Here is a 109812-nt window from a genome sequence, read left to right as displayed (position 1 = left end):
GTGACGCTGCACTGCCCGCCCGACACGCTGCACGGCCTTGCCGTGTTCCTGCGCGAGCGCGGGGCCTCCACTGTGTCGGTGGGCCCGCTCGACTACGTCTTCGCGGCGGAGAACCCGCTCTACGAGAAGCTGGAAGCGAAGATCGGTTAGCCCCGCGCGGCCTGCGTATCGGCTCGCGCCTGAAGATCGCCCGCGAAAGCCACCGCCTCGCCAATGGCATGGCCGAACAGGATGAGGCACGGGCCGGTGGCGCCATCCGCCACCGCCTGCTCAAGCGCCGCCGCCAGCGTCGCCACCGTAGCTGGCACCTGCCGCTCCTGCGGCCGGGTGGCGGAGAAGATCGCGATCGCGGGCGTCGCCGGGTCGAGCCCCGCAGCCGTCGCCTTGCCCGCGAGTTCGCCCCAGGTGCGCTGGGGCATGTAGACCACCGTGGTCGCCGCCGGGTCGGCCAGCGCCCGCCAGTCGAGGTCGCGCGGCAGCTTGCCGTCGCGCGCATGGGCGGTGATGAATTGCAGCCGGCGGGCATGGTCGCGATGGGTCAGCGACACGCCGAGCCGGCTCGACGCGCCTTGCGCGGCGGTGATGCCCGGCACCACTTCGACGGGAAGCCCCGCCATGCGGGCAGCGGTGATTTCCTCGCCAGCGCGGCCAAACACCATGGGGTCGCCGCCCTTGAGGCGCACCACGCGCTTGCCCTGCTTGGCCAGCGAGACCATCAGCGCGTTGATGTCGTCCTGTTTGCAGGAAGGCTTGTAGCCGGTCTTGCCGACCAGCATCTTCTTCGCCTCGCGGCGGGCGACGTCCAGCACCGCCGGCGAGACGAGGTCGTCATAGAGCACGACGTCGGCCGATTGCAGCACCCGCACCGCCTTCAGCGTCAGCAGTTCCGGGTCGCCCGGCCCGGCGCCGACCAGCGCCACCGAGCCGCGCGGCGCTTCCGCCCGCTCGATCTCGGCGCGCGCGAGGAGGCTCTCGCGCAAGGCGTCCGACGGCGCGGCCTCCGGTGTTTCCAGCGCGGCTTCGGTGAAGCGCTCCCAGAAGCGGCGGCGCCCCTGATAGGACAGCGCCAGCGCGGCAACCGAGGGGCGCCAGCCGCGCGCGGCCTCGGCCCAGCGCTTGAAGCCTTGCGGAATGACGGATTCGATCTTGGCCCGCACCGCCTGCCCGAACACCGGGGCGGCGCCGTCGGTGGAGATGCCGACGACCAGCGGCGAGCGGTTGACGATGGCGCCGAAGGCGAAGTCGCAATAGGCCGGCTTGTCCACTACATTGACCGGCACGCCCGCGGCGCGGGCGGCGCGGGCGAAATGCGCGCCCTCCTCGTCTTCTTCGATGGCGCCGATGGCAAGCGCGGCACCGGCGAGGTCGGTCTCCGACCAGTCGCGGGCGATGAGCCGCACCGGCCCGCCGGGCGGGTTGGCGGCCAGCGCGAGGAGATCGGTGCAGGGCTCGGGGGCGTACACCTCGACCTCGGCTCCGGCGGCAGAGAGAAGTTCCGCCTTCCAGCTTGCCGCTTCCGACCCGCCGGCCAGCACCACGCGGCGCCCGGCAAGTGCGAAGAACACCGGCAGCCGCGCGAGCGGCGCCATTCGCCCGCCGGCATCGCCTGAATGCGGGGTCGGTTCGCGGAGGGGAGCGGTGGCGTCGCTCATGCGGGAAAACGGTTCCTGAGGTTCATGGATGTTCTATCACACAAAAACTATGTTTATTGAAATCAATAAACAGCGATGTCACGGAAATATCAATGCTGCTTTTCCGACAGCCGGTCGGTCCAGGCCAGCACCACGCCGGACAGCACGAACACGACATGGATGATGACCAGCCATGTCAGCTGCTTCTCGTCCACGCCGCGGTCGAGATTCATGAAGGCTTTCAGGAGCGCGATGGCCGAGATGGCGACGATGGAAGCGAGCAGCTTCTGTTTCAGACCGGCGAAATCGACCTTGGTCATCCATTCCGGCCAGTCGGCATGGCCCTCGGCGTCGATCTTGGAAACGAAGTTTTCGTAACCTGAGAAGATGACGATGATGACGAGGCTGCCGGTGAAGGCGAGGTCGATCAGCGACAGGATGCCGAGGATGGTGTCGCTCTCGTCGTACTGCACGGCGTGGGTGACGAAATGGAACAGCTCGGCGCCGAACTTGAACAGCAGTACGAGCAGCGCGATCACCAAGCCGATATAGAACGGCGCCATGATCCAGCGACTGACGAAGATGAAGCGTTCGATCAGTTTTTCCATGCGCGGCGCCCGGTTCCTCTCGCGGATGCGAGAGGGGTGACACGCCGCCGGGCCGACGGCAAGTCCCCGCGACGCGCTCAGTTCGGCATCATCTTCTGATAGGTGTTTTTCAGATCGTCCTGAATGACGGTCGCCGTGCCGGTGGCGGAGAGCAGCAGGTCCTTGTCCGGCGTGTGCGTGCTGTAGCTCCAGCCGGCCGGCAGCTTCAGCCTGGCGCCGAGGCCCGGGAGGTCCGCGTAGGCGAGCGCCGGATCGACGATCTGCGCATAGGACTGCATCACATAGACCGCGCCATCCGGCCCGGTGAGCTGGAAGACCGGCTTGCCGGCGTCGAAACGATAGGTCGTCTCGCGTTCGATCGTCTGTTCGGTGAAGGCAGGTCCCATGGCCTGGTGCAGCGAGAGCGAGACCTCAGCGCGCTTGGCCAGCTTGATGCCGCCAACCGTGATTACCTCGCCGGTCTTGGTCGCGCCGGCGGCGACGATGCCGTCCATGAGGAAATGGCGCGGGCCATTCATCACCACGGCGAGGGTCTCGAACGCACCCAGCAGCTCGCGCCGCGTGAGCGCCTCCCATTTGTCGGCCGGACAGTCGTCGAAGCCGAGCGTGTTGTAGACCGAGGCCCTGAGCCCATCGAGCGTCACGTGGATGGGCACGATCTCGCAATAACGCGCGTCGCGCAGGGCCGGCGGCAACTGCGGTTGCTGGGCCTGCGCTGCACTGCCGGCCAGCGGCAGCAACAGTGCAACGACAGCGGCGACGCCGGAACGGAGATGCAGATGGCGGGAGATGGTCACGGCGTTCCCTGGGGCTACGTTAGGGTAGACCCAGGTTACAGCCCCGTGCTTGCCCGGCGGAAGGCGCCGGGGCGATGCGACCAAAAATAGACACCCCTCGGGGAAGCCGGGCGGCAGTCAACACCGCCGCCCTCACACATTCACACGTTGACGCCGGTGCCTAGGGCACAGGAGACGCCGGTGCCGCCGAGCCCGCAATAGCCGTTCGGGTTCTTGGCGAGGTATTGCTGGTGGTGCGCCTCGGCGAAATAGAAGGTCGGGGCGTCGACGATCTCGGTGGTGATCGCCGGGAAGCCTTTGGCCTTCAGCGCCCCATCATAGGCGGCCTTGCTGCGCTCGGCCGGCGCGCGCTGCTTGGGCGAGGTCAGGTAGATGCCGGAGCGGTAGGTGGTGCCGACATCATTGCCCTGGCGCATGCCCTGGGTCGGGTCGTGGCTCTCCCAGAACAACTTGAGCAGCTGCTCGTAGCTGACCTTGGCGGGGTCGTAGACCACCAGCACCGCCTCGGTATGGCCGGTGAGGCCGGTGCAGGTTTCCTCATAGGTCGGATTCGGCGTGATGCCGTTGATGTAGCCGACCGCTGTCACATACACGCCGGGCGTCTGCCAGAACTTGCGTTCCGCGCCCCAGAAGCAGCCCAGCGCGAAGATCGCGGTCTCAAAGCCCTCGGGGTAGGGGCCCTTGAGTGCGTTGCCGTTGACGAAATGGCGCGCGGCGGTGGGGATCGGCTGCGCGCGGCCCGGCAGCGCCTGCTCGGGCGTGGGCAGGTCGAGACTCTTCTTGAAGAAGAACATGTGTCGTCCCTCGATTGGATGTCCCCAATGTAGGCATTGGGGCGCCGGGATACGAGGGGGTGGGCAGCCTTGGTCGTGCGAACGCGTGGCCTCAGATCGTGGCGCCGCGCTTTTCCTTGCGCCGGCCGATCAGCATGAGCAGCAGGCCGAGCACCGCGAGCACCGCGAAGAGCGGTGCCTGCAGCAGCGGGGCCATGACGAGGTCCCAGCTTCCGGCCGGCAGCTTCTGCGTCATCAGCTCCTGCACATGCGCGAGGCTGTCCTCGCTGGTGGCGAGCCAGGCGACGCCGAGCGGCGTCATCACGATCTCCGACGAGGCGATGGAGCGCACGCCGTCGAGCACCAGCGCGACGAAGCCGCCGGCCAGCAGCCACATGCCGATGAAACGCAGCAGGAACCGGATCATGCGTAATCGTGTCCTCGGGCGCCCGAAAGCGGGGGCGCGTCGCTCCCTCTTAGACGCCATCGGCGAGGGCCTGCAAGGGGAGGCGGCGGCCCTTCTCCCTCAAGGAATACCGGCGGGCATCGGCGCGGTGCGTCGCCGCGTCATTCCGCCACTGCGCTCGCGGGTCCGTGAAGACCCTTAGACTTGATGTGAATCAAGGTTGAGACAGCGCCGTAGCGCGAATGGTCGACCCGGAAAAATGGAGTCGTTCCAGATCGATTTGCCAAAGCGAACCGATCGGGGCGTGGAGGGTCGCATGTCGGAACCGGATAGCTACGCCGCCGTCAAGAGCGTGCAGAAGAGCCTGACCTTTGGCGAGGGAGGGCTCGCCGTTGTCTTCACTCTCCTGGCATTGGGCTGCATCACCGTGGCGGCCAAGGCGCAGGACAGCGCCTATGCCTTCCATGCCTATCTCTCGGCCTTCGCGAGCCTGGCGACGGTGTTCGTCATCCTCAACCGCTATGTCGAGCGCCCCGCCGCGCTGCCGGCGCTGGAGATCGACGGCAAGCCAAACTACAATTTCGGCCCGGTCAAGTTTGCCACCATCGCGGCGGTGTTCTGGGGCATCGCCGGCTTCCTGATCGGCGTCATCATCGCCTTCCAGCTCGCCTTCCCGGCGCTGAACTTCGATCTGCCCTGGACCGCCTTCGGCCGGCTGCGCCCGCTGCACACCTCCGCGGTGATCTTCGCCTTCGGCGGCAACGTGCTGATCGGCACCTCGTTCTACGTGGTGCAGCGCACCTCCCGCGCCCGGCTCGCCGGCTATCTCGCGCCGTGGTTCGTGGTGCTGGGCTACAATTTCTTCATCGTCATCGCCGGCACGGGCTATCTGCTCGGAATTACCCAGAGCAAGGAATACGCCGAGCCGGAATGGTATGCCGACCTGTGGCTGACCATCGTGTGGGTGACGTATCTGCTGGTGTTCCTCGCCACCATCTGGCGCCGCAAGGAGCCGCACATCTACGTGGCGAACTGGTTCTACCTCGCCTTCATCGTCACCATCGCCATGCTGCATCTCGGCAACAACGCCACCGTGCCGGTGTCGGTGTTTTCGCCCAAGTCCTACATCGTCTGGTCGGGCGTGCAGGACGCGATGGTGCAGTGGTGGTACGGCCATAACGCGGTCGGCTTCTTCCTGACCGCCGGCTTCCTCGCCATCATGTACTACTTCATCCCCAAGCGGGCCGACCGGCCGGTCTATTCCTACCGGCTGTCGATCATCCACTTCTGGGCGCTGATCTTCCTCTACATCTGGGCCGGCCCGCATCACCTGCACTACACCGCGCTGCCGGACTGGGCACAGACGCTGGGAATGACCTTCTCGATCATGCTGTGGATGCCCTCCTGGGGCGGCATGATCAACGGCCTGATGACGCTTTCCGGCGCCTGGGACAAGCTGCGCACCGACCCGGTGCTGCGCATGATGGTGGTATCGGTCGCCTTCTACGGCATGTCGACCTTCGAGGGTCCGCTGATGTCGGTGAAGGCGGTGAACTCGCTGTCCCACTACACCGACTGGACCATCGGCCACGTGCATTCCGGCGCGCTGGGCTGGGTCGCCTACATCTCCTTCGGCGCCATCTACTGCCTGGTGCCGTGGCTGTGGCAGAAGCGCGAGCTCTATTCGCTCAAGCTGGTGAACTGGCATTTCTGGATCTCGACGATCGGCATCGTCTTCTACATCTCGGCGATGTGGGTGGCGGGCATCCTGCAGGGCCTGATGTGGCGCGCCTACACCTCGCTCGGCTTCCTCGAATACTCGTTCATAGAAACCGTCGAGGCGATGCACCCGTTCTACATCATCCGCGCTTTGGGCGGCGTGCTGTTCCTGATCGGCGGGCTGATCATGGCCTTCAACGTCTACATGACCATCCGCCAGCCCGGCACGGCCGAAGTCGATACCGGCGCGCGGGCCACCCCTTCCCTCGTGCCGGCTGAGTGAGGACACCATCATGGCTGAGGCAGCCGCAACCAAGAAGTCCCTCTGGGCCAAGCATGCCTTCCTCGAGAAGAACTCGATCTGGCTGGTGATCGGCATCCTGCTGGTCGTCGCGATCGGCGGTCTCGTCGAGATCGTGCCGCTCTTCTACCTGAAGAGCACCATCGAGAAGGTCTCCGGCGTGCGTCCCTGGACGCCGCTGGAGCTGGCGGGGCGCAACATCTATGTCCGCGAGGGCTGCTACAATTGCCACTCGCAGATGATCCGCCCGCTGCGCGACGAGGTGGAACGCTACGGCCACTACTCGCTGGCGGCCGAGAGCATGTACGACCGCCCGTTCCAGTGGGGTTCCAAGCGCACCGGGCCGGACCTCGCCCGGGTCGGCAACAAGTATTCCGACGAATGGCAGCGCCAGCACCTCGCCGATCCGCGCTCGGTGGTGCCGGGCTCGATCATGCCGGGCTATCCCTTCCTCGCGAAGACCGCGCTGAAATATGAGAACATCGGCGAGGACCTGCAGGTCAATGCGCTGCTCGGCGTGCCCTACTCGCCGGAAATGGTCGAGGGCGCCATCGCGGACCTGCGCCTGCAGGCGACCCCGGACGGCGACGCGGCCGAACTGCAGAAGCGCTATCCCGGCGCGCAGCTGCGCGATTTCGACGGCAACCCGAAGGTCGTGTCCGAAGCCGACGCGCTGATCGCCTATCTCCAGGCGCTCGGCACCATGGTCGACTTCAAGCTCTACGACGACAAAGCGAACATTCGCTGAGGAGGCATGAGATGAACGAGACCTATCGCGCCTTCGCGGAGTTCGCCCAGACCTGGGGACTCCTCTACTTCGTCGGCATCTTCCTGTGCGTGCTGATCTACGCGCTCTCCCCGAGCCGCAAGCAGCAGTTCGAAGAAGCCGCCCGCCTGCCTCTGAGCGAGGACTGAGACCATGGCCGACATTCATGCGCCTCATGCGCACAAGAACGAAGTCGACGCCGTCACCGGCGTCTCGACGACCGGCCACGAGTGGGACGGCATCCGCGAACTGAACAATCCCTTGCCGCGCTGGTGGCTGTGGACCTTCTATGTCTGCATCGTCTGGTCGGTGCTCTACTGGGTCGCCTATCCGGCCTGGCCGCTGGTCTCCAGCTATACCTACGGCGTGCTCGGCTGGAAGTCGCGCGACGCGGTGCAGGTGCAGCTCGCCGACCTGCGCGCCCAGCGCGCCGTATTCGCCGACAAGCTGGCCGCCGCCTCGCTGGAGCAGATCGAGGCCAATCCGGAGTTGCTGTCCTTCGCCCGCGCGCAGGGCCGGGCGGCGTTCGGCGACAATTGCGCGCCGTGCCACGGCTCGGGTGCCGCCGGCTCGCGCGGCTATCCGAACCTGAACGACGACGACTGGCTGTGGGGCGGCTCGCTGGAACAGGTCCAGCAGACCATCCTGCACGGCATCCGCTCGACCGATGCGGAGGCGCATGTCGGCGACATGCTGGCCTTCGGCCGCGACGGCGTCCTGCAGCGGCCGGAGATCGTGGCGGTGGCGGACTATGTGCGCTCGCTGTCGAACCTGCCGGTTCCTGCCGGAGTGACGCCGGACCTCGCCCAGGGCAAGGAAGTGTTCGCCGCCAACTGCGCCGCCTGTCATGGCGACGAGGGCAAGGGCAATCCCGAGCTCGGCGCGCCGAACCTGACGGACGGCATCTGGCTCTACGGTTCCGACCGCGACAGCGTGATCGCCTCCATCACCAATGGCCGCGCCGGCATCATGCCGGCCTGGTCCAGCCGCCTCGACGGCAGCACGATCAAGGCGCTCACCGTCTATGTCCACTCGCTGGGCGGCGGCCAGTAGGCGGGAGGCGTCGTCCTCCCCGCCCGAGGCGAAGCCGTAGAGCCGGGATCGCCCAGAGTCGTGTCACGTCATCCCGGATCGCCCTTTGGCCGTCCGGGATGACGTCTATCGAAGCTCCGGCGCCCCCTGCGGCAGCACGCCTCAGCGGCGGGGCGCCCCAGCGGCGCGCCGCCGCATAAGCATTTTCCCGCCCGGCAACGCCCGGATCGAAGGCGTAGTTTCGACGACTTACAAGGAGCTGTCCGAGGTTCGGGGATTGAAATGAACGTGGCGACCAAGGTGCAACCGGTTCAGGGCGAGGATGACGCTCCGCTCTATGAGGCACGGCGGAAAATCTATCCGATTGCCGTGCATGGCACGTTCCGCCGCATCAAGTGGACGCTGCTGCTGATCACGCTGGGCATCTACTACCTGACGCCCTTCCTGCGCTGGGACCGCGGGCCGAACGCGCCCTCGCAGGCGGTGCTGGTCGACCTGGTGAACGGCCGCTTCTATTTCTTCTTCATCGAGATCTGGCCGCAGGAAATCTATTACGTCACCGGCCTGCTCATCCTCGCTGCGCTGACGCTGTTCCTGATGAACGCGGTCGCCGGCCGGCTGTGGTGCGGCTATCTGTGCCCGCAGACCGTGTGGACCGATCTGTTCCAGGCCATCGAGCGCATGGTCGAGGGTGATCCACGCCAGCGCCGTGAGAAGCTGAAGACCGCCTCGAAGGCGCAGCGGGCGTTCGAGACCGTCTCCAAGCACTTCCTCTGGCTGATGCTCGCCTGGTGGACCGGCGGCGCCTGGGTGCTCTATTTCGCCGATGCGCCCACCCTGACCATGCAGTTGCTGAAGGGGCAGGCGCCGCTGGTCGCCTATCTGTGGATCGGCATCCTCACCTTCACCACCTATATCTTCGCCGGCCATATGCGCGAGCAGGTGTGCACCTATATGTGCCCCTGGCCGCGCATCCAGGCCGCGCTCACCGACGAATACGCTTACAACGTCACCTATCGCTATGATCGTGGCGAGCCGCGCGGCTCGCTCAAGAAGACCGAGGCGCTGAAGCTCCAGGGCCTGCCGGCGGGCGATTGCGTCGATTGCCGCCAATGCGTCGCCGCCTGCCCAACCGGCGTCGACATCCGCCTCGGCAGCCAGCTCGCCTGCGTGCAGTGCGGCCTGTGCATCGATGCCTGCGACACGGTGATGAACAAGGTCGGCCGTCCGACCGGGCTGATCGCCTACGACACCGAGATGAACGTGCAGCGGCGGGTCGAGGGCCTGCCGCCGGTGCACAAGTTCATCCGCGCCCGCACCGTGCTCTATGCCGCGCTGATCGTCGTCATCGGCGGCGTCATGGTCGCAGCGCTGGCAACTCGCGGCTCGGAAGGCGTTGCCGTCATCCACGACCGCAACCCGCTCTTTGTGCGGCTGTCCGACGGCTCGATCCGCAACGCCTACACGTTGCGTCTGGTCAACAAGCAGTCGATGCCGCGCCGCTTCGCCATCGCGGTCGAAGGCGTGCCGGACGCCAAGGTCGACATTACCGGCGCGGTGTCGACGGTCGAGGACGGCCGCCCCGTGGTCGAGGTCGGTCCCGACCAGACCTATGAGGTGCGCGTGCTGGTCTCCACCCACGCCAGGCTGCCGGCCAACGCCTCGCTCGACGTCACCTTCCACATCACCGATGTCGCCGGTGGCGAGATGTCGTCGGCACCTGACCACTTCAAGGGTCCCTGAACCCGGAGGACAGCATGGCCGCGCCCCTTTCCGGCGACCTCGACCACCATCCCGGCCGGGCCATCACCGGCCGTACGGTGCTCGCCTGCTTCATCGCCTTCTTCGGCATCGTCTTCGCCGCCAATTTCTTCCTGGTGCGTGCGGCGATCACCAGCTTCGGCGGGGTGGAGACGGAGAGCTCCTACAAGGCGGGCCTCGCCTTCCGGCAGGAGAGCGAGGCCGCCGCTGCGCAGGCGACGCTGCATTGGCAGGTGGAAGCGCATATCGAGCCCGGCCGGCTCGATATCACCGCCCGTGACGCGCAGGGGCGTCCTCTCACCGATGTCGTGCTGACCGCCGCGCTGCATCACCCGACCGACCGCCGGTTCGACGTGATGCTGGATCCGGAGAAGGTGGCGGCCGGGCAGTGGCGCGCAAGCGACGAGGTGAAGTCCGGCCAGTGGGAGCTCGTCATCGAGTTCAGCCGCGAGGGTGAGCGCCTGTTCCGCTCCACCAACCGCGTGCTGGTACGGTAGGGGCTGTCGCTCATGAGCGCCGAGGTCATCGCCTTCCCTGTCCGCGGTGGGGCGCTCGAGGCGCCCGAGCCTGCCGCGCAGGACTATTCGCTGTTCCTGCGCGAGGACGCGGGCGGGCAGAAGGAGATGGCCTTCGCGGTGGAGGGCATCGACTGCGCCGCCTGCATCGACGAGATCGAGGACACGTCCGAGGCGCTGCCGGGCGTGGCGCGGGCGCGGCTGAACTACACCACGCACCGGCTCACCATCGGCTGGAATGCGGGCGCGGAACCCCGCCCCGGCGAGGTGCTGAACGCGCTGGGGCGCATCGGCTACCGTGCCTATCCCTTCGAGGCCGACCGGCTGGAGGCGATCGAGCACGCCACCTCGCGTCACCTGCTGCGCTGTCTCGGCGTCGCTGGCTTCGCCATGATGAACATCATGCTGCTGTCGGTGTCGGTGTGGTCGGGCAATGCCAGCGACATCACGCCGGAAACGCGCGACCTGTTCCATTGGCTCTCCGCGCTGATCGCGCTGCCGGCCGCCGCCTATGCCGGCCAGCCCTTCTTCCAGAGTGCGCTGCGGGCGCTGAAATCGCGTTCGCTCAACATGGACGTGCCGATCTCGCTTGGGGTGCTGCTGGCGCTCAGCGTGTCGGTCTACGAGACGCTGAACCATGCCGAGCATGCCTATTTCGATTCGGCGGTGATGCTGCTGTTCTTCCTGCTCACGGGCCGCTACCTCGACCATGCCATGCGCCGGCGCACGCGGGCGGAGGCGGGCAATCTCGCGGCACTGAAGGCGGTGAGCGCCAATCGTATCGCGCCCGATGGCACGCTGGTCACCGTGCCTGCCGCAGCCGTGCGGCCGGGCGACGAGGTGATGCTGCGCGCGGGCGAACGCGCGCCGGTCGACGGTGTGGTGCTGTCCGGCACCGCCTCGGTCGACGAGAGCCTGATCACCGGCGAGACGCTGCCGCGCGCGGTAGTGGCCGGTGATACCGTTCATGCGGGCTCGCTGGCGCATGACGGCGTGCTCAGGCTCCGCACCACGGCGGTCGGCGAGGACACTTTCATCAACGAGATCGAGCGGCTGCTCGACAAGGCCGCGACCGCGCGCGGGCGCTATGTCCGCCTCGCCGACCGGGCGGCACGGCTCTATGCGCCGGTGGTACACGCCACCGCCCTGCTGTCGCTCATCGGTTGGCTGATCGCCGGCGCCTCGGTGCATCAGGCCGTGCTGATCGCGGTGGCGGTGCTGATCATCACCTGTCCCTGCGCGCTGGCGCTGGCCGTACCGGCGGTGCAGGTGGTGGCGGCCGGCACGCTGATGCGGGCCGGCATCCTGCTCAATGCCGGTGACGCCTTCGAGCGGCTGGCCGAGGTGGACGCCGTCGCCTTCGACAAGACCGGCACGCTCACTTTGCCCGAGCCGGCGGTCGTCAATGCGGACACGCTGCCGGACGGCCTGCTCAATGTTGCGGCGTGGCTCGCCCATGCCAGTACGCATCCCTTGGCGCGGGCCATCGCGGCGGCGCGGCCGGACGCGCCGCCGGTGGGCACGGCGCGCGAGGTGCCCGGCGCGGGCGTCGAGGCATTTGTCGACGGCGTTGAGGCCCGGCTGGGCAGTCCCGCCTTTTGCGGCTGCGAGGAGCTTGTGCCCCTGGCCGCGCCCGATGCCTCGCTGGTCGCGGTGCGGCTGGGCGAGGCGCGCGCGCTGATCGAATTGCGGCAGGTGCTGCGGCCGGATGCCAAGGCGGTGGTGGACGGGTTGAAGCGCCAGGGCAAGCGCGTCGTCATCCTTTCCGGCGACCGCGCGGCGGCGGTGGCGCCGGTGGCGCAGGCGCTGGGCGTGGAGGACTGGTGGTCGCAGGCGCGTCCCGCCGACAAGATCGCCGTGCTGGAAAGCCTTTCCGGCGAGAGTCGGCGCGTGCTGATGGTCGGTGACGGGCTGAACGACGCGCCCTCGCTCGCCGCCGCCCATGTCTCGCTCTCGCCGATCACGGCGGCGGATGTGACGCGCGCCCATGCCGACGCGGTGTTCCTCGGCGACCGGCTGGAGCCGGTGGCGATCGCGCTCGGCGTGGCGGCCAAGGCCCGCGGGCTGATGCGGCAGAACCTGATGATCGCGGTGGTGTATAATTTCATCGCGGTGCCGCTGGCCATTGGCGGCTATGTCACGCCGCTGATCGCCGCGCTGGCCATGTCCGGCTCGTCGGTGATCGTGACGCTGAACGCGCTGCGCGCCCGCACGGGCGCCAAGGAGGTCGCATGAGCGTTCTGCTTTATCTCGTTCCGGCGGCGCTGAGCCTTGGCCTCATGGGCCTTGCCGCCTTCATGTGGTCGCTGCGCTCGGGCCAGTACGAGGACATCGAAGGCGCGGCGGTGCGCGTGCTCAGCGACGATGATCTCGCGGACGTGCCGGCTTCGGCGCCGGGGCGCAAATGAGCGCGGGCGACTTCTTCGCGGCGGATGAACAGGCGCGGGCCGGTCGGCTGGGCTGCGCCTGCCCGGAGGATGCGCCGCGCGCGTTGCGGCGGCGCTTCGGTGCGGGGCGGCTGGCGGCGGGTTTCGCGCTGGTGGTGCTGGCGCAGGCGCTGACGCTCGGCGTGCTGCCGCTGGCCGGGGCCATGCTGGCGCCGCGTCCCGAACTGGCGGCGCTGCCGCTGGCGGCGTTTCTGGCCGGGGCGGCGGCGGCGAGCCTGCCGGCGAGCTTCTTGCTGGATGCCTTCGGTCGCCGCGCCGGCTTCGCGCTGGGTGCGAGCCTGGGCGTCGCCGGCGGGCTGATCGCCGCCTATGCCATGATGATCGCCGCCTTCCCGATGCTGGTGCTGGGGGCCGCCTGGCTCGGCGCGGCGCAGGGTTTCGGCCTGTTCTACCGTCATGCCGCCGCCTTCGGCGCGGGAGCCGGTGGGCAGGGCGCTGCGGTGGCGCATCTGCTCGGCGCCGGCGCGCTGGCCGGGCTGGTCGGCCCCGTGCTGGCGGGCGAGGCGGAGGCGCTCGCGGTCCCCTACACCTTCGCCGGAACGCTCGTTCTCGCCGCGCTGGCGCAGCTCGGCGCGCTGGCCTTCGCGGTCAGCCTGCCGGAAGCGCGTTTCTCCCATGCCGAGCTGACGGTGGAGGCGATGGGCGACGTCGCGTCGCCGCGCCGGCTCGGCTGGACGGCGCTGGTCGGGCCGACGCTCATTGGTGCGCTCGCCTGGGGCGCGATGACCTCGGCCATGGCGGGAGCGCCACTGGCCTTTGCCGGCTGCGGCATCGGCGTGCCGCTGATCTCCGGCTTCGTTGCCTGGCATGTGGTGGCTATGTATGCGCCCGCGCTGGCCGGCGGCCTGCTGGCGCGCCGCCTCGGCTCTGGGCCGCTTGCGCTGACGGCCCTCGCGCTCTGCATCGGCTCGGCGCTGGCGGTGCGGTTCGCCCCCGACGTCGCCGGCATCGCGGTGGCCTTCCTGCTGGTCGGCGCCGGCTGGTCGCTGGCGACGCTCGGGGCCACGCTGCGCCTGCACGAGGCGGGCATGCCTTCGCGCCTCCAGCTTGCCGTACATGACGGCACCCTGCTGCTCGCCGCGCTGGCGGGCGTGTTCGTCTAGACCGTTATCTCACTGTTGTGTCTCCGCGCTCCACCGTGCCACGCGGGCGCTTGACGTTGCGTCGATCTTATGTAAGTGATCGTTCACTAACATAAGATCGGGGAGAATGGTCGGTGTTCACGCGGCTCATGTCGGCACGGCGCTTCGCGCCGCTGTTCTGGTGCCAGTTCTTCTCCGCCTTCAACGACAATTTCGTGAAGAACGCGATGGCGCTGCTGATCCTCTACGGGCTCGGCGAGACCCATGGCGGCGCGCTGGTGACGCTGGCGGGCGGCGTGTTCATCCTGCCCTTCTTCCTGCTCTCCAGCTTCGGCGGCCAGATCGCCGACCGCTACGACAAGTCGCTGATCGCCCGGCGGGTGAAGTTCGCCGAGATCTGGATCGTGCTGGTCGCCTCCTCCGGCTTCGTCCTGGGCTCGCTGCCCATGCTGTTCCTCGGCCTGTTCCTCATGGGCTGCGTCAGCGCGCTGTTCGGGCCGGTGAAATACGGCATCCTGCCCGACCATCTCGCCCGCGACGAACTGGTTTCCGGCAACGCGCTGGTGGAGATGGCGACCTTCGCCGCCATCCTCGGCGGCACGGTGGCGGGCGGGCTGGCCATCACCCATACCGGGGACTGGTCGGTAGCCGGCGTCACCTTCGTGCTGGCGGTGATCTCCTGGCTCAGCGCGCGCGCCATCCCGCACACGGTCGAGGGCGCGCCGGATCTCAAGATCGACACCAATATCTGGCGCAGCACCATGGCATTGCTGCGCGAACTGCACACGCAGACCAATGTCTGGCGCGGTGCGCTCATCGTCTCCTGGTTCTGGCTGGTCGGCGCGGTGGTGCTCTCGCTGTTGCCGACATTGGTGAAGGAGAATGTGGGCGGCGGCGAGAGCATCGTCACGCTGTTCCTCGTGCTGTTCACCATCGGCGTCGCCATCGGCTCGACGCTGGCGGCCAAGGCATCCGAGGGGCGCATATTGCTGGCGCTGGTGCCCTTTGCGGGCGTGCTGATGGGCGGCTTCGGGATCTATCTCGGGCTTTATCTGGAGACCATGGCGCCCTCCGGCGTCGGCGTGGGCTGGCACGAGTTCCTGTTCTCTGCCGCCGGCTTCCACACCGCGCTTGGCCTGATGGGTATCGCGGCGGCGGGTGGCGCCTTCGTCGTGCCGACCTTTGCCTTCATTCAGGTCGAGGCGGGGGAGGAGCGCCGGGCCCGTGTCATCGCCGGCAACAATGTGCTGAACGCCGCCTTCATGGTCGTCGGTGCCGTGGTGGTGGCCGGGCTGCAGATGGCGGGCGTGGGCGCGCCGGCATTGCTGCTGCTGATCGGCGTGCTGAGCCTCGTCGTGGCGGTGCTGGTCGGGCGCGCCTTCCAGGGCCATGTGCTGCGCGACCTGATCCGCCTCGTCTTCCGCTTCCTGTTCCGCGTCGAGGTGAAGGGGGCCGAGCACCTGAAGGCCGCCGGCCCCGGCTCGGTTATCGCTATCAACCATGTGAGCTTCCTTGATGCGCCGCTGATCATGGCGCTGCTGGAGCACGACCCCATCTTTGCGGTGGATGCCGGCATCGCCCAGCGCTGGTGGATCAAGCCCTTCCTCAAGCTGGTGCGGGCCTTCCCGCTCGACCCGACCCGCCCGCTGGCGACGCGCGACCTGATCAAGCTGGTGCAGCAGGGCGAGCGGCTGGTAATCTTCCCAGAGGGGCGCATCACCGTCACCGGCTCGATCATGAAGATTTATGACGGCTCGGCGCTGGTGGCCGACAAGGCCGAGGCGCCGATCGTGCCGGTGCGCATCGAGGGGTTGGAGCGGACCTATTTCTCCCGCCTGACGCCGGACCAGACGCGCAAGCGGCTATTTCCCAAGGTGCGGGTGACCATCCTGCCGGCCCGGCGCATCGAGGTCGATCCGGAACTGTTCGGCCGCAAGCGGCGCCGCGTGGCGGGTGCGGCACTCTACGACATCATGTCCGACCTGATGTTCGAGACCGCCCACACCAACTTCACCATCTACCAAGCGGTCGTGGAGGCGGCGGAACGCCTCGGCAAGAGCCGGATCGTGGTCGAGGACCCGCTCGGCACCTCGCTCAGCTACCGCAAGCTGCTGATGGGAGCGAAGATCCTCGGCGACAAGCTCGCCGTGGAGACGGAGCGCGGTGAGAAGGTCGGCGTGCTGCTGCCCAACGCCGCCGGTGTCGCCGTGGTGCTGATGGGCCTGCTGCGCCACGCCCGCGTGCCGGTGATGCTCAACTACACCGCCGGCGCGGTGAACCTCGTCGCTGCCTGCAAGGCGGCGGAGGTGAAGACCGTCATTTGCTCGCGCGTCTTCGTCGAGAAGGCAAAGCTGGAAGCGGAGGTCGAGGAGCTCTCCAAGCATGTGCGCGTGTGGATGAGCGAGGACATCCGCGCCGGCGTCACCACCCCAGACAAGCTGCGCGCCCTGCTGCCGGGCCGCGCGCCCAAGCCCGCCGATCCGGACGCGCCGGCCTTCATCCTGTTCACCTCGGGTTCCGAGGGCTCTCCGAAGGGCGTGGTGCTCTCCCACCGCAACATATTGACCAATGTGGCGCAGGTAGCGGCGCGCATCGATTTCTCGCCCGCCGACATCATGTTCAACGTGCTCCCGGTGTTCCATTCCTTCGGGCTCACCGGCGGGCTGGTGCTGCCCATGGTCTCGGGGCTGAAATGCTTCCTCTACCCCTCGCCGCTGCACTACCGGATCATTCCGGAACTGGTCTACGCCACCAACGCCACCGCCATCGTCGGCACCGACACTTTCCTTATGGGCTATGCCCGCACCGCCAACCCCTATGACTTCCGTTCGCTGCGCTTCGTGGTGGCGGGGGCCGAGCCGGTGAAGGCCGAGACGCGGCGCATGTGGATGGAGAAGTTCGGTCACCGCATACTGGAAGGCTACGGCGTCACCGAATGCTCGCCGGTGCTGGCAGTGAATACGCCGATGTTCAACCGCGCCGGCACGGTCGGCCGGCTGCTGCCGGGTATCCACCACGCGCTGGAGCCGGTGCCGGGCATCGCGGAGGGTGGTCGGCTCAACGTGCGCGGGCCGAACGTCATGCTCGGCTATCTGCGTCCGGAGGCGCCGGGCGTGCTCGAGCCGCCGGAAAATGGCTGGTACGACACCGGCGACATCGTCGCGCTGGACGAGGACGGCTTCGTCGCCATTCGCGGCCGTGCCAAGCGCTTTGCAAAGATAGCCGGCGAAATGATTTCGCTCGCCGCGATCGATGCCATGGTGTCGGCACTGCGGCCCGATGCCGAGCATGTCGCGGTCACGGTGCCGGATGCCAAGCGCGGCGAGCGCATCCTGCTGCTCACCACCGCTCCCGACCTCACGCGGGCGGCGCTGCAGGCGCATGGACGCGAGCTCGGCGTCACCGAGCTGATGATTCCGGCCGAGATCCTGCCGATGGAAGAACTGCCGCTGCTCGGTTCCGGCAAGGTGGACTTCACCCGCGCGCGGGTGATTGCGCTGGAGGCCATCGCGGCGCGCGGCCAGGCGGTGGGGGCAGGCGGGGAATGACCGCGCGCGGCATTCCCGCGCCGCCCCGTCGCGCGGCCCGCGCGGTGGCCCCGCGCCGCGGCCGCGACGGCACGGCGACGCGGGCGCGCATCGAACAGGAGGCGCTGGTGCTGTTCGCGCAGAAGGGCGTCGACGGCACCTCGGTGCGCGACATCGCCCTGCGCGCAGGGCTGAGCGAGGGCGCGCTCTACCGGCACTTTCCTTCCAAGGAGGAGCTGGCGCGCGAGCTTTTCCTCTCGCATTACGCGGCGCTTGCCGCCGAAATCTGCGCCGTCGATGCGCGCGCCGTCCCCTTGCCTGAAAAGCTGAAGGAGGTGGTGGCGCTCGCCTGTCGGCTGTTCGATGAGGAGCCGGCGCTGTTCGCCTATCTGCTCATCCACCAGCACGACCATCTGCGCCATGTGCCGGAGGTGCCGGAGGCCAATGTCGTCGAGGCGGTGGCGCTGCTGCTGCTGCGCGGCGCGGGGCTCTCTGCCGACCGCGCCAGCCTGGCTGGTGCCATGGCGCTCGGCTGCGTGGTGCAGCCAGCGGTGTTCGCGCTTTATGGGCGGCTCAAGGGTCCGCTTTCCGCGCATGCCGACGCCATCACCCGCGCGGTGACGGGGATCGTCGAGGGCGCGCGGGGCAACTGAGCGCTGGCGGCCTCTTGGTCGGCAAAGCCGCACCACGCATGGAGGCTAGCCTCATGCTGCTCGCCCTGCCGCTGACCGCCGGATGTCGAATCGGATCCCCCTCTCGGCGCGGGTCGGATTCAACCGGGGAAATGTGATCAGGGACGGATTTCCCATGCTCTTGCTATAGTAGCGTCACTACAGGGTTGACGCGCCACGCCGATTGGCGCGGCGCGTCCGCCGGGTTGTCGGGGTCGGGGCGTGTTGAAGCTGGCGTTCGTGTTGATCGGTCCGGACGCGTTCCGTTCGCGCTGGTACATGCTGGCGGCCGCCGGCACCGTGCTCATCGGGCTGGGAGCCCTGCTCGCCATCGATGTGATGCATACCGTCGCGCTCATCGCCTATGGCGCGCTGGGGCTGGTCTTCATCGGTGGCGGCCTGGCGGCGTTTCTGGTCGCGCGCGACGCGACAGGCCAGCGCTTCGCCTTGCTGAGAGGGGCCGGCCTCGTGCTCGCCGGAGCGCTGATCCTCGCCGCCCTGTTCCAGAGCGACTGGCACCTCGCCCTGTTTTTCGCCCTGGCCTTTGCGCTGGACGGATCGATCCGGCTCGCCTCGGCGCTGATCTTCCGCTTTCCCGGCTGGCGGCTCATCGCGGCCTGCGGGCTTGGCGAACTGATGCTGACGACGCTGCTGCTGGCCGACTGGCCGCTGCCGCACCATCAGAACGTTCCGCTCTGCGTCGGCCTCTTCATCGGGCTGTCGGGATGGCTGATGCTGCGTTTCGGCCTGTTGCTGCGGACGCTGGAGGACGAGGTGGCGATATTGATGCTGCCCGTCTTCGCCGGCCGGGGCTGGTACGATCACGCGCCGGTGCTGATCGGCGAGGAGCCGGCGCGGCGTGAGGGCGACGCGCCGCTCATTGTCCATATCTGGACCCCGGCGGCTTCCGCCAATGCGCGGGAGCGGCGGCCAATCATCGACCGCTATCTCGTCGCCATCGGCTCGGACGGTAATCTGTCGGCGGGTCACGCCTCGCTGGAGATGGCGCCTAACCTCTATATCAGTCACTATCCGGCAACGGAGACCGCCATTGGCGTGAATGGGCTTCATGCCGGCGCGGCGAACAATATTCCCGGCCGCTTCCTCGCCTCCTATGCCGAGGAGGTGGCGGACTGGTGCCCCGCCGACGCGCATGTCGTCTTTCACAATTTCAGCCCACGCCGCCTGAACGCCTTCTGGACCGGCTATCGGCAGGACGCGACATACAACTTGGCCAACCGCAACTGCTCGGTCGTCGTGGCCGCCGCGCTCGACGCGGCACTGGAGGGCTCGCTCGCGCGGCGCCGGCCATGGCTGTGCCTGATCCGGCTGCTGGTGAACCCGGACATGTGGGCGGCGACGATGGTGCGCAGCCGGGCGATGTCGATGACCTGGACGCCCGGCCTGGTGCTCGATTACGCGCGGGTGCTTGCCCGACTCGTCGATCGACGCGAACTTTCCTGGTCGCGGCGCTTCACCGATTTCCTGGCGCGGCTGCGCGCCGGCGACCACAACATCGGGGTCCTCCCATCATAGAACAGGCTGCTTCCCCCGAAACCGCCGGATCCAACTTGCTGTCGCGTGGCGCGGTCATCGCCACGGCGATGATGTTCGGCCTGACCTACAGCCTGAGTGCTGCGGTCATTGCGCTCAATCTCGTCGAGCGCGGGCTGAGCGAGTCCGTCATCGGCGCAAATGCGGCGATGCATGCCGTCGGGGTGCTCATCACGGCGGTGACGCTACCCCGCATCGTGACCTTTTTCGGCATTCGCCGGCTGGTCATCCTGGCCCTCGTCGTTGCTGCGGCCGCACTGACGGCCTTTCCGGCCCTCCCGCTGCTATGGGTGTGGTTCCTGCTCCGCCTGATGCTCGGCATGGCGTCCGAAGTCCTGTTCGTGCTGTCGGAGGCCTGGACCAACAGCCTCAGCACCGAGGCGACGCGCGGGCGGGCCATGGCGACCTACACCGCCGCCCTCTCCATAGGCTTCGCCCTCGGGCCGACGATCCTTTCCGTGCTGGGATCGACCGGTCATGCGGCCTATTTCGTCGGCGCGGCGATCGCCCTGCTGGCGGCGACGCTGGTTGCCTCGCCCAGGGTCGCGGCGCCGGACTTCGATAAGCCGGCGAGCGGCAGCCCGATCCGCTTCATGCGGCTGGCGCCCGTGGCGATTTTCGCCACCATGCTCAATGCGGCGATCGAGACGGCCGGCCTGTCGTTCCTCGCCATCTATGCCGTCAATCTGGGCTGGGCGGAGAGCGGCGCGACCAGCCTGATGTCCTGCATGATGATCGGCGCCATCCTGCTCCAGCTGCCCATTGGCTGGCTGGGCGACAAGGTGGACCGCGTCAAGCTGGTGGCCGCGCTTGGGGCGCTTGCGGCGCTCGGCGCGCTGGTCTGGCCGCTGGCCCTGAGAAGTGAGTGGCTGACTTATGGCCTGCTGTTTCTCTGGGGCGGGGCGTTCGTCGGCATCTACACCATCATGCTCGCCGTGGTCGGCAGCCGCTTCCAGGGTGCCGAGCTGATCGGCATCTACGCCGCCATGGGGCTGGTGTGGGGATTTGGCGCGTTGCTCGGCCCCGTTCTGGCGGGTTTCGCCATGGAGCTGAGCGTGCACGGGCTCGCCTTCTTCGCGGCCGCGATCTGCACGCTCTTTGCCGTCTTCGTGCTCCTGCGCGGTCGAGCAGCGACTTAGCCCGCGATCTGGATGATCGGCTTCACCTCCTGCTGCAGGCGCATCCGCTCGAGGGCGATGTTGACCTCGTCGAGCTGGTAGGTGTTCGACAGGATGCGGTGGAAGGGGATGTGCGACTGGTGCGCGGCAATGAAATCCAGCGCCTTCCAGTACGCCTTCGCCTCGCCGCCCAGTGAGCCGATGATGCGCAGGTTCTTTGTGGTGATGATGGAGGGCTGGAACGTCATCTGCCCCGATCCGAGCAGGCCGACCGTCACATAGCGCCCGCCTCGCCGCGCCAGCTGAAGCCCTTCCAGAAAGGCGCTGGGCTGGCCGGCGAACTCCATCACGATGTCGGCGCCGCGGCCCGAGGAGACGTCGAGTACCGCCGCGCGGCGCTCCTCCGCGGTGGTGCCCTCGACGGAGAGGATCACGTCGGCGCCAAATTCGCTGGCCAGCGCCAGCCGGGCCTCTGGGGCGCCGATGACGATAACCCGCCGGGCGCCGGAGACTTTCGCCACCGCGACCGCCAGCAGCCCGAGAGGGCCGCAGCCTTGGATGAGAACTGTGTCGGTGGTGGCGATGGTGCCGAGCTCGTCGAAGGCGTTCATCACCGAACGGAATGCACAGCTCGACAGACTCGCCAGCTCGTTCGAGACGTCGTCCGGCACCTTGACGCGGCCTGCCTCCGGCAGCACGTAGCCATATTCCGAGAAGCCGCCGAGCAGGTACGGGTAGCGCTCGACATTCTCATACATATAGGCGCGGGCGTTCTCGCACAGGATGGGCTGGCGCGCCGCGGTGCAGAAATAGCAGGAGCCGCAATGGGTGCGCGTCCAGGTGATGCGGTCGCCGATGCGCAGCGGCGCGCCGAGCGAGTCGCGCTCCGCGCCAGAACCGATGCCGATCACCCGGCCCAACATCTCGTGCCCGATGATCACCGGCAGGTCGACCTTGCGGGTCAGCGAGCCCTGCCAGAGGTGAACGTCGGTGCCGCAGACCGTACAGGTGTCGATCTTCGTGAGCAGGGCGCCGGGCTCGATCTCCTGGGGAACCTGCACCTCCTCGATGGCGAGCGGCACCTTGTATTCGCGCAGAACCGCCGCGCGGCTCCATTTGGGCAACATGTCTAACCTCGTGGTGACGATTGGCGCCGGGAATGCCGCGAGCGTGTCCGCTCAGTGCTGCATGCCCCACCGCTTGACGGTGCGATTCTCGATGAAGCCGAAGATCACCCCTTCGACGAAGAGGCCGATGAGGATCACCGTCGCGAGGCCGGCGAAGACATTGGCGGTTTCGAGCGCGTTGCGGTTCTCGAAGATGTACCAGCCGAGTCCGCCTGAACTGCCGGAGACGCCGAACACCAGTTCCGCGGCGATGAGCGTGCGCCAGGCGAAGGCCCAGCCGATCTTCAGGCCGGTGAGGATCGAGGGGAAGGCCGCCGGGATCAGGATGTTGATCACCAGCCGCACGCCTTCGAGCCCGTAATTGCGCCCGGCCATGCGCAGCGTCTGGCTGGTGGCGAGGAAGCCGGTATGGGTGTTGAGCGTCACCGCCCAGAGGACGGAGTGGACGATCACGAAGATCAGGCTGATCGGTCCGAGGCCGAACCAGAGCATCGCCAGCGGCAGCAGGGCGATGGCCGGCAGCGGATTGAACATGGTGGTGAGCGTCATCAGCAGGTCGGTGCCCAGCCGATGCGAGACGGCGAGCGTGGTGAGAACGCCTGCCAGCGACACCGCGATCGCATAGGCCACCACCAGCACCTTCAGCGAACCCCAGACGCGCGCCGGCAGGACGCCGCTGAGCACGCCGTGCCACCAGGCCACCAGCACGTCGGTGAAGCTCGGGAACAGCAGCGCGTTGTCGAGATAGCGCGCATAGAGTTCCCACGCGAGGATGAGCACCGCCAGCACGCCGGCGCGGCGCAGCCAGGTGAGATTGTAGAGCCGTTCGGCGATGCCGAGCTCACGCTCGATCTGGCCGGCATCGGAGGAATCGAGTGGGGTGAATTCGAGTTCGGGGCGCGACGCTCCGCGCGCGATGGCCGGTGTGAGCGGGCTATTCATGGGAGACCCCCTGAACCTTCTCGCCGAACAGCATGTGGCTGATGCGGCGCTGGAGGCCGTTGAAATCGGCGCTGCCGCGTAGGTCGAAGCCATAGGCTTCCGCGTCGAGCTCCGCGCGGACCTGGCCGGGATGCGGCGTGAGAACGAGGATGCGATTGCCGAGCAGAATGGCTTCCTCGATGGAATGGGTGACGAACAGCAGCGTGAAGCCGATATCGTCCCACAGCGCGAGCAGCTCCTGCTGCATGCGCTGGCGGGTCAGCGCGTCGAGCGCGGCGAAGGGTTCGTCCATCAGCAGCACCGCCGGTTCCATCGCCAGCGCGCGGGCGATCGCCACGCGCTGCTTCATGCCGCCGGAGAGCGTGTGCGGGTAGGCGTTCTCGAAGCGCGACAGGCCGACCTTCTCGATGACGGACCGCGCGCGATCGCGCAGTTCCGCCACGGGAAAGCGCCCCGTCTTGCGCATCGGGAACATCACGTTCTCGATGACGGTGAGCCAGGGCGGCAGCTGGTCGAACTCCTGGAACACCATCATCCGGTCGGCGCCGGGCCGGGTGATCTTGCGGCCGCCGAGGCGGATCTCGCCCTCCACCGGCGGCAGGAAGCCGCCGATGGCCTTCAGCAGGGTGGATTTCCCGCAGCCGGAAGGGCCGAGCAGAATGTAGCGGTCCCCGGCGAAGACCTCGAAGGAGACCTTGTAGGTCGCGGTCACGACATGGTCGCGCGTCTTGTACTGCAACGTCGCCCGATCCACCTGCAGCAACGGTGCGACGGGCGCGGGGCGATCCCCCAGTTCCTGCGGGACAACCGACAGCATGTCAGCTCCCCTTTCGGTCGGCGATATTGGGGAAGAAGGCGTCCTGCCATTTGGCCAGCGGGGCCTTGATGTCACCCTGGCTGTAGAGGAAGTCGGCAAAGGCCATGACCGCGTTGGGCGCGACCGAGAATACCTCGACGGGGTCCCGTACCAGCGCCTCGACCTCGTCGAGGGTGAGCTTGGACGATTCCTGCTTCAGGTAGATTTCTGCCGCCTTGCGGGGATCCGAGGCGATGATGGCGTCGGCCTCGTCAAGCGCGGCGACGATGGCATCGGCGATGGCCGGGTTGGCCTGAACGAAGTCACCCTTGGCCGCCAGCACCGCGCCAGTCGGGGAGCTGCCGAGGATATCCGTCGAGGTGAGGATCTTGTGGACCTGGGGATCCTTGGCGAGGAAACCGCTGAAGGGCGGGGTGGAGAAATAGCCGGCGATGGTCTTGCCGGCGGTCAGCGCCACAACCGCGTCGGGATGGGGCAGGGAGATCATCCGCGTGTTGAAGGCATCCACATTGCCGAGCTGCTTGCCCGCCGCGATGCGCAGCAGGATGGCCTGCGGCGAATTGCCGGCGGTGACGGCGATGCGGTCGTCGGGGCCGAAATCGGCGATCGACTTTATCGCGGGATTGTTGGTGTAGAGTGAGTAGGGCGTGCAGGTGACGCTGGCGAGCACCTTGACCTTCATCGAGGCGCGGGTCTTGTCGAACAGGATGAGCGCGGCCGGCAGGCCCAGCGCACACAGGTCGACCCGTCCGCCAAGCAATGCGTCGATGCTGGCCGGCGAACCGCTTAGCCGGGTGATGGCGAAGGTGGCGTCCTTCTCGCCCTTCAGTACGGCGTGCTTGCCGAACAGGCCGAGATCGCTCGCCACCATGATTGGCAGATAGCCGAAGCCGTACTGGATGGCGATGTTGACGGTCTTGCCGTCGGCGCGCGCCAGACGCGGCGCGCAGAGCGTGAGGGCGGCCGTGGCGGCGAGGCCGTTGAACCCGCGGCGAGATAGGTTGGTCATTGGTTTCCTCCTGTTGCGTTCTTCGCTAGGTGCTGGCGCTACGTGGCTCGCTGGAGCCCGTGCGCTCTTGTTTTCCGTGTGCGTCACCCGCGTTGGGGTGACGGTCGTGGTGGGGGTCAGGCGACCCTTGAGGCGTCGGCTCCTTCGGTTTGCGCCTGCCGCGCCCCAGCCGGCGTGCCGGCGACGACCACACCGCCCGCGACGAGCCCGTCGATGGCGGCGGCGTCGAAGCCGAGGGCTTGCAGCACCGCAAGGCTATGCTCGCCGATCTGCGGCGGGTCGGCGCGGATGCCGAGATCGACCTGATCGAGCCCGATGGGCAGGCGCGGCAGGCGGGTGCGCACGCCGTTCGGCAGCTGCGTCTCCATCAGGCCGCCGGTGGCGCGCAGATGCGGGTCGTCGAACAGCTCCTCCGGCCGGGTGATCGGGGCGAAGGGAATGCGCGCGCGCTCGCACAATTCCATCGCCTCCTCCAGCGACAGCGCCGCGAATATCCCGGCGATGAGGGGAATCAGGCGCGGCCGGGCGGCGATGCGGTCATTGTTCGCCCGCAGCGAGGCGTCATTGGCGAGGTCGGGGCGCCTGAGTTCCTCGCACAGGCGCACCCAGTGATTGTCCGTGGTGACGCCGACGAAGATCTGCCGGCCATCGGCCACCTTGAAGGTGTCGTAGATCGCCCATGCCGAGACCCGCTCCGGCATCGGCCGCAACGGCTCCGAGGACTGCGCGGCATAGGAGAGGTGCTGCCCCATGAGGAACACCGTGGTCTCGAACAAGGCGGCCTCGACCTTCTGTCCGCGGCCGGTGCGGTCGCGGTCGCGCAAGGCGACGAGGATGCCGATCACCGCGAACATGGCGCCGGTGATGTCGACCACCGAGGTTCCAGCACGCAGCGGGCGTCCGGTCGGCCCGGTCATGAAGGCGAGGCCGGACATCATCTGCACCACCTCGTCGAGGGCGAGGCGGTTGACATAGGGGCCGTCGAGAAAGCCCTTCAGGCTGGCATAGACCAGCTTCGGATTGAGCACCTCGAGCTCTGCCGCGCCGAGGCCCAGCCGCTCCATCGTTCCGGGCGCGAAGTTCTCCACCAGCACGTCGGCGCCCCGGACGAGATCGAGCGCGATCGCGCGCCCCTCCGGCTTCTTGAGGTCGAGGGCGATCGACTGCTTGTTGCGGTTGAAATAGCCGAAATAGCCGGTACCGAAGCCCTTGAGATGACGGGTCGGGTCGCCGCCGGGGGCCGGCTCGATCTTGAGGACCTCGGCGCCGAGATCCGCGAGGATCATGGCGCAGCACGGACCCATGACGGTGTGGCCGAAGTCGAGCACCCGGATGCCGGCGAGCGGCGGGGGGCGATGGGCAGGGAGGAGCGGCGTCGCGGGCATCATCGGCGGTCGTCTCCGAGAGGACGCGCGGGCACACCGGTGTAGCGATAGGCGAGGGAGGGCGGCATCGGTCCCTTGATGCGCCCGCCCTGCTGGCTCTGTTCCCAGGCATGGGCGAGGATGCCCACGGAGCGGGACAGCACGAACAGGCCGCGGCCGAGCGCGGCGGGGAAGCCGAGTTCGGCGAATACCACCGCCGTCGCGCCGTCGATGTTCATCGGCAGGCGCTTGCCCTTGGCGCCGGCGAGCGCCTGCTCGACGGCCCGCCCGATGGCGGCGAAATGGCCCGACACCGTGCCGCCGTCTCTCGCGGCATCGACGAGCGCCAGAAGCCGGCCGCTGCGCGGATCGACCGGGTGAAACCGGTGGCCGAAGCCGGGGATGTGTGCCTTGCGCGCCAGCCGGTCGCCGATTTCGGCGGCGGCGGCCTCCTCGATCGGCAGGCCTTGCCGGACCCGCGCGTCGATCTGCGCATAGAGCTCCATGCATTGCTGGCCGGCGCCGCCATGCACGTCGCCCAGCACGTTGATGGCCGAGGCCATGGCGCTGTTGAGGCCGATGCCGCAGGTCGCCGCCATGCGCGCCACCGCGATCGAGGGCGCATGCGGGCCGTGGTCGACGCCGGCCACCAAAGCGGCCGCGAGCAGCGCGGCCTGATCGGGCGAGGGAAGCTCGCCGCGCAGCATGAGCCAGATCATGGCGGGGAAATCGACGCGGCCGATCAGTTCCTCGATGGCGTAGCCGCGCATGCGGATCGAGCCGGGGGCGATGTCGATGATGTCGGTGCGCCACCAATCGGCGGCGCGCTCTTCAGCGGTGGGGAGAACCGGGGGAGGCGTCATGGCGGTCAACCCAGCAGGAAGGGGTTGGCGCGGTTCGGCCGGGTGGTGATCCAGACGCTCTTGGTCTGGAGATATTCCTTGATCGCCTCGACGCCGCCCTCCCGGCCGAGACCGCTGCGCTTGTAGCCGCCGAACGGCGTGGCGAAGCTGGTCGAGCGGTAGTTGTTCACCCAGACGGTGCCGGCCTTCAGGCGATCCACGCAATGCAGCGCGCGGTGCAGGTCGCGTGTCCACACCGCTGCGGCGAGGCCGAACGGCACATCGTTGGCAATGCGCAGCGCTTCTTCCTCGTCGCGGAACTTCAGCACCGCCAGGACCGGCCCGAACACCTCCTCCTGGGCAATGCGCATGTCGTTGCGCACATTGGTGAAGATGGTCGGCGCGACGAATTGGCCCTGGCCGTAGCCCGGTCCGCTCAAGGCATGGCCGCCGAGCGCCAGCGTCGCTCCCTCGCGCTTGGCCATCTCGATCATGCGCAGGATCTTTTCCCATTGCGGCCGCGTGGCGATGGGGCCGATCTGAGTGTCGCTGGCGGCCGGATCGCCGATCTTCGCCTCGCCGACCATGGCGACCAGCCGCGCCACCACCTCGTCATGGACGGTGTCCTGCACCAGCAGGCGCGAGCCGGCCATGCAGGTTTGCCCGGAGGCGGCGAAGATGCCGGCGATGACACCCTTGACCGCCTGATCGAGGTCGGCGTCGTCGAACACGATGTTCGGCGACTTGCCGCCGAGTTCGAGCGTGACCTTCTTCAGCCCCGGCGCCGCCGCCTCGTTGACCCGCTGCCCGCCGGCGTCGCCGCCGGTGAAGGCGATCTTGGCGGTGAGCGGGTGGCGTACCAGCGGCTCGCCGACTTCGTGGCCATAGCCGGTGACGACATTGACGACGCCCCTGGGAAAGCCCGCCTTCTCCGTCAGTCGCGCCAGCTCGAACAGCGAGGCGGAGGCGAATTCCGACGGCTTGATGACGAGGGTGTTTCCGGCCGCGAGCGCCGGCGCCATCTTCCAGGCGGTGAGGCTGAGCGGCGAGTTCCACGGCGTGATGGCGACCACGACGCCGAGCGGCTCGTACTTCGTGTAGTTGAACACGTCGGCCTTGTTGATCGGCACGACCGCGCCCGCCACCTTGTCGGCGAGGCCGGCATAGAAATAGAACCACTGCGCCACATTGCGGACCTGGCCGGCGACCTCGGCCATCAGCTTGCCGTTGTCGCGCTGCTCGACCGCGCCGAGAGCCTCGGCATTGGCTTCGATCAGGCCGGCGAGTTTGCGCAGCAGCGCGCCGCGCTGGGTCGCCGTCATGTCCGCCCATTCGGGCGAGAGGAACGCGCGATGGGCCGCCTCGACCGCCCGATCCGCATCGGCCTGCACCCCACGCGGGATCTGCGCCCAGACCTTGCCGGAGAACGGCTCCTCCGTCTCGAACCACTCACTGGTCGAGGGATCGCACCATTCCCCGCCAATGAACAACTGGTACCGTTCCACCCGTTTCCTCCAATGAAATATTCTATTTGACAGAATATTATTTTGTCTAATAGAATAAAACCACTGACGTAATGTCAAGCGAAAGGTGCGTTCATGCCGTCAGATGAGCATCCGCCCGTGCGTCGTGGCCGCGGCCGGCCGCGCAAGGACGACCCGATCGCCGTCCCCTTGGAGGGAGCGGGCGTGGAAGCGGTGGATCGGGCACTGAGCATCGTCAGCTGTTTTGGCGACGGCGACCGGCATCTCGATCTCGCGGAGATCGCCCGCCGCACCGGCCTCTACAAGAGCACCATCCTGCGCCTGGCGGTCTCGATCGAGCGGGCCGGCTACATCGTCCGCCACGCGGACCGCAGCTTTACCCTCGGGCCGGAGGTGATGCGGCTCGGCGCGCTGTATCAGGGCGGATTCCGCCTCGAGCCGCTCGTCCGCCCGGTGCTTGCGGCGCTGGCGGCCAAGACGCTCGAAAGTGTCTCGTTCTATCGCCGCGAAGGGGACCAGCGCGTCTGTCTCTTCCGGCAGGATTCGGAGCACCCGATCCGGGATCACATCCGAGAGGGCGACATTCTTCCGCTGCGGATCGGCGCCGGAGGGCATGTGCTGACGCAATTCGGCGCGCCGGGCCTTGCGGATGCCGAACGCCGGCTGCTGCTGTCGCGGCTACCTTTCGTATCGCGCGGGGAGCGCGACGTGGAAACGGCGGCGATGGCCGTTCCCGTCTTCGGCGCCCATGGCAATCTGGCCGGCGCGCTGTCCCTGTCCGGCACGGTCACGCGGTTCAGCGACACCTTTGTCGCCAACATGGCGCCTGTTCTGATCGAGGCAGGCAAGGATCTTTCGCGCATGCTCGGCGGCATGGCGGCATGGGAGGAATAGGCGGCTCGTTCCGGCGATCCGGCCGCGCCGCCCGCCCTCAGAACAGCTTCAGGCCGGGCGGAATCGGCAGGCCGGCGGTCAGCGCCTGCGTCTTCTCCTGGATCAGCCGCTCGCCCTTGGCGCGGGCTTCCGCATGGGCGGCGACGATCAGGTCCTCCAGGATCTCCGCCTCTTCCGGCACCAGCAGGCTCGGATCGATGCTGATCGCCTTCAGCGTCCCCTTGGCGGTGAGGCGTACGCTGACCAGTCCGCCGCCGGAGGCGCCGTCGACCTCGGTCTCCTCCAGCTCGGCCTGCATCTGCTCCATGCGGGCCTGCATCTCCTTCACCTTGGACATCATGCCGAGAAGGTCTTTCATGCGAGGCTCCTTTTAGAATTCGAGGTCATCGTCGAGGCCCGGCTCGTCGCGCGCGGCCATCATCTCATATTCGTCCAGCGAGGCGGCGGGCGGGCCGTCATCGATCGCCTGCGTGCGCACATCGACCACCGAGGCGCCGGGAAAGCGCGCCAGCACGGCGGCGACCAGCGGATCGGCGCGCACATCGGTCAAAAGGTTCTCGCGGGCGGATTTCGCCTGCTCGGCCAGTGTCGTCTCGCCTTCCTCGCGCGAGAGCGCGACCAGCCAGCGCTTGCCGGTCCATTCCGTCAGCTTGGCCTGCAATTCCTGCAACAGGTTCGGCGAGCCGCCCGGCGCCAGCGCCAGCTCCAGCTTGCCATCCTCGAAGGCGACGGGGCGGACATGGTTCTCCAGCGCGAATTTCAGCTTGAGATCGCGCTTTTGCGCCGCCAGCGCGACGAGTTCGCTGAGATTGCCGAGCACGAGGCCCGGCGCTTCCTCCGGCCGGGGCGAAGGCGCGGCGGCCGGGCGCGGAGTGCCGCGCGCGGCGACCGACAGATGGCTCGCCGCCTGCGGCGCGGCGCTGGGCGCGAAGGCGGGCGCGCTGAAGCTGCGCGTCGCGGTCGCCGCCATCGCCGAACCGCCGCCTGAGCTCCCGCCGCCGCCCGAAGGCGCGGGCCGCGTGGCCGGCTCGTCGCCCGCCCCATCGCGCAGGCGCCGCAGCGCCTCGTCCGGGGTCGGCAGGTCGCTGGCATAGGCGAGGCGCACCAGCACCATCTCCGCCGCCTGCATCGGCTTGGCCGCCTGCTGCACCTCGGTGAGGCCCCTGGTCAGCATCTGCCACGCCCGCGAGAGCACGCGCATGGAGAGTTTCTGCGCGAAATCCCGCCCGCGGATGCGCTCGGCCTCGACCAGCGCCGGGTCGTCCGCTGTCTCCGGGATGATCTTCAGCTTGGTGACGAGATGGGTGAACTCGGCGAGATCGGTGATGACCACCGCCGGGTCGGCGCCGCTGTCATATTGCTCGCGCAGTTCGGTCAGCGCCTGGCCGATATCGCCCTTCATCAGCGCCTCGAACAGGTCGATCACCCGCCCGCGATCGGCGAGGCCGAGCAGTGCGCGCACCTGCTCGCCATGCACGGTGCTTCCCGAGGCATGCCCGCCCGAATGGGCGATCGCCTGGTCGAGCAGCGACAGCGCATCGCGCACCGAGCCTTCCGCCGCGCGCGCGACCAGGCTCAGGGCCTCCACATCGATGCCGACGCCTTCGGCCTCGCAGATGCCGCGCAGGTGCCGCGCCATGGTGCCGGCGTCGACGCGGCGCAGATCGAAGCGCTGCGTGCGCGAGAGCACGGTGACCGGCACCTTGCGGATTTCCGTGGTGGCGAAGATGAACTTCACATGCTCGGGCGGCTCCTCCAGCGTCTTCAACAGGCCGTTGAAGGCCGCCGTGGAGAGCATGTGCACTTCGTCGATGATGAACACCTTGTAGCGCGCCAGCACCGGCTTGTAGCGCGCCGCCTCGATGATCTCGCGGATATCGCCGATGCCGGTGTTGGACGCGGCGTCCATCTCTTGCACGTCGACATGGCGGCTTTCGATGATGTCGCGGCAATGGCGGCCGAGCACCGGCATGTCGAGCGTCGGCGCGCCCCCGCCGGCGGGCCCATCGGCCGGCTCGTAGTTCAGCGCGCGGGCGAGGATGCGGGCGGTGGTGGTCTTGCCGACGCCGCGCACGCCGGTGAGGATATAGGCCTGCGCGATCCGCCCGGAGGTGAAGGCGTTCTTCAGCGTGCGCACCATCGCTTCCTGGCCGATCAAATCGGCGAAGGTCTGCGGACGGTATTTTCGCGCCAGCACGCGATAGGGCGTCGGCGCCGCGCGCAGGGACGCGCCGGCCGGCGCGAGCTCCCCCCCGCCGAGGTCGAAGCCGGGCGTGTCGTCCTGCGCCGCCTCGGGCGACAGGGTCGGGTGATCGGGATGCTCCGCGCTCATGGCCCCTTCATAGCATCGCCGGGCGGGCGAAGGGCAACGCCGCGATGACGCGCGCGGGGAAAAATCCGGGGAAGGGTGTGGGGCGCCGCGCGTGGAGCCGCGAGGCGCTCACGCCGCCCGCGCGCGGGAGCCGCCGGTCGGCGGGCTCACATGCGGGGCAGGCTCATAAGCGGGAAGAAGGGTGGGAGGCTGACATGCGACCCGAGACGGGCTCGTTGGGGCTGCTTCCTTCCGGACCTGACCCGGTTGGCGAGTGGCTCGTCCACCGCCAACCTCCCGGCGCCTATATCGGGCAGATGGGCGGGGGATGCAAGGGGGCTAAGGCTTCATTCCCAGATGGCCCTGCAAGTAGGCGGCGATGAGAGCTGAAACGATGCCGGCCATCACCGCCATTGACCAAGAAGCAATGCTGGGGAACAAGCGAGAGAAGGTTCCAATCTTTCTATTCGAAAGATATATTATCGTATTGGGGAGATATTTCTGATGCGCCCAGTTCATCAAGAAAATGACCACCATTGTGAATGTCATAAAGAGCAGTCTATCATAAATCCCATTCAAGGATGGCAAAAGGGTCAGAGAAAATATCAATAAAATCTGATTAATTCCAAATCCAAACTTTTTAATATTTGTAATATAATTTTTTTGATAAGGGTGTACAGATTCTTTTATTATTTCCATAATTCCAAGAGCTTTCATTTGATCTTGGCTCTGTGTGGTGACTTCATTGACGTATGGACCAAATTCAATGGATGCAACTCGATTGAGTCCTTCGCTCTCTGGCTCTTGGACGTGTAGTTTGGCGAAATTTATTTTATCGATTTTGAATTTAGCATTTTTAAAATTACTTAGGTACGTTGAGTGTTCTGTCCCTGAAGCTATTGTAACAACAAGGGGTCTTTTGAAGTGAGATTGAAGCTCGTCGGCTATGCCGATAAGTTGATCTCTGTCTAGTTCTATCGCGTCAAATGTATGCCGCGCGGTATGAAATTGAGGTGCGAGTTCCTCGGAATTCGCTATTGGTAGTTGGCCTTGATCGTGTGGAAATAGATGAAATGTCCCCGCTGAGCCGATTGAAGTCGCCCATTTCCCGATAAGCTCTCCCTTCGGGTTTAATTCCGCCGATCCGGTAAGCTCTCCGAAATTATATCCTTCAATCTGGTTCAATGCATTGCCGGACAATTGAAGCCGTTGCCCATCAAATGCTACATTTATCGAGAAAATGACAATGCCGACACCGTTCTCGTTGAAGTGCAATTGCCCGGTTAGGGCGGTGTCATCCCCGGCAAATTCAACGAATAAATTCCCGATGTTCGTGCCGAAGGCCCGCCCCGCCCAAAGCCGTCCCAGCGCCATTTTCGTTTCGACCCTTACCGTGAATACGTGGCTTCTGCGCAATCAGCGACCCGACAAAATTGCCGAGACGCTAAGCTGCCAAACTCACTCCCCACCCTCTTCCCCCTCATAATACCCCACCGTCACCTCGCTGCGAAAAATCTTCCGCAGCCCGCCTTCGCTCTCGCCAGCGACGACCAGCAGCTTGTCGGAATCCGGGTATTCGCACACGTCGACCTGGGCGAGGGTCGACACGGCGAGATAGCGCAGCTCGCGCGGGCCGGTGTTGATGATCTGGTGCGCCATTTCGCGTCCGCCGGGCGGGCAGGCGATGATGTCGTGCGCACGGATCGGGTAGCGTGCCTCGCCGAAGCGCAGTTCACCCTCGCCTTCGAGGATGAGGAACATCTCCTCCTCGCCATGATGGTTGTGAAACGGGCACTGCACCTTGCCGGGCGGCACCACGGTGAGGTTGTAGCCGAGCTTCCTCGCGCCGATATGCCGGCCGAGGCTGGCGCGGCGCGAGGTGTAGAGGCCGTTTTCCTCGATGTCGTCGAAAGTGGCCTCGTCGAGATTCATCAGCGGTTTCACCGGCGCGTTCCTCCGCTCGCGGGATGAAGGGCGCGGCCAGCTTCCCCCAGGGTCAGGCGCCGGGCAAGCGCGCGTGGGGGGCTCCGCCCGGCTTGCCTCCGGTGCGCCATGCGGCATGATGTGATCACATTGTGGATCGGCGCAGAGAGGGCATCGTGATGGCGACTGAGAGCGGGTTCTCCTTGCGCCCCGCGCGGCCGGGGGATGGGCCGGCGGTGTTTACTGTCACGCATGAATCGGTGCGCGGGCTGGCCAAGGGCGCCTATTCGCCAGAGCAGATCGAGGGCTGGATGGGTGCGCGCACGCCCGCCTTCTATGAGGCGCTGATCGCGCATGGGCGCATGGTGGTGGCCGAGCGGAAGGGCGCGGTCGTCGGCTTCGTCGATGCCGACCCCGGCGAGGTGACGCGGCTGTTCCTGTTGCCCGAGGCGGCTGGCGCCGGGCTCGGCCGGCTTCTGCTGGAGGTCGGGATCGCCGCGGCGCGAGCGGGCCATGACGGGCCGATCCGGCTGGAATCGACCCGCAATGCCGAGGGATTCTACCGCCGCCACGGCTTCGTGCCGGTCGGCCTCGGTCATTTCTCGCACGGGCTCGGCGGCGAGCCGATCGAGATCGTGCGGATGGAGCTGCGCGCGGCCGGCTGAGGGCCGCGCGCGGGGATCAGCCGGCGAACTGGTCGGTCGCGCGGATCAGCCGGTCGAGAATGCCGGGCTCGCGATAGGCGTGGCCAGCGCCCTCGATGATGTGGAACTCCGCCTCGGGCCACGCCTTGTGCAGCTCCCACGCATAATGCGCGGGGCAGGGCATGTCGTAGCGGCCATGCACGATGACGCCGGGAATGCCGCGCAGCAGGTCGGCGTTGTCGAGCAGCTGGCGGTCCTTCAGCCAGGCATCGTGGAAGAAATAGTGGTTCTCGATGCGGGCGAAGGCGAGGGCGAAATGGCCGTCGAGCCACGGCGCGGTGAACTCCGGCGCCGGCAGGAGGGTGATGGTCTCGCCCTCCCAGATCGACCACGCCTTGGCCGCCTCGATCTTCACCGCCTCGTCCGCGCCGGTGAGCAGCGCGCGATAGGCGCGCAGCGGATCGGCGCGCTCCTCCGGCGTCTTGAGCGGCGCGAGGAAGCGCTCGAACTTCTCGGGAAACATCTGCGAGACGCCGAAGCGGTAGTACCAGTCGAGCTCGGCGCGGGTCACGGTGTAGATGCCGCGCAGGATGAGCTCGCTGATGCGCTCCGGGTGGGTCTGCGCATAGGCCAGCGCCAGCGTCGAGCCCCAGGAGCCGCCGAACACCTGCCATTTCTGGAAGCCGAACTTCTCGCGCAGCCGCTCGATGTCGGCGACGAGGTGCCAGGTGGTGTTGGCGGTCAAGTCGGCATAGGGCGTGGAGCGGCCGCAGCCGCGCTGGTCGAACAGGATCACCTCATAGCGCGCGGGGTCGAACAGCCGGCGGTAATCCGGCGAAATGCCCGCCCCCGGCCCGCCATGCAGGAACACCGCCGGCTTGCCGCCCTTGGTGCCCACGCGCTCGTAATAGATCGAGTGCCCGTCGCCGACGTCGAGCATCCCGCTCTCGAAGGGTTCGATGGCGGGGTAATGGGTACGCAGTTCCGTCATGGTGGGGCCTTGGAGGTATTCAAAGAGGGGGCGGCGCGGACGCCGACTCAGGCGGGCTTCTATTTAACCCCCATGAAGGTGAAGGGCACAGCCTCCTCGACCTCGCCGGTGGCGTCGCCCCGCGCTTAGTGCGTGCGGGTGCCGCGCAGGCTGGGCAGGAACCACGCCAGCAGCCCGACGGCGGGCAGGAAGGCGCAAGCCTCATACACCGCGTCGATGCCGTAATGGTCGGCCAGCACGCCGAGCGCCGCCGCGGCGAGACCGCCGAGCCCGAAAACGAGGCCATAGAAGAAGCCGCCGATCAGCCCGACCCGGTTGGGCAGCAGGTCGATGGCATAGACGAGGATGGCGGCGAAGGCGCTCGACATGATCAGGTTGATCGCGACGGTGAGCGCACCGGTCCAGAACAGGCCGACATGCGGCAGGGCGAGCGTGAAGGGCAGGGCGCCGAGGATCGAGAACCAGATGACCTTGTTGCGCCCGATCCGGTCGCCGAGCATGCCGCCGAACAGAACGCCCGCCGCCGAGGAGACGAGGAACAGGAACAGCATGAGCTGCGAAGCCTGCACCGACACGTCGAAACGCTCGATCAGATAGAAGGTGTAGAAGGACGAGAAGCTCGCGGTGTAGGCGGTCTTCGAGCACAGGAGCACGATGAGGATGAACAGAGCGAAGGCCGTGGCGCTGGCGCTGCGGCCGGGCTCGTCCGCATGGGCTGCGGCGTGCGGCCGGCCTCCCGCCGCGCTTTGCGCGAGGGCGTGCTGGGCGGCGGTCCAGGCGAGCAGGACCATGGCGACGAGCGCGACCGCCGAGAACCAGGCGAGGCTGCGCTGCCCGTTCGGCACCACGATGAAGGCGGCGAGCAGCGGTCCGATGGAGCCGCCCGCCTGGCCGCCGACCTGGAACAATCCCTGCGCGAAGCCGTGCCGCCCGCCCGAGGCATGGCGCGCCATGCGCGTCGCCTCGGGGTGGAAGATCGAGGAGCCGATGCCGACGCAGGCCGCGGCGATGAGCAGCAGGGGGTAGCTGCCGGCATAGGCGAGGCCGATGAGGCCGGTGAGGGTGAAGCCCATGCCGACCGACATCGAATAGGGCATGGGGTGGCGGTCGGTGGTCATGCCGATGAGCGGTTGCAGCAGCGAGGCGGACAGCTGGAAGGCGAGCGTGATGATGCCGATCTGCGCAAAATCCAGCGCATAGGCCTGCTTGATCAGCGGGTAGATCGCCGGGATCAGCGACTGCATCATGTCGTTGAGAAAATGCGCGGCGCTGAGCGCGAACAGCACGGGCATGGTGGCGCGGCGCACGAGGCCGGCCTGGGCACTGACGGACATTGGCTTGTCTTCTACGCTTCGCGCGTTGCGCGGATGTCGACCCTTGATAGATCAACGCGCGGCCGCCGACAATTTCGCTCTTCGCAGGCCGCGCCTGCCGCCTTGTTGATGATGGCGCGGAGCGCGCCCGGCGGTTATAGCTTGCCGCCCGGTTTCGAGCCGGGTGATCAACGCAACACGGCGACGATGAGCGACGCAGCTCCCTTTATCCTCGATCCGCAACTTGAAGCCGACACCTTCCCGGTGGGCGACCTCGCCCTCTCGACGGTCCGGCTGATGGATGATGCACGATTTCCCTGGGTCATCCTCGTGCCGCGTCGGCCCGGCCTCGCCGAGCTGATCGACCTTGAGGGCGAGACGCGCGCGAGCCTGACCGACGAGATCGACCAGGTGTCGCGGGCGCTCAAGACGCTGACCGAATGCGACAAGCTCAATGTCGCCGCCCTGGGCAACCAGGTGCGCCAGCTGCATGTCCATGTCATCGCCCGCTTCGCCGCCGATGCCGCCTGGCCCAGGCCGGTGTGGGGCGTGGCCGAACGCCGGACCTATGCCGCGCCGCAGGCGATGCTGCTGGTCGCGCGGTTGCGCGCGGCGCTGGGGCTTGCCTGATGGCGACGGGACAGCTCGGCCTGTGGCCGCATCTGGGCTATGCCGGCGCGCGGCTCGACCGGGCGAGCGAGCGGCGCGGCGAAGCACCGGACATGCTGCGTGATGTGCGGGCCCGCGCCTGCCTGATCGCCGGCGAGAGCATCGTGCTGCGTCGGCTGCCGCAGGCGGCGCCCGAGCAGGAGGAGGGTGCCTTCGAGGCGCTGATCGAGCTTGGCCGCGCGGTCTCGCTCGGCGGGCGCATCAGCGAGGCCTGCCTGCTCGGCCTTGCCGACGACGTGCCGCATTTCGTGCTACCTCTGCACGCGGCCTCGCTCGCCGCCCTCGCCGACAACCCGGAGTACCGCATCACCGACCTGCGCAGCATCGCGGTTGGCGAGCTGGTCTCGCCGGAGCAACTGGGCGAACTCGCCACCGCAAAGGCGATGATCGCCTGGCACTCCCGGCGTACCTTCTGCTCCAATTGCGGCAGCCGGCTCGGCGTGGCCGAGGGCGGCTGGCGGCGCGAATGCCCGGAATGTGGCGCGCAGCATTTCCCGCGCACCGATCCGGTGGTGATCATGCTGACCTATGACGGCGACGATTGCCTGCTGGGCCGCTCGGCCCGCTTTGCGCCGGGCATGTGGTCGTGCCTGGCCGGCTTCGTGGAGCCGGGCGAGACCTTCGAGCAGGCGGTGCGGCGCGAGACCATGGAGGAGGCGGGCATCCACACCGGTGCGGTGCGCTATCTCGCCTCGCAGCCCTGGCCGTTCCCGATGTCGGTGATGATCGGCATGCATGCCCAGGCGCTGTCGCGCATCATCACCGTCGATCCGGTCGAGCTGGAGGATGCGCGCTGGTTCTCGCGCGACGAGGCGGGTCTCCTGCTGACCCGCACCCATCCCGAAGGGCTGATCGCGCCGCCGAGCATGGCGATCGCGCATCATCTGATCCGCGCCTTCGTCGAGGGGCGCGATCCGCCATTGGGGTGAATGGCCGGCGTGCATTATTTCTTCGGAGCACCGTCATCCTGAGGCGCCCGGCAATGCCGGGCCTCGAAGGATGTTCGTCCGGGGGCACTTGAAGGGCCATCCTTCGAGGCCGCCTGCGGCGGCACCTCAGGATGACGCGGTTCCGGGGGGGGCAGCAGGTTGTCATCCCGGACGGCCGAAGGCCGATCCGGGATCGCATGCAGGATGGAAAGCGATCCCGGCTCTCGCTGCGCTCGGCCGGGATGACGATCTTGGAGGCGAACGCCCTCACACCGCCTTCAGCGCGCGGGCGACGTCGTCGGTCAGGTCGTCGACATGCTCCAGACCGACCGAGAGGCGCACCATGCCGTCGGAGATGCCCATCTCCGCGCGCGCCTCGGGGGCGAAGCGCTGATGCGTGGTCGTCGCGGGATGAGTGACGAGGCTCTTGGCATCGCCGAGATTGTTGGAGATACGCACCACCTTCAGCTGGTTGAGGAAGCGGAAGGCGCCGGCCTTGCCGCCCTCGATCTCGAAGGTCACCAGCGTGCCGCCACCGCGCATCTGGCGCTTGGCCAGTTCATGTTGCGGATGGTCGGCGCGGTAGGGGTAGATCACCTTGGTGATGCCCGGCAGGGCGCTGAGCCGGTCGGCCAGCGTCGCGGCGCTGGCCTGCGAGCGCTCCACGCGCAGCGGCAGCGTCTCCAGCCCCTTCAGCATCACCCAGGCATTGAAGGGCGACACCGACGGCCCGGTCTGGCGCAGGAAGGTCTGCAAGTGATCGGTGAGGAATTTCTCCGAACACAGCACGACGCCGGCAAGGCAACGGCCTTGCCCGTCGATATGCTTGGTGGCGGAGTAGACGACGATGTCGGCGCCGAGCGCGAGCGGGCTCTGCAGCATCGGCGTGGCGAACACGTTGTCGACGACGAGGCAGGCCCCGGCCGCCTTGGAGATTTCCGCCACTGCCGCGATGTCGACGAGTTCAAGCGTCGGATTGGTCGGGCTTTCCAGGAAGAACACCTTGGTCTGCGGCCGCACCGCCGCCTTCCACGCGGAAAGGTCGGTGCCGTCGACCAGCGTCGAGGTAATGCCGAAGCGCGGCAGCAATTCCTCGATCACATAGCGGCAGGAGCCGAAAAGCGCGCGCGCCGCCACGACATGATCGCCGGTCTTGAGCTGACACAGCAGGGCCGCCGTCACCGCCGCCATGCCCGACGCCGTGGCGCGGGCCACTTCGGCGCCTTCCAGCAGCGCGAGACGGCTCTCGAACATCGCCGCCGTCGGGTTGGAATAGCGGGTGTAGATGAAGCCCGGATCCTCGCCCTTGAAGCGCGCTTCCGCCTGCTCGGCGGTGTCGTAGACATAGCCCTGCGTCAGGAACAGCGCCTCCGAGGTCTCGCCGAAGGGCGAGCGCAGGATGCCGCCCTGCACGAGGCGGGTATCGGGCCGCAGCTGCGCGATCTCGGCGGCAGTAAGCTTGTCTTGGGAAAGCTTGTCGTTCTGGGTCATCGACGGCTCCGGTATCATCATAGACCGGGAGCCTCCGCGTGCATGCGCAGCGCGGCCCCGGCCTTTTTAGCAACCTTGTTTAGCGTGGCGGCAAGCCGGCCGGCTCAAATGACCACGTTGTTTCGAATTACTCCTCGCCGCGGCTTGGCGTCAAGGGGCGCGTCCGGTAAACCGAACGCGGCAATCGCAACGGAGAAACCAGCGTGGCGGAGAAAGGTCTGACGGGCGAGGGCATTCTGCCCGGCCATGCCATTCAGGCTCTGGCAGAGCGCCGCGCCATCCTGACGGCGCGTCCTTTCGATGCCGACCAGGTGCAGCCGGCGAGCCTCGACCTCCGGCTCGGGGCGACGGCGTGGCGTATTCGCGCGAGTTTCCTGCCTGGCCCCGGCGAGACCGTGGCCGACCGGCTGGAGCGGCTGGCACTGCACCAACTCGACCTCACGGCGGGCGAGGTGCTGGAGACCGGCTGCGTCTATCTCGTTGAATTGGAGGAGGCGCTGGCACTGCCCGCCGACATCGCCGCCTCGACCAACCCGAAAAGCTCGACTGGCCGGCTCGACGTGTTCACCCGCGTCATCGCCGACCGTTCGCGGGCCTTCGACGTGGTCCCGGTGGGCTATGAGGGCAAGCTCTATCTGGAGATCAGCCCGCGCACCTTCCCGATCCTGGTGCGGCAGGGTTCGCGGCTGTCGCAGATCCGTTTCCGGCGCGGCCATGCGCTGCTCGATGACGGCGAACTGCGGGCGCTGAATGTGGCCGAGCGGCTGGTCGATACCGCCAACCCCGATATTGCCGGTGCCGGTATTGCGGTGAGCGTCGACCTCTCGGGCGAGGGCTTCGGCGGGCTGCTCGGCTTCCGCGCCAAGCGCCATACCGGGCTGATCGACGTCGACCGCCGCGCCGCCTTCGAGGTGGAGGACTATTGGGAGCCGCTGGTGACGCGTGGCCGGCGCGAACTGGTGCTCGACCCCGACGCCTTCTACATTCTCGCCTCCAAGGAGGCGGTGCATGTGCCCCCTACCCACGCGGCGGAGATGGTGCCGTTCGACCCGCTGGTCGGCGAATTCCGCGTGCATTATGCCGGCTTCTTCGATCCCGGCTTCGGCCATGCCGCCGCCGGCGGCCATGCCAGCCCGCATCACGGCGCCCGCGCGGTGCTCGAGGTGCGCTCGCGCGAGGTGCCGTTCATTCTGGAGGACGGCCAGATCGTCGGCCGCCTGGTCTATGAGCGCATGCAGGAACTGCCGCGCACGCTCTATGGCGAGGGGCTCGGTTCGAACTACCAGGCGCAGGGCCTGAAGCTCTCCAAGCATTTCAAGCCGTGGGCCCGGGACTAGCGGGCGGCGGACCGGCCGCCACCCGCGGGCCTTCGCGTCAGGACTTCAGGAAGGCCAGCATGTCCTGGTTGAGGCGCTGCTTGTGCGTCTCGGACAGGCCGTGCGGGGCACCCTCATAGACCTTCAGCGTGGCGTGCGGCACGAGCTTCGCCGAGGCGCGGCCGGCGGCATCGATCGGCACGATCTGGTCGTCGCTGCCATGCACGATCAGCGTCGGGCGGTCGAACTTCTTCAGGTCCTCGGTGAAATCGGTCTCGGAGAAGGCCTTGATCGAGTCGAAGGTGTTCTTGTAGCCGGCCTGCATTCCCTGCGAATACCAGGCGTCGATCACGCCCTGGCTCGGCTTGGCGCCGGGGCGGTTGTAGCCGAAGAACGGGCCGGCCGGGATGTCGTGGAACAGCTGTGCGCGGTTCTCGACGAAGGCCTCGCGGATGCCGTCGAACACCTCGATCGGCAGACCGCCGGGATTGGACGGCGTCTTCACCATCACCGGCGGCACCGCCGAGATCAGGCCGAGCTTGGCGACGTTGCCGGTGCCGTGGCGACCGACATAGCGCGCCACCTCGCCGCCGCCGGTGGAGAAGCCGAAGGACGAGACATTCCTGAGACCCAGTGCCTCGATCACCTCGGCGAGGTCGTCAGCGTAATGGTCCATGTCGTTGCCGTCCCAGGGCTGGCTGGAGCGGCCATGGCCGCGACGGTCATGGCTTATGACGCGGAAACCATTATTCGCGAGGAAAGCGGCCTGGTTCTCCCAGCTGTCGGAGGACAGCGGCCAGCCATGGCTGAGCGTCACCACCGGACCCTCCTTCGGGCCCCAGTCCTTGAAGTAGATCGACACGCCGTCGCGGGTGGTGACGTAGCTGCCGGCGACGGTGGGCTTGCCCTTCGCACGGGCGGGGGAGGCGACCGGGGTGGCGGCCTCGGCGGCGCTCTGGACCGCGCCGGCAAGGCCCACCGCGGCGGCGCCCGCGGCAGTGACGCTGGCAAGGGTGGTGAGGAATTCGCGGCGGCCGGCAGCGGCGGCATGGGTGCGGTTCGACATGATCTCTCTCCTGTGCGGGTTCCGGCGGAGGACCGTGGGCGGTCCGTCATTGCCGTCGATTAGATCGTGCGCGATGTAATATTGAGAGTGTCGAACTCGGTCAATCGTAAAAGATTAGATCGTACGCGATTTATAAGCTCGATCACGCGCCTGTGATCGGGCCAGCCGGCCAAGGCGCCGCACGCGGGCGGCCCGCCTATCAAAACGGATGGAGCCGCTTGCGACGGCGGCGGATGATTGCCGGGCGCGTCAGAGCGGAAGCGCTGACGGATCCGCCGGAACGTCGGCTCTCAGGCGCACTCGGCGATGAGGCCCCGGAGGAAGTGTTCGCAGGCGCGCAGCTGGGCGAGTTCGATATATTCGTCCGGCTTGTGTGCCTGATCGATCGATCCAGGTCCGCAGATCACCGTCGGAACGCCCTGCGCCTGGAAGTGCCCGCCTTCGGTGCCGTAGGAGACCGTGTAGGTGCGGTTCTGCCCGGCGAGGCGCATGGCCAGCAGTTCCGCCTCCGAGCCGGTCTGCGGCGCGAGCGGGGGAACCTTGTAGATGAAATCGGTGGTGATGGTGGCTTCCGGCGCGGTGGCCTTCAGCTTCGGCAGCACGACGCTGTCGGCGAAGCGCGCGAAGCGGGCCAGCAGCACGTTCTCGTCGAAACCGGGCAGGCCGCGCAGGTTCCAGCGCAGGGCGCACTGGCGCGGCACGATGTTGCCGGCGGTGCCGCCGTCGATCACCGTGACCTGCAGCGTGGTACTGGGCGGATCGAAGCGCCCGCTCGGGTCGCCTGCCGCGATGAGCTCCTCGCGGTAGCGATCAAGCTCGGCCACCAGTTCCGCCGCGGCGAAGATGGCATTGGCGCCGAGCTGCGGCATGGAAGAATGCGCCTCGCGGCCCGTCACCGTCGTCACATAGGCCATGCCGGATTTGTGCGCGTCGACCACCCGCATCGAGGTCGGCTCGCCGACGATGCACGCGCGGGGAAGCGGAAGATCCACCCCCAATTTGCGCACCGCCGGCACGACGCCGGTGCAGCCGACCTCCTCGTCATAGGAGACCAGCAGGTGAATGGGGGTCGTGAGCTTTGCCGCCGCCATCTCCGGCACCATCGCGAGGCAGGTGGCGACGAACCCCTTCATGTCGCAGGAGCCGCGGCCATAAACGCGGTCGTCCCTGGGGGTGAGGGCGAACGGATCTGTCGTCCAGGGCTGGCCGTCGACCGGCACCACGTCGGAATGGCCGGACAGGCATATGCCGCCGATGCCCGAGGGCCCTATGGTGGCGAACAGGCTGGCCTTGCGGCCGGTCTCGTCGGGCACGATCACGCTCGCCACGCCATAGGCGTCGAGATAGTCGCGGACGAAGCCGATGAGGTCGAGATTGGAGTTCCGGCTCGTCGTGTCGAAGGCGACCAGATAGGCCAGAAGTTCCTCGGTCGTCGTTCGTCCGGCAAGCATGAAGGGTCCCCGCGTCGATCAAGACCCCACCATAGTGGGGAATGCTCCGCGACCCAACTAGCGCTGCCAGAAACTCGGCAGGAACAGCACGAGGACTGTGAACAGTTCGAGGCGGCCGACCAGCATGCCGAAGGACAGCAGCCAGATCACATGGTCGGGCAGTGCCGCGAAATTCTGTGCCGGGCCGACCACCGTGCCCAGCCCGGGTCCGACATTCGCCAGCGCCGTGATCGAGACGGAGAACGCGGTAATCATGTCGAAGCCCAGCGTGTTGATCACAATGCCGATGATCATGAAGCAGGCGAGGTAGAGGAAGGCGAAGGACAGCACCGACGCCACCACGTCGTCGCCGATCGGCTGGCCGCCATAGCGCACCGGAAACACGCCATTCGGATAGATGATGCGCTTGAGGTGCTGCGACAGCGCAGAGCCGAGAATGGCGATGCGGAAACTCTTCATGCCGCCTGCCGTAGAGCCGGTGCAGGCGCCGAGGAACAGCAGGATGAAGTAGAGCGCGTCGGTCGGCGGACCCCAATGGGTGAAGTCGGTCGCCACGAAGCCGGTGGTCGACATGATCGACACCACGTTGAACAGCGCCTGCCGGAGCGCCGTCTCGCCGATGGCGATGCCGCCGCGCACCTGCTCGACGGTGGAGATGAGGGCGAAGAAGATCACCAGCCCGAGGAAGAGCCGGACCTCGGTATTGGCGACGATCCGGCTGAAGTCGCCGGCCAGCACGCGCAGATACAGCACGAAGGGCAGCGAACCCGAGAGCATGAAGAAGATCGCCGCATATTCGATGGCGGGACTCTTGAAGTAGCCGATCGAGGCGTCGTGGGTGGAGAAGCCGCCGGTGGAGATGGTCGCCATGGCGTGCGCCACCGCGTCGAACACGCTCATGCCGCAGACCACATAGGTCACGGCGCAGGCCAGCGAGAGCACGATGTAGGCGCCGAGGATGCTCTTGGCCATCTGCGCGGCGCGCGGCAGCAGCTTCTCCGACTTGTCGGAGGATTCCGCCCGGAACAGCTGCATGCCGCCAATATGCATCATCGGCAGCAGCGCCATGGCCATGACGATGATGCCGATGCCGCCGTACCAGTGCAGGAAGGCGCGCCAGATAAGGATGCCGGGCGGGCGTGTGTCGAGGTTCGAGATCACCGTCGCGCCCGTGGTGGTCAGCCCCGACATCGCCTCGAAATACGCATCGACGAAAGGCAGGTTGGTCTGCGACCACATGAAGGGGATGGCGGCGAAGGCCGAGAGCAGCACCCAGCTCGCCGCGGTCAGCACGAAAGCCTGCCGCAGGCCGAGCCGCTCCACCTCGCTGGTGCGCCCGGCGAGCCAGAGCGAGAAGCCGACGAAGACGGTGATGGTGGCGGAGGCGACATAGGCGAGGAAGTCGCCCTTGCCGGCGATGAGGTCCACCAGCGCCGGGATCATCATCGTCGTGCCGAGAATGGCGAGGAGCACGCCCAGGATGGCGGCGATCGGTCGGAAGTCGATCACAGGATGCAGGGACCGTTCATCGCGGCGGGAACCGGGCGGCGTGGAAGCAGGCGTCACCATAGCCGCTTCGCCGGGAGGCCGGAAGCGGAAGTCCGTGCGAGCGGTGATGTCCCGCGTGCGCTCCTCAGTTCAGCGTGCGGCTCTCGCCGGGCATGTCGAGCGAGAAGGCAGGTACGACCGCCTCGAACGTCTCGCCGGTCTGCGTCACGAGCTGGTAGGTGCCCTCCATGATGCCGGTGGAGGTCTGTAGCGGCACGCCGCTGGTGTACTCGAAATGCCCCCCTGGCGGCAGCACCGGCTGCTCGCCGACGACACCCGCGCCGCGCACTTCCTGCATGCGGCCGAGCGCGTCGGTGATGATCCAGTGGCGCGAGCGCAACTGCACCGTGTCGATGCCGAGATTGATGATCTCGATGGTGTAGGCCCAGAAATACTGGCTGCGGTCGGGATCGGAGCGCTCGGGCGCGAAGCGCGGCGTCACCGTCACTTGCACGCCTCGCGTCGTCGCCCGGTACATGGCCTGCCTCTTGGATTGGGTCTTCGTAGAGTGAACGGCTTTTGCCCGGCGAGGGCAAGGCTGCCCGACCTCACGAGGCGTCGAGCGCCGGGCCGCCGAAATGAGGGCGGCCCGCGGCGACGGTGGCGATCAGGCCTCGGCGTCCGTCGCGCCGGCGTCGAGGATCTCTTCCGCCGCGAAATCGTAGCTGCGGCCGCAGAACTCGCAGGTGACGGAGACCTTGCCCTCCTCCACCAGCCCCGAGCGCTCCTCGTGCGAGAAACTGTTCAGCACGCCCACGACGCGCTCGCGCGAGCAGGAGCACTTGGCCAGGATGCCCTCGGCCTCGAACACCCGCACGCCGCGCTCGTGGAACAGGCGGAACAGCAGGCGCTCGCTGGAAAGCTCGCCATCGACCAGCTCGACATCCTCCAGCGTGCCGACCAGCGACTGCGCCTCGACCCAGGCATCGTCCTCCTCGACCTTCGGCAAGTCGACGCCTTCCGGCGCGTCGCCCGGATGCATGTCGACCGGGCGGATGCGCCCGCCTTCGGTCGGCAGGAACTGCACCATCAGCCCGCCGGCGCGCCAGGACGAGGCGGCGCCGCCGGCATGCACTTCCTCCGCCACGGCGAGGCGCACGCGGGTGGGGATCTGCTCGGACTGGGTGAAGTACTGGTGCGCTGCCTCTTCCAGCCCGCCGCCTTCCAGCGCGACGACGCCCTGATAGCGGTTAACGCTGAGGTTCTGGTCGATGGTCATGGCGAGATGGCCGCGCCCGAGCAGGGCGCCGCTGTCCGGCCGGCCGCCCGGCGCGGCGGCTTCGAGCGCGGCGAGGCGCTCGGCATCGAAGCGGGCATAGGCGCGCACGTCCTGCGGCGCGGTGAAGTCCACCACGAGCAGATCGACCGGCCCGTCGGTGCGGGTCTGCAGGATGAAGCGGCCGCTGAACTTCAGCGTCGAACCCAGCAGCACGGTGAGCGCCACGGCTTCGCCGAGCAGGCGCTTGACCGCCGGCGGATAGGTGTGGTGCGCCAGCACAGCGTCCAGCGTCGCGCCGAGGCGCACGACCCGGCCGCGCACGTCGAGCCCGTCGACGTGGAAGGGGGTGACGAGATTGTCCGCCGCTTCAGGGGAGGGCGAACGGGTGGGGGAGTGAGGATGTGATGTCATGGCGCCCGCCCATATGGGTGCGAGGGTGAGTTTGCGCGAGGGGGCGAATTTGCACCACCGTCATCCCGGACGGCCACGAGGCCGATCCGGGATCGCGCAAACATCGGGGAGCGATCCCGGATTCAAGCTGCGCTTCGTCCGGGATGACGCCGATGGGGCCGGGCTCAGGCCGCGGTGTCTTCCAGGCACCAGGCGAGAATGCCCTTCTGTGCGTGCAGGCGGTTCTCCGCCTCGTCGAACACCACCGACTGCGGGCCGTCCATCACCTCGTCGGTGACTTCCTCGCCGCGGTGGGCCGGAAGGCAGTGCATGAAGATGGCATCCGGTGCGGCGCGCCGCATCAGCGCGCCGTTGACCTGATAGGGCTTCAACAGGTTGTGGCGCCGCTCGGCTTCGGCGTCGCCCATGGACACCCAGGTGTCCGTGACGACGCAATCGGCACCCTCCACGGCCTCCTCGGCGCTATGGCTGAACCTCACCTTCGCGCCGGTCTCGCGCACCCACTCAACCAGTCCCGGACGCGGGGCCAGCTCTGGCGGGGTGGCGACGTTGAGCGCGAAGTCGAAGCGCTGGGCGGCATGCACCCAGGAGGCGAGCACGTTGTTGGCATCGCCCGTCCAGGCGACCGTGCGCCCCTCGATCGGCCCCTTGTGCTCCTCGAAGGTCATGACGTCGGCCATGATTTGGCAGGGATGGGACTCGCGCGTCAGCCCGTTGATGACCGGCACGCTGGCATTGGCCGCGAGTTCCTCGAGCGCGCTGTGGTCGAGGATGCGGATCATGATCGCGTCGACGAAGCGCGAGAGCACCTTGGCGGTATCGGCGATGGTCTCGCCGCGACCGAGCTGCATCTCCGCGCCGGTGAGCATGATGGTCTCACCCCCGAGCTGGCGCATGGCGACATCGAAGGAGATGCGCGTGCGGGTCGAGGGCTGGTCGAACACCATGGCCAGCACCTTGCCGCTGAACGGCTTCTCCGCGGCGATGCGCTTCCGCTCCTTCTTCAGGTCGTGCGAGAAGCGCATGAGCTGGCGCAGCTCGCTCGCCGGCAGGGCGTCGAGGTCGAGGAAGTGCTTCACGGCCCTGGCCGAGGCTCCATTGTTCGCGCTCATGCGGCCGCTCCCTTCACGGCGTCGGCCTTGAGGCCATTCTCGATCCGGGTGAAGGCGGCATCCAGCTTGGTGAAGGCGGCTTCGATCTCCTGCTCGCCGATGTTGAGCGGAGGCAGGAGCCGGACCACGTTGTCGCTCGCGGTCGGCGCCAGCATGCGCTCCTCGCGCATGGCGGCGACGACGTCGGTATTCGGCACATGGGTGCGAATGCCGATCAGCAGGCCCTCGCCGCGGACTTCCGCGACGACGGCGGGATGGCGGTCCTTCAGCTCGGCGAGCTTCTGGCGCAGCCGGCCGGCGGTCGCCTGCACCTGGTCGAGAAAGCCGTCGGCGAGCACCACGTCGAGCACCGCATTGGCAACGCTCATGGCGAGCGGGTTGCCGCCATAGGTCGAGCCATGCGTGCCGGCGGTCATGCCCTTGGCGGCCTCCTCGGTGGCGAGGCAGGCGCCGACCGGGAAGCCGCCGCCGATGCCTTTTGCCACCGCCATGATGTCCGGCGTGATGCCGGCCCATTCATGGGCGAAGAACTTGCCGGTGCGCCCGACGCCGCACTGCACCTCGTCGAGCACCAGCAGCAGGCCGTGTTCGTCGGCGAGCGCGCGCAAGGCCCGCAGGTACGACCACGGACCCGAGCGCACGCCGCCCTCGCCCTGCACGGGTTCGATGAGGATGGCGCCGGTCTCCGGCCCGATGGCGGCCTTCACCGCGTCGAGATCGCCGAACGGCACCTGGTCGAAGCCCGGCATGGCGGGGCCGAAGCCCTCGAGATATTTCGGGTTGCCGCCGGCGGCGATGGTCGCCAGCGTGCGGCCGTGGAAGGCGCCCTCGAAGGTGATGATGCGGTAGCGCTCAGGCGCGCCGTTCGCCGAGTGGTATTTGCGCGCCATCTTGATGGCGCACTCCAGCGCTTCCGCACCCGAATTGGTGAAGAACATGGTGTCGGCGAAGGTCGACGCGATGAGGCGCCGGGCGAGACGCTCGCCGCCCTCGATGCGGAACACGTTCGACAGGTGCCAGAGCTTGCCGGCCTGCTCGGTGAGCGCGGCGACGAGATGCGGATGGGCGTGGCCCAACACGTTCACGGCGATGCCGGCGGTGAAGTCGAGATATCGCTGCCCGTCTCGCGTGAACAGCCAGGCGCCTTCGCCCCGCTCGAATACGAGGTTCACACGGTTGTAGGTCGGCAGGATGGGGTCGATCATCACTCCCCTCCGTCTCACATCACACGCCCGCGGGATCAGTCGAGGGCAGGTCCAAAAACGAAATGTGCCGCCCTTGCGGGGGCGGCACCCGATATCCCGAATTTTATAGAAGACCGCCCAAGGGTCAACATTCACAATATCCGGGGTCGGATATTTCGTCCTGCCCCCGGCCGTTCAGCGTTGGGGGACCGAAGATCGCAACGACCTCAGCCTTGCCGGGATCAGGTCGACGGGGGCGGGTCGGACCAAGTGCTTGATCCGACTCAATTCGTTTCGGAAGTGTTGCAATACGGACTCTCAACTGGGGAAAACGATCGTTTCGGACGTGAACCTACTGGGCGTGAGTCTACGCATATTGTAGCCTCCCTCTCGTCAGATACGACATCTCGTGCGGCGGCATTCCCTTAGTGGCGTTAGCGGCGTTTTTGCCCGGCCAAGTCCCTTGGCCGGCGCGCCGCGGGATTCTGTCTGAGGCATGGGCTAGTTCGATGGAGGCAGGGCGATGAACTGGACGGATGAGCGCGTCGAGCTGCTCAAGAAACTCTGGTCGGAAGGGCTCTCGGCGAGCCAGATCGCGGCGGAACTCGGCGGCGTCACCCGCAATGCGGTCATCGGCAAGGTGCACCGCCTCGGGCTCTCCGGCCGCGCCAAGGCGATTGCCGCTCCCGCGCCGCGCCCCCGTAAGCCGCGTCCCACCGCCTCGAGCCCGGCGTCCCGCCCGATGGTGCAGGGCAATACGGCGCTCGCGCAGGTCATCCGCCCGGTCATGGAGCCGGAGCCGGAGGAACTGCCGGATCCCGTGTCCAACGTTGTTGCGATGGCGGAGCGCTGCACCATTCTCGACCTGACCGAGTTCACCTGCCGCTGGCCGGTGGGCGAGCCGGGCAAGTCCGACTTCTTCTATTGCGGCAGCCGCACCAAGACCGGGTTGCCCTATTGCGCCTTTCACTCGCGCATCGCCTACCAGCCGGTGCAAGACCGCAACCGGCGCCGGGTGGCGCGCTGAGCGCCGCATGCTTTCCCACGGACATGACCGTGCGTGGGTGAAACGGACCGGGGAATGCGCCATAATGGCGCTGAGATTCCCCGGCTTCCTGAAGTGATGCTGTTTCGTCCCGCGCGCCCCAAAGCTTCGCCGGCTCCTGAGCCGGATCATTTCCGGCTGCGTCTCGACGATGAGGAAATCCTAGTCACTCTGCGCCGCAATGCGCGTGCCCGCCGCTACACGCTGAGGGTACGGGCGGCGACGCGCGATGTCGCGCTGACGCTGCCGGCGCGCGGCACGCTACGCGAGGCCTATGACTTCGCCCAGCGCCACGCCGGCTGGATCAAGGTCCGGCTCGCCCGGCTGCCGCAGACCGTTCCTTTCACACCCGATGCCGTGATCCCGCTGCGCGGCGTGCCCTCCCGCATCGTCCACCGGCTAGGGGTGCGCGGCACAGTGTGGACCAGCGAGGAGGACGGCGTGGCCGTGCTCAATGTCGCGGGCGAGGTGGCTCATGTCGGGCGGCGGGTGGCCGACTTCCTCAAGCGCGAGGCGCGGCGCGACCTGATCGATGCCTCCAAGCGCCATGCCGCCGCGCTCGGCGTGAGCATCACCCGCGTCACGCTGCGCGACACGGCGAGCCGCTGGGGCTCCTGCTCGGCGACCGGGGCGCTGTCCTATTCCTGGCGGCTCATCCTGGCGCCTGCCTTCGTGCTGGATTATCTCGCCGCCCATGAGGTGGCACACCGGCGCGAGATGAACCACGGCCCGCGTTTCTGGGCGACGGTGGACCGCCTGTTCCCCGAACGCGAGGCGGCCGAGCTGTGGCTGAAGAGGCATGGCGCCGAGCTGCACCGCTACGGCGCCGAGGACGACTGAGACGGGTCGGCCTCAGCTGCGGCCGAACAACTTGTCGATCAGCCAGTTGTCGAGGCCGGGGCGTGGGGCGGCGGGAGCCGCCTGCGGGCCGCCGGTGACCACGGGCTCTTCCGGCACGTCGCCCGGCGGGGTGACGCCCGGCGGCAGGTAGCTGCCAGCGCCGGGAAGCGCGACGGGCGGCATGTCCTTGTGCGCGGCCTTCATCACCTGGCTCCAGATCTCGACCGGCAGCCCGGAGCCGCCGGCCTTCCTGGTCGGCGAGGAATCGTCATTGCCGATCCACACCGCGGTGACGAAGCGGCCGGTATAGGCGACGAACCAGGCGTCACGATAATCCTGGCTGGTGCCGGTCTTGCCGGCGGCGGGCCAGCCCGGCAGGTCGGCGCGGCGCGCGGTGCCGGTGATCAGCACGTCCTGCATCATGCGGTTCATCATGGCGACGTGCGGCGGGGCGACCACGACGCCGCGGCTGGGCTCGGCATAGGAGAACAGCATCTTGCCGGTCTTGTCGCGCACGCGGGCGATGACATGCGGGGTGACGCCGATGCCGCCATTGGCGAAGGGCGCGTAGGCGCTCGCCATTTCCAGCACCGAGACCTCGGAGGTGCCGAGGGCGATGGAGGCGTTGGGTTCCAGCTTGGAGGCGATGCCGAGCCGGTGCGCGGTCTTCACCACCTCGGGCGGGCCGACTTCGAGCGCGAGGCGTACCGCCACCGTGTTGAGCGAGAGGGCGAGGGCGGTCTTGAGATCGACGGCGCCGCGATATTCGCGCGAGAAGTTCTCCGGCTTCCAGCCCTTGAGCTGGATCGGCGCGTCCTCGCGCACCGTCTCCGGGGTGAGGCCGCGCTCCATCGCGGTGAGGTAGACGAAGGGCTTGAACGAGGAACCGGGCTGGCGCCGGGCGGTGACGGCGCGGTTGTACTGGCTCTCCTCATAGGAGCGCCCGCCCACCAGCGCGCGCACGCCGCCATCGGTGTCCATGAGCACGATGGCGCCCTGCTCGACGCCGAGCTTCTTGCCGCTCTTGGCGAGTGCGTCCTTCAGCGCCTTGTCGGCGGTCGCCTGCAAGGCGGGGTCGATGGTGGTCTGCACCACCACATCGTGCTCGATCGGGCCGATCAGCGTCTTGAGCTGCTCCATCACCCAGTCGGCGACATAGCCGAAGGAATCCGGCACCTGCGACTTCACCAGCACGGCCGGGCGGGCCAGCGCGGTCTTCTGCATTTCCGGTGTGATGAAGCCGGCGTCCTCCATCGCTGCCAGCACCACCTCGGCGCGCTGCTGCGCGCCCTCGAGATTGCGCGTGGGGGCGAGGGCGGAGGGCGACTTGACGAGGCCGGCGAGCATCGCCGCCTCCGACAGCGTGACCTGCCGCGCCGACTTGCCGAAATAGCGCTGGGCCGCGGCCTCGACGCCATAGGCGCCCGCGCCGAAATAGACGCGGTTCATGTAGAGTTCGAGGATCTCGTTCTTGGAGTATTTCGTCTCCAGCCAGATCGAGAGGATGAGTTCCTGCACCTTGCGCGAGAGCGTGCGCTCCTGGGTGAGGAACAGGTTCTTGGCGAGCTGCTGGGTCAGCGTCGAGCCGCCCTCGCGCAGGCGCCCGCGTGTCAGATTGACGAACACCGCGCGGGCGAGGCCGATGGGGTCGAGCCCGTGATGCGAATAGAAGCGCCGGTCCTCGATGGCGACGAATGCCTGCGGCAGATAGGGCGGCAGAGCGCGCAGCGGCACGCTGGCGCCGCCCATCTCGCCGCGCGTGGCGATCGCCTTGCCGTCGGCGCCCTCGATGATGACCGTCGGCGGCCGCTCGGGAATGGCGAGGTTCTGGATCGGGGGGAGTTGGCTCGCCTCATAGGCGATGAGGCCGCCCAGCGCGATGACGCCCCAGATGCCGAGCACGACGGTCCAGTAGAATAGCCGGGTCAGCAGCCCGCGCTTCGGGCTGCGCCGGCGTCTGCCGCCAGAGCCGCCGCGCGCCGTGCCGGTGGCGTTGCCCCTGGAGCTACCCTTGGCCGCGCCGGCGGAAGAACCCTTCTTCGCCTTGGCGCCGCCGCCGGAGCTGCGCTCGCGGGCCATGGGGGCGGCACCGAGGGTCGGGCGGTCGTCAGCGGTGAGACGCAGATCGGCTCCACCACCGCGTGCGCTCAGCACCGGCTCGTGCCGCTCGACTTCGCCTCGACGTCCGAACATGAAACGCGTGAATCCCCTATGCCCACCGGTAAACGAACTCTAAATCGCGTCGTTTAAGCGGGGGTTAAGGGGCGAGATTGGGGCGCCCGCGACAAGCCTCTCATGCGGCTCGGCCAATCCCGCACTTACGCAGCGTTCGCCTCATCGTCGGCGTCGAGCACCTGCAAGAGAGCACGGCGAATGGCGGAGTGGCGGGCCGCGCCGATGATCTTCGCGCCCATCAGGTCGGTGACGTAGAACACGTCCACCGCCCGCTCGCCGAAGGTCGCCACATGCGCGGAGGCGATGTTGAGGTTCAGCCGCGAGAGGGTCTGCGTCAGGCCGTAGAGCAGGCCGGGCCGGTCGAGGCCGGAGACCTCCACCACCGTATGGCGGTTCGACCAGGAATTATTGAGCGTGACCTCGGGCTCGACGGTGAAGGCGCGCGGGCGCTTCGGCAGCTTCTTGGCGACGACCTCCGGCAAACGGATCTCGCCGGAGAGCGACTTCTCGATGGCGGCGGCGATGCGGTCGGCGCGGCGGATCTCGTCCTCGTCGAGCTCGAAGGCGCGGGTCAGCGAGATGGTGTCGAGCGCGCGCCCGTCCGTCGTGGTGCTGATCTGCGCATCGACGATGTGCGCACCCGCGCTGGCGCAGGCGCCGGCGATGACGGCGAGCAGCTTGGGGTGGTCGGGGGCGAAGACGGTCAGCTCGGTGATGCCGCGCTTGGCATCGGTATGGGAAGCGGTGGCGAGCGCCCGGCCCTGCGCCTCCGCGTCCAGGATGAAACGGGCATGCGCCACCTGCTGTTCGCGGTCGGTCTGCAGCCAGTAGGTCGGGTAGTGCCGGCCGAGATAGGCGTCGAGCGCTGTGGCGCCCCATTCCGGCAGGGCGTTGCGGAATTCGGCCTGCGCGCGGGCGACGCGCTGGCTGCGGTTGCTCTCCAGGAAGCCGCCGGTAACGACCGGCTCGGTCTCGTAATAGAGCGTGCGCAGCAGCTGCGACTTCCAGTTGTTCCACACGCCCGGCCCGACGGCGGCGATGTCAGCGGTGGTGAGGATGTGCAGCAGCTTCATGCGTTCGAGGTTCTGCACCACGGCGGCGAAGTTCTCGATGGTCTTGCGGTCGGACAGGTCGCGCGACTGCGCGATGGTCGACATGGTGAGGTGCTGCTCGATGAGCCAGGCGACCGTATCGGTATCGCTCGCTGACAGGCCGAAGCGCGGGCACAGCTTGCGCGCGACGCGGGCACCGGCGATCGAATGGTCTTCCGGCCGACCCTTGGCGATGTCGTGCAGGAACACGGCAACATAGAGCAGCGTGCGGTTCTTGATCTGCTGCGCCAGTTCGTTGGCGAGGCCAAACTCCGGCCGATCGCCGCGCTCGATCTTCGCCAGCACGCCGATGGAGCGGATCAGGTGCTCGTCCACCGTGTAGGAGTGATACATGTTGAATTGCATCATCGCCACGATGCGGCCGAACTCCGGCACGAAGCGGCCAAGCACGCCGGTCTCGTTCATCCGCCGCAGCACGATCTCGGCGGTGTCGCGTGCGCAGAGAATGTCGAGGAACAGCCGGTTCGCCTCCGGGTTCTCGCGCAGCTGCTGATCGATCAGCTTGAGCGAGCGGGTGGCAAGGCGCATCGCATCCGGGTGGAAGGCGAGGCCCTGCTTGCCGGCGAGCTGGAACACGCGGATCAGGTTGACCGGGTCGCGGCCGAAGGCGCTGGCGTCGGCGACATTGATGCGGTCATTGTCGACGATGAAGTCGCGGCTTTCCTTCAGCGTGCGGCGCGGGGTGCGGCGCAGCCGGGCGATCATGCGGTTGAGGCGCGGCACCGGCTTGTCGTGCCGCTCCTCCAGCGCCGCCGAAACGATGGCGGTGAGATCGCCCACATCCTTGGCGACCAGGAAATAGTGCTTCATGAAGCGCTCGACGTCGCGCATCCCGGGATGGGACACGTAGCCGAGCCGCTCAGCCATTTCGCGCTGAAGGTCGAAGGACAGGCGCTCCTCGGCCTTGCCGGTCAGGAAATGCAGGTGGCAGCGCACCGACCAGAGGAAGTCCTCGCAGCGGCGGAAGATCTTCGCCTCGTCGGCGGTGAACACGCCGGCGGCGACGAGGTCGCGCGTCTCGTGGACGCGGTAGACATATTTGGCGATCCAGAACAGCGTGTGCAGGTCGCGCAGGCCGCCCTTGCCGTCCTTCACATTCGGCTCGACGACATAGCGCGACTGGCCGGCACGCTTCAGCCGGTCCTCGCGCTCGGCGAGCTTGGCGGCGACGAACTCAACCGCCGTGCCCTGCACGACTTCCTTGTCGAAGCGCTGGACGAATTCGTCGAACAGCGATTTCTCGCCGAGGAGGAGGCGGGCCTCCAGCAGCGCCGTGCGGATGGTCATGTCGCCGCGCGCCTGGCGGATGCACTCGTCGACCGAGCGGGTGGCGTGACCGACCTTCAGGCCCATGTCCCACAGCACATAGAGGATCGCCTCGGCGACGCTCTCGCCCCAGGCGGTCTGCTTGTAGGGCAACAGGAACAGGATGTCGGTGTCCGAGCCCGGCGCCATCAGGCCGCGGCCATACCCGCCGACAGCGACCACCGCCATGCGCTCGGCCGTAGAGGGGTTGTCGGAGCGGTAGAGAAACTTCACCGCCAGTTCGTGGACAAGCTGGATGATCTCGTCCTGCAGGCGCGAGAGGCGCTCGGCACAGCGCCGCCCCGAGCCTTCCTCCATCAGCCAGCGCTGGGCGACGGCGTGGCCGTTCTGGTAGGCGGTCTTGAGACGGCGCGCCATCTGCCCGCGCAGTTCGATCTCGCGGCCTGCCTTGCCGTCGCCGAGCACCTGCACCGCAAGCCCGGAAAGCTCGCCGCGCATGGCGTCGATATCGAAGAGTTCCTTGAACGCATGGTCGGCGCGGCGGCGGCGGGGAGATTCGTTCATGTCGGGGTCCGGCTGATCGGTCCATCGCTTTAGCCGATCCTGTCGTCCGCGTCATCGTGCGCGGAGATCGAGGCCGCGCGCGAGTTGCCCAAATGCCGCGCCAAAACGCGACATGCCCGGCGCGGTGGCCGGGCATGTCCATCGTGACGAGAGGGGCAGAGCCCGCTTCGTCGCTACCGGGGAGGGGGCTCGGGGGAGCCGCCCGCTCAGTTGGTCTTGGCGGCGGCGTCCGAGGTCTCGCTGCGCGCCTGCTCCAGCGACTTGAATTCGGGAGCGGAGTTCAGCTCTTCCTTGGTGAGCGCCACCACGATCTTCTGGCCGTCATCGGTCGGGGTGGGGGTCAGGCTGTCGAAGGACACCGCGACCGGCTTGGCACCGATGCCGAGGAAGCCGCCGACATCGATCACCGCCGCGACGATGCTGCCGTCACGCTCCACCACCACATCGGAAATCGAGCCGAGCTTCTCGTCGGTCGAGGTCACGACATCGGTGCCGATCAGATCGGAGCCCAGCCACTGGCCGCTCGACTGCGCACTCACGAACTTCGGGGTTGCGGTGACGGCGGTGGGAGTGGCCGCGCTGTTGTCCGGCATGGCGCTCGGCGCGGTGGAATTCGGCATCTCCGCGGCCGGGGCCTGCGGGGTGCCGGCGTCCGGGGCGACCGGACTGGCGGCTGGGGGAGTGGTCGTTTCGGGCGTCGGGCTCTGCGCCAGGGCAACCGCCGGGGCGAGCGACAGGGCGGCGACGGCCGTGAGGGTCACGAGCTTGTTGGTCATCGTCTTTCTCCTGTACTGAATGCGGTATTTATTTCTTCACGATCTGATAATCGATCGCATGTTGAGACAACATTCAGGACAGGGTCGAGTTCCGTTAATTATTCAAAATAATGAACTTAGGAGCTGTACTATTATATTACTCCAAGTCTCGGATCATCGCTGCGTCTGCGATGCAAACCGTCAATTCGTCGGTCGCGAGATTGGCCCGTGTCGCGCCTATCGACGAAAGGCAGCCCTTGGGCGTCGCGCGTGCCGGCCGGGTCGGGACAGGGTCGGCCGGGGTTATCCGGATGGGGCGCGAGATCGACGGCGTGATGGTTTCGGCGGTCACGCGTTCCGCGAGTGAACCATCGGGCGTCGCGGGCTCGGATTTGGCCACCATGGTGGAGCTGTCCGGCGCCACGGGCGTGCGGATGTCGAGCCGGGATCCCTTGGCGGTCCGGTTGATCATGTGCGATTGGATCGGGAGAGCCGGCGGGCCGTAAAGGCTGACCACGGGCGGCGTCATGCGCGCACCCGTATTGGCGCCGAGCGCCACGGCCGCCAACGGGATGGCGAGCGCGAAGCCCGAGGCCGCGCCGAGGAAATAGAGTGAAGCGCCGCCGGCGGCGCGGACCAGAGCCTTCATCACACAACCTCCACCAGCCATTCGCTGCACGGAAGACGGAACGAATCCCTCCATCACGGCGAGAGCCTAACGCTCTCGCCGGACTGTTATCCGCGAGCGACCATATTCGTGAGAGCCTTAGGCAAGCGGCACGCAAAACGACGTCCGCCGCTGCCCGTCAGCTTATGGTTAAACGCGCGTAAGGAATTTCGGTTCCGCGCGGCGCATTGCCGATCTGCGCGTCCGATTCCCGTTCGCCAGCGGCCGGGATCGATCCACGCGACGCGGGCGGTGCAAAAGCTAGCGGCCGGGGAGGAGATGCTGGTCGGGCACGGAAATGAAGCAGCGCAGTCCGGACGGGGCGAACTCCACGTCCACCTTGCCGTCGAGCGCGCGGGCGAGGTTGCGCTCGATGACCAGCGAACCGAAGCCGCGTGATTTCGGCTCGACGACGGCCGGGCCGCCCTTTTCCGTCCAGGAAAGTTCGAAGCCGCCGCCGGCCTCGGGCTGGCGCCGCGCCCAGGTGATGGACACGTGGCCGCTCGGCATCGACAGTGCGCCATATTTGGCGGCGTTGGTGGACAGTTCGTGCAAAGCGAGGCCGATATTCTGCGCGGCTTCCGGCTTCAGGAAGATGTCCGGGCCGGTCAAGCTGACCTGGCTGTTCTCCCGGTCGATGTGATGGCCGAGCTGGGAACGCACCATCTCCGTCAGGGAGGCGCCGTGCCAGCCTTCCTGCACCAGCAGGTCGTGCGAGCGGGCGAGCGCCTGCAGGCGGGCGCTGAAGATCTCGACGAACTCGTCGATGGAGCCGGCGTGGCGGGCGGTCTGCCGCGCCATGGCCTGGATGACCGCCAGCAGATTCTTCGAGCGATGGGTCAGTTCGCGCATCAGCAGGCGCAGATGCTGCTCGTTCTCCTTGCGCTCGGTGACATCGACGGCGGCGCCGGTCAGTCCGACCGTGGCGCCCGAGAGATCCCGCAACGGTTCGATGTGCAGATCGTACCAGCGCCGGGCGCCGTCCTCCTCGACCTCCATCTCACCTTTGCGCGGCTCGGTTTCGGTCAGCGCCTCGCGCTTCAGCAGGTTGAGCGACTGCGAGCGCAGCTCCCCAAGAAGATCGGCGTCATTGGCGCCGAGCACCTGCTCCACCGGGACGCCGAACAGCGGCTTGCTCACCGAGGTATAGCGAAGCTCGCGGTCCTGGGTGAATATCGCCACGTTGGACCCTCGCAGCGCCAGTTCATAGCGCTGCAGGACGGTGGCAAGCTCCAGCGTCAGACGGCGCTGCTCGCGCACGACATGGGTGGGCAAGGGCAGTTCCGTCAGCGCGCGCAGATTGGTCCACAGCGCGATGGCGCCGACCAGGTTCAATACGGCGAGGCCGATCCGTACCAGGGATTGCAGCCACGGCACGCCGCCATTGTCCATGGTCGCCAGCACGGAAAGCAGGGCGAGCATGGCGAGCAGGGCCGCCAGGACATAGCCCAGAAACTTCATGCGCCCGGAAAGCTCCGGGCGCCGGATGATCAGCAGCATGACGCCGCACGCGATGGCAAGGCACGACAGGACGGTGATCCAGCGCGCGCCATCGTCGATGAGACCTACGTCGATCGACAGCATTTATTTGATCACGCGGTGGCGCGCTGCTCCCGCGGACGCGCCTTCCGTTCGAAGAACAACGCTTGGCTGATGACTGCCGCGACCGTGGAAGGCTGAAACGGCTTGGCGATGAGGAAGGCCGGCTCCGGCCGGATGCCGGTGAGGAAGCGCTCGGGATAGGCGGTGATGAAAATCACCGGAACCTCGACGTTTTCGATCAGCTCGTTCACCGCATCGAGCCCCGAGGAGCCGTCGGCCAGCTGGATGTCGGCAAGGATGAGGCCGGGTGCCTTGCGGCGCGCCAGATTCACCGCCTCGGTGTGGGTGCGGGCGATGCCGGTCACGCGATGGCCGAGACCCTCGACGAGGCCTTCGAGATCCAGCGCGATGAATGGCTCATCCTCGATGATGAGCACGTCGGTCGCGATCTCGGCCGCCAACTCACGACCGGCATCCTCAACGAGATGGCGCAATGTCGGTACGTCGATCTCGAGCACCGCGGCGGCATCTTCCTCATTGAAGCCCTCCAGCGACACCAGCAGGAACGCTTGCCGCACGACGGGCGTTATATGGCCGAGGCGCCGCTCTCCCTGGATGGGAGGCGAGACGGGATCGACTTCGGAATTGATGGATACCGAGTCCCACAGCCGCGTGAGCAGGCGGTAGAGCGCCACCCGCGCATCGACGTTGCGATCGAGTGTGGAAGGATCGGCGACCAGCGTTTCCAGCAGAGCGGTTACGTAGGTATCCCCCGCGGACTGACTTCCGCTGAGCGCACGGGCGTAACGGCGCAGAAAAGGCAGATGCTGCGCAACAAGTTGCGAAGTGCTCACACGCGTCTCCCCAGATGCAAAAGGCAAGCGACCGTTAACGTGCCATGAAGTGGACGGTTCCATAATGGGGGAAAAATTAATTTCGAAAATCGTCCTGCTCCCGGAACCTGCCTGCCGCTCCGTCGTTATGGGTTGGCAAGGTGCGACGGAGCCAACCTCTTTCCTCTTGGGGGCTCAATGTCGGGAAAAGAGAAGATGAATGAAGAGCAGACCGGGGGGCACACCGCCAGCGCGGAAACCCTGACCAACAATCATGCCGGCGCGGTGAGTGGCACCGCGCTCGGCAGCGATATTCAGGCGAAGATCGGCCAGCATTTGCGCGCCATGTATGATGACGTCGTGCGTCAGGGCGTGCCGGACCGGTTCATGGACCTGCTTTCGCGGCTCGACGATGCGGACGACGGCTCCTCTGGAACGGGGGGAGGTCGGCGGTGAGCAAGTTCGACCCGGCGCTGCGCGACGAGATCATCGCCGCCATTCCGAATTTGCGGGCTTTTGCCATATCGCTCAGCGGCAATGTCGACCGTGCCGACGATCTCGTGCAGGAGACACTACTGCGCGCTTTCGCCAATATTTCCAGCTTCCGCGTCGGGACCAACCTCCCGGCCTGGCTGTTCACCATTCTGCGCAACCTGTTCCGTTCGGAATATCGCAAGCGCCGGCGTGAGGTTCCCGATTCCGACGGAGCGTTCGCGGCCACGCTGACGACCAATCCGGACCAGGACACGCATCTGGACTTCGAGGACTTCCGCAGCGCGCTGGACAAGCTGCCGCCGGACCAGCGCGAGGCGCTTGTTCTGGTGGGGGCTTCGGGCTTCTCCTATGAGGAGGCTGCGGATATCTGTCAGTGCGCGGTCGGTACCATTAAAAGCCGCGTCAACCGGGCGCGCCGGCGGCTCGGCGAGTTGCTCGCCATCGACGATGTCGGCGACTTCGGTCCCGATACGACGATGCGGGCCGTCATCATTGCCGGCGAACGGGTCTGAACCCGGCCACCCCAATTTTTCATCACCGTAAATGTTGAATGGCCGGGTCGCGATAGCGGCCGGGTGTGGGACGCGCTTGTGTTGAATGCACGTGTCTTGAATGCACGTGTCCTGCCCGCAGCTTTCGCTTTGTCGGGCGACATCGGTAAGACCCGAACGAAAAGAGCCCCCGGCCGTGCTGCCGGGGGCTCTTTCCTGTCGCCATGGTGTCTTCCCCCGCGTCTGCCCGATCAGGGCATTCGGCTCGACCGGCCGCGGAACAGGCCGACGACGGCCGAGACGAGGAACAGGATGATGGCAACGAAGAAGATGATTTTGGCGATCTCGATCGCGGTGCCGGCGATGCCGCCGAAGCCGAGCACCGCGGCAATCAGCGCGACGACGAGAAAGGTAAGCGCCCAACCCAGCATCGGATAAGCCTCCACGCATATTGGCGGCGGTTGCCGCCCGATGGATGTTGGCGGCGCGATGCCGCCCGTTGTGACGACACAACGAACGGGCGTGCGTGAGGTTCCCCGCCGTCGCCGGCGTCAGATGCGTGCCGTGAGTTCGGTTGTGATGGCGCGCGCCTCCTGAATCAGGGCGGTAACGATCGGCGTCATCGGCTCGCGGTCGAGCACCACGAGACCCATCTGATGCAGCACTTCCGGCTCCTCGATCGGGATCGAGCGGATATTGGGCGGGAAGGCGAACACGTCCGCCAGCGTCTTGGCGACGACGCTGGCCCATTTGCCGGTGCGCACATGCGAGAGCAGGGCAATGGTGGAGTTGGCCTCCAGCATCGGCGTCGAGGTGTGGCCGGCTTCCTGCAACTGCTTGTCGACGATGCGCCGGTTCTGCATGTCCGGGGTGAGCAGGCACAGCGGCACCTGGCCGATCTCTTCCCACGTCACGCGGGCGCGGTCGCCGAGCGGGGCGTCGACGGACGTGAGGAAGCGGTAGCCCTCCTTGTAGAGCGGGAAGGTCTTGAGCCGGCCGACGGGGTCGTTGTCGAGATAGGTGATGCCCGCATCCGCCTCGAGATTCTCGATCAGCCGCAACACCTCGTTGGAGGAGGCCGACATCAGGGTGAAGCGCACATCCGCATGCTTCTCGTGGAACGGCGTGGTGAGCTCGGAGAGCATCGGCATGGCGGTGGGGATGGCGGCGATGCGCAGATGGCCACTGAGGCCCTTGCGCATGCCGGCGATCTCCTGGCGCATGGCGCGCACATCGCCGATCACCCGGCGGGCCCATTGCAGCGCGCGCTCGCCCTCCGGAGTGAAGCCGATGAAGCGTGAGCCGCGCTCGACGAGGCGCACGCCGAGCTGTTCCTCGAGCTGCTTGAGGCCGGCGGAGAGGGTGGGCTGGGTTACGCCGCAGGATTCGGCGGCGCGGCCGAAATGACGCTCCTTGGCGAGGGCGAGCAGAAGTTCGAAACGGTCGATCACGCAGACGCTTCCTGAACAAGGACGATAGAAAGATTCTATCAGACTATCAGAAAGCCTTTCATCTGCGAATTGGAGGGAGGAAAGACAAGGGGAGACATGGCCGCGCAGGGGAACTCGGCTGCGTGCGCGCGGCGCGCCCCTCTACTCCGCGGCGCCGCGCAGGCCGAGCGGCGCGGGGAGCGGCTCATCGGCGGCCGTGTCAGAAGGCCCATCCGCCTCGAATTCGAGCTGCTCGATGCGCGTGCCGCGCCGGGCGATCTTGTCGGCGGAGGTCAGCGCCTGCGCCACGTCGTCGTTCACCTGCCCGAAGTGCTTCTGCAGATTGCCAACGCGGTCGCGCAGGCGGATGACGTCGGCGACCAGCCTGCCGCATTCGGCGCGGATGAGGTCGGCCTGCTCGCGCATGCGCGCATCCCTACAGATGGCCTGCACCACCTGCACCGCCAGCATGAGCAGCGAGGGAGAGACGAGTATGACGCGGGCGCGGAAAGCGCGCTGGATCACCTCGTCGAAATGCTCGTGCAGTTCGCCATAGACGGATTCGGATGGCACGAACATCAGCGCGACATCCTGCGTCTCGCCGCTGACGAGGTAGCGCTCGGCAATGTCGGTGATGTGCCGGGTGACGTCGGTCTTCAGACGCGTTTCAGCCTGCTTGCGCGCTTCCGGCGTCTGCGCCTCGCGGAAGGCGGTGACGGCCTCCAGCGGAAACTTGGAATCGACCAGCAGCGGACGCTTGTCGCCCGGCAGGAAGATGGCGCAGTCGGCGCGCCGTCCATTGGTCAGCGTGTGCTGGAAGGCGAAACTGTCGCGCGGCAGCCCGTCCGCGATGATGGCCTGCAGCCGGCCTTCGCCGAAGGCGCCGCGCGCCTGCTTGTTGGACAGGGTTTCGCGCAGGCTCATCACCTGCCCCGACAATTCGCCGAGGCTGAGGCGTGCCTGGTCCACGAGGGCGAGGCGTTCATTCAGCTTGGCGAGGTTCTCATGCGTCGCCTCGCTGGAGCGCGCGAGGCTCTCGCCCATGCGGTAGGAAGAGGCGTCGAGCCGCTCGGCGACCGCGCGGGCGAGCTCGCCCTGGCGCTGCGCCAGCAGCTCGGTCATGGATTGCACGCGGCCGATGGTTTCCGCCTGGGTGCGGGCAAGAGCGGCAAGCCGCTCCTCCAGTTCGTCGGCGCGCCGGGCCTGCTCGTCCGCCTCCACGGCGTTCTGCCGCGCGCTGCGCGAGACTGCCCGCAGCACGGCGAGCAGCAGCAGGAAGCCGAGCGCCGCCGCGCCGGCCGCCGCTTGCGCCAGCGTGACGGGATGGCTGCCGAAGACGAACAGGACCTGATCCATCGTATGGCTTCTAGCAGATTTGGCGATGTGTGCGAACAGAAAGTGAACATAATCCCCCGCGACACGGCAACTCGCTCCGTTGACCGCGCGCGGGCCAACGCTTATCTGAACGGCATGTCGATACGTCCGCTTGTCATCATCCCCGATTCCCGGCTGCGGCTGATTTCCGATCCCGTTATGCGGGTGGATGCGCGCGTGCGCGCCATCGTCGAGGACATGTTCGAAACCATGTACGACGCGCCCGGCATCGGGCTGGCGGCGATCCAGGTCGGCATTCCCGAACGCATCATCACCGTCGATGTCGCCAAGCGCGAGAGTGACGACGAGGGCGAGGAAGAGAAGAAGAACCCGATCGCGCTGATCAATCCCGAGATCATCGGCGCCTCCGAGGAACTGTCGGTCTATTCCGAGGGCTGCCTGTCGATCCCGGAATATTATGCCGATGTCGAGCGCCCGGCGCAGGTGAAGGTCCGCTACATGGATCTGAACGGCGAGACGCAGGAAATCGATGCGGACGGCCTGTTCGCCACCTGCGTGCAGCACGAGATCGACCATCTCAACGGCGTGCTGTTCATCGACCACATCTCGAAGCTCAAGCGCGACCGGGTGATCAAGAAGTTCACCAAGCTCGCCAGGGACAAGGAGCGCGACGGGGCCTGAGCCCGCGCCGCGCCGGCCGAAAGGGCCCGCATGCGCATCGTTTTCATGGGCACGCCGGACTTCGCCGTGCCGACGCTGGCGGAGATCGTCGGCAGCGGCCATGAGGTGGTCGCCGCCTATACCCGCGCGCCGGCGGCGGGCGGGCGGCGCGGGCTCGACCTCGTGCCCTCGCCGGTGCATCGCGCGGCGGAAAAGCTCGGCGTGCCGGTGCTCACCCCCTCGACGCTGCGCACCGACGAGGCGGCGGAGGCCTTCGCTGCGCATGCGGCGGACGTCGCCGTGGTGGTGGCCTATGGCCGCATCCTGCCACAGGCGATCCTCGATCTTCCCCGACTTGGCTGTCTCAACGTGCACGCCTCGCTGCTGCCGCGCTGGCGCGGGGCCGCGCCGATCCAGCGCGCCATCATGGCCGGGGATGCCGAGTCCGGCGTCGCGGTGATGAAGATGGAGGCCGGGCTCGATACCGGCCCGGTCGGCCTCATCGAGCGCGTCGCCATCGGACCTGACATGACGGCGGGCGAATTGCACGACCGGCTGATGATCGTCGGCGGCGACCTTATGGGCCGGGCGCTGGCGGCGCTGGAGCGGGGCGCGCTGAACTTCACGCCGCAGCCGGAGGACGGCGTCACCTACGCCGCCAAGATCGAGAAAAGCGAGACGCGGATCGACTGGCAGCAGCCGGCGCGCAAGGTGCACGACCATATTCGCGGCCTCTCGCCCTTTCCCGGTGCGTGGTTCGACCTCGGCGGCATGCGGGTGAAGGTCCTGCGCTCGACGCTCGGTGCCGGTGCAGGAAGGCCGGGCGAGGTGCTGGACGACAGGCTCACCGTTGCGTGCGGGGAGGGCGCGGTGCGGCTGGTCGAGGTGCAGAAGGCCGGTAGCCGCGCCCTGGCGGCGGAGGAGTTCTTGCGCGGTGTCGAGCTTTTCAAGGGCGCGGTGCTGGCATGAGCACCATTCGCGCCCTCGCGCCGGACGACCACGCGCTCTGGCTTCCGCTCTGGCAGGGCTATCAGCGCTTCTATGATGTGACGATCCCCGAGGCGGCCAGCCTTACCACCTGGCAGCGGCTCAATGATGAGGCCGAGCCGATGTGGGGTGCGCTCGCCATGGATGGCGACGGGCAGGCGCTGGGGCTCGTGCACTACATCCGCCATCGCACCACCTGGACGGAAGGCGACTATTGCTACCTCAACGACCTGTTCGTCAGCGAGGCCGCGCGGGGACGAGGCGTGGGGCGCGAGTTGATCCGCCATGTCTATGGCGCGGCGCGGGCCATGGGCTGCTCGCGGGTCTACTGGCTGACCCACGAGACCAACACGGCCGCCCAGCGACTTTATTCCGGCGTCGCCGAGCGGTCGGGCTTCGTCCAGTACCGCAAGCGGCTCGACCCGTAGGCCGGGCCGCGCGGGTGGTGCGGTTCACTTGCCCGGCTGGGCGACCACGCGCAGATACGGCTTCAGCGTCTTCCAGCCGCCGGGGAACTTCTCCTTCGCCGCCTCGTCGCTCACCGAAGGGACGATGATCACGTCGTCGCCGTCCTTCCAGTTCGCCGGGGTGGCGACGGCATGCTGGGCGGTGAGCTGCAGCGAATCAATCACCCGCAGGATCTCGTCGAAGTTGCGGCCCGCGCTGGCGGGATAGGTAAGTGAGAGTTTCAGCTTCTTGTCCGGCCCGACGACGAACACCGAACGCACGGTCATGGTGTCGGAAGCGTTGGGGTGGATCATGTCGTAGAGGTCGGCGATCTTGCGGTCCTGGTCGGCGATGAGCGGGAAGTTCGGGGCGTAGCCCTGCGTCTCCGCGATGTCCTGCGCCCATACCTCATGCGCGCTGAGCGGGTCGACCGACAGGCCGATGACCTTCACGTTGCGGCGGTCGAATTCCGGCTTCAGCCGCGCGACCTGACCGAGCTCGGTGGTGCAGACGGGGGTGAAGTTCTTCGGATGGGAGAACAGCACGCCCCAGGAGTTACCCAGCCATTCATGGAACTTGATCGGGCCTTCGGTGGTCTCGGCTTCGAAGTCGGGAACGACGTCTCCCAGACGGATGGTCATGGCTGCCTCCAGGCAAGGTCACGCGGTTACGAAGAGAATAAAATACAGAAAATATATGTACGTATTATGATAATCCGTCTTCAGCGCCGTAGGAAGGGCGGTTCGCCTAAGTGCGGTACCGGAGGAACCGGGAGTAGCCCGGCGCGTTACCGACATGGAGTTCGAGCGGCCAGCCCCGGGGGCGGCCATTCATGAGCCCGTCGGGCCAGTGTGGAGAGGAAGAAAATGCTCAAGGTCCTTGTGATCTCTGCCGTCGCACTCAGCGCCGCCGCCTGCACCACCACGGAGCGTCGCACCGCGGGTGGTGCGCTGATCGGCGGCGGCACCGGCGCGATCATTGGCGGCATTGCCGGCGGCGGCACCGGCGCGGCGATTGGCGCCGGCGTGGGTGCTGCGACGGGTGCCGTGGTCGGTGCGGCGACCTCGCCCCGCGAATGCTGGACGCGCGACCGTTGGGGCAACCCGATCGCCGTGCGCTGCTGATGGCGCGGGGCTCCGCGAGCAAGCCCACGATAAGCCAAGTCTAGGGAAGAAGAACGGCCCCGCCTTTGGGGCCGTTCCTTTGTGCGGTTGCCGGCTCGCCCGGCGGCCTACTGGCTCGCCCACAGCACGCGGGCGATCCAGGCGATGTCCTTCTCCTGCAGCATCCGGTCGGCATGCTCGGGGTTGAGCGAGCGCAGTTCGAGCGTCCGGGCGGTGCGGCGCTTCAGTTCCTTCGCCAGCACCTCACCCTCGCGGGTCTTCACAATGACGCGGTCGCCGCGGCGCACCGGGGCGGCAGGAGAGACGACGACGAGGTCGCCGTCGCGATAGAGCGGCAGCATGGAATCGCCGGATATCTCCAGCGCATAGGCGTGCTCGTCGCCGACATCGGGAAAGGCGATCTCGTCCCAGGAGCCACCGACGGGAAAGCCGGCATCATCGAAATAGCCGCCCCCGCCGGCCTGCGCGAAGCCGATGAGCGGGATGGCGCGCCGGGCGGCTGCCGTGTCGTCCAGCAGCGCCATGAAGTCGTCGAGCGAGGCGCCGGTCGCGGCGAGAATCTTGGCGATGCTCTCGGTGGAGGGCCAGCGCGCCCGCCCGTCCTGCTGTTCACGCTTGGAGCGGTTGAAGCTGGTGGGATCGAGGCCCGCACGCTTGGCGAGCGCCGAGACGCTGAGACCGTGGCGCTCCGCCAGCCGGTCGATGGCCCGCCAGATCTGGGCGTGGGTCAGCATGGCGACTCCCGAGCGACGGAATTTTGTCTATGTGATAGGAATTAGAACCTATTTCGGCCAAAGTCCAGAGGGCCGGCGTTGCCAGCCGGCAAGGCGCCCGCTACAGCCTGCGCGGCGCCCTCATCTGCGCCATGACCGACGGGGCGGCCCATGACCGGCATCATCACCGACTTCATCTACAAGATCGCGCCGCGTGCGCTCTGGCAGGCCGCCGAGGCCGCCGGCCGCTTCGACGGCGCGCCGGTGGACCACGCCGATGGCTTCATCCATTTCTCCACCGCGGCGCAGGTCGCCGAGACGGCAAGCCGGCACTTTGCCGGGCAGCATGACCTCGTGCTGGTCGCCATCCGCGCCGCCGCTCTCGATCCCGCGGCGCTGCGCTGGGAGCGCTCGCGCGGAGGTGCGCTGTTTCCCCATCTCTACGGGTCGCTCGGCCTCGACGCGGTGGCATGGGTGCGCCCGCTCCCCCTCAGTGCGGATGGCCGGCACATCTTTCCCGAACTCGAAGGCTGATCCATGAGCGCGCTTCTCGACCTCGCCTTGCCCTTCGCGCGGCTCATCGATCCGGAGACCGCGCATGGCCTCGCCATCCGCGCGCTTTCCTGCCTGCCGTCACGCCCGGCGCCGACGGACGATGCGCGTCTCAAGGTCCCGGCCTTCGGCCTGACATTTCCCAACCCGGTGGGTCTTGCCGCCGGCTTCGACAAGGAGGCCGAGGTGCCGGACGCGATGCTCGGCGCCGGCTTCGGTTTCGTCGAGGTCGGCACCATCACGCCGCGGCCGCAGCCGGGCAATCCGCGTCCGCGCAATTTCCGCCTCGTCGAGGACCGCGCGGTGATCAACCGCTACGGCTTCAACAGCGGCGGCCATGGGCCGGCGAAGGCGCGCCTCCTTGCCCGCAAGGGCCGGCCGGGAATCGTCGGCGTGAATGTCGGGGCGAACAAGGAGTCGGCTGACCGCGCGGCGGATTATGTCGCCGGCATCGAGGCCTTCGCCGGCCTCGCCACCTACTTCACCGCCAACGTCTCCTCGCCCAACACACCCGGCCTGCGCGACCTGCAGGAGGAGAGCGCGCTCGACGATCTGCTCGCCCGCGTGATCGAGGCGCGCGAACGCGTTGCGCCGGGCATTCCGCTGCTGCTGAAGATCGCTCCCGATCTCGCCCTCGCCCATCTCGACGGCGTGGTGCAGGTGGCGCGCCGGCGCGGCATTGACGGGCTGATCGTCTCCAACACCACCATCTCGCGGCCGACCACGTTGCGCTCGTTCCACAAGGGGGAGACCGGCGGACTTTCCGGCCGGCCGCTTTTCCCGCTGGCGACCCGCATGCTGGCGGAAACCTATGTCCGCGTGGAGGGCGCCTTCCCGCTGATCGGCGCGGGCGGCATCGACAGTCCCGAGACCGCCATCGCCAAGATCGAGGCGGGGGCGAGCCTCATTCAGCTCTACTCCGCGCTGGTCTATGAAGGCCTCGGCCTCGTGCCGCGCATCAAGCAGGGGCTGCTGGCGCGTCTTACGAAGGAGGGGACGAGCCTTGCCGCGCTTACCGGGCGGCGGGCGCGGGACATGGTGGCGGAACCTTTCCCCGGCTAACCCATGCAGGCGTCTTCCGTCGCGCTGTAGCCGGCGGGCTTCGGCGCGTTGTTCTGTGGCTGGCCGCGGCCGAGCGCGCCGTCGGAGCGCGCCCGGAGATAGACGAAGATGGCATCGAGGAAGCACATCACGTTCGGATTCGTCCCGAAGGCCGGCATGACGAGGTCCTGGCTCGCGCTGACGTTCTTCTTGCCGTTGGTGACGGTGTCGACGAACTGGCTGTAGTTCAGCGTCTGCAGCGCATCCACCAGCGAGGGCGCGAAGCTGGAGCCGAGCCCGTCCGGGCCGTGGCACTGCATGCAGTTCGCGGTGTAGCGGATGTAGCCGACCGACGTGTACCAGTCGACAGTGCCGTCCTTGTCGATCTTGAAGGTCGGGTTGCCCTGGCTGTCGCTGTACTCGCCATCGGTGGAGCTCGTCGCGGCCGGATCGCCCGATCCGTCAGCCTCCACCTGGATTGTCAGCAGCAGCAGAATGCCGGCGATGGCGGCGCCCGTTCGCATATGCATGCGTCTCTCCCATGCGCCCCGGCTTCTTGTTTTCCGGCGTGAAAGGCCGGGACGAGCCGATCCTCCCGCCCGCCGGGCCGAGGGTCAAGCGGGAAGGGAGCCGGCGAAGGTTCGCCGCTCCAGCGTCGGCATGCGCAACGCCTGGAACAGGCCACGTCCGGCCATGAAGGCGAGATAGGCGAACCACAGTCCGGTATTGCCGAGCGGCAGCGTCAGCCACCAGACGAGGAAGTACAGCGCCACGGCCGGCAGCATCATGTTGCGCATGTCGCGCGCCCAGGTGGAGCCGGTATAGATGCCGTCATAGGCGAAGGCGGCGACGCCGATGAGCGGGGTCAGCGCGGCAAGTGGTAGGAATTCCCGCCCCACCGCCCGCACGTCCGGATTGGTGGCGAGCACATCGATGAAGGCGCCACCCGTGGCCATCAACGCGAGCGTGGCCGGCGCGGCGAAGCCGAAACCCCAGGCCAGCGTCATGCGCACGGCACGGCGAAAACCGGCATGGTCCCTTGCCCCCACGCTCTGGCCGCACACCTGTTCGGCGGCGGTGGCGAAGCCGTCGAGGAAGAAGGCGGTGACCATCACGATGTTGTAGAGCACGGCGTTGGCGGCCAGCGTCACGTCGTCGGTCCGCGCGCCCTGCGCGGTGAAGAACACCAGCACGGCCATCAGGAGGCCGGTGCGGATCATGATGTCGCTGTTGACCGCCGCGGTCTCGATCATGCGCTTGCGGTCGAGCACGATGCGCCACGGCACGCGCCAGTTCGCGCCCATCAGCCGTGCGGCGGCCGCCAGGCCGAAGAGGGTGCCGGTGATCTCGGCCAGCACATTGGCGAGCGCGGCGCCGACGATGCCGAAGTCCCAGTGGAGCACCAGCAGCACGGTCATGCCGGCATTCACCACGGCGATGAGTATCTGCAGTCCGAGGCCGATATCGGTGCGGGCAATGCCGATCAGCCAGCCGAGCACGACGAAATTGCCGATGGCGAAGGGCGCGGAAAGGATGCGTACCGAGAAATACAGCGCGGCCGCCTCATGCACGCCCTCGCCCGTTCCCATCAGCGCGAAGGCGGCGTGGCTGAACGGCACGCTGAGCACGATCAGCGTGAGGCCGATGGCGAGGGTGATGAGCAGCGCGCGGTAGAGCACGGCACGCAGCTCCACGCTCTCGTCGCGCCCCAGCGCCTGCGCGGTCAGGCCCGCCGTGCCCGCGCGCAGCGAGCCGAAGACCCAGAACACGAAGTCGAACAGCAGGGCACCGACGGCGACCGCGCCGAGTAGCACCGCGTCGCCGAGCCGGCCGATGGCGCCGGTGGCGACGAGGCCGAGCAGCGGCGTCGTCATCTGCGCCAGCGTTGCCGGCAGGGCGATGGCGAGAAAGCGACGGGAGGTGACCTCCACCCGGCCGGCCGACGCGAAATTCACGAAGTCACCGGCCCCGGCTGGCGATGCGGGTGATGAGCCAGAGCGGGATGACGATCACCGCGCCGAGCACGATGTAGCGCCAGAGCCGCTCGACGGTGTCGAAGCCGAAGCTGAACAGGTGGCGCACCAGGCTCTCCAGGCTCGACAATATGTTCATCGGGTCGAGGCCGAGAGCGGAGAGGATGACGCCGACCACCAGCGAGAGCAGCAGGAGACGAACGAGCACCCAAAGGGGCGACCCACCTATCCAGCGGGCGAACTGGTTATCGGCCATGGACTCAACCTCTCTCGGCAGACGACGGCTGCTTCCCTAGCACGGGCGAGGGGCGGCGGGGAGCATGCGCGTCATCACCGATCATCTTCTCCAGCGTCTCCAGCCGGTCGGCCTCGCCGGGCGGCTTGTCCCAGCGCAGGCGGGCGATGCGGGGGAAGCGCATGGCAAGGCCCGAGCGGTGGCGGGTGGAGCGGGCCAGCCCCTCGAAGGCGACTTCCAGCACCAGTCCCTCACTCGCGGTGTGGACCACCTCGCGCACGGGACCGAAGCGGTTGATGGTATTGCGGCGCACGAAGCGGTCGATCTCGATCAGCTCGGCGTCGGTGAAGCCGAAATAGGCTTTCCCGACCGGCACCAGTTCCCCCTCATCCGTCCACACCCCGAAGGTGTAGTCGGAGTAGAAGGAGGAGCGCTTGCCGTGACCGCGCTGGGCATACATCAGCACGGCGTCGAGGCTGTGCGGGTCGCGCTTCCACTTCCACCACGGCCCCTTCGGCCGGCCGGGCGAATAGGCGCTGTCCGCGCGCTTGAGCATGACCCCCTCCACCGCCTCGGCATCGTCGACGGCGCCATGAGCGGCCGGGTCGGCGCGGGCCTGCGCCAGCTCGTCCCAGCTGGTGAAGGGCACCAGCGGGGAGAGGTCGAGGCGCCCGTCGGCGGGATGGGCGGCGATCAGCGCTTCCAGCCTTGTCCGGCGCGTCTCGAAGGGCAGGTCGCGCAGGTCCTCGCCAGCTTCCACGAGCAGGTCGTAGGCGCGGATATGGGCGGGGAACTCGGCGATCAGCTTGGGTGAGACCGCCTTCCGGTTCAGCCTCTGTTGCAGCACGTTGAAGGACTGAACGCGTCCCTCGCGCAGGATCAGGAGCTCGCCGTCGACTACGCCGTCAAAGGCGAGCGCCTCGGCAAGATCAGGAAAGGCGGCGGAAATGTCCTCGCCGGTGCGGCTGTAGAGCCGTGTAACGTGATGCCCGTCGGGCGCGGACGCGCGCACCGCCTGGATGCGGATGCCGTCCCATTTCCATTCGGCGCGGAAATGCGCGGGGTCGAGGGCCTCGAAATCCGCATCCTCGATGGGGTGGGACAGCATGACGGGGCGGAACGGTGCCGGATCGTCCGTCTCCGGGCGTGGGCCGGTTCCCTGCGCCCAGGCGAACAGTTCCTCATAGGGTGGGGTGAGGCCGGGCCACACCAGCTCGATCTCGTCGGGCGTGCGTTCCCCCAGCGCCGCCACCGCCGTCTTGGCGAGCCGCGCCGAGACGCCGATGCGCAACCCGCCGGTGATGAGCTTCAAGAGCGCCCAGCGCCCGGTCTCGTCCAGCCGGTCGAGCAGCGAGGCCAGCACGGCGGGCAGTTCCGCGCGGCCCATATGGGTGAAGGCATGAACGATGGCGGAAAGCGGCGGCGGCTCGGTGTCGTTCAGCCCGTGCGGCGCCGGCCACATCAGCGCGACGGTCTCGGAGAGGTCGCCGACATAGTCATAGGAGAGCGCGAACAGCACCGGGTCGGTACGCTCGGAAATCAGCTGGCGGATCAGCCCCGGCTTGGCGTTGCGGAACGACAGCGCGCCGGTCAGCGCGGCCAGCGCGAAGCCGCGTTCGGGGTCGGGCGCGTGGCGGAAATAATCGGCGATGAGCGCGATCTTGCCGTTGCGGCGCGGCTCATAGGCGAGGCGGTCGAGCAGGGCGGCGAAGCGGTTCATGGCTGCGTCCCTTCGGGGGCCGCATCGGGCGCCGCCACGCTTTCCGCCTCCTCCTCGCCATAGCCGACCATGTGCAGCGGCCTGGCGCGCAGGCCGGCCAGCTGCGCCCAGTGCACCAGCGCGTCCTCTTGGCCGTGGGTGACCCAGAGTTCCTCGCAGCCAGTGGCGAGGATGGCGGCCTGCAGATCGTCCCAGTCGGCATGGTCAGAGATGATCAGCGGCAGCTCGACGCCGTGCTGGCGCGCGCGGGCGCGGATGCGCATCCAGCCGGAGGCGAAGGCGGTGACGGGGTCGGGGAAACGGCGCGACCATACATCGCTCATCGCGCTCGGCGGGCAGATGACCACCGTGCCGGCGAGTTCGGCCGGCTTCACGTCGCGGGCAAGGCGTATGTCGCCGAGCGCGATGCCCTGCGACTGGTAGTAGTCGGTCAGCCGCTCCATCGCGCCATGGATCAGGATCGGCCGCTCGTGCCCGGCGGCGCGCAAAAGCGCCATCACCCGCTGTGCCTTGCCGAGCGCATAGGCGCCGACGAGATGCGCCCGTTCGGGAAACAGCGCGAGCGACGAGGTGAGTTTGGCGATTTCGGAAGCGGGATCGGGATGGCGGAACACCGGCAGGCCGAAGGTCGCCTCCGAGATGAAGACGTGGCACGGCACCGGCGCGAAGGGCGCGGCGGTCGGGTCGTCGCCGGGCTTGTAGTCGCCCGAGGCGACGATGGTGCAGCCCTTCCAGTCGAGGGCGATCTGCGCGCTGCCGAGGATATGGCCGGCGGGATGGAAGGTGACGCCGACGCCGTTCACCTCGACGCGCGCGCCATAGGCGGCCGCCTGCGTCGAGCCGGCGAAGCCCTCGCCATAGCGGATCGCCATGATGTCGAGCGTCTGGCGGGTCGCCAGCACCGTGCCGTGGCCCGCGCGCGCATGGTCGGAATGGCCATGCGTCACCAGCGCGCGGGGAACCGGGCGGGTGGGATCGATGAAGAAATCGCCGGCGGGCGAATAAAGCCCCTGCGGCGTGGAGTGGAGAAGTTCTTCCGGGCGCATTGCGGAACATATATAGGGCGGCCCTGTCCATTTTTCGCGAGCCCCCCGCATGAGCCCCGCCCGGCTGATCCTTTCCTCCGGCGACCCCACGGTCGATCGCCGGATCGAGTGGGCGCGCGCGCTGATGGCGGAGGGCAATGCGCCCGATGCCGCCGCGCTTCTCGTCGAGGCGGTGGAGCGCGCCGGGCATTATGCGCCCGGCTGGTTCCTGCTCGGCGGGGCGCGCGAGGCGGCGGGCGATCTCGCGGGGGCCATCGAGGCCTATGGGCACGCGCTCGATCTCGACCCCACCGACACGCTTGGCGCGGGTCTGCACATCGTCCGCCTCGGCGGTACGCTGCCGGAGGCAGGCGGCGCCGGAACGGGTTTCGGCATGAGCGAAGCCTATGTGCGCACGCTGTTCGACCAGTATGCCGACCGCTTCGATGCGGCCCTTGCCCGGCTCGGCTATCGCGGACCGGAGCTGATCGACGCGGCACTGGCGGAAGCGTGCCATGCACTCTCCCGTCCCTATGCCTTCGGTCGGGGCCTCGATCTCGGCTGCGGCACCGGACTGGTCGCCTTGAGGCTGGCCGACCACGTCGGGGGCCTGGACGGCGTCGACCTCTCGCCCAACATGATCGCGCTCGCCCTGCGGCGTGGCGTCTATGAGCGGGCGGTGGCGGGCGAGATGGTCGCCTTCCTCAAGGGGCGCACGGGAGAGGATGTCGACCTGATCTTCGCCGGCGACGCCTTCTGCTATCTCGACGACCTCGGCCCGATCCTCGGCGAATCCCGCCGCGTGCTGGAGCCGGGCGGGCTCATCGCCTTCACCGTGGAGACGCATGACGGCGAGGGAATCCGGTTGCGCGACACGCTGCGCTTCGCCCATGCGGAAGCCTATGTGCGTGCCGCGCTCGAGGCGGCCGGGCTGGAGCTGGTATCGCTCACCGCGCAGTCGACTCGCCGCGAGAAGGACCAGCCGGTGCCCGGTCTCGTCGTGGTGGCGGCGAAGGGCTAGGATCGGCCCATGTTGCGCGCCGTGTTTCGCGCGGAGCGATCTTCGTGAAAATGCGGCCTCGACGCAGGCAATGCGCGGATCGCGCGGCTGGCGGGCTCCGCCGCTGCCCATAAGGCTCGTCAATGTCGGCATGACGTCTTTTCATGAGCGCCGGCGTGGATGTGGGTTATGTTCATATCTTCCCTGTAGTCCCATATCCTCGCCACGAGCCCTTCATGCCCTCTTCCGCCGCTCCCCTGCTGTCGTCGCCCTCGCTGCTCGATCATGTCCGCCCGCAGGCGCTCACCTTGCCCGAGAGCGGCATCGTCGAGGTGTTCAACTATGGGCGCGGGCGCGAGGGGCTGATCCCGCTCTGGGCCGGTGAGGGCGATCTGCCCACGCCTTCCTTCATCGCCGAGGCGGCGACGCGCTCGCTGGCGGCAGGCGAGACCTTCTACACCTGGCAGCGCGGCATTCCCGAGCTGCGCGCGGCCATCGCCCGCTACATGAGCCGGCTCTACGGTGTGGCCGAGGATCCCGAGCGCTATTTCGTCACCGGCTCCGGGATGCACGCCGTGCAGGTCGCGCTGGCGCTGACCGTGTCGGCGGGCGAGGAAATCATCGTGCCCTCGCCGGAGTGGCCGAACATTGCCGCCGGCGCCGAGGCGGCCGGGGCGCGGCCGGTCTATGTGCCGTTCTCCTTCGATGAGACGCGGGGCTTCTGGCTGGACCTCGACCAGCTGGAGAGCGCGGTGACGCCGCGCACGCGCGCCATCTTCATCAATTCGCCGGCCAACCCGACCGGCTTCGTCGCCTCGCACGACACGCTGCGCGGCGTGCTCGACATCGCCCGCCGCCACGGTCTGTGGATCATCGCCGACGAGATTTATGGCCGCTTCTTCTACGAGGCCGGTGAGGGCGGGCTCGCGCCCTCCTTCCACGACGTCATGGAGCCGGAGGACCGCATCCTTTTCGTGCAGACCTTCTCGAAGAACTGGGCGATGACCGGCTGGCGGATGGGTTGGATCGAGGCGCATCCCGCGCTGGGCGATGTGATCGAGAACCTCATCCAGTATTCCAATTCGGGCGTCGCCGCCTTCATGCAGCGTGCCGGAGTCGCGGCGCTGGAACGCGGCGAGAGCTTCGTGGTGCACCAGATCGAGCGGGCGCGGCGCGGGCGCGAGATCGTCGCACAGGGGCTCGCCGGCTCGAACCGGGTGCGCTTCGCTCCGCCGCCCGGCGCCTTCTACATGTTCTTCGGTGTGGAGGGGGAGGACGACACGCGCCAGCTGGCCTTGAAGCTGGTCGACGAGGCCAATATCGGCCTTGCCCCCGGCACCGCCTTCGGGCCGGGCGGCGAGGCCTATATCCGCCTGTGCTTCGCGCGCGGCGAGGCGCAGATCATGGAGGCGACCGACCGGCTGGTGAGCTGGCTGAAGAAGTGAGTCGGCCGGCTGCGCCCAGCATCTTCCCCAAGTGCAAACCCCAAGCTACGGGGATTCACGTAATGGCCTGTTGCGGTGGGCCGGTAGGGGGAGCACACTGAAATCATGCGCGAACTGACTTCGTCTCACGAGGCGGACCACCCGCCGACGGTATCCGAAGCCCGGCTTCTGTCGGTGCTGGATACCGCCGCCGACGGCATCATCGTCATCGACGAACACGCGCGCATCCTGATCTTCAACAAGGCCTGCGAGCAGATGTTCGGCATCCGCGCCGCCGAGGCGGTGGGGAAGAACGTCAAGATCGTGATGCCGATGGAATATGCCGTCGAACATGACGAATATGTCGGCAGCTACATCCGCACCGGTGTGAAGAAGATCATCGGCATCGGCCGCGAGGTGCGCGGTCGCCATGCCGACGGCACGATCTTCCCGCTGGAGCTTTCCGTCGGCGAGGCGGCAACGCCGGAGGGGCGCCAGTTCATCGGCATCCTGCGCGACCTGCGCCCGCGCAAGGAGAGCGAGCAGAGGCTCGCCGACCTGCAGAGCGAACTCGTCCATCTCGCCCGCGTCTCGGCCATCGACGAGATGGGCGCGGCCATCGCGCATGAGCTGAACCAGCCGCTCACCGCGCTTATCCTCTATCTGCAGGCGATCCGCCGCGCCCACCAGAAGGGTATCGACATCAACAAGGTGGTGGGCGACATCCTCGACAAGGCGGCCGGCGAGGCCGAGCGCGCGGGTCACATCATCCAGCGCATGCGTCAGTTCGTCGAGAAGCGCGAGCCGGAACGCCATGTGCGCGACATCAACCCGCTGGTCGACGATGCGATCGAGCTCACCTTGCTCGGCCAGAGTCACCGTATCCGCGTCGATCGCGAGCCGGGCGGTGAGTTGCCGCATGTCTCGGTCGATCCGGTGCAGGTGCAGCAGATCATCGTGAACCTCGTGCGCAACGCCATCGAGGCGGCGTCGGGCACGGCCGATCCCGCGATCCGCGTCAGCACGCGGATGAAGGACGGCAACGTGGTGATCGAGGTCGAGGATAACGGGCCGGGCATCGCGCCGCAGGCGCTGCCCAAGCTGTTCGAGGCGTTCGCTAGTTCAAAACGTCGCGGCATGGGGCTCGGGCTTGCGATTTCTCGGACGATCGCACAGAACCACGGGGGCGATCTGCTGGTCGATCCCGGCGGCAATGGCAAGGGTGCGTGCTTCGCGCTCGTGCTGCCTGTTGCGTCGCCGGTGCCGGCCGAGTTCGGGTGAGGGAGCGTAATATGGCGCAGATGGGCGAAGTCTTCATCGTGGACGACGATTCGGCGGTGCGCGACGCGCTATCGCTCGTGTTGAGCCTGGAAGGCTACCATGTGCGCGGCTTTTCCGACGGTGCGGCCTTCCTCTCGGTCGCCCGCAATCATGTGCCGGCCTGCATCGTGCTGGACGTCCACATGCCGGGCCGTTCCGGGCTCGACATTTTGAAGGAATTGGAAGCGGACCGTTATCCGGCGCCGATCTTCGTCATCTCCGGCCAGGGAGATATTCCGATGGCGGTGGACGCCATCCGCCATGGCGCGCTGGACTTCATCGAGAAACCGTTCGATGCCGATACCGTCGTCGAGCGGGTGCGCGACGCCATCGACGCCCATAATCGCCGCAGTGCCGCCGAGCCGGGCGACCTGCTTACCGCCCATTTCCCCGGCCACGACCTGCTGACGCCGCGCGAGCGCGAAGTGCTTGTGCAGATCGCCTCCGGCGCCTCCAACAAGGAGGCGGGGCGCGTGCTCGGCATTTCGCCGCGCACCATCGAGGTGCATCGCGCCCGCATCATGGAAAAGCTCGGTGCCAAGAACGCCGCCGACCTGGTGCGAATCGTACTTAAAGACATGCGTGCCTGACATAGGCGGCGACGCAACCCACGCGGGCTACGCATCCCTACGAATTGCTACGGCGGGCTTGCTTGACCAGTTTCGAGGCGTCAAGCGGGAGAATGCCGGTGCGAGTTCATGTGGTGGAGGATGATGCGGGCGTGAGCGATTCACTCAGCCTCATCCTCGCGAATCTTGGTCACAACGTAATCTCCTATCCGGACGCCGAGAGCCTGTTCCGGTCAACGCCGCCAGACGGGGGGGACACGGTCATCGTCGACCTCAGCCTGCCGGGCATTTCCGGTGCCCAGGTGGTGCGCTGGCTGCTGAAGCTGGCAGCGGTGCCGCGGGTCGTGGTCATTACCGGCCAGTCGCAGAGCGCGATCGAACACCAGTTGCGCGGCCTCAAGCCGACCATGCTGGTGCGCAAGCCGCTCGACGTCGAGACGCTGGCGCAGGCCATCCCGCTGGATTAGCGCCACGTCCCCTTACGCGGATCACTGCAAGGCCGGGGTCGCGTCCCGGCCTTTTCCTTTTCGGATCAAGGCTTTCGTGCGGCCCTTCCGGAAAGTCCCTTACGCAGCCCCCCGAACTGTCGGCGCGACCGTCGCCCTCTATGGTTGAGGTAGATCAATTCGCGGAGGGCAAGATGCGCCAGATCATCGACGAACGCACCGGCAGCTATTCGCGTCAGCCGACGATGGGCGAGGCGCACGCGTCCAACATGCGCATCGCCGCCCATGTCACCGTGCTGCACGAAGGCGATCCCGCCCGGCGCATCATGGAAGTGGTGGACGGCGCGGTGATGCTGACCAAGCTGCTGCCGGACGGCCGGCGCCAGGTGGTCGAACTGCTCGGTCCCGGCGACGTGTTCGGCCTCGCCTCCTGCGATGCCTATGCCTGCTCGGCCGAGACGCTCACCGCGGCGACCATCACCACGCATGACCGCAGTGCGCTGGAGCGAGACCCGGTGCTCGCCGCCCGCCTGCTCCGCCGCTTCGAGGCGCAGCTTTGCGCGATGCACTCCCACGCTTTGGTGCTCGGGCGTATGTCGGCGCTGGAGCGCGTCGCCTTCTTCCTCATGCGGCTGGTGCCGGAGGGTATGGTCGGCGGCACGCTGCGCCTTTCCATGACCCGGCAGGAGATCGCCGACTTCCTCGGCCTGACGCTGGAGACGGTGAGCCGCGCCTTTTCCGAGCTGAAGCGCCGGGGGCTCGTTGCCCTGCTGCGGGCGGATGAGGTGAAGATCCACGACCGCGGCACCATGCGCCGCCTCGCCGGCGCCGCCTGAGCTGGCGAACTGCGTCTCCAGCGTCCCTCCCCGAAGGCCTTGACGCCCCGCTTCGCCGCGGGGCGTTTTTCTTTGTCGGCGCGGAAGATCAGACGGCGACGGAGTGGCGCGTCGTGCCGGCCTGCAGGCGGGCGTCGAGCGCGGCGGCGGCCAGGCGCACGAAGGGCCGTCCGTCCGGCGTCATCTCGATGTGGCGCCCCTCGATGCGCAGCAGGCCGTCCTGCATCAGCGTGGCAAGACGGGGAGCCGCCTCGGCCAGCGTCGCCGGATCGAGGTCGACCGCCAGATCGCACATCAGCCGCTCGATGAGGGCGCCGCGCTTGATGTCGTCACGGGTGAAGGCGATGCCGCGCACGGTGGAGAAGTTCCCCTGATCGATGGCGCGGATATGCGAGGCCGAATCGGGTGCGTTCTGGGTAAAGCCCTGCGGGAAGCGGCTGATGGCGGAAGCGCCCAGCCCGATCAGCGCGTCGGCCCGGTCGACCGTATAGCCCTGGAAGTTGCGATGCAGCTGGCCTGCCGCCGCCGCGATGGCCATGGGATCGTCGGGCCGGGCGAAATGGTCGAGGCCGATGGCAACGTACCCGCTGGCGACCAGCGTTTCGCGGGCGGCTTCCGACTGGTCTAGCCGCTCGGCGGCGCCCGGCAGCGCCTTCTGGTCGATCAGGCGCTGATTGGGCCGCACCCATGGCACATGGGCATAGCCGAACAGCGCGAGGCGTTCCGGCTCGAGCAGCGTGGCGAGCTTGGCGGTGCGGCGCACGTCGCGCTCGGTCTGGTGCGGCAGGCCGTACATGAGATCGAGATTGACGGCGGCCACGCCGGCCTCGCGCACCAGCTTGACCGCCTGTTCGACCGTGCCGAAGGGCTGCACGCGGCCGATGGCCGACTGCACATGGGCGCTGAAATCCTGCACGCCGAAGCTCACGCGGTCGACCCCGATGGCGGCAAGCGCATCGGCCAGAGGCTCGTCGGTCTCGCGCGGATCGAGTTCGATCGAGTGCTCGGCGAGCGGCCCGACGTCGAAGCCGGCGGCGATCCGCCCATAGAGGCGCTTCAGCGCCTCCGGCCCGATCAGGCTCGGCGTACCCCCACCCCAGGCGATGTGCGTGACAGGGCGTTCGCCAGCGCGGGCGGCGACGAGGTCGATCTCCTTCTCCAGCCGCGCGACATAGGCCGCCACGGGCGCAGGACGCCGCGTCGCCTTGGTGGTGCAGCCGCAATAGAAGCAGAGCGAGGGGCAGAACGGCACATGCAGATAGAGCGAGAGCGTCGCCTTCCTGTCCAGTTCGGATAGCCATGCGCAATGCTGCGCAGGTCCGATCTCGGCGATGAAGTGGGGCGCCGTCGGATAGGAAGTGTAACGCGGCACGGCGCGTTCGGCATGAAAGAGTGCTGAGCTATGCATGCGAACTGTTTGACGCGGGGCGGCAATCGTCGCATTGATCCGCCGCAAACCTACGTGTTGCACCGCATCCCCGTGCAGCCTGATTCCCGCCATCCACGTCCCGCTTCATGCCGCTTCCCCCGTCGTTGACGCGCCGCCTTCCTTCGATCCGCAGCCTCGGCTGGTGGCTGGCGACGCTTGTGCTGGGCGCGGCGGGCGGCGGGGTGTTCGCCTGGCTCGGCATGCCGGCGGGATGGCTGTCCGGCGCGCTGGTCGTCACCGCGCTTGCCGCCCTGTGCGGCGCGCCGATCGGCGTCGAGCCGCATCTGCGGCTCGCGACCTATGTCGTGCTGGGCACGTCGATGGGTTCCGCCATAACGCCGGACACGCTTCATGGCGTGACGACCTGGCCGGTGACGATGGCGGTGTTGATCGTCTCGGTGCCGGTGATGATGATCGCCGTCGTCGCCTATCTCGAGAAATTCGCCGGCTGGGACCGGCGCAGCGCCTTCTTCGCCGCCGCCCCCGGCGCGCTGTCGACCGTGCTGATCATGGCGGAAAGCTCGGGCGCGGATACGCGCCGCGTGGTCTTCGGCCAGTCGCTTCGGCTGTTCGTGCTGGTGGCGCTCCTGCCGGCCGCGCTCGGCGGCCTGGGACATGAGCCGGCCGGCGTGCTGCCGATCAATCCGGTGGTGCCGGACCTGCAGAGCTTCGCGCTGTCGCTTGGCGTCGGCATCGCCGGCGCGGCGCTGGCGGAACTGGTGCGCTTTCCCGGCGGCTCGATGGTCGGGGCGATGCTGGCCAGCGGGTTGGTGCATGGGCTCGGCCTGATCGAAGGGCGGCTGCCGGACATTTTCCTGATCGCCGGCTTCGTAGTGCTCGGCGCCAATATGGGGAGCCGGTTCGCGGGCACCCGCGTCGACACGCTGCTGCGCTTCCTCGTCGATGCGACCGTGGCGCTGCTGATCGCCATTGCCGTGGCCGTGCTTTTCGCCGTCATCGGCGCCTGGGCTTCCGGCGAGCCGGTGACCAAGGTGCTGGTCGCCTATGTGCCGGGCGCGCTGGAGGCGATGACCATCATGGCCTTCGTGCTGGGGCTCGATCCGGCCTTCGTGGCCGCGCACCACCTGATGCGTTTCGTCGGGCTGGCGCTGCTGATCCCGGTGATCGCGCGCATCTTCTTCCCGCCGCCGACGAGCGCGCAGACGTCCTCTCCGGCGGAGATTGACCAGACCGAACCGAAGGATTGAAGGCCCGTTCGGGCCGGTCCGTGCCGGGAGCGTGCGGGCCTATTCGGCGGCTTCGGCGCGCGCGACGAAAGGCAGGCCGAGGCGGCTCCACACATCGGTCAGCGCCGCGGCAAGCGCGGCCACCAGCGCGTCGTCATGGAACGGGCCGGGCGTGATGCGCAGCCGCTCCGTGCCACGCGGCACGGTGGGATAGTTGATCGGCTGGATATAGATGCCGTGCTCGGCCAGCAGCATATCGCTCGCCGCCTTGCAGGCTTCCGCATCGCCGACCATGACCGGCACGATGTGCGTCTCGGTGACGAGTTGCGGCAGGCCAGCGCGGTCGAGCGCGGCCTTCACCTTGGAGACCTGGGCCTGCTGGCGGGCGCGCTCGGCGCCGGAATTCTTGAGGTGCCGCACCGAGGCGGCGGCCGCCGCCGCGATGGCCGGGGGCAGGGCAGTGGTGAAGATGAAGCCGGGCGCATAGGAGCGCACCGCGTCGATGACCGCGCGCTTGGCAGCGATGTAGCCGCCGACCACGCCGAATGCCTTGCCGAGCGTGCCTTCGATCACGTCGACGCGGGCCATGACGCCGTCGCGCTCGGCAAGGCCGCCGCCGCGCGGGCCATACATGCCGACCGCGTGCACCTCGTCGAGATAGGTCATGGCGCCGTAACGCTTGGCAAGGTCGCAGATCGCGCCGATGGGGGCGACGTCGCCATCCATCGAATAGACGCTCTCGAACACGACGAGCTTGGGCCGATCGCCGGCCGCCCGGAGCAGTTCCTCGAGATGGGCGAGGTCGTTGTGGCGGAACACCTGCTTGTCGCGGCCCGCCTGGCGCACGCCCTCGATCATCGAATTATGGTTCAGCGCATCGGACAGGATGAGACAGTCCGGGATGAGGCGCGCCAGCGTCGAGATGCCGGTCTGGTTGGAGACGTAGCCGGAGGTGAAGACCAGCGCGGCGTCCTTGCCATGCAGGTCGGCGAGTTCGTTCTCCAGCTCGACGATGGCGTGGCTGTTGCCCGAGATGTTGCGGGTGCCGCCGGCGCCAGCGCCGGCCTGCCGGGCGGTGGCGCACATGGCCTCCACCACCGTCTCGTGGCAACCCATGCCGAGATAGTCGTTGGAGCACCAGATGACGATGTCGCGCTCACCCTGCGGCGAGTGCCAGACCGCGTGCGGGAACCGCGCCGTGTCGCGCTCGATCTCGGCAAAGGTGCGGTAGCGCTGCTCGTTCTTGAGCGTGTCGACAGCGTTCTGGAAGAAGCTCACATAGTCCATGGACATCCACTCCGGCCCCTAGGCGCGGGGCTCGTTGACGGCACCATGAACTTTGGAGACGTTCCGATCAACCCGCGAAAGCACGGACGCGGCGATCGGGCGCGCCTATCGGAAAGGCTGGTGCCTCACGTCTCCGCGAGGGTGCGCACCTCAGCCAGCGTCAGCGGCAGGGTGGCGCGGCCGTCGAAATAGACGAAGCGCAGCTGCCGCCGCCGCGACGACATGGCTGCCGGCAGCGGATCGTAGCGGAAGCTGGCGCCGCCAAGATGCGGCATGACCGAGCCGACATCGGTGGTCTCGCTGGTCTCGACGCGCAGCAGGCTGACGCGCACGCCGTCCTGCGTCACCGCGTCGAACGGTACGCGGGCCAGGCGCAGGAAGCTGGTCGGGTCGCTGGCGGTACCGAAGCTCTCGACGAAAGCCTTCTCCACCAGGTCGAGATCGGGCTCGACATGCAGGTGCTCGCTCTCCTCCGGCGGCTCGGGCAGATGCGGGGTCTGCCATTGCGCCGACCGACGCGGGCCGTGGCCGTGATTATGGCCGGCCCGCTCGTGCTCATGCGCGTGATCATGGCCATTGGCATGGGAATGGCCGCCGGCGCCATGGTCGTGATGGTGGTGGTCGTGGCCGCGATGCATGGCCGTTCCTTTATCCCGTCATCCCGGACGCAGCGCCCGGGACGGGCGCGGAGATCCGGGATCGTGCGCCGAAGAGGCGCGCCTTTTCTGAGAGCGATCCCGGATCGGCCCTGCGGGCCGTCCGGGATGACGATAGTGGGATCGGTTCAGAAGCTCACCGGCTTGTCGATCATGTGCTTGTGGCTGCCGAGCTTGCCATGCGCGACCATGGAGCCGAGCGCTTCCACCACGACGCGGGTGCCGAACAGGGCGGTGATGTCGGAGGTGTCGTAGGGCGGGGAGACCTCCACCACCTCCAGTCCGCACAGGCCCTCGGCGGCGACGAGGCCGAGAATCTTCAGCGCCTCGCGCGGCAGGAAGCCGCCCGGCTCGGGCCAGCCGGTGCCGGGCACGAAGCCGCAATCGATGCTGTCCACGTCGAACGAGATGTAGACCGCGTCGGCGTCCTTCCAGGCGAGTTCGAGCGCGATCTCGGCGGTCTTCTCCAACCCGATCTTCTCGATGTCGTCGATGGTCAGAACGTTGGTGCCGCGCTTGCGCGCCTCCTGCACGCCGTAGCGCGGCACCTGCCAGCCGCCGATGCCGAGCTGAACGAGGTTCTTCGGCGAGACGTTCGGCAGGTTGGTCGCCCAGTACCAGGGCGTGGTGTGCATGCGCTCGTCGAGATCCTTTTCCTGGATGTCGATATGGCGGTCGAAATGAATGATGCCGATGCGCTTGGAGGTGCACTCGGCGATGCCGCGCACGCAGGGAAAGCCGATCGAGTGGTCGCCGCCGAGCATGACGGGGAGCGCGCCGGAGGAGAAGACGTGGCTGACGCCCTTGGAGATCTGGTCGAAGCTCTTTTCCAGATTGGCCGGAATGGTGAACACGTCGCCGGCGTCGCACAGCGTCATCTGCTCGCGCAGGTCGATGCCGAGTTCGTAATTATAGGGCGTGTACAGCGCGGAGATGCGGCGGATGCCTTGCGGCCCGAAGCGGGTGCCGGGGCGATAGGTGGTGCCGCTGTCGAACGGGATGCCCATCACCGCGGCATCGTACTTGCCGACGTCGCGGACATTCTCGACATAGGGCGCCTTGAGGAAGGTGTTGATGCCGGCGAAATGCGGCAGCTCGCCGCGCGCGAAGGTCGGGATCGACTTGTCGTTGATCGAGTCGGCGCCGGGCAGGCCCATGTCGAGCGCCCATTGCTGTTCCTTGCGCCAGCCGCTCTCGGAGAGACCTTCCTCGGCCTCCAGGGCCTTCCAGCCCTGCATGTCCTTCACGTTGAAATTCGGGTGGTGACGGCGCAGGCGCTGGGGGGAAGGTACCACACCGGCAAAGCGGGTAGAGCGGATCGGGGTCGGACGCATCAGGTCTGTCTCCTCACGTGTCGAAACCTGCGACGCGCATTGCAGGGAGACCAACCGGGCGCATGCCGGAGGGTCCACGTCGCAAACGCGTCGCGCGAGCCTCCCGGGCTTTTATCCCGCCGTGCACCCGGCGAATGTCTCGCCGCCGGGCTGTCCCTCTCGGACCAGCCACGCCGAACGCGGCGCCGGAACCCTAGGGACACGCCAAACTAGACGGGCTCCCGGCGGACCGGAAGCCCGGATTGTCGGCAGGTGCCCGCTCGCGGCGCCGAAAGTTTCAGCGCTGGCCGCCTACCGCCTATTTGGTGCCGAAGATGCGATCGCCGGCGTCGCCGATGCCGGGCACGATGTAGCCATGGTCGTTGAGATGGCTGTCCACGGCGGCGGTGTAGACGGTGACGTCCGGATGCGCCTCGTGGAACACTTTCAGCCCTTCCGGCGCGGCGATGAGACAGACGAACTTGATCGACTGGCAGCCCGCCGCCTTCACCTGGTCTACCGCCGCCGCCGCCGAATTGCCGGTCGCCAGCATCGGGTCGAGCACGATGGCGGTGCGCTCGGAAATGTCGCGCGGCAGCTTGAGATAATATTCCACCGCCTGCAGCGAGACCGGATCGCGGTACAGCCCGACATGGCCGACGCGCGCCGCCGGCAGGATTTCCAGCATGCCTTCGAGAATGCCGCCGCCCGCGCGCAGCACGGAAACCAGGCAGAGCTTCTTCCCCGCGAGGATGGGCGCCTGCATGGTGGTGAGCGGCGTCTCGATCTCGATCAGCTCGGTCGGCATGTCGCGCGTCACCTCATAGGCGAGCAGCATGCTGATCTCGCGCAGCAGCAGCCGGAACTCGTTGGCCGGCGTACGCGAACGGCGCATCAAAGTGAGCTTGTGCTGGATCAGCGGGTGATTGACGACGACGGTGTTCGGCGGCAGCGCGCCGGGCGGATGGTCGACGGGCGAAGGGCTAAGGGGAGCATTCATGATCGGCGGACTCGTTCAAACCCTGTTGCGGACCCAGTGACAACTTCCCACAGCGTAGCGGAAAGCGCGATGCTCGATACAAATTTCGGACCAGCCCGTCCGATTTTTTCATCCGGCCGCACGCAGCCTCTTGCGGAAGACGCGAAATAGCGCTCACATTCGTTGCTTCCCTGTGAGCCGGCGATCCGGCCCGACGAGAAGCGAGCTGTCTATGTCCGTCAATGCCAATGCAGGCGGTCGTCCCCGCAACCACATCGTCCTCACCTCCCACGGGGCGCCGACCGGCGTCACCGGCGCCGCGCCGGTGCTGAACTGGGGCGCGCCGAGCCCGGCCGAGCGCGGCCCGGTCGTGGCGACCCTCACCGATCCCAAGCGCCGCAACGCCATCGGCTCGCATGCCGGCGGCTATGCGGTCTATCGCGCGCTGGCCATCGCCGCCGGCGCGCTGCCGGCCGACTTCCGGGCCGATCTCACCAACACCGCCCCGTCCGACACGATCGGCCCGCACCCGCAATGGGGCGATGCCGGCAAGATCGTCTCGCTCGACCCCTATGGCCACATGATCGGCGAAGCCTTCCCCGAAGCGCTCGCCGCCGGGCTCGACGTGCGCCCCAGCATCGCTATCACCCGCGCCCACATCGACATGCCGGAAATCCGCGACGCCATCCGCGCCGGGCGGCTGAAGATCGACGGCGACATCATCGGCCCCAAGGGTGATGTGCGCGTCACCAAGGCGGCGATCGAGCCGGTGTGGTATCTGCCGGGCATCGCCGAACGGTTCGGCGTCTCCGAAGGTGCGCTGCGCCGCGCCCTGTTCGAGCATACCGGCGGCATGTTTCCCGAGCTGGTGACGCGCGGCGACCTCAAGGTGTTCCTGCCGCCCATCGGCGGCATGACGCTCTACATGTTCGGCGAGCCCTCGAAGATCGGCGACGGCGTCACCCCGCTCGCCTGCCGGGTGCATGACGAGTGCAACGGCTCGGACGTGTTCTCCTCCGACATCTGCACTTGCCGGCCCTATCTCGCCCACGGCATCGAGATGTGCGTGGAGATGGCGCAGAAGGGCGGCGTCGGCCTCGTGGTCTACAACCGCAAGGAAGGCCGCGCGCTTGGCGAGGTGACGAAGTTCCTCGTCTACAACGCCCGCAAGCGGCAGGAGGGCGGCGACCTGCCGGAGACCTATTTCAAGCGTACCGAATGCGTCGCCGGCGTGCAGGACATGCGTTTCCAGGAGCTGATGCCCGACGTGTTCCATTGGCTCGGCATCCGCCGCATCGACCGCTTCGCCTCGATGAGCGACATGAAGTTCAACGCGCTGGACCGCGCCGGCATCGAGGTGATCGAGCGCGTGCCGATCCCGGCCGATCTCATCCCGCAGGACGCGCGGGTCGAGATGGAGGCCAAGGTGTCGGCCGGCTATTACGGCGTCGGCTTCGAGAGCCAGTACGACGCCACGCAGGGGCGGGCGCTGGAGGAGTAGCGCTCCCGGTATTCTCCTCACGCCACGTCATCCTGAGGCGCCCGGCGGTAGCCGGGCCTCGAAGGATGGTTATTGCAGAGCCGCCCAGAAACATCCTTCGAGGCCCGCTCCGCTCGCACCTCGGGATGAGGTGACACTGATAGAGAGTATCTTGATGACCCCGCCCGAACTCCTGGCGCTGCGCTCGCCCGCCGCCGTCCGTGCCCGCTCCCATCAGGTGCTGGACCATGTGCTCGCCGGGCACTCGCCGCACTTCACCGTCAATGAGGCGGCGCTGCCCGCTGTGGCGGACTATGTGGCGGAGGTGACGCGGCAGGCCTATCCCACGCTCGACATTCCCTATCACAGCCGCTGGCGCCATTTCGACGCCGGCGGGGTGGAGCGCTGGGCCGCGCTGGCGGCCGGGCTGGAAGGCGTCGATGCCGCCGAGCGCGCGCGCATCATGATCGACCTCGCCGTGGTCAGCGTGCTGCTCGACGCCGGGGCGGGGGATGCCTGGCACTATCGTGAGGAGGCGACCGGCCTCACCATCGGCCGTTCGGAAGGGCTGGCGGTGGCGAGCCTGCGCATGTTCGAGGCCGGCGGCTTTTCCTCCGACCCCGACCAGCCACTGAAGGCCGACGCGTCGGCGCTGATCCGGCTCGATGCGGCAACCCTCGGACGGTTCTTCCAGGTGAGCGAGGACAATCCGCTGGTCGGGCTGGAAGGGCGCGTGGCGTTGCTCAACCGGCTCGGACAGGCGCTGGCCGCCCGGCCGAACCTGTTCGGCGACGGGCAGTTCCGGCCCGGCGGGCTCTATGACGCGCTGATCGGCGTGGCGAAGGTCGGCCGGCTGCCGGCGGCGCGCATTCTTGAGGCGCTGCTCGACGGGCTTTCCACCATCTGGCCGGCTGGCCTCACGATCGACGGGCTGGCGCTCGGCGATGTCGGCCGGCATGCCGCGATCACCGTGCCGGATGCCTCGAACGGACTGGTGCCGTTCCACAAGCTGTCGCAGTGGCTGACCTATTCGCTGCTGGAGCCGTTCGAGGCGGCGGGGCTCGCCATCACCGATCTCGATGCGCTCACCGCCCTGCCGGAATACCGCAATGGCGGGCTCCTGGTCGATCTCGGCCTGATCGTGCCGCGCGCGGCCATCGATCCGGCGCAGAAGCATCCGGTGTCGTCGGAGTTTGTGGTGGAGTGGCGCGCGCTCACCGTGGCGCTAATGGACCGGCTGGCCGATCCGGTGCGCGAGCGGCTCGGGCTGGATCCATGGCAGTTTCCGCTCGCCAAGATGCTGCAAGGCGGCACCTGGACCGCCGGCCGGCGCATCGCGGCGGAGAAGCGCCCGCCCGCCGGCCCGCCGCCCATCGCCATCGATGCCGACGGCACGGTGTTCTGAGGTCCGTGCGCCTGCCCGGCACGAGGCCGGGCAGGACGTTCATGTCGGGGTGAGAGCTCTCAGTCGAGCTGCGCGCCGGATGCCTTCACGATCGGCGCCCATTTGGCGATTTCCTTCTTCACATGCTCGCCCAGCTCGGCCGGCGTTGAGCCGACGGGCGTGGCGCTGAAGTCGGCGAGGCGCGCCTGCACCTTGGGGTCGGTCAGCGCCTTGTTGGCGGCGGCGTTGAGCTTGGCGACCACTTCCGGCGGCGTGCCGGCGGGGGCGAAGATCGCGTTCCAGGTGTAGGTCTCGTAGCCCGGCACCACTTCGGCGATGGCCGGCAGGTCGGGGAAGGACGGCGCGCGCTTGGCCGTCGTCACGCCCAGCGCCCGCAGCTTGCCGCTCTTGATGTGGCCGGAGGAGGAGGGCAGGTTATCGAACATGATCGGCACCTGGCCGGAGATCACGTCGATCAGCGCCGGGCCGGCACCCTGATAGGGGATGTGCTGCATGTCGACGCCGGCGAGGCTCTTGAACAGCTCGCCCGACAGATGCAGCGGCGTGCCGTTGCCGGAAGAGGCGTAGCTGTACTTGCCGGGGTTCGCCTTGAGCAGGGCGATGAGTTCTTCGGTGGTCTTGGCCGGGAATTCCGGGTTCACCACCAGCACGTTCGGCACGATGACCAGCAGCGAGACCGGCGCGAAGCTGGTCACCGGGTCATAGGGCATCTTCTTGTAGAGCACCGGGTTCAGCGCGTGGGTCGCGACCGTGCCCATGAGGATGGTGTAGCCGTCTGGCGTGGCCTTGGCCACCTGCGCGGCGCCGAGATTGCCGCCCGCGCCGCCCTTGTTCTCGACCACGACCGGCTGGCCGAGGCTGGCGGTCATGCTCTCGGCGATCAGGCGGCCGACGAGATCGGTGGAGCCGCCGGCGGCGAAGGGGATGACCAGCGTGATCGGCCGGGTGGGAAATTCCTGCGCCGCGGCGGGCGCGAGGGACAGAAGCGCGGCGGTCGCCGCGGCGAAGATCGTGCGGAGCATGAAGGGCGTCCTCCCGAGGAGTGAATGGTCGCGTGACCGGCGCCAGTGCCGGCCGCGGCATCTTGAACGTGCCTTGTCCCAAGGTGAGGCATTTGCGCCGGCGGCTCAACCGGCTGGGCATTCAACAAAGGGCTAAAGCGCCGGGCTTTACGGCACGATGGCGTCGGCACAGCGGCGCGGAAGGTGGGACAGCCAGATTGGATACGATAACTCTCATTACTGGATACAATTTAATCGCCGGATGCATGCCATGCCCAATTGATGTGCGTCCGGTTCGGTCGCACACTCCTCCGGCAGCGCAACCGAACCCGTGGTGTCGCGGATGGGCCGACGCGCAAGGGTTGGCATAGCGCTTGCGTGAGACATTGCCGGTCCGGCGAGCGGGGAGACGTGGCGGCAAGATGAGCAAGGGCGCCGACATCGAGCTGATTCAGGTCACGAAACGCTACGGCGCGGCGCTGGCCGTCGATGCCGTGTCGTTGAAAATTCCGGCCGGCACCTATTGCTGCCTGCTGGGTCCCTCCGGCTGCGGCAAGACCACGACGCTGCGCATGATCGCCGGGCATGAGAGCATCAGCAAAGGCGATGTGCGCCTCGGCGCGACCGTCGTCACCGACCTGCCGCCGGCCAAGCGCGGCACGGCGATGATGTTCCAGAGCTACGCGCTGTTTCCCCATCTCGACTGCGTCGACAATGTCGCCTTCTCGCTGAAGATGAAGGGCGTCGACAAGCTCACCCGGCGGGCCAAGGCGATGGAGATGCTCAAGCTGGTGCAGCTCGACCATCTCGCCGAGCGGCGTCCGGCGCAATTGTCCGGCGGCCAGCAGCAGCGCGTGGCGCTGGCGCGGGCGCTGATCACCGATCCGCAGGCGCTGTTGCTCGACGAGCCGCTCTCCGCGCTGGACCCCTTCCTCAAGATCAAGGTGCGGCAGGAGCTGAAGAAGCTCCAGCTGCAGCTTGGCATCTCCTTCATCCACGTCACCCACAGCCAGGAAGAGGCGATGGCGCTCTCCGACCTCGTGGTGGTGATGAATGGCGGGCGCATCGAGCAGGCGGCGACGCCGCGCGAGGTGTTCAACCGCCCGGCGACCGCCTTCGTCGCCCGCTTCATGGGCGACCACAACGTCATTGCCGGCCGGGTCTCGCAGGTGAGCGGCGATACCGCGACCTTCGAGGTGCCGGGCGGCGCCTCCTTCCACGCGCCGGGCGCGGCGGGGCTGGAGCCTGGCGCGCCGGTCGAGATCGCCGTGCGCACCGACCGTGTGCGGCTGGCCGACAGCGTGGTGCCCGGCTGCGGGCTCACCGGCCTCGTGCAGAACATCGAGTATCACGGCCAGAAAGTGCAGATCGCCCTCGCCGCGCCGGGTGTCGAGGAGTTCTCCGTGCAGGTGCCGGAGACCGCCTTCTTCGAGGCGCCGCTCAGCATCGGCGACGCCGTGCCGCTCGCCTGGACGTCGCAGGACGTCCACATCCTGCAGCCTTCGCCTTCCGCCTGACACTAGGGACATGACCGCCGGCATCGACTGGCGGCAAAACGATCGGGAGACTTCCATGAGCAAGAAGACCACGGATCGCGCGGGCGGCAAGGCCGCCGCCGCCGAAGTGAAGGCGGGGCTGTCGCGCCGCGGGGTGCTGAAGGGCGCGGCCGCGCTCGGCGGGCTTGCGGTCGGCGGCGGCGCCGTCACCGGCTTTCCCACCGTCTGGGCGCAGAACCCGATCACGCTGCGCCAGTTCGGTACCGGCGTGTCGAACCTCAACGCCATCGCCGAGAAGTGCAAGGCGGACCTCGGCATCACCCTGCAGATGACCGCGCTGGATTCCGACGCGGTGACGCAGCGCGTGGTGACGCAGGCCAACTCCTTCGACATCGCCGACATCGAGTACTGGATCTGCAAGAAGGTCTTTCCGGCCGGCACGCTGCAGCCGATGGACGTCAAGAAGATCAAGTATTACGACCAGATCGTACCGATCTTCACCACCGGCAAGCTCACCCCGGAATCGAAGATCGCCCAGGGTACCGCGCCGAACACCGTCGGCTTCGTGGAAGGCCCGGAATCCAAGGTCTTCGCCAAGGCACCGACCGACTGGATGACGCTGATCCCGACCATCTACAACGCCGACACGCTGGGCATCCGCCCCGATCTGGTCGGCCGTCCGATCAAGAACTGGAAGGACATTCTCGATCCCGCCTTCAAGGGCAAGACCTCGATCCTGAACATCCCGTCCATCGGCATCATGGACGCGGCGATGATCTGCGAGAGCGCCGGCATCATCAAGTACGGCGACAAGGGCAACATGACCAAGGCGGAGATCGACACCACGATCGATTTCCTCATCAAGACCAAGAAGGCCGGCCAGTTCCGCGCCTTCTGGAAGACCTTCGACGAGAGCGTGAACCTCATGGCCTCCGGCGAGGTGGTGATCCAGTCCATGTGGTCGCCGGCGGTGGCGGCGGTGCGCTCGAAGGGCATTCCCTGCGTCTACCAGCCGCTTGAGGAAGGCTATCGCGCCTGGGGCGGCGGCCTCGGCATCGCCAAGCACCTCAAGGGCGCGCAGCTCGACGCGGCCTATGAGTATATCAACTGGTACCTGTCCGGCTGGGTCGGCGCCTATCTCAACCGCCAAGGCTATTACTCGGCCGTGCTCTCCACCGCTGAGAAGAACATGACCCCGGACGAATGGGCGTTCTGGATGCTCGGCCAGCCGGCCAAGGCCGACATCCTCTCGCCCGAGGGCAAGGTGATGTACACGGCCGGCGCGGTGCGCGACGGCGGTTCCTTCAAGGACCGCATGGGCGCGGTCGCCTGCTGGAACTCGGTGATGGACGAGGACCGCTACATGGTCCGCCGCTGGAACGAGTTCATCGCCGCGTGAGGCAATAAAAGCCCTCTCCCCGGCGGGGAGAGGGCTTTGCATGGCCGCTCCGTTCATGGTGCCCAGTATGACGCTCTCCCGCATCGCGCCCTATCTTCAGGCGACGCCGCTGACGCTGATTCTGGCGGCGTTTCTGGTGCTGCCGATCGCCACCATCGTGATGGTGAGCTTCTGGGACTATGATTCGATCCAGATCTTCCCGGCCTTCGTCTTCACCAATTATGAGGAGACGATCACCTCGCCGGTGACGTGGAACACCTATCTCAACACGCTGAAATTCACCGTCATCGTCTGGGCGGTGACGCTGCTGGTCGGCTTCTGGGTGGCTTACTACCTCACCTTCCACATCCGCTCGGCGACGATGCAGATGGTGCTGTTCCTGGTCTGCACCATTCCGTTCCTGACCTCGAACATCATCCGCATGATCTCGTGGATCCCGTTCCTCGGCCGCAACGGGCTCTTGAACCAGACGCTGATGAATATGGGGCTGATCGACCAGCCGCTGGAGTTCCTGCTGTTCTCGGACTTCGCGGTGGTGCTGGCCATGGTGCACCTCTACACACTGTTCATGGTGACGCCGATCTTCAACACGCTGATGCGCATCGACCGGGCGCTGATCGAGGCCGCGCGCGATGCCGGCGCCAATGGCTGGCAGATCCTTCTCAACGTCATCATCCCGCTCGCGAAGCCCGGCATCGCCATCGGCTCGATCTTCGTGGTGACGCTGGTGATGGGCGATTTTATCACCGTGCGCTTCATGTCCGGCGGGCAGTCGGCCTCGGTCGGCCTGATGATGGCGAACCAGATCGCGCTGCTGCAATACCCCGCTGCGGCGGCGAATGCGGTGATCCTCTTGGTCATCGTGCTGCTTCTGGTCGGCGCCATCCTGCGCATCGTCAATATCCGCAAGGAGTTGTGAGCGATGAACTCCGAGCGCCGTGGCCCCGGCTTCTATGTTCTCACCGCCTTCTTCGTGCTGTTCGTGCTGTTCCTGTACGGACCGCTGACGACGATCTTCATCCTGTCGTTCCAGGGCCCGAATGGCGGCCTTACCTTCCCGATGAACGGGGCGTCGCTGCGCTGGTTCGAGAACCTGCTGTTCGAGCAGCAGGCGGTCGGTGATTTCGGCGGCGCCTTCACGCGCTCGCTCGTGCTCGGCATCATGACCATGCTGACGACGGTGGTCGTCTCGCTGCTGGCCGGGCTCGCCTTCCGCCGGCGCTTCCTCGGCGCGGGGCCGCTGTTCTACCTCACCATCGCCAGCCTGATCGTGCCCTCGATCCTGATCTCGCTCGGCATCGGCCTCGCCTTCAACGTGTTCGGGCTGGAGCCGGCCTGGTACTCCTCCGCCTTCGGCGCACACCTGACCTGGACGCTGCCCTTCGGCCTCTTGATCATGTTCGCGGTCTTCAACCGCTTCAACCCGGCCTATGAGGAGGCCGCGCGCGATCTCGGCGCGAGCCCGTGGCAGACCTTCGCCCATGTCGTGCTGCCGATCATCCTGCCGAGCCTGGTCGGCGTCGGCCTGTTCGGCTTCACGCTCTCCTATGACGAGTTCGCTCGCACGCTGATGACCTCGGGCACCTTCAACACGCTGCCGCTGGAAATCTACGGCATGACCACCAATGTCACCACGCCGGTGCTCTATGCGCTGGGCACCGTGACGACGGTGTTCTCCATGGGGGTCATCCTCATCGCGCTGGCCACCATCGCGGTGCTGCGCAAGCGTCGCGCGCGGCGTATTGCGGGGTGATGGCCTTCCGTAGCGGAAAGTCATGGCGGCTGAAGGGCTTGGCGATATAATCCTTGCCCGGATCGGTAGGGAACCGGATACTTCGTGGCAGGTTTACGTCCAAAATAGATCGTGGGGCCGGCGCGTGCCGGTATGACCGAAGCGGCGCGGACGTTACGGGAGAGACGCCATGAACATCTGCACGACGGACCGCAGCATCTGCGACCTTCTGAAGGAAGTGGCCAAGGATGACCGCAAGCACGCGCTGACCATCAAGCTGCGCAGCGGCGACCTGATCACCGTCTACGGACCGATCGAGGTCGCCGACCGCTTCATGCTGTGCCGCCTGCACGACAATAATTACGACGGCAGCCAGCTGATCGCGCTCGATACCATCGAGTTCATCCGCTGAGCGTTGCGTCGCGTTGAGGGCTGGAAGGATCAGACAATCCGCGTGCGCGGTGTCGGCTGTCGCGGCGCACGGCTGTTCGCTCCAATGGTGCGAACCTTGGATAGAACGGACATCATGTGCAGCTTGATCGGGAATGGTGCTGCGAGAGAGGATTGAACTCTCGACCTCTCCCTTACCAAGGGAGTGCTCTACCACTGAGCTACCGCAGCGCCTGGCGCGTTTGGCGGGTGACCCGCCGAAGCGCGGGGACGTTTGCCACAGTGAGCGGGCGGGCGCAAGCATCCGGCGTGCAAATCCCCCGAACTCATCGCAGTGTCGCTTTTCGCCGTGCCTGCCCGAGGCTATGGCTGGGAGGGCTCCCGTTCATCCGGAACGAGGGAAGACGCAAGCAAGTGCCAGGAGAGATCGAGATGAGCCCGCCGGATGACGCCGCCCGCGCGGAACGCCTCGCTGCCGCGCTGCGCGAGAACCTCAAGCGCCGGAAGACGCAGGCGCGCGCGCGCGTCGCGGCGCCATCGGTGGAGGGCGACGGCGAGGCCCCCACGGCCGACAGCGAAGCCTCGCGCGGCGCCCGGGACGGCAAGGAGCCGGCGCGCTGAGGCGCCGGAACGGGGCCGGGCATGCGAGGCGCGTTGTCTCACCTTGCGACACGCGCTAGACCGTTGTCGGGGATTAACGGCCCTGGTGCCACGAATCGGCCCCATCGCGCCTCCATGGCTGCGCGAAAGGGTATGGGCTACGCGAGGGGCATGCCGCCCGCCCGTGTCGCATCGGCGGCGGGTGGGTGCGCGGACCGGCCTCGGGCTTTAAGGAGACTGGAACTTCATGGACCGCATCCGCATCCTCGGCGGCAATCCGCTCAACGGGTTGATCCCGATTTCCGGCGCCAAGAACGCCGCACTGCCGCTGATGATCGCCGGGCTTCTCACCGATGAGAAGCTGATCCTTGAAAACGTTCCGCGCCTTGCCGACGTGGCGCTGCTCCAGCGCATTCTCGGCAATCACGGCATCGACATCACGGTGAACGGCAAGCGGCGCGGCGACGATGCCTATGCCGGCCAGACCATGGAAATCGACGCGCGGGTGATTGTCGACACCACCGCGCCCTACGATCTCGTTTCCAAGATGCGCGCGAGCTTCTGGGTCATCGGGCCTCTGCTCGCGCGGATGGGCGAGGCCAAGGTGTCGCTGCCGGGCGGCTGCGCCATCGGTACGCGCCCGGTCGACTTCCACCTCGACGCGCTGCGCGCGCTCGGTGCCGAGATCGAGATCGACGGCGGCTATGTGCTTGCCCGTGCCCGCAAGGGCCTGAAGGGGGCGCGCATCGTGTTCCCGAAGGTGTCGGTCGGCGCGACCCACACCGCGATCATGGCTGCGAGCCTGGCCGATGGCGAGACCATCATCGAAGGAGCCGCGCGCGAGCCGGAGATCGCCGACGTCGCCGACTGCATCAATGCCATGGGCGGGCGCATCGAGGGGCAGGGCACCTCGACCATTCGCATCGTCGGTGTGCCGCGCCTCAAGGGCGCGCGCCACTCCGTGCTGCCGGACCGCATCGAGACCGGCACCTATGCCATGGCGGTGGCGATGACCGGCGGTGATGTGCTGCTGTCGGGCGCCCGCGCCGACCTGCTCGAGACCGCGCTCGATACGCTGCGCGCTTCCGGCGCCGAAGTCACCGTGTCGAATGAGGGATTGCGCGTTAAGCGCAACGGTGCCGGCATCTTCCCCGTGGAGGTGACGACCGAACCCTATCCGGGCTTCCCGACCGACCTGCAGGCCCAGCTTATGGCGCTGACCACGCGGGCGCGCGGCACCTCGAAGATCACCGAGACCATTTTCGAGAACCGCTTCATGCATGTGCAGGAGCTGGTCCGGCTCGGCGCGCGCATCCAGCTCGACGGTCAGGTGGCGACCATCGAGGGCGTGGAGAAGCTCACCGGCGCCCCTGTCATGGCGACGGATCTGCGCGCCTCGGTGTCGCTGGTCATCGGTGCGCTGGCCGCCGAGGGCGAGAGCATGATCCACCGGGTCTATCATCTCGACCGCGGCTTCGAGCGGCTGGAGGAGAAGCTCTCCGCCTGCGGCGCCGAGATCGAGCGCATTGCCGGCTGACCGCGCGGGGTCTCGGCGACTACCGGCGACTACGTAAGCCTGCATTTCGCCCCTTGCCGTGGGCGTGGGGCAACTCCATCTCGGCGGCGACAACGTTTGCGGAGAGAAAAGATGGCCGGTCTCAAGCTGATCGCGCTCGACGCGGAAGATCTGGCGGTGCTGTCGGTGCATCTGCAGGACGCCATTCTTTCGGTCGGCGACATGACCTTCCTGCCGAAGGAGCGGCGCTTCGCGCTCGTCGCCAATCGCTTCGACTGGGAGAAGGCGATCCAGGCCGAGGCGATGGCGGATGCCGACGCGCCGGTCGGCGCCGCACTGGCCGCCGTCGGCCCCTGCCTGCGCCGCCGCGCCGGGCTGCGCTTCGAGCGCGTGCTGGCGGCGCGGGTGCGCGGCATCGACCTGAAGAAGAAACAGGGCGTGCTCAACCTGCTGGCGCTGAAGTTCGAGGAGCACGACACGCCTTCCGGCACGGTGACTTTCCTGTTCTCCGGCGGTGGCGAGGTTCAGCTCGACGTCGAGTGCATGGAAGCGGGCCTCGAAGACCTCGGCCCCGCCTGGGACGCCAAGGGTACGCCCTGTCACGACGTCGAGTGATGCACGGCGGCAGGACGCCCTGACGGATCGCGCTTGTCTTCCGGCGGCGCGGTTGCGATAGGACAGGGTCAAACGCGCCCGCAGGATCCGCCATGCCGCTTCGCCTCGATACCGCCTCGCCCGATTTCGCCGAGCGCTTCGCCGCCTTCCTCGGCACCAAGCGCGAGGTGTCGCAGGATGTGGCGCAGGCCGTTGCGGCGATCATCGAAGATGTGCGTGCGCGCGGCGACGCGGCGCTGGTCGATCTGTCCCGCAAGTACGACCGCGTGGACCTCACGACGCTCGGCATCCGTGTGACCGAGGCGGAGATCGATGCGGCGGTGAAGGCCGCCGATCCCGCGACGGTGGAGGCGCTCACCTTCGCCCATCAGCGCATCAAATCGCATCACCAGCGCCAGTTGCCGGAGAGCGGGCGTTATGTGGACGCCGCCGGCGTCGAGCTCGGCCATCGCTGGACGGCGGTCGACGCGGTGGGGCTCTATGTGCCCGGCGGCACGGCGGCCTATCCCTCTTCCGTGCTGATGAATGCGGTGCCGGCCAAGGTCGCGGGCGTGAAGCGCCTCGCCATGGTGGTGCCGGCGCCCGGCGGCGTGCTCAACCCGCTGGTGCTGGCGGCGGCGCGGCTGGCCGGCGTCGACGAGGTCTACCGCGTCGGCGGCGCTCAGGCGGTGGCCGCGCTCGCCTATGGCACGAGGACCATCGCCCCGGTGGCGAAGATCGTCGGGCCGGGCAATGCCTATGTGGCGGCGGCCAAGCGCCATGTCTTCGGTACGGTCGGGATCGACATGGTGGCGGGCCCCTCCGAAGTGCTCGTCATCGCCGATGGTGAGCAGAACCCGGACTGGATCGCCGCCGACCTGCTGGCGCAGGCCGAGCACGACACCGCCGCCCAGTCCATCCTGATGACCGACGACGCAGCGCTGGCCGACGCCGTGATCGCGGCGGTCGAGCGCCAGCTCAGCCTGCTGCCGCGCCGCGACATCGCCAGCGCGAGCTGGGCGGAGTTCGGCGCGGTGATCAAGCTCGCCAGCCTTGACGAGGCGCCCGCGCTCTCCGACCGGATCGCGCCCGAGCATCTGGAGATCATGGCCAGGGACGCCGAGGCGCTGGTCGAGCGCATCCACCATGCCGGGGCGATCTTCATCGGCGCGCATACGCCCGAGGCGATCGGCGACTATGTCGGCGGCTCCAACCATGTGCTGCCGACGGCGCGCTCGGCGCGCTTCTCCTCGGGGCTGGGCGTGCTCGACTTCATGAAGCGCACCTCGATCCTCAAATGCGGGCCGGAGCAGTTGCGTGCGCTCGGCCCGGCGGCGATCGCGCTTGGCGAGGCGGAAGGGCTCGGTGCCCACGCCCGCTCGGTGGCGATCCGGCTCAACCTCTGACGGGCCGGCCATGGCGGACGGCGAGGACCCTCACGCCAAGACCCGCCGGCTGGCGTCGGTGACGCTCGACAATGCCTCGATCGGTCGCGCCAACCGCGACGTCGAGCATGAGCGGGCGGTCGCCATCTACGATCTCATCGAGGAAAACAGCTTCAATCCGCTCGGCGACAGCGGAGCCGGGCCCTATTGCCTCAATATCGGCCTGGCCGATGGCCGCCTGCTCCTGGAGATCACCCGCGAGAACGGCGCCCCGGTGGTGCAGCACCATCTCTCGCTCAGCCCTCTGCGGCGGGTGGTGAAGGACTATTTCATGGTGTGCGAGAGCTATTATTCGGCCATCCGCACCGCCAGCCCTTCGCAGATCGAGGCCATCGACATGGGTCGGCGCGGTTTGCACAATGAGGGTTCGGAACTGCTGCGCGAGCGGCTGAAGGACAAGATCGCGCTCGATTTCGGCACGGCTCGGCGGCTTTTCACGCTGGTCTGCGCCCTGCACTGGAAGGGTTGAGCGTGGCCGGCGCGTCCGCCCCCGCCTCCTCCATCGCCGGGCCGGTAGCCGCGGCTCGGCGCGAGCGGCCGCAATCGGTCCTGTTCATGTGCGGGCAGAACAGCGTGCGCTCGCCCATGGCGGCGGTGCTGGCCAAGCACCTGTTCGGCAGTTCGATCTATGTCGGCTCGGCCGGCGTGGCGAAGGGCGAGAGCGATCCTTTCGTGCTCGCCGCCATCGATGAGATCGGCCTCGACCTGTCCCGGCATCGCCCGCAGACGCTGGAGGACCTCGAGGAGAATGAGGGCCTCGCCTTCGACCTGGTGATCACCCTGTCGCCGGACGCACATCACCGGGCGCTGGAACTGACCCGCACCAACGCGATCGACGTCGAATACTGGCCAACGCCGGACCCCACCCTGGTCTCCGGCAATCGCGAGCAGCGCATGGACGCCTACCGTTCGGTGCGTGACGAGCTGGAAACGCGCATCCGCGCCCGCTTCCGCCGGTGAGCAACCGGCGGCGCCGGCCACAAAGTCGTTCAGTTTTTAAGGAAGTTGCACTAGTTTCGCCGCCCGAATGACCGCCGGCCGAGATCCGGCCCGCGGGAGAGGAGTATCCGTTTGAGCGCCCGCCCCCAATTGGTGCTGGCCTCGGGCTCGCCGCGCCGGCTGGCGCTGCTGGCCCAGGCCGGTATTGAACCCGACGCCCTGCTGCCGGCCGATATCGACGAGACGCCCGAGCGCGGCGAGCTGCCGCGCCGCCTCGCTTTGCGCCTCGCCCAGCAGAAGCTCGCCGCCGCCGATGTGCGCCGCAAGGCCGGCAGCGACTATGAAGGTGCCTATCTGCTCGCCGCCGACACGGTGGTGGCGGTCGGTCGGCGCATCCTGCCCAAGCCTGACATCGCCGAAGAGGCGGCCGACTGCCTGCGCCTGCTCTCCGGCCGTGCGCACCGCGTCTACACCGGCATCGCGCTGATGACCCCCAAGGGCGGCGTGCGCTCGCGCCTCGTCGAGACCCGTGTGCGCTTCAAGCGCCTGTCGCGCGAGGAACTGGACGCCTATCTCGCCTCGCGCGAATGGCAAGGCAAGGCCGGCGGCTACGCCATACAGGGCCTTGCCGGCACCTTCGTGCTGAAACTCGTGGGCTCCTACACCAATGTCGTCGGACTGCCGCTGGCGGAAACCGTGGCGCTGCTGGCGGGCGAGCGTTTCCCGGTCCACCAGCGCTGGGGCAATCCGGAGTGACGAGGGGAGGGCTGCATGGGCGCCGATAAGCACGATGCGGGCCGCCCGGCGGCCAGGCCCTGCCCGATCTGCGGCAAGCCGCCGGTGGAGAAGTACACGCCGTTCTGCTCCAGCCGCTGCGCCGATGTCGACCTGCACCGCTGGCTGAGCGGTGCCTATGCCATTCCCGCCACCGAGGATGACGACGAGGACGGCGAGGAGCCCTCGCTCGCGCCGGTGACCCCGCGCGGGCGTTGAGCCGGCCGTATGGCCTTTGCCGACTTGGCGGCCCGCCGTCGCTACGCGCATGGCGCGGCGGCAGGCGGACCGACGCGCGCCTCGGGCCTCTTGTGCCACGGCATCACGCCGGGTGGGGAAACTCCGATTTTCACTGCTCCGACATATGGACAGGGCGCGGACGAGACTCTATAACCCGCCCGCTCCGCACGGCTTTGGCCGTCGTCGGCTACGCCCAGGTAGCTCAGTTGGTAGAGCATGCGACTGAAAATCGCAGTGTCGGCGGTTCGACTCCGTCCCTGGGCACCATCTATCCCCTTGATATCGCTAGCTTTTTCGGCGCAAGGGGAAGTGATTTTCAGCCAGTTTGTCATTTTTTCTGACCCGGTTTGACAGCCTTTGTTCTGCGGCTGTTCACTTCGTGGCCGAAGCGGCCGGCCACCTCATCCATCTTTTTCGACAGGTCGGAGCCCTGCGAGTACATCTGCGCCATGGCCTCGGTCTTCTGACCGAGCGCATCGGCGATGGTGCGCAGGTCGGCGCCGCTCTCGCGCAGGATGGCCGCCACCGTGTGCCGCAGGCCGTAGAGCGTCAGGCCTTCGCCGATGGCGCCGGCCTTTTCCAGCGTGTGCTGCAGCTTCATCCATGAGGAGTTGAAGCCGGAGACAGTCCACGGCCGGCCGCGCGAGTTGGCGCAGAGGGTGATGGCCGAGTGCGCCGGCGCCGCCGCCAGAATGTCGCGCAACGGGTCGATGACGGGCCAGATGACGCCTTCCTCGGTCTTGGACCGGCTGGTATTGATCCGACCCTCGGCATAGGCCGTGCGGGGCAGGGTGAGCGCATCCTTCGGCCCCAGCCCGGTGAACATCATCAGGGCGAGGGCCGGCAGCATGTGCGCGGGGGCGGCATCGAGCACCGCGTGGCGCTCATCGTCGGTCCAGCGGCGATTCTGCTTCGGCAGACCCTTGGGGCGGCGGATACTGCGGATGCCTTCCGCTGGGTTGTCCTTCATGTGGCCGCGCTCCTTGCCCCAGGCGAACAGTAGAGACAGGACCGTCTTGAGATAGTTCGCAAACCAGCGCTTGTGCTTGGCCTCGGCCTTGTCGCGCAGCTTCACCACGAAGGGCGAGGTGAAGCGCGTCAGGGGCGTGTCCTCGATCGGCTTGAGATAGTCGAACACCCGCTGATAGCCGGCGCGAGTCGTGCGTGTTAGGCGCTCAAGGAAATCCTTGCTTCCACGGTATTCCTTGATGAGGGCGCCGAGCGTACCGGGCCGGGTCGTGCAGGCGCGCTCCTGAAGGGCGGTGATGCGGGAGCATTCCGCGAAGAACGCGGCAGTGCCGATCGGGGCCTTAGCAAGATCAACCGGCGTACGGGAAGAGCGGTGATAACACCGCATCTTCCCATGCCGGTCCTTGAAGATCTTAAAGCCTTTGACGCGCACCACGGTCATCTCTAGCCGAGCCTCTCCAGAATGGCGTCATCGCTGTCGGCGGCACCGGTTTTGAGGCTGTCGACCCACGCATCTAGGTCGCGTACATCCCAAAGGCGCGAGCCATCGGGATAGGCAACGGCTGGCACGGAGCAGAGCACCTCAAAGCGTCCGGCCGCGACGCCGCAATACGCCGCGGCATCGGCCTTCTTCAGCATGCGGTAGGGCTGCACCTGAAGAGAGAGCATTGCTTTCGCCATCGTCACAGCCCCTTGCTGGTGGAGAAGTAGACGACCTTCGCCGGGGCGTTTGCCCCGGCGATCTGGCGCTCGATATCGGCGATCGCGGCGGCGATCTCCGAATCGGTGCGGTACTCCACCTCTCGGCCGTCGGAATACTGCAGACGGCGCACGCCCTCGGCGCGCAGCTTACGCAGGTCCTCCAGCCGTTTGGCGAGGGTGTCGATCTCCGCCATCACGCCCCCGCATTCTGGTAGAGGCCGCGGAAGTCGATGACGCCGCAGCCGAAGTCGAGCCCGGCCGCGACCTTGACGGCGCGGGTGTCGAAGTCGATCTCGGTGCGGATCTGCGGCCCTTCGGCGCCGGAGACATAGCCATAGACGATGGAGGGCGCCGCCGCCGGGTCCGCCATGACGTACCAGGCGGTGCCGGTGATGTTGGCATCGACCACCAGCTCCATGGTGCCCGCCCACGGGTTCACGTCGTCCGCCTTGGCAGCGGTGATGGCGGCGAGAACCTGACGTGCCTCCAGTTCCTTCTCCGGCCCCACCACGAGGAAGCGCGGCGCGAGGTTGAGCGGGATGCCGTCGAGGCTCTTCTGCTTGCGCAGGGCCGCGACGGCGAGCGCGACCGAAGCGACGGTGATCGCCGCGCCGGCCGCCGCCTTGTTGGCGTGGTCGGCGTGGAACAGCGCCTTGCCGTCGGAGAGCACGCCATTGGTGGCGAGCAGGCCGTAGACGCGGGCGTTCTCGTCCGCTGCGGCACGGATGGCGATCATCGACGAGAAGTCGGCGAGCGCCGACAGGTCGTCATTCACAAGCGCCCGCCGGCCGACGGCAATGCCGGCATTCAGCTCCTTGGCCCGCACCTTCTCCCGGTTCTCGGAGATCGTGCCGTACTTCAACTCGCCATTTTCGGCCGTCTCCTGAAACTGCGGGAAGTCGCCGATGCGCAGGAAGGAATGATCGCGGAAGTCGGTGAAGCCGCGCAGCCCCGCCCAGAGGCGATAGGTCGGCTCGGCCGCGGCATAGTTGGCGAGCAGGCTCTTATTGGCCGCATCCGCCAGCAGCAGCGGGAAGTCGCTGGTAGAGTGGGCGCCGACGGCGCGCTCCATCAGCGCATTCTGGTCGCGCAGATTGATGCGCTCGCCGCGGGCAATGGCGAGGTCGCCGATCATGTCCAGCATGCGATAGCCGGCATAGTCGCGGGCGCGTCCCTCCAGCTTGCAGCGGCCGGGCGCGAGACGATGGGCGACGGCGTCGCCCATGGCGGAACGAATGGCGACCGGGTCGGTATGGTCCTGCACGATGTGAGGGGATGCGGTGCGGATGGTCTGCAGCGGGGCGCTGCGGGTCTGCATCGCGGTGAAGGCGGCGGAACGGGCGGCATCCGCCGTCACGCCGGCATCGATCTGTCCGTCGATCCACGCCTGGTCGAGACCAGCGATGGAGCCGATGGAGCGGATCTCCGCATTGACGACGGCCCGTTCCGCGGACGCCGTGGGGTTGGAGGGCGCCGCGGCGGGCGGGGTGAGAGCCGGAGTAGTCTCCAGCTGGGGGCTGACCGTCATGTCATGGCTCCTGATGCCTGCATGCGGGTCGGCGGGGACAACGACGAGGCTCGCCTCGATCAGGGTGAAGCGCTCGGCCACCTTCTCGCGGCGGCCGGTCTTCGCATTGGTACGCTCGGACCAGCTGGCAACGGCGTAGCCGATGGAGATGCCGAAGGTGGCACCGTCCGTCAGCTCGGCGGCGATACGCTGGGAGCGGGGATTGTGTCGGGAGAGCGTGGCACGGCCCAGGAGGTCCCCGCCGACGACGCGCAGCGTGTCGACGCTCCCGAGCTGGCGGTCCACGCTCTCCCTTCCATGGCTGTCGAGCAGGGGCACGCGAGCGGGCCAACTCGGCTGCGACAGGAGGAGAATCTCGTCGTAGGGGCCGCGCACATCCCAGCGCTCGACGGGCGCGCCGGCCGAGAGCACGGCTTCGAAGGTCAGGGTGTCCGCGTTCCAGCTTGAGGCGGGAAGCGGCGCGCGACGGGTGAGGACCTCAGTGGGCGCGTTCATGCCGCGGTCTCCACGACAGGGGCCGGGGTGGGGCCGGCCTTGGCCGGCGCGGTGAAGGCAAGGCCGAGCCGGGTCTCGCGGGCCTTGTCGGCGGCGATCTCGGCATCGAGCGCGCCGACATCCATGCCGCGGGCGGCAACCGCCTCGCGCCGGCTCATCAGCCCGGCATTGATGGCGTCGATCTCCGCCTGCACGTCCTTGCCCGGGTCCACCCATTGCTGCTTGGGGGTGATCCAGCGCACGGTGAGCAGATCCTCAAACCGGCCCTCGATGCGCCCGGCAAGGCTCTCGATCATCACCCAGCGGCGCCAGATCGGGCGCAGCGCCTGGAACACGATGACATTGTGCTGGAGCATCTCGATACGGCGGCGCCACTCGACGAGGCCAGCGCGGATCGAGGAATAGTTGACGGCAGAGAGGTCGCCGGTCAGCACCTCATAGGGCAGGCCGAGCGCCGCAGCGATCTCATGCAGGGTGATGCGGGCAAAGTCGTTCGCCTCCTGCGCAATCGCCGGAGGATTGGAGAAGCTTACATCCTTGCCGGGCGGCAGCACCACCATGGCGCCGGGCTCCAGCGAGCCGATGATCGCCTCGCCATTCTGCTCGCCGCCGAACGGCACTGCGCCGTCATTGGTGGTGATGACACCGGCGAGCAGTGCGCCGACCTTCTGGCGGGTGAGCTGGGCGCCGTGCCACTCATCATGCTCGGCAAGGCGCAGGATCGCCGGGGCGAACCACGAGATGCCGCGCACCTGGCCGGGGAAGTCGGGGCGGAACAGGTGGACCACATCTTTGGCCGGTACACGCACCGGCTGGAGATTGAGGCCGAGGCCGATCTCCGGGCGCTCCTTCACGATCCAGTAGGCGACGCGGGTGCCGAACTCGTCGAACTCGACACCGTTGACGATGCGCCCGCCGGCCGGCAGAGGGCGGGTCAGCGAGGCGTCGAGCTGGTCGGGGTGCAGGACGCGAACGCGCAGGCCCGCCGGGGTGGCGATCATCAGCGCCAGAGCTTCGCCATCGACCATCATGCCGCCGACCATGAGTGCGGTCAGGCCGTAGAAATCACTCACACTGTCGGCATCGGCCTCATCGGTCCACGCCGTCCAGCGTGCGGCCAGCTTGTCCGTCACCGCCGGCACGATGCCAGTACCGACCAGCGCCGCCACCCATGCCGCCTTGGCGGCCGCCGCATGCGGGTTATTCGCCACGAGATAGCGCGCCCGCTGGGCGAGCGGGGCACGCGCCGCCTGCGCTGCACCGTGCTGGCTGGCCATCTTGCCCCAACCCGACGCACGACGGCCCGCCGACGCGCCCTCATAGGAGCGCAGCGACGGGCGGAGCGCGCTCTTGGCGCGGTCGAAAAGGCTGGAGAGGAGGCTAGTCATGAGCGTTCGCCTCAGAGCGCTTCGAGGCGCTTGATGAGGGTGCGCTGCAGCTCCGAATAGTCGATGCCGAAGAAGAAACGCCCCCAAAAGCGCGTATCGTCGAACGCGATCGCGCCGGAGCCGGTCGTCACGTTCTTATAGCTCTCCGGATCGCCAGCCTTCGGGCGGCAAAAGGCGTAGAGCGGCACCTCACCTTCGCGGGTGAAGTCGGCATACGCCAGATTGTCGAAGCACTCGGCATTCGCGAAGTTAGCGGCGGACTTGATGTCGATGCCGAACTTCGAAACCTCGGCCAGCAGGGCCCACTTCATCACCACGTTCCAGTTCACGAGGCGCGAGCGCTCGCGCTTGATCGGCTGCACCTCACCCTCAAAGGGGATGAGGTCGCGCGTGCGCAAGGTGCGCTGCTTTTCCGGGGAAATGCCGGTCAGGAGGGAAATCTCGTCGGAGGTGAAGAACCGCATGGAGAGCGGACCGTCGATCTTTGGCTGAAGGAGGGACATTGCAGGGGTCCTCGGTATGACAATCTGCGGTCACGATACATGACATCATGACATGTATCAAGACGCGAATTACATCATGTTTGCGTCCTGCCCATTGATGGCTATCCCTCAACGTCCGTGGCTTCACAGATCGATGCGCAAATGACGCTCCACCGGAAAGCCCGGGCTTGAATGGGCAGGATCGAGGTCGACCCGCACCAGCTGGATAAACGGGCCCTCCTCCAGCCGGCCTGCACCGAGAATTTGCCATCCTCGCGCACCCTCGGTGAGCCGATCGGCGTTCCAGCAGAAGTACTCCCACGCCGAGCGGAGGCCCCGCAGGTGTTCGACGTCGAAGGGAGCCGCGCCGAGCGATGGAGGCGATTGCGGGAGCAGCTGAGCGCGTTCTTCGGGCATGCAGGCGGCTTTGGCGAATGCCGGCGCGGCGACCAGTGCCGGCCCCGCGCCAATGAGAAATGTGCGACGATCCATCACCGCACCTCGCAGCCGTTCCACGAGCCGCCGATTTGCTCGATCAGCCCCTCCCAATCGGCGATGCCATCTTCCGCCTGGTCCCACTCGCAATCGCAATCCCAGAAGCCAGAGCCTCCGGCGTATTGAGCCGGGCTGCTGCCTACCCAGCCGAGCGAGGGTTCGCCGTCGGCATCTGGCTCATCGTCGCCGCCGTCCTCCAGGTCGGGATCGGTGTCGAGTTCATCGAGCAGGACAATGAGCGCCTCGATCGTGCGCTCGGCGCGCTCACGTAGCGCCCGGCGCTCCACCATGACGAATTCGCGTGGATGAGTGCTCATGCGCGCGTCCTCCCGATGGGCCCGCGATCTTCCCGACAGACGAGGCCGGCGGCGTAGCGCTCATGGAAAGAATCGGCGGAGATCGACACCATCGCCATTTTTCCGGACGTGAACGTGCCGTCCGGCAAGAGGGGCGACGCAAAGGCGTCGACGGGCGGAAGCTCCAAAATGAGCCGCTGATACGCACCCCGGTAGATCTCGGCGAGGGAAGCCTCAATCTCCTTCACTGCCCGCGCAATGCGCTCCTGGGGTGAAATGGCGCGTGTGACGACGCTCGTCGGCACGGCGACAAGCGCCGCGCCGAGGCAGAGCGCCTGGCGCCGGCTGGGGACGCACTTCTCCTGTTCGCGATCATGGATGCCCATGCGCGTGCTCCTTCGAAGCTAGAGATGGAAAGGCCGAGAGGGTGGTCAGCCCTGATCGAGGCTGTAAATCTCGGGCAGCCCTATCCGGCGTGCGATAGCGAAGACGTTCGCTTCCATTTCCCAGAGCAGTTCGAGCATGTCGCTGAGACGTTGAATGAGACTGCCATCATCGCCAACCGGCACAGCGGGTTGCGTCGCCAGGCCTATCGCGTCTGGGGTGATCTCGAATGCCAAGCCAGAAAGCTCGGTAGCATCCTCGGTGAAATTTTTGCCGAACGCCCGAAGGTCATCGATCGCAAACAAAGGGGAAGTGTCCCCCGCAGATGCGTGGTTCATAGGTCTATCCGTGGATGTGATTGAAGGGTCAGCCGACCGGCATAACGATGCCTTCGAGCGTGCGCTGGCGGTCTATGCGCTCGCGAATGCTGCGAACGATTTCCGAGTTCTGCGAGGAGCCGTTACGGGCGGCCTCATGCTCGATGAAGGCTTTGAAATCAGGGGGGAGCCGAAGCATCAGCTTCGGCCAATCGCGCTGTCCGCTCATTGCGAACTCCATGATGCCAACTTAGCATCATAAGAGATCGCTTTAAGAATGATGTCAACTAGGCATTATTCCAAATTGGCATCATTCCGTTATTTTGCGGGAATGAGCGAGAAAACATACCCGAGCCAGAGCCAAGACCGCTTCATAGTTCGCCTGCCGGACGGAATGCGCGAGCGCATCGCCGAGGAAGCGCGAAAAAACAACCGCTCAATGAATGCTGAGATCGTCACGCGGCTGGAGTCTTCGTTCCTGCCCATGGTGCCGATCCCGATGCCTGATCTGAAGTCGACCGACAATGTCGACGAAATCCTGGAGCGACTTTCAAAAACAGTCCGCGAACTGAGCCGCTATCAGGAACATTACCTCTCGCTCCTAAAGCTCAGGCGGGGCGACTTCGACAAACCTCGCGTCAACTACGATTGAGTGCAGCGAGAATGACCTCGGGGGCCTTGGCACAAGCGTCCGCGAACTCTCGGAGCGGGCCCTGGTAGCGACCAATATTATTACGCGCTTAGGAGCCGGCGATGAGCCAATGCGCCGCACAGTGGAGGCGATCCAGAGCGCTCTTGAGGACGTTGGCGTCATCTTCGTCGCCGAAAACGGCGAAGGGCCGGGAGTGCGGTTGAGGAAGGCAAGAGCGGGATGACGCCGCAGCGACCGAGATGGGCTGAGGACTCTTCGTTGTGCCTTCGCTTCGCTGACTGCGTGGAGATAATGGTTCGCGCCCGGTGGGACTTTAATCGCCGGATGAAAACGGCAATGCCGCGGCTGCGGCCGCTTCGGCCGGCCGACTTCCCTGCCGAGTTGCAAGCACCATTCGAGATTTTGCTTACCGCTGATGAGTTGGCCCGGGTTCAGCACCCTGAGGCGCCAGACGTTTTCGCTTATGGAAGGCTGACACCAACCCAGCGGGATCAGTGGTGCGCTGCCCTGCTTTCCATCTATCGCGTGATTGTCATTGACCGGCACAGCATAGGGCGCCCTCTTTAGGTTGGCGGCATTTGGGCCACCCGAATGGCGCCGCCGACCCAGTCAGTGGGAAATTTAGACCGTGACGCTCGAGCTCACGTTTTCTTGGACGGCCAAATCAGCGGCTTGCGTTCTTGCCGGGCCAACTCATCAATCCCTAGCAGCAACGCCGCATCCTTGGGTGTCAAACGGCGCGCAATATTGCCCCCCGATCGGCGTCCAATCTTGACCCCTTGAGGGGCTGAGGCGGTGAGGAGGCGGCGCGGCGGAGCTGGCTTGTGTTGCGCAGCCGCGCCGGCTCCGGGTCGG

The 109812-nt window shown here is 67.3% G+C and carries 111 protein-coding genes, 2 tRNA genes, 1 other RNA gene and 2 riboswitches (1 of these 116 only partly in view); of the genes, 53 read left to right on the top strand and 61 right to left on the bottom strand.

What is annotated here, in order from left to right; genetic code table 11:
• Nucleotides 1-150, top strand: partial view of an ATP phosphoribosyltransferase gene (gene hisG / locus ACO2RV_RS12155; protein WP_423293228.1) — the 3' portion only. The gene continues 825 nt to the left of window position 1, outside the view; the window shows 150 of its 975 coding nt (coding positions 826-975); its start codon lies beyond the left edge, outside the window; it ends in the stop codon at nucleotides 148-150.
• Here hisG and cysG read toward each other — a convergent pair.
• The 5 genes from cysG to ACO2RV_RS12130 all read right to left on the bottom strand — a co-directional run bounded on the left by cysG (nucleotide 147) and on the right by ACO2RV_RS12130 (nucleotide 4236).
• Nucleotides 147-1589 carry a siroheme synthase CysG gene (cysG, locus tag ACO2RV_RS12150; protein WP_423293432.1) on the bottom strand — a complete coding sequence of 481 codons (1443 nt, stop codon included), beginning with the start codon at nucleotides 1587-1589 and terminating at the stop codon, nucleotides 147-149. The two genes, hisG and cysG, sit on opposite strands and share 4 nt — an antisense overlap.
• A 152-nt stretch (nucleotides 1590-1741) precedes the next feature.
• Nucleotides 1742-2239 carry a TIGR00645 family protein gene (locus ACO2RV_RS12145; protein ID WP_423293226.1) on the bottom strand — a complete coding sequence of 166 codons (498 nt, stop codon included), beginning with the start codon at nucleotides 2237-2239 and terminating at the stop codon, nucleotides 1742-1744.
• 77 nt (nucleotides 2240-2316) lie between these two features.
• Nucleotides 2317-3036, bottom strand: a complete 720-nt coding sequence (locus ACO2RV_RS12140; protein WP_423293224.1) for a hypothetical protein — start codon at nucleotides 3034-3036, stop codon at nucleotides 2317-2319.
• Nucleotides 3037-3176: 140 nt separating this feature from the next.
• Nucleotides 3177-3830 (bottom strand): peptide-methionine (S)-S-oxide reductase MsrA, encoded by a 654-nt coding sequence (msrA, locus tag ACO2RV_RS12135; protein WP_423293222.1) that lies wholly within the window; start codon nucleotides 3828-3830, stop codon nucleotides 3177-3179.
• 91 nt (nucleotides 3831-3921) lie between these two features.
• Nucleotides 3922-4236, bottom strand: a complete 315-nt coding sequence (locus ACO2RV_RS12130) for a hypothetical protein (protein ID WP_423293220.1) — start codon at nucleotides 4234-4236, stop codon at nucleotides 3922-3924.
• A 295-nt stretch (nucleotides 4237-4531) separates the two neighbouring features.
• Here ACO2RV_RS12130 and ccoN point away from each other — a divergent pair, with 295 nt between their 5' ends.
• The 13 genes from ccoN to ACO2RV_RS12065 all read left to right on the top strand — a co-directional run bounded on the left by ccoN (nucleotide 4532) and on the right by ACO2RV_RS12065 (nucleotide 20729).
• Nucleotides 4532-6217 (top strand): cytochrome-c oxidase, cbb3-type subunit I, encoded by a 1686-nt coding sequence (gene ccoN / locus ACO2RV_RS12125; protein ID WP_423293218.1) that lies wholly within the window; start codon nucleotides 4532-4534, stop codon nucleotides 6215-6217.
• Between the two features lie 10 nt (nucleotides 6218-6227).
• Nucleotides 6228-6983: a cytochrome-c oxidase, cbb3-type subunit II gene (gene ccoO, locus ACO2RV_RS12120; RefSeq protein WP_423293216.1), complete on the top strand. Its 756-nt coding sequence runs from the start codon at nucleotides 6228-6230 to the stop codon at nucleotides 6981-6983.
• A gap of 11 nt (nucleotides 6984-6994) precedes the next feature.
• Entirely contained in the window at nucleotides 6995-7150 is a 156-nt protein-coding gene (locus tag ACO2RV_RS12115) for a cbb3-type cytochrome c oxidase subunit 3 (protein WP_423293214.1), read from the top strand.
• Between the two features lie 4 nt (nucleotides 7151-7154).
• Nucleotides 7155-8054, top strand: a complete 900-nt coding sequence (gene ccoP, locus ACO2RV_RS12110) for a cytochrome-c oxidase, cbb3-type subunit III (RefSeq protein ID WP_423293212.1) — start codon at nucleotides 7155-7157, stop codon at nucleotides 8052-8054.
• Nucleotides 8055-8315: 261 nt separating this feature from the next.
• Nucleotides 8316-9776, top strand: a complete 1461-nt coding sequence (ccoG, locus tag ACO2RV_RS12105; RefSeq protein WP_423293210.1) for a cytochrome c oxidase accessory protein CcoG — start codon at nucleotides 8316-8318, stop codon at nucleotides 9774-9776.
• Nucleotides 9777-9790: 14 nt separating this feature from the next.
• Nucleotides 9791-10291 carry a FixH family protein gene (locus ACO2RV_RS12100; protein ID WP_423293208.1) on the top strand — a complete coding sequence of 167 codons (501 nt, stop codon included), beginning with the start codon at nucleotides 9791-9793 and terminating at the stop codon, nucleotides 10289-10291.
• 12 nt (nucleotides 10292-10303) lie between these two features.
• On the top strand, nucleotides 10304-12544 hold the full coding sequence (locus ACO2RV_RS12095) for a heavy metal translocating P-type ATPase (protein ID WP_423293206.1): 2241 nt from the start codon (nucleotides 10304-10306) through the stop codon (nucleotides 12542-12544).
• Nucleotides 12541-12717 (top strand): cbb3-type cytochrome oxidase assembly protein CcoS, encoded by a 177-nt coding sequence (gene ccoS / locus ACO2RV_RS12090; RefSeq protein ID WP_423293204.1) that lies wholly within the window; start codon nucleotides 12541-12543, stop codon nucleotides 12715-12717. Before ACO2RV_RS12095 ends, ccoS begins: the two co-directional genes overlap by 4 nt.
• Nucleotides 12714-13859 (top strand): MFS transporter, encoded by a 1146-nt coding sequence (locus ACO2RV_RS12085; RefSeq protein WP_423293202.1) that lies wholly within the window; start codon nucleotides 12714-12716, stop codon nucleotides 13857-13859. The genes ccoS and ACO2RV_RS12085 overlap by 4 nt, the downstream gene beginning before the upstream one ends.
• Before the next feature lie 113 nt (nucleotides 13860-13972).
• Nucleotides 13973-17386 carry an acyl-[ACP]--phospholipid O-acyltransferase gene (locus ACO2RV_RS12080; protein ID WP_423293200.1) on the top strand — a complete coding sequence of 1138 codons (3414 nt, stop codon included), beginning with the start codon at nucleotides 13973-13975 and terminating at the stop codon, nucleotides 17384-17386.
• Nucleotides 17383-18018, top strand: coding sequence for a TetR/AcrR family transcriptional regulator (locus tag ACO2RV_RS12075; protein WP_423293198.1), 636 nt, complete (start codon nucleotides 17383-17385; stop codon nucleotides 18016-18018). Before ACO2RV_RS12080 ends, ACO2RV_RS12075 begins: the two co-directional genes overlap by 4 nt.
• Before the next feature lie 240 nt (nucleotides 18019-18258).
• A complete protein-coding gene (locus tag ACO2RV_RS12070; protein ID WP_423293196.1) occupies nucleotides 18259-19572 on the top strand; it encodes a protease in 1314 nt (437 codons plus the stop codon).
• A 35-nt stretch (nucleotides 19573-19607) separates the two neighbouring features.
• A complete protein-coding gene (locus tag ACO2RV_RS12065) occupies nucleotides 19608-20729 on the top strand; it encodes an MFS transporter (protein WP_423293194.1) in 1122 nt (373 codons plus the stop codon).
• Here the strand turns inward: ACO2RV_RS12065 and ACO2RV_RS12060 are convergent.
• The 7 genes from ACO2RV_RS12060 to ACO2RV_RS12030 all read right to left on the bottom strand — a co-directional run bounded on the left by ACO2RV_RS12060 (nucleotide 20726) and on the right by ACO2RV_RS12030 (nucleotide 28314).
• A complete protein-coding gene (locus tag ACO2RV_RS12060; protein ID WP_423293192.1) occupies nucleotides 20726-21835 on the bottom strand; it encodes a zinc-binding dehydrogenase in 1110 nt (369 codons plus the stop codon). The two genes, ACO2RV_RS12065 and ACO2RV_RS12060, sit on opposite strands and share 4 nt — an antisense overlap.
• 51 nt (nucleotides 21836-21886) lie before the next feature.
• Complete coding sequence (locus ACO2RV_RS12055) at nucleotides 21887-22777, bottom strand: ABC transporter permease (protein ID WP_423293190.1); 891 nt, start codon at nucleotides 22775-22777, stop codon at nucleotides 21887-21889.
• Nucleotides 22770-23594: an ABC transporter ATP-binding protein gene (locus ACO2RV_RS12050; RefSeq protein ID WP_423293188.1), complete on the bottom strand. Its 825-nt coding sequence runs from the start codon at nucleotides 23592-23594 to the stop codon at nucleotides 22770-22772. Before ACO2RV_RS12050 ends, ACO2RV_RS12055 begins: the two co-directional genes overlap by 8 nt.
• 1 nt (nucleotide 23595) lies before the next feature.
• Nucleotides 23596-24603: an ABC transporter substrate-binding protein gene (locus ACO2RV_RS12045; protein WP_423293186.1), complete on the bottom strand. Its 1008-nt coding sequence runs from the start codon at nucleotides 24601-24603 to the stop codon at nucleotides 23596-23598.
• 116 nt (nucleotides 24604-24719) lie between these two features.
• Nucleotides 24720-25991 carry a CaiB/BaiF CoA transferase family protein gene (locus tag ACO2RV_RS12040; protein ID WP_423293184.1) on the bottom strand — a complete coding sequence of 424 codons (1272 nt, stop codon included), beginning with the start codon at nucleotides 25989-25991 and terminating at the stop codon, nucleotides 24720-24722.
• Complete coding sequence (locus ACO2RV_RS12035; protein WP_423293182.1) at nucleotides 25988-26830, bottom strand: citryl-CoA lyase; 843 nt, start codon at nucleotides 26828-26830, stop codon at nucleotides 25988-25990. The genes ACO2RV_RS12040 and ACO2RV_RS12035 overlap by 4 nt, the downstream gene beginning before the upstream one ends.
• Nucleotides 26831-26835: 5 nt before the next feature.
• A complete protein-coding gene (locus ACO2RV_RS12030; RefSeq protein WP_423293180.1) occupies nucleotides 26836-28314 on the bottom strand; it encodes an aldehyde dehydrogenase in 1479 nt (492 codons plus the stop codon).
• A 117-nt stretch (nucleotides 28315-28431) separates the two neighbouring features.
• Here ACO2RV_RS12030 and ACO2RV_RS12025 point away from each other — a divergent pair, with 117 nt between their 5' ends.
• Nucleotides 28432-29187 carry an IclR family transcriptional regulator gene (locus ACO2RV_RS12025; RefSeq protein WP_423293178.1) on the top strand — a complete coding sequence of 252 codons (756 nt, stop codon included), beginning with the start codon at nucleotides 28432-28434 and terminating at the stop codon, nucleotides 29185-29187.
• A gap of 37 nt (nucleotides 29188-29224) precedes the next feature.
• Here ACO2RV_RS12025 and ACO2RV_RS12020 read toward each other — a convergent pair whose 3' ends face one another.
• The 5 genes from ACO2RV_RS12020 to ACO2RV_RS12000 all read right to left on the bottom strand — a co-directional run bounded on the left by ACO2RV_RS12020 (nucleotide 29225) and on the right by ACO2RV_RS12000 (nucleotide 33442).
• Nucleotides 29225-29545: a YbaB/EbfC family nucleoid-associated protein gene (locus tag ACO2RV_RS12020; protein WP_423293176.1), complete on the bottom strand. Its 321-nt coding sequence runs from the start codon at nucleotides 29543-29545 to the stop codon at nucleotides 29225-29227.
• Between the two features lie 12 nt (nucleotides 29546-29557).
• Nucleotides 29558-31519, bottom strand: coding sequence for a DNA polymerase III subunit gamma/tau (locus tag ACO2RV_RS12015; RefSeq protein WP_423293174.1), 1962 nt, complete (start codon nucleotides 31517-31519; stop codon nucleotides 29558-29560).
• A gap of 181 nt (nucleotides 31520-31700) precedes the next feature.
• An RNA gene (ffs, locus tag ACO2RV_RS12010) (signal recognition particle sRNA small type) lies at nucleotides 31701-31796 on the bottom strand.
• 41 nt (nucleotides 31797-31837) lie between these two features.
• The gene (locus tag ACO2RV_RS12005) at nucleotides 31838-32872 is read right to left on the bottom strand and encodes a hypothetical protein (RefSeq protein WP_423293172.1); all 1035 of its coding nucleotides are present in this window, start codon (nucleotides 32870-32872) and stop codon (nucleotides 31838-31840) included.
• 84 nt (nucleotides 32873-32956) lie between these two features.
• Nucleotides 32957-33442, bottom strand: a complete 486-nt coding sequence (locus tag ACO2RV_RS12000; protein WP_423293170.1) for a cupin domain-containing protein — start codon at nucleotides 33440-33442, stop codon at nucleotides 32957-32959.
• A 158-nt stretch (nucleotides 33443-33600) separates the two neighbouring features.
• Between ACO2RV_RS12000 and ACO2RV_RS11995 the strand changes: the two genes are divergently transcribed.
• A complete protein-coding gene (locus tag ACO2RV_RS11995; protein WP_423293168.1) occupies nucleotides 33601-34086 on the top strand; it encodes a GNAT family N-acetyltransferase in 486 nt (161 codons plus the stop codon).
• A 16-nt stretch (nucleotides 34087-34102) separates the two neighbouring features.
• Here ACO2RV_RS11995 and pip read toward each other — a convergent pair whose 3' ends face one another.
• Together pip and ACO2RV_RS11985 are read right to left on the bottom strand one after the other, a co-directional pair.
• The gene (pip, locus tag ACO2RV_RS11990) at nucleotides 34103-35056 is read right to left on the bottom strand and encodes a prolyl aminopeptidase (protein ID WP_423293166.1); all 954 of its coding nucleotides are present in this window, start codon (nucleotides 35054-35056) and stop codon (nucleotides 34103-34105) included.
• Between the two features lie 125 nt (nucleotides 35057-35181).
• Entirely contained in the window at nucleotides 35182-36390 is a 1209-nt protein-coding gene (locus ACO2RV_RS11985; RefSeq protein ID WP_423293164.1) for an MFS transporter, read from the bottom strand.
• A gap of 186 nt (nucleotides 36391-36576) precedes the next feature.
• Here ACO2RV_RS11985 and ACO2RV_RS11980 point away from each other — a divergent pair, with 186 nt between their 5' ends.
• Nucleotides 36577-36999: an HIT domain-containing protein gene (locus ACO2RV_RS11980; RefSeq protein ID WP_423293162.1), complete on the top strand. Its 423-nt coding sequence runs from the start codon at nucleotides 36577-36579 to the stop codon at nucleotides 36997-36999.
• Nucleotides 36999-37967: an NAD(+) diphosphatase gene (nudC, locus tag ACO2RV_RS11975; protein ID WP_423293160.1), complete on the top strand. Its 969-nt coding sequence runs from the start codon at nucleotides 36999-37001 to the stop codon at nucleotides 37965-37967. The genes ACO2RV_RS11980 and nudC overlap by 1 nt, the downstream gene beginning before the upstream one ends.
• Before the next feature lie 267 nt (nucleotides 37968-38234).
• Here the strand turns inward: nudC and ACO2RV_RS11970 are convergent, their stop codons facing one another.
• A complete protein-coding gene (locus tag ACO2RV_RS11970; RefSeq protein WP_423293158.1) occupies nucleotides 38235-39458 on the bottom strand; it encodes an O-succinylhomoserine sulfhydrylase in 1224 nt (407 codons plus the stop codon).
• A 45-nt stretch (nucleotides 39459-39503) separates the two neighbouring features.
• Nucleotides 39504-39584: riboswitch (SAM riboswitch) on the bottom strand.
• Between the two features lie 77 nt (nucleotides 39585-39661).
• Here ACO2RV_RS11970 and ACO2RV_RS11965 point away from each other — a divergent pair.
• Nucleotides 39662-40795: a 2'-deoxycytidine 5'-triphosphate deaminase gene (locus tag ACO2RV_RS11965; RefSeq protein WP_423293156.1), complete on the top strand. Its 1134-nt coding sequence runs from the start codon at nucleotides 39662-39664 to the stop codon at nucleotides 40793-40795.
• 37 nt (nucleotides 40796-40832) lie between these two features.
• Here ACO2RV_RS11965 and ACO2RV_RS11960 read toward each other — a convergent pair whose 3' ends face one another.
• From ACO2RV_RS11960 to ACO2RV_RS11930, 7 genes are all read right to left on the bottom strand, one after another.
• Nucleotides 40833-41840 carry an alpha/beta fold hydrolase gene (locus ACO2RV_RS11960; protein ID WP_423293154.1) on the bottom strand — a complete coding sequence of 336 codons (1008 nt, stop codon included), beginning with the start codon at nucleotides 41838-41840 and terminating at the stop codon, nucleotides 40833-40835.
• A 290-nt stretch (nucleotides 41841-42130) separates the two neighbouring features.
• Entirely contained in the window at nucleotides 42131-43291 is a 1161-nt protein-coding gene (argE, locus tag ACO2RV_RS11955) for an acetylornithine deacetylase (protein ID WP_423293152.1), read from the bottom strand.
• 57 nt (nucleotides 43292-43348) lie between these two features.
• Entirely contained in the window at nucleotides 43349-44800 is a 1452-nt protein-coding gene (locus tag ACO2RV_RS11950; protein ID WP_423293150.1) for a TrkH family potassium uptake protein, read from the bottom strand.
• Nucleotides 44801-44924: 124 nt separating this feature from the next.
• Nucleotides 44925-45317, bottom strand: a complete 393-nt coding sequence (gene apaG / locus ACO2RV_RS11945; RefSeq protein ID WP_423293148.1) for a Co2+/Mg2+ efflux protein ApaG — start codon at nucleotides 45315-45317, stop codon at nucleotides 44925-44927.
• Nucleotides 45318-45446: 129 nt separating this feature from the next.
• Nucleotides 45447-46469 carry an Hsp33 family molecular chaperone gene (locus tag ACO2RV_RS11940; RefSeq protein ID WP_423293146.1) on the bottom strand — a complete coding sequence of 341 codons (1023 nt, stop codon included), beginning with the start codon at nucleotides 46467-46469 and terminating at the stop codon, nucleotides 45447-45449.
• 164 nt (nucleotides 46470-46633) lie between these two features.
• On the bottom strand, nucleotides 46634-47581 hold the full coding sequence (gene argF / locus ACO2RV_RS11935) for an ornithine carbamoyltransferase (protein ID WP_423293144.1): 948 nt from the start codon (nucleotides 47579-47581) through the stop codon (nucleotides 46634-46636).
• Nucleotides 47578-48786 carry an aspartate aminotransferase family protein gene (locus tag ACO2RV_RS11930; protein ID WP_423293142.1) on the bottom strand — a complete coding sequence of 403 codons (1209 nt, stop codon included), beginning with the start codon at nucleotides 48784-48786 and terminating at the stop codon, nucleotides 47578-47580. The genes argF and ACO2RV_RS11930 overlap by 4 nt, the downstream gene beginning before the upstream one ends.
• Before the next feature lie 502 nt (nucleotides 48787-49288).
• Here ACO2RV_RS11930 and ACO2RV_RS11925 point away from each other — a divergent pair.
• On the top strand, nucleotides 49289-49792 hold the full coding sequence (locus ACO2RV_RS11925; RefSeq protein WP_423293140.1) for a GcrA family cell cycle regulator: 504 nt from the start codon (nucleotides 49289-49291) through the stop codon (nucleotides 49790-49792).
• A gap of 96 nt (nucleotides 49793-49888) precedes the next feature.
• Nucleotides 49889-50650, top strand: coding sequence for a M48 family metallopeptidase (locus ACO2RV_RS11920; RefSeq protein WP_423293430.1), 762 nt, complete (start codon nucleotides 49889-49891; stop codon nucleotides 50648-50650).
• Nucleotides 50651-50662: 12 nt separating this feature from the next.
• Here the strand turns inward: ACO2RV_RS11920 and ACO2RV_RS11915 are convergent, their stop codons facing one another.
• From ACO2RV_RS11915 to ACO2RV_RS11890, 6 genes are all read right to left on the bottom strand, one after another.
• On the bottom strand, nucleotides 50663-52843 hold the full coding sequence (locus tag ACO2RV_RS11915; RefSeq protein ID WP_423293138.1) for a transglycosylase domain-containing protein: 2181 nt from the start codon (nucleotides 52841-52843) through the stop codon (nucleotides 50663-50665).
• A gap of 125 nt (nucleotides 52844-52968) precedes the next feature.
• Nucleotides 52969-55767 (bottom strand): [protein-PII] uridylyltransferase, encoded by a 2799-nt coding sequence (locus ACO2RV_RS11910; protein WP_423293136.1) that lies wholly within the window; start codon nucleotides 55765-55767, stop codon nucleotides 52969-52971.
• A 206-nt stretch (nucleotides 55768-55973) separates the two neighbouring features.
• Nucleotides 55974-56543 (bottom strand): PRC-barrel domain-containing protein, encoded by a 570-nt coding sequence (locus ACO2RV_RS11905; protein WP_423293134.1) that lies wholly within the window; start codon nucleotides 56541-56543, stop codon nucleotides 55974-55976.
• A 136-nt stretch (nucleotides 56544-56679) separates the two neighbouring features.
• Nucleotides 56680-57171 (bottom strand): hypothetical protein, encoded by a 492-nt coding sequence (locus ACO2RV_RS11900; RefSeq protein WP_423293132.1) that lies wholly within the window; start codon nucleotides 57169-57171, stop codon nucleotides 56680-56682.
• Between the two features lie 279 nt (nucleotides 57172-57450).
• Nucleotides 57451-58773, bottom strand: a complete 1323-nt coding sequence (locus ACO2RV_RS11895) for a sensor histidine kinase (RefSeq protein WP_423293131.1) — start codon at nucleotides 58771-58773, stop codon at nucleotides 57451-57453.
• Nucleotides 58774-58781: 8 nt separating this feature from the next.
• The gene (locus tag ACO2RV_RS11890) at nucleotides 58782-59585 is read right to left on the bottom strand and encodes a response regulator (RefSeq protein ID WP_423293129.1); all 804 of its coding nucleotides are present in this window, start codon (nucleotides 59583-59585) and stop codon (nucleotides 58782-58784) included.
• A 195-nt stretch (nucleotides 59586-59780) separates the two neighbouring features.
• Between ACO2RV_RS11890 and ACO2RV_RS11885 the strand changes: the two genes are divergently transcribed.
• Both ACO2RV_RS11885 and ACO2RV_RS11880 read left to right on the top strand, forming a co-directional pair.
• On the top strand, nucleotides 59781-60020 hold the full coding sequence (locus tag ACO2RV_RS11885; RefSeq protein WP_423293127.1) for a NepR family anti-sigma factor: 240 nt from the start codon (nucleotides 59781-59783) through the stop codon (nucleotides 60018-60020).
• Nucleotides 60017-60571, top strand: a complete 555-nt coding sequence (locus ACO2RV_RS11880; RefSeq protein ID WP_423293125.1) for a sigma-70 family RNA polymerase sigma factor — start codon at nucleotides 60017-60019, stop codon at nucleotides 60569-60571. Before ACO2RV_RS11885 ends, ACO2RV_RS11880 begins: the two co-directional genes overlap by 4 nt.
• A 230-nt stretch (nucleotides 60572-60801) precedes the next feature.
• On the opposite strand, the gene ACO2RV_RS11875 is transcribed toward ACO2RV_RS11880, so the two are convergent.
• The 3 genes from ACO2RV_RS11875 to ACO2RV_RS11865 form a co-directional block, all read right to left on the bottom strand.
• The gene (locus tag ACO2RV_RS11875) at nucleotides 60802-60981 is read right to left on the bottom strand and encodes a DUF1328 domain-containing protein (RefSeq protein WP_423293123.1); all 180 of its coding nucleotides are present in this window, start codon (nucleotides 60979-60981) and stop codon (nucleotides 60802-60804) included.
• Between the two features lie 120 nt (nucleotides 60982-61101).
• Nucleotides 61102-62001 (bottom strand): LysR family transcriptional regulator, encoded by a 900-nt coding sequence (locus ACO2RV_RS11870; RefSeq protein WP_423293121.1) that lies wholly within the window; start codon nucleotides 61999-62001, stop codon nucleotides 61102-61104.
• Between the two features lie 141 nt (nucleotides 62002-62142).
• Nucleotides 62143-63336, bottom strand: a complete 1194-nt coding sequence (locus ACO2RV_RS11865; protein ID WP_423293119.1) for a DNA recombination protein RmuC — start codon at nucleotides 63334-63336, stop codon at nucleotides 62143-62145.
• Nucleotides 63337-63450: 114 nt separating this feature from the next.
• Between ACO2RV_RS11865 and def the strand changes: the two genes are divergently transcribed.
• Genes def through ACO2RV_RS11850 form a run of 3 tightly spaced genes read left to right on the top strand, consistent with a single transcriptional unit; the run spans nucleotide 63451 to nucleotide 65390 of the window.
• Nucleotides 63451-63996 (top strand): peptide deformylase, encoded by a 546-nt coding sequence (def, locus tag ACO2RV_RS11860; RefSeq protein WP_423293116.1) that lies wholly within the window; start codon nucleotides 63451-63453, stop codon nucleotides 63994-63996.
• 30 nt (nucleotides 63997-64026) lie between these two features.
• On the top strand, nucleotides 64027-64944 hold the full coding sequence (fmt, locus tag ACO2RV_RS11855; RefSeq protein ID WP_423293114.1) for a methionyl-tRNA formyltransferase: 918 nt from the start codon (nucleotides 64027-64029) through the stop codon (nucleotides 64942-64944).
• Nucleotides 64941-65390, top strand: coding sequence for a GNAT family N-acetyltransferase (locus ACO2RV_RS11850; protein ID WP_423293112.1), 450 nt, complete (start codon nucleotides 64941-64943; stop codon nucleotides 65388-65390). The genes fmt and ACO2RV_RS11850 overlap by 4 nt, the downstream gene beginning before the upstream one ends.
• A 24-nt stretch (nucleotides 65391-65414) precedes the next feature.
• Here ACO2RV_RS11850 and ACO2RV_RS11845 read toward each other — a convergent pair whose 3' ends face one another.
• Nucleotides 65415-66050 (bottom strand): peroxiredoxin, encoded by a 636-nt coding sequence (locus ACO2RV_RS11845; protein WP_423293110.1) that lies wholly within the window; start codon nucleotides 66048-66050, stop codon nucleotides 65415-65417.
• A 225-nt stretch (nucleotides 66051-66275) separates the two neighbouring features.
• On the opposite strand from ACO2RV_RS11845, the gene ACO2RV_RS11840 reads away from it, so the two are divergent.
• Nucleotides 66276-66533, top strand: a complete 258-nt coding sequence (locus ACO2RV_RS11840; RefSeq protein ID WP_423293108.1) for a YMGG-like glycine zipper-containing protein — start codon at nucleotides 66276-66278, stop codon at nucleotides 66531-66533.
• Nucleotides 66534-66640: 107 nt separating this feature from the next.
• On the opposite strand, the gene ACO2RV_RS11835 is transcribed toward ACO2RV_RS11840, so the two are convergent.
• Complete coding sequence (locus ACO2RV_RS11835; RefSeq protein WP_423293106.1) at nucleotides 66641-67267, bottom strand: S24 family peptidase; 627 nt, start codon at nucleotides 67265-67267, stop codon at nucleotides 66641-66643.
• A 150-nt stretch (nucleotides 67268-67417) separates the two neighbouring features.
• On the opposite strand from ACO2RV_RS11835, the gene ACO2RV_RS11830 reads away from it, so the two are divergent.
• Together ACO2RV_RS11830 and ACO2RV_RS11825 are read left to right on the top strand one after the other, a co-directional pair.
• Nucleotides 67418-67780 carry a DUF952 domain-containing protein gene (locus tag ACO2RV_RS11830; protein WP_423293104.1) on the top strand — a complete coding sequence of 121 codons (363 nt, stop codon included), beginning with the start codon at nucleotides 67418-67420 and terminating at the stop codon, nucleotides 67778-67780.
• Between the two features lie 3 nt (nucleotides 67781-67783).
• Nucleotides 67784-68860, top strand: coding sequence for a quinone-dependent dihydroorotate dehydrogenase (locus tag ACO2RV_RS11825; protein WP_423293102.1), 1077 nt, complete (start codon nucleotides 67784-67786; stop codon nucleotides 68858-68860).
• Here ACO2RV_RS11825 and ACO2RV_RS11820 read toward each other — a convergent pair.
• The 5 genes from ACO2RV_RS11820 to ACO2RV_RS11800 all read right to left on the bottom strand — a co-directional run bounded on the left by ACO2RV_RS11820 (nucleotide 68857) and on the right by ACO2RV_RS11800 (nucleotide 73813).
• Entirely contained in the window at nucleotides 68857-69369 is a 513-nt protein-coding gene (locus tag ACO2RV_RS11820; protein WP_423293100.1) for a c-type cytochrome, methanol metabolism-related, read from the bottom strand. The two genes, ACO2RV_RS11825 and ACO2RV_RS11820, sit on opposite strands and share 4 nt — an antisense overlap.
• Before the next feature lie 84 nt (nucleotides 69370-69453).
• Nucleotides 69454-70794: an MATE family efflux transporter gene (locus ACO2RV_RS11815; RefSeq protein WP_423293098.1), complete on the bottom strand. Its 1341-nt coding sequence runs from the start codon at nucleotides 70792-70794 to the stop codon at nucleotides 69454-69456.
• A gap of 4 nt (nucleotides 70795-70798) precedes the next feature.
• A complete protein-coding gene (locus tag ACO2RV_RS11810) occupies nucleotides 70799-71068 on the bottom strand; it encodes a DUF6460 domain-containing protein (RefSeq protein ID WP_423293096.1) in 270 nt (89 codons plus the stop codon).
• Between the two features lie 4 nt (nucleotides 71069-71072).
• Entirely contained in the window at nucleotides 71073-72767 is a 1695-nt protein-coding gene (locus ACO2RV_RS11805; protein WP_423293094.1) for a cisplatin damage response ATP-dependent DNA ligase, read from the bottom strand.
• Nucleotides 72764-73813, bottom strand: a complete 1050-nt coding sequence (locus tag ACO2RV_RS11800; RefSeq protein ID WP_423293092.1) for a ligase-associated DNA damage response exonuclease — start codon at nucleotides 73811-73813, stop codon at nucleotides 72764-72766. The genes ACO2RV_RS11805 and ACO2RV_RS11800 overlap by 4 nt, the downstream gene beginning before the upstream one ends.
• Before the next feature lie 49 nt (nucleotides 73814-73862).
• Here ACO2RV_RS11800 and ACO2RV_RS11795 point away from each other — a divergent pair, with 49 nt between their 5' ends.
• The 6 genes from ACO2RV_RS11795 to ACO2RV_RS11770 all read left to right on the top strand — a co-directional run bounded on the left by ACO2RV_RS11795 (nucleotide 73863) and on the right by ACO2RV_RS11770 (nucleotide 79387).
• Nucleotides 73863-74813 (top strand): methyltransferase domain-containing protein, encoded by a 951-nt coding sequence (locus tag ACO2RV_RS11795; protein WP_423293090.1) that lies wholly within the window; start codon nucleotides 73863-73865, stop codon nucleotides 74811-74813.
• A 215-nt stretch (nucleotides 74814-75028) separates the two neighbouring features.
• Nucleotides 75029-76237, top strand: a complete 1209-nt coding sequence (locus tag ACO2RV_RS11790; protein WP_423293088.1) for a pyridoxal phosphate-dependent aminotransferase — start codon at nucleotides 75029-75031, stop codon at nucleotides 76235-76237.
• A gap of 105 nt (nucleotides 76238-76342) precedes the next feature.
• Nucleotides 76343-77497, top strand: a complete 1155-nt coding sequence (locus ACO2RV_RS11785; RefSeq protein ID WP_423293086.1) for a PAS domain-containing sensor histidine kinase — start codon at nucleotides 76343-76345, stop codon at nucleotides 77495-77497.
• Between the two features lie 11 nt (nucleotides 77498-77508).
• A complete protein-coding gene (locus ACO2RV_RS11780) occupies nucleotides 77509-78126 on the top strand; it encodes a response regulator transcription factor (RefSeq protein WP_423293084.1) in 618 nt (205 codons plus the stop codon).
• Between the two features lie 92 nt (nucleotides 78127-78218).
• A complete protein-coding gene (locus ACO2RV_RS11775; RefSeq protein ID WP_423293428.1) occupies nucleotides 78219-78572 on the top strand; it encodes a response regulator in 354 nt (117 codons plus the stop codon).
• Nucleotides 78573-78745: 173 nt separating this feature from the next.
• Nucleotides 78746-79387: a Crp/Fnr family transcriptional regulator gene (locus tag ACO2RV_RS11770; protein ID WP_423293082.1), complete on the top strand. Its 642-nt coding sequence runs from the start codon at nucleotides 78746-78748 to the stop codon at nucleotides 79385-79387.
• Nucleotides 79388-79475: 88 nt separating this feature from the next.
• Here the strand turns inward: ACO2RV_RS11770 and hemN are convergent, their stop codons facing one another.
• The gene (gene hemN, locus ACO2RV_RS11765) at nucleotides 79476-80795 is read right to left on the bottom strand and encodes an oxygen-independent coproporphyrinogen III oxidase (protein WP_423293080.1); all 1320 of its coding nucleotides are present in this window, start codon (nucleotides 80793-80795) and stop codon (nucleotides 79476-79478) included.
• Nucleotides 80796-80902: 107 nt separating this feature from the next.
• On the opposite strand from hemN, the gene ACO2RV_RS11760 reads away from it, so the two are divergent.
• Entirely contained in the window at nucleotides 80903-82024 is a 1122-nt protein-coding gene (locus tag ACO2RV_RS11760; protein WP_423293078.1) for an AbrB family transcriptional regulator, read from the top strand.
• A 39-nt stretch (nucleotides 82025-82063) separates the two neighbouring features.
• Here ACO2RV_RS11760 and hemA read toward each other — a convergent pair whose 3' ends face one another.
• The 4 genes from hemA to upp all read right to left on the bottom strand — a co-directional run bounded on the left by hemA (nucleotide 82064) and on the right by upp (nucleotide 86259).
• Nucleotides 82064-83290, bottom strand: a complete 1227-nt coding sequence (gene hemA, locus ACO2RV_RS11755; RefSeq protein WP_423293426.1) for a 5-aminolevulinate synthase — start codon at nucleotides 83288-83290, stop codon at nucleotides 82064-82066.
• Nucleotides 83291-83415: 125 nt separating this feature from the next.
• Entirely contained in the window at nucleotides 83416-83928 is a 513-nt protein-coding gene (locus ACO2RV_RS11750) for a hypothetical protein (protein WP_423293076.1), read from the bottom strand.
• Nucleotides 83929-84074: 146 nt separating this feature from the next.
• On the bottom strand, nucleotides 84075-85280 hold the full coding sequence (locus ACO2RV_RS11745) for an agmatinase family protein (protein WP_423293074.1): 1206 nt from the start codon (nucleotides 85278-85280) through the stop codon (nucleotides 84075-84077).
• 98 nt (nucleotides 85281-85378) lie between these two features.
• Nucleotides 85379-85488, bottom strand: a riboswitch (guanidine-I (ykkC/yxkD leader).
• A 90-nt stretch (nucleotides 85489-85578) separates the two neighbouring features.
• Nucleotides 85579-86259, bottom strand: coding sequence for a uracil phosphoribosyltransferase (gene upp / locus ACO2RV_RS11740; protein ID WP_423293072.1), 681 nt, complete (start codon nucleotides 86257-86259; stop codon nucleotides 85579-85581).
• Between the two features lie 211 nt (nucleotides 86260-86470).
• On the opposite strand from upp, the gene ACO2RV_RS11735 reads away from it, so the two are divergent.
• Both ACO2RV_RS11735 and ACO2RV_RS11730 read left to right on the top strand, forming a co-directional pair.
• Complete coding sequence (locus tag ACO2RV_RS11735; RefSeq protein WP_423293070.1) at nucleotides 86471-87739, top strand: GTP cyclohydrolase II; 1269 nt, start codon at nucleotides 86471-86473, stop codon at nucleotides 87737-87739.
• 154 nt (nucleotides 87740-87893) lie between these two features.
• Nucleotides 87894-89123 (top strand): URC4/urg3 family protein, encoded by a 1230-nt coding sequence (locus tag ACO2RV_RS11730; RefSeq protein WP_423293068.1) that lies wholly within the window; start codon nucleotides 87894-87896, stop codon nucleotides 89121-89123.
• 59 nt (nucleotides 89124-89182) lie between these two features.
• On the opposite strand, the gene ACO2RV_RS11725 is transcribed toward ACO2RV_RS11730, so the two are convergent.
• Nucleotides 89183-90145, bottom strand: a complete 963-nt coding sequence (locus tag ACO2RV_RS11725) for a Bug family tripartite tricarboxylate transporter substrate binding protein (RefSeq protein WP_423293066.1) — start codon at nucleotides 90143-90145, stop codon at nucleotides 89183-89185.
• Between the two features lie 401 nt (nucleotides 90146-90546).
• On the opposite strand from ACO2RV_RS11725, the gene ACO2RV_RS11720 reads away from it, so the two are divergent.
• The 5 genes from ACO2RV_RS11720 to ACO2RV_RS11700 all read left to right on the top strand — a co-directional run bounded on the left by ACO2RV_RS11720 (nucleotide 90547) and on the right by ACO2RV_RS11700 (nucleotide 95163).
• Nucleotides 90547-91641, top strand: coding sequence for an ABC transporter ATP-binding protein (locus ACO2RV_RS11720; protein WP_423293064.1), 1095 nt, complete (start codon nucleotides 90547-90549; stop codon nucleotides 91639-91641).
• 55 nt (nucleotides 91642-91696) lie between these two features.
• Nucleotides 91697-93019: an ABC transporter substrate-binding protein gene (locus tag ACO2RV_RS11715; RefSeq protein WP_423293062.1), complete on the top strand. Its 1323-nt coding sequence runs from the start codon at nucleotides 91697-91699 to the stop codon at nucleotides 93017-93019.
• Nucleotides 93020-93086: 67 nt separating this feature from the next.
• Nucleotides 93087-93938, top strand: coding sequence for an ABC transporter permease (locus ACO2RV_RS11710; RefSeq protein ID WP_423293424.1), 852 nt, complete (start codon nucleotides 93087-93089; stop codon nucleotides 93936-93938).
• Between the two features lie 3 nt (nucleotides 93939-93941).
• On the top strand, nucleotides 93942-94772 hold the full coding sequence (locus ACO2RV_RS11705) for an ABC transporter permease (protein ID WP_423293060.1): 831 nt from the start codon (nucleotides 93942-93944) through the stop codon (nucleotides 94770-94772).
• Between the two features lie 169 nt (nucleotides 94773-94941).
• Nucleotides 94942-95163: a hypothetical protein gene (locus ACO2RV_RS11700; protein ID WP_423293058.1), complete on the top strand. Its 222-nt coding sequence runs from the start codon at nucleotides 94942-94944 to the stop codon at nucleotides 95161-95163.
• 134 nt (nucleotides 95164-95297) lie between these two features.
• Here ACO2RV_RS11700 and ACO2RV_RS11695 read toward each other — a convergent pair.
• Nucleotides 95298-95372 (bottom strand) — tRNA-Thr (locus ACO2RV_RS11695).
• Between the two features lie 201 nt (nucleotides 95373-95573).
• Between ACO2RV_RS11695 and ACO2RV_RS11690 the strand changes: the two genes are divergently transcribed.
• From ACO2RV_RS11690 to ACO2RV_RS11650, 9 genes are all read left to right on the top strand, one after another.
• A complete protein-coding gene (locus ACO2RV_RS11690) occupies nucleotides 95574-95762 on the top strand; it encodes a hypothetical protein (RefSeq protein WP_423293056.1) in 189 nt (62 codons plus the stop codon).
• Nucleotides 95763-95988: 226 nt separating this feature from the next.
• Nucleotides 95989-97278, top strand: coding sequence for a UDP-N-acetylglucosamine 1-carboxyvinyltransferase (gene murA, locus ACO2RV_RS11685; RefSeq protein WP_423293054.1), 1290 nt, complete (start codon nucleotides 95989-95991; stop codon nucleotides 97276-97278).
• A 111-nt stretch (nucleotides 97279-97389) separates the two neighbouring features.
• Nucleotides 97390-97872, top strand: a complete 483-nt coding sequence (locus ACO2RV_RS11680; protein WP_423293052.1) for a DUF2948 family protein — start codon at nucleotides 97390-97392, stop codon at nucleotides 97870-97872.
• Nucleotides 97873-97964: 92 nt separating this feature from the next.
• On the top strand, nucleotides 97965-99257 hold the full coding sequence (gene hisD / locus ACO2RV_RS11675; protein ID WP_423293050.1) for a histidinol dehydrogenase: 1293 nt from the start codon (nucleotides 97965-97967) through the stop codon (nucleotides 99255-99257).
• Nucleotides 99258-99267: 10 nt separating this feature from the next.
• Nucleotides 99268-99765: a UPF0262 family protein gene (locus tag ACO2RV_RS11670; RefSeq protein WP_423293048.1), complete on the top strand. Its 498-nt coding sequence runs from the start codon at nucleotides 99268-99270 to the stop codon at nucleotides 99763-99765.
• An 86-nt stretch (nucleotides 99766-99851) separates the two neighbouring features.
• A complete protein-coding gene (locus ACO2RV_RS11665; protein ID WP_423293422.1) occupies nucleotides 99852-100256 on the top strand; it encodes a low molecular weight phosphatase family protein in 405 nt (134 codons plus the stop codon).
• A gap of 111 nt (nucleotides 100257-100367) precedes the next feature.
• Nucleotides 100368-100991, top strand: a complete 624-nt coding sequence (locus tag ACO2RV_RS11660; RefSeq protein WP_423293046.1) for a Maf-like protein — start codon at nucleotides 100368-100370, stop codon at nucleotides 100989-100991.
• Between the two features lie 15 nt (nucleotides 100992-101006).
• Entirely contained in the window at nucleotides 101007-101228 is a 222-nt protein-coding gene (gene yacG / locus ACO2RV_RS11655; RefSeq protein ID WP_423293044.1) for a DNA gyrase inhibitor YacG, read from the top strand.
• Between the two features lie 212 nt (nucleotides 101229-101440).
• A tRNA-Phe gene (locus tag ACO2RV_RS11650) sits at nucleotides 101441-101516 on the top strand.
• A 61-nt stretch (nucleotides 101517-101577) separates the two neighbouring features.
• On the opposite strand, the gene ACO2RV_RS11645 is transcribed toward ACO2RV_RS11650, so the two are convergent.
• From ACO2RV_RS11645 to ACO2RV_RS11595, 11 genes are all read right to left on the bottom strand, one after another.
• Complete coding sequence (locus tag ACO2RV_RS11645) at nucleotides 101578-102606, bottom strand: tyrosine-type recombinase/integrase (protein WP_423293042.1); 1029 nt, start codon at nucleotides 102604-102606, stop codon at nucleotides 101578-101580.
• Nucleotides 102607-102662: 56 nt separating this feature from the next.
• Nucleotides 102663-102899, bottom strand: coding sequence for a hypothetical protein (locus ACO2RV_RS11640; protein WP_423293040.1), 237 nt, complete (start codon nucleotides 102897-102899; stop codon nucleotides 102663-102665).
• A gap of 2 nt (nucleotides 102900-102901) precedes the next feature.
• The gene (locus tag ACO2RV_RS11635; RefSeq protein WP_423293038.1) at nucleotides 102902-103114 is read right to left on the bottom strand and encodes a phage head-tail joining protein; all 213 of its coding nucleotides are present in this window, start codon (nucleotides 103112-103114) and stop codon (nucleotides 102902-102904) included.
• Nucleotides 103114-104943 (bottom strand): prohead protease/major capsid protein fusion protein, encoded by a 1830-nt coding sequence (locus tag ACO2RV_RS11630; protein ID WP_423293036.1) that lies wholly within the window; start codon nucleotides 104941-104943, stop codon nucleotides 103114-103116. Before ACO2RV_RS11630 ends, ACO2RV_RS11635 begins: the two co-directional genes overlap by 1 nt.
• Complete coding sequence (locus tag ACO2RV_RS11625; protein WP_423293034.1) at nucleotides 104940-106331, bottom strand: phage portal protein; 1392 nt, start codon at nucleotides 106329-106331, stop codon at nucleotides 104940-104942. The genes ACO2RV_RS11630 and ACO2RV_RS11625 overlap by 4 nt, the downstream gene beginning before the upstream one ends.
• Nucleotides 106332-106342: 11 nt before the next feature.
• Nucleotides 106343-106834 carry a hypothetical protein gene (locus tag ACO2RV_RS11620; protein WP_423293032.1) on the bottom strand — a complete coding sequence of 164 codons (492 nt, stop codon included), beginning with the start codon at nucleotides 106832-106834 and terminating at the stop codon, nucleotides 106343-106345.
• A gap of 123 nt (nucleotides 106835-106957) precedes the next feature.
• Nucleotides 106958-107305 (bottom strand): hypothetical protein, encoded by a 348-nt coding sequence (locus tag ACO2RV_RS11615; RefSeq protein WP_423293030.1) that lies wholly within the window; start codon nucleotides 107303-107305, stop codon nucleotides 106958-106960.
• Complete coding sequence (locus ACO2RV_RS11610) at nucleotides 107305-107625, bottom strand: hypothetical protein (RefSeq protein WP_423293028.1); 321 nt, start codon at nucleotides 107623-107625, stop codon at nucleotides 107305-107307. The genes ACO2RV_RS11615 and ACO2RV_RS11610 overlap by 1 nt, the downstream gene beginning before the upstream one ends.
• Nucleotides 107622-107990: a hypothetical protein gene (locus tag ACO2RV_RS11605; protein WP_423293026.1), complete on the bottom strand. Its 369-nt coding sequence runs from the start codon at nucleotides 107988-107990 to the stop codon at nucleotides 107622-107624. Before ACO2RV_RS11605 ends, ACO2RV_RS11610 begins: the two co-directional genes overlap by 4 nt.
• A 45-nt stretch (nucleotides 107991-108035) precedes the next feature.
• On the bottom strand, nucleotides 108036-108326 hold the full coding sequence (locus ACO2RV_RS11600; RefSeq protein ID WP_423293024.1) for a hypothetical protein: 291 nt from the start codon (nucleotides 108324-108326) through the stop codon (nucleotides 108036-108038).
• Nucleotides 108327-108354: 28 nt separating this feature from the next.
• On the bottom strand, nucleotides 108355-108534 hold the full coding sequence (locus ACO2RV_RS11595) for an Arc family DNA-binding protein (protein ID WP_423293021.1): 180 nt from the start codon (nucleotides 108532-108534) through the stop codon (nucleotides 108355-108357).
• A 102-nt stretch (nucleotides 108535-108636) separates the two neighbouring features.
• Between ACO2RV_RS11595 and ACO2RV_RS11590 the strand changes: the two genes are divergently transcribed.
• A complete protein-coding gene (locus ACO2RV_RS11590) occupies nucleotides 108637-108957 on the top strand; it encodes an Arc family DNA-binding protein (RefSeq protein WP_423293019.1) in 321 nt (106 codons plus the stop codon).
• Nucleotides 108958-109812 lie beyond the last annotated feature (855 nt).

The organism is Ancylobacter sp. VNQ12, from assembly GCF_049445835.1.
Lineage (GTDB): Bacteria > Pseudomonadota > Alphaproteobacteria > Rhizobiales > Xanthobacteraceae > Ancylobacter.
The sequence above is the reverse complement of the archived record's forward strand: the minus strand, read 5'-3'. Positions and strand labels throughout refer to the sequence as shown.

Excerpts from the sequence above, each read along its gene's own strand:
- cysG (WP_423293432.1), bottom strand. The coding sequence starts at position 1,589 with ATGGCGCCGCTCGCGCGGCTGCCGGTGTTCTTCGCACTTGCCGGGCGC.
- ACO2RV_RS12145 (WP_423293226.1), bottom strand. The coding sequence starts at position 2,239 with ATGGAAAAACTGATCGAACGCTTCATCTTCGTCAGTCGCTGGATCATG.
- msrA (WP_423293222.1), bottom strand. The coding sequence starts at position 3,830 with ATGTTCTTCTTCAAGAAGAGTCTCGACCTGCCCACGCCCGAGCAGGCG.
- ACO2RV_RS12130 (WP_423293220.1), bottom strand. The coding sequence starts at position 4,236 with ATGATCCGGTTCCTGCTGCGTTTCATCGGCATGTGGCTGCTGGCCGGC.
- ccoN (WP_423293218.1), top strand. The coding sequence starts at position 4,532 with ATGTCGGAACCGGATAGCTACGCCGCCGTCAAGAGCGTGCAGAAGAGC.
- ccoO (WP_423293216.1), top strand. The coding sequence starts at position 6,228 with ATGGCTGAGGCAGCCGCAACCAAGAAGTCCCTCTGGGCCAAGCATGCC.
- ACO2RV_RS12115 (WP_423293214.1), top strand. The coding sequence starts at position 6,995 with ATGAACGAGACCTATCGCGCCTTCGCGGAGTTCGCCCAGACCTGGGGA.
- ccoP (WP_423293212.1), top strand. The coding sequence starts at position 7,155 with ATGGCCGACATTCATGCGCCTCATGCGCACAAGAACGAAGTCGACGCC.
- ccoG (WP_423293210.1), top strand. The coding sequence starts at position 8,316 with ATGAACGTGGCGACCAAGGTGCAACCGGTTCAGGGCGAGGATGACGCT.
- ACO2RV_RS12100 (WP_423293208.1), top strand. The coding sequence starts at position 9,791 with ATGGCCGCGCCCCTTTCCGGCGACCTCGACCACCATCCCGGCCGGGCC.
- ACO2RV_RS12095 (WP_423293206.1), top strand. The coding sequence starts at position 10,304 with ATGAGCGCCGAGGTCATCGCCTTCCCTGTCCGCGGTGGGGCGCTCGAG.
- ccoS (WP_423293204.1), top strand. The coding sequence starts at position 12,541 with ATGAGCGTTCTGCTTTATCTCGTTCCGGCGGCGCTGAGCCTTGGCCTC.
- ACO2RV_RS12085 (WP_423293202.1), top strand. The coding sequence starts at position 12,714 with ATGAGCGCGGGCGACTTCTTCGCGGCGGATGAACAGGCGCGGGCCGGT.
- ACO2RV_RS12075 (WP_423293198.1), top strand. The coding sequence starts at position 17,383 with ATGACCGCGCGCGGCATTCCCGCGCCGCCCCGTCGCGCGGCCCGCGCG.
- ACO2RV_RS12060 (WP_423293192.1), bottom strand. The coding sequence starts at position 21,835 with ATGTTGCCCAAATGGAGCCGCGCGGCGGTTCTGCGCGAATACAAGGTG.
- ACO2RV_RS12055 (WP_423293190.1), bottom strand. The coding sequence starts at position 22,777 with ATGAATAGCCCGCTCACACCGGCCATCGCGCGCGGAGCGTCGCGCCCC.
- ACO2RV_RS12050 (WP_423293188.1), bottom strand. The coding sequence starts at position 23,594 with ATGCTGTCGGTTGTCCCGCAGGAACTGGGGGATCGCCCCGCGCCCGTC.
- ACO2RV_RS12045 (WP_423293186.1), bottom strand. The coding sequence starts at position 24,603 with ATGACCAACCTATCTCGCCGCGGGTTCAACGGCCTCGCCGCCACGGCC.
- ACO2RV_RS12040 (WP_423293184.1), bottom strand. The coding sequence starts at position 25,991 with ATGATGCCCGCGACGCCGCTCCTCCCTGCCCATCGCCCCCCGCCGCTC.
- ACO2RV_RS12035 (WP_423293182.1), bottom strand. The coding sequence starts at position 26,830 with ATGACGCCTCCCCCGGTTCTCCCCACCGCTGAAGAGCGCGCCGCCGAT.
- ACO2RV_RS12020 (WP_423293176.1), bottom strand. The coding sequence starts at position 29,545 with ATGAAAGACCTTCTCGGCATGATGTCCAAGGTGAAGGAGATGCAGGCC.
- ACO2RV_RS12015 (WP_423293174.1), bottom strand. The coding sequence starts at position 31,519 with ATGAGCGCGGAGCATCCCGATCACCCGACCCTGTCGCCCGAGGCGGCG.
- ACO2RV_RS12005 (WP_423293172.1), bottom strand. The coding sequence starts at position 32,872 with ATGGCGCTGGGACGGCTTTGGGCGGGGCGGGCCTTCGGCACGAACATC.
- ACO2RV_RS11995 (WP_423293168.1), top strand. The coding sequence starts at position 33,601 with ATGGCGACTGAGAGCGGGTTCTCCTTGCGCCCCGCGCGGCCGGGGGAT.
- pip (WP_423293166.1), bottom strand. The coding sequence starts at position 35,056 with ATGACGGAACTGCGTACCCATTACCCCGCCATCGAACCCTTCGAGAGC.
- ACO2RV_RS11985 (WP_423293164.1), bottom strand. The coding sequence starts at position 36,390 with ATGTCCGTCAGTGCCCAGGCCGGCCTCGTGCGCCGCGCCACCATGCCC.
- ACO2RV_RS11980 (WP_423293162.1), top strand. The coding sequence starts at position 36,577 with ATGAGCGACGCAGCTCCCTTTATCCTCGATCCGCAACTTGAAGCCGAC.
- nudC (WP_423293160.1), top strand. The coding sequence starts at position 36,999 with ATGGCGACGGGACAGCTCGGCCTGTGGCCGCATCTGGGCTATGCCGGC.
- ACO2RV_RS11970 (WP_423293158.1), bottom strand. The coding sequence starts at position 39,458 with ATGACCCAGAACGACAAGCTTTCCCAAGACAAGCTTACTGCCGCCGAG.
- ACO2RV_RS11960 (WP_423293154.1), bottom strand. The coding sequence starts at position 41,840 with ATGTCGAACCGCACCCATGCCGCCGCTGCCGGCCGCCGCGAATTCCTC.
- argE (WP_423293152.1), bottom strand. The coding sequence starts at position 43,291 with ATGCTTGCCGGACGAACGACGACCGAGGAACTTCTGGCCTATCTGGTC.
- apaG (WP_423293148.1), bottom strand. The coding sequence starts at position 45,317 with ATGTACCGGGCGACGACGCGAGGCGTGCAAGTGACGGTGACGCCGCGC.
- ACO2RV_RS11940 (WP_423293146.1), bottom strand. The coding sequence starts at position 46,469 with ATGACATCACATCCTCACTCCCCCACCCGTTCGCCCTCCCCTGAAGCG.
- argF (WP_423293144.1), bottom strand. The coding sequence starts at position 47,581 with ATGAGCGCGAACAATGGAGCCTCGGCCAGGGCCGTGAAGCACTTCCTC.
- ACO2RV_RS11930 (WP_423293142.1), bottom strand. The coding sequence starts at position 48,786 with ATGATCGACCCCATCCTGCCGACCTACAACCGTGTGAACCTCGTATTC.
- ACO2RV_RS11925 (WP_423293140.1), top strand. The coding sequence starts at position 49,289 with ATGAACTGGACGGATGAGCGCGTCGAGCTGCTCAAGAAACTCTGGTCG.
- ACO2RV_RS11920 (WP_423293430.1), top strand. The coding sequence starts at position 49,889 with ATGCTGTTTCGTCCCGCGCGCCCCAAAGCTTCGCCGGCTCCTGAGCCG.
- ACO2RV_RS11915 (WP_423293138.1), bottom strand. The coding sequence starts at position 52,843 with ATGTTCGGACGTCGAGGCGAAGTCGAGCGGCACGAGCCGGTGCTGAGC.
- ACO2RV_RS11910 (WP_423293136.1), bottom strand. The coding sequence starts at position 55,767 with ATGAACGAATCTCCCCGCCGCCGCCGCGCCGACCATGCGTTCAAGGAA.
- ACO2RV_RS11905 (WP_423293134.1), bottom strand. The coding sequence starts at position 56,543 with ATGACCAACAAGCTCGTGACCCTCACGGCCGTCGCCGCCCTGTCGCTC.
- ACO2RV_RS11900 (WP_423293132.1), bottom strand. The coding sequence starts at position 57,171 with ATGAAGGCTCTGGTCCGCGCCGCCGGCGGCGCTTCACTCTATTTCCTC.
- ACO2RV_RS11895 (WP_423293131.1), bottom strand. The coding sequence starts at position 58,773 with ATGCTGTCGATCGACGTAGGTCTCATCGACGATGGCGCGCGCTGGATC.
- ACO2RV_RS11885 (WP_423293127.1), top strand. The coding sequence starts at position 59,781 with ATGAATGAAGAGCAGACCGGGGGGCACACCGCCAGCGCGGAAACCCTG.
- ACO2RV_RS11875 (WP_423293123.1), bottom strand. The coding sequence starts at position 60,981 with ATGCTGGGTTGGGCGCTTACCTTTCTCGTCGTCGCGCTGATTGCCGCG.
- ACO2RV_RS11865 (WP_423293119.1), bottom strand. The coding sequence starts at position 63,336 with ATGGATCAGGTCCTGTTCGTCTTCGGCAGCCATCCCGTCACGCTGGCG.
- def (WP_423293116.1), top strand. The coding sequence starts at position 63,451 with ATGTCGATACGTCCGCTTGTCATCATCCCCGATTCCCGGCTGCGGCTG.
- fmt (WP_423293114.1), top strand. The coding sequence starts at position 64,027 with ATGCGCATCGTTTTCATGGGCACGCCGGACTTCGCCGTGCCGACGCTG.
- ACO2RV_RS11850 (WP_423293112.1), top strand. The coding sequence starts at position 64,941 with ATGAGCACCATTCGCGCCCTCGCGCCGGACGACCACGCGCTCTGGCTT.
- ACO2RV_RS11845 (WP_423293110.1), bottom strand. The coding sequence starts at position 66,050 with ATGACCATCCGTCTGGGAGACGTCGTTCCCGACTTCGAAGCCGAGACC.
- ACO2RV_RS11840 (WP_423293108.1), top strand. The coding sequence starts at position 66,276 with ATGCTCAAGGTCCTTGTGATCTCTGCCGTCGCACTCAGCGCCGCCGCC.
- ACO2RV_RS11835 (WP_423293106.1), bottom strand. The coding sequence starts at position 67,267 with ATGCTGACCCACGCCCAGATCTGGCGGGCCATCGACCGGCTGGCGGAG.
- ACO2RV_RS11830 (WP_423293104.1), top strand. The coding sequence starts at position 67,418 with ATGACCGGCATCATCACCGACTTCATCTACAAGATCGCGCCGCGTGCG.
- ACO2RV_RS11825 (WP_423293102.1), top strand. The coding sequence starts at position 67,784 with ATGAGCGCGCTTCTCGACCTCGCCTTGCCCTTCGCGCGGCTCATCGAT.
- ACO2RV_RS11820 (WP_423293100.1), bottom strand. The coding sequence starts at position 69,369 with ATGCATATGCGAACGGGCGCCGCCATCGCCGGCATTCTGCTGCTGCTG.
- ACO2RV_RS11810 (WP_423293096.1), bottom strand. The coding sequence starts at position 71,068 with ATGGCCGATAACCAGTTCGCCCGCTGGATAGGTGGGTCGCCCCTTTGG.
- ACO2RV_RS11805 (WP_423293094.1), bottom strand. The coding sequence starts at position 72,767 with ATGAACCGCTTCGCCGCCCTGCTCGACCGCCTCGCCTATGAGCCGCGC.
- ACO2RV_RS11800 (WP_423293092.1), bottom strand. The coding sequence starts at position 73,813 with ATGCGCCCGGAAGAACTTCTCCACTCCACGCCGCAGGGGCTTTATTCG.
- ACO2RV_RS11795 (WP_423293090.1), top strand. The coding sequence starts at position 73,863 with ATGAGCCCCGCCCGGCTGATCCTTTCCTCCGGCGACCCCACGGTCGAT.
- ACO2RV_RS11790 (WP_423293088.1), top strand. The coding sequence starts at position 75,029 with ATGCCCTCTTCCGCCGCTCCCCTGCTGTCGTCGCCCTCGCTGCTCGAT.
- ACO2RV_RS11785 (WP_423293086.1), top strand. The coding sequence starts at position 76,343 with ATGCGCGAACTGACTTCGTCTCACGAGGCGGACCACCCGCCGACGGTA.
- ACO2RV_RS11780 (WP_423293084.1), top strand. The coding sequence starts at position 77,509 with ATGGCGCAGATGGGCGAAGTCTTCATCGTGGACGACGATTCGGCGGTG.
- ACO2RV_RS11775 (WP_423293428.1), top strand. The coding sequence starts at position 78,219 with ATGCCGGTGCGAGTTCATGTGGTGGAGGATGATGCGGGCGTGAGCGAT.
- ACO2RV_RS11770 (WP_423293082.1), top strand. The coding sequence starts at position 78,746 with ATGCGCCAGATCATCGACGAACGCACCGGCAGCTATTCGCGTCAGCCG.
- hemN (WP_423293080.1), bottom strand. The coding sequence starts at position 80,795 with ATGCATAGCTCAGCACTCTTTCATGCCGAACGCGCCGTGCCGCGTTAC.
- ACO2RV_RS11760 (WP_423293078.1), top strand. The coding sequence starts at position 80,903 with ATGCCGCTTCCCCCGTCGTTGACGCGCCGCCTTCCTTCGATCCGCAGC.
- hemA (WP_423293426.1), bottom strand. The coding sequence starts at position 83,290 with ATGGACTATGTGAGCTTCTTCCAGAACGCTGTCGACACGCTCAAGAAC.
- ACO2RV_RS11750 (WP_423293076.1), bottom strand. The coding sequence starts at position 83,928 with ATGCATCGCGGCCACGACCACCACCATCACGACCATGGCGCCGGCGGC.
- ACO2RV_RS11745 (WP_423293074.1), bottom strand. The coding sequence starts at position 85,280 with ATGCGTCCGACCCCGATCCGCTCTACCCGCTTTGCCGGTGTGGTACCT.
- upp (WP_423293072.1), bottom strand. The coding sequence starts at position 86,259 with ATGAATGCTCCCCTTAGCCCTTCGCCCGTCGACCATCCGCCCGGCGCG.
- ACO2RV_RS11735 (WP_423293070.1), top strand. The coding sequence starts at position 86,471 with ATGTCCGTCAATGCCAATGCAGGCGGTCGTCCCCGCAACCACATCGTC.
- ACO2RV_RS11730 (WP_423293068.1), top strand. The coding sequence starts at position 87,894 with ATGACCCCGCCCGAACTCCTGGCGCTGCGCTCGCCCGCCGCCGTCCGT.
- ACO2RV_RS11725 (WP_423293066.1), bottom strand. The coding sequence starts at position 90,145 with ATGCTCCGCACGATCTTCGCCGCGGCGACCGCCGCGCTTCTGTCCCTC.
- ACO2RV_RS11720 (WP_423293064.1), top strand. The coding sequence starts at position 90,547 with ATGAGCAAGGGCGCCGACATCGAGCTGATTCAGGTCACGAAACGCTAC.
- ACO2RV_RS11715 (WP_423293062.1), top strand. The coding sequence starts at position 91,697 with ATGAGCAAGAAGACCACGGATCGCGCGGGCGGCAAGGCCGCCGCCGCC.
- ACO2RV_RS11710 (WP_423293424.1), top strand. The coding sequence starts at position 93,087 with ATGACGCTCTCCCGCATCGCGCCCTATCTTCAGGCGACGCCGCTGACG.
- ACO2RV_RS11705 (WP_423293060.1), top strand. The coding sequence starts at position 93,942 with ATGAACTCCGAGCGCCGTGGCCCCGGCTTCTATGTTCTCACCGCCTTC.
- ACO2RV_RS11700 (WP_423293058.1), top strand. The coding sequence starts at position 94,942 with ATGAACATCTGCACGACGGACCGCAGCATCTGCGACCTTCTGAAGGAA.
- ACO2RV_RS11690 (WP_423293056.1), top strand. The coding sequence starts at position 95,574 with ATGAGCCCGCCGGATGACGCCGCCCGCGCGGAACGCCTCGCTGCCGCG.
- murA (WP_423293054.1), top strand. The coding sequence starts at position 95,989 with ATGGACCGCATCCGCATCCTCGGCGGCAATCCGCTCAACGGGTTGATC.
- ACO2RV_RS11680 (WP_423293052.1), top strand. The coding sequence starts at position 97,390 with ATGGCCGGTCTCAAGCTGATCGCGCTCGACGCGGAAGATCTGGCGGTG.
- hisD (WP_423293050.1), top strand. The coding sequence starts at position 97,965 with ATGCCGCTTCGCCTCGATACCGCCTCGCCCGATTTCGCCGAGCGCTTC.
- ACO2RV_RS11670 (WP_423293048.1), top strand. The coding sequence starts at position 99,268 with ATGGCGGACGGCGAGGACCCTCACGCCAAGACCCGCCGGCTGGCGTCG.
- ACO2RV_RS11665 (WP_423293422.1), top strand. The coding sequence starts at position 99,852 with ATGTGCGGGCAGAACAGCGTGCGCTCGCCCATGGCGGCGGTGCTGGCC.
- yacG (WP_423293044.1), top strand. The coding sequence starts at position 101,007 with ATGGGCGCCGATAAGCACGATGCGGGCCGCCCGGCGGCCAGGCCCTGC.
- ACO2RV_RS11645 (WP_423293042.1), bottom strand. The coding sequence starts at position 102,606 with ATGCGGTGTTATCACCGCTCTTCCCGTACGCCGGTTGATCTTGCTAAG.
- ACO2RV_RS11640 (WP_423293040.1), bottom strand. The coding sequence starts at position 102,899 with ATGGCGAAAGCAATGCTCTCTCTTCAGGTGCAGCCCTACCGCATGCTG.
- ACO2RV_RS11635 (WP_423293038.1), bottom strand. The coding sequence starts at position 103,114 with ATGGCGGAGATCGACACCCTCGCCAAACGGCTGGAGGACCTGCGTAAG.
- ACO2RV_RS11630 (WP_423293036.1), bottom strand. The coding sequence starts at position 104,943 with ATGAACGCGCCCACTGAGGTCCTCACCCGTCGCGCGCCGCTTCCCGCC.
- ACO2RV_RS11625 (WP_423293034.1), bottom strand. The coding sequence starts at position 106,331 with ATGACTAGCCTCCTCTCCAGCCTTTTCGACCGCGCCAAGAGCGCGCTC.
- ACO2RV_RS11620 (WP_423293032.1), bottom strand. The coding sequence starts at position 106,834 with ATGTCCCTCCTTCAGCCAAAGATCGACGGTCCGCTCTCCATGCGGTTC.
- ACO2RV_RS11615 (WP_423293030.1), bottom strand. The coding sequence starts at position 107,305 with ATGGATCGTCGCACATTTCTCATTGGCGCGGGGCCGGCACTGGTCGCC.
- ACO2RV_RS11610 (WP_423293028.1), bottom strand. The coding sequence starts at position 107,625 with ATGAGCACTCATCCACGCGAATTCGTCATGGTGGAGCGCCGGGCGCTA.
- ACO2RV_RS11605 (WP_423293026.1), bottom strand. The coding sequence starts at position 107,990 with ATGGGCATCCATGATCGCGAACAGGAGAAGTGCGTCCCCAGCCGGCGC.
- ACO2RV_RS11600 (WP_423293024.1), bottom strand. The coding sequence starts at position 108,326 with ATGAACCACGCATCTGCGGGGGACACTTCCCCTTTGTTTGCGATCGAT.
- ACO2RV_RS11595 (WP_423293021.1), bottom strand. The coding sequence starts at position 108,534 with ATGAGCGGACAGCGCGATTGGCCGAAGCTGATGCTTCGGCTCCCCCCT.
- ACO2RV_RS11590 (WP_423293019.1), top strand. The coding sequence starts at position 108,637 with ATGAGCGAGAAAACATACCCGAGCCAGAGCCAAGACCGCTTCATAGTT.